The following is a 115,343-nucleotide window of genomic DNA, read 5'->3' as shown; positions in this document are numbered from 1 at the left end:
AAGCATGGACCCAAAAACACCCCCATTTGTTATTGTGAAAGTTCCTCCCGTCATTTCATCAACAGAAATTACGCCCTCTTGCACCCTTCTATAAAGACGTTTTATTTCTTGTTCAATTCCCTTAAAGGTAATAAACTCAGCATTTCTCAAAACTGGAACAACTAATCCTTTCGGCCCAGAAATTGCAATACTTATGTCGCAATAATCAAAACTAATTTTATTTTCTCCATCAATCATTGCATTAACATCAGGATATAACTTCAAAGCTCTTACACAACTTTTTGTGAAAAAAGACATAAATCCTAAGTTTACCCCGTGTCTTTCTTTAAATTTTTCCTTAAATTTATTTCTCAAATAAAAAATTTGGCTCAAATCTACTTCATTAAAAGTAGTTAGAATAGCTGTATTATTTTTTACTGAAACTAATCTTTCCGAGATTTTTCTTCTAAGTTTAGAAAGCATAGAGATTTTAAACGAACGGGAAGTCTTTGTAGTAAAGCTTCCCAAAGAAATATTTGCCTTTAAAGCATCTTTTTTTAGAATTTTGCCTCCTTTAATTGGATCAATAAAAATTCCTTTTTCATATAATATTTTTTTTGCGGATGGAGCCTGTATAGCAGGAGCTACATCTGGGGCTTCTTCCAAAGTGGATGGGGCTTCTTCCAAAGTGGAATCGGTATCTATTAGCCCAATAACATCCCCTACTGATACTATATCCCCTTTTTTAGCTTTTGTGATAATTTTTCCACTATCTGGGGCTGATATTTCCAATGTTGCCTTATCTGAATCTATTTCTGCAATAATTTTTCCTTTATTAACATAACTTCCATCTTTTACGAGCCAAGATGAAATTTCTATTTCAGTTATGGATTCTCCTGGAGAAGGAGCTTTTATTTCTAAAATCATAATTTTTAATAAATTAACTATTGAAACGCTTTTTCAAGTAGAGATACATGTACTTTTAAAAAGTTTTGATAAGATCCTGTCGAAGATACAGAGCTTTCTTTAGGAGCAATTATTTCCCAAGGAAACTCTCGAAAACTTTTTATTAAATAAGACCCAGGCCCCATATTTTCTGGCTCTTCTTGTACCCATATCATTCTATTTTTACTAGGATAACGCTTTAAAATTTTTTCAATACAAGATCCTTTTAAAGGATAAAGTTGTTCCAAACGGATTAGAGCCGTATTTTCATTGAAAGTTTCTTTCCTCTTCTTAAAAAGATCGTAATAAATTTTTCCTGAACAGAATATTAAATTCCTCACTTTTTGAGGATCCACATAATCATCGTCAATAATTTCCTTAAAAAAACCATTAGCCAATTCTTCTAAAGAAGAAAAACAAAGAGAATATCTTAACATACTTTTAGGAGTAAAAATAATCAATGGTTTACGAAAGGAAAACTTCATTTGTCTTCGCAAAAGATGGAAAAAATTAGCTGGAGTACTGCAATTTGCCACTAAAATGTTTTTTCCAGAGCAAAGCTGAAGAAAACGTTCCACTCTAGCTGAAGAATGTTCCGCTCCTTGTCCTTCATAACCGTGTGGTAATAACAAAACTAATCCACTCTGGATCTTCCATTTTTCTTCGGCTGAAGAAATATATTGATCAATTATGACTTGACCAACATTACAAAAATCCCCAAATTGGGCTTCCCAAATAGTTAAAGTATTAGGAGAAGTTATAGAATATCCAAAATCAAATCCGAGAACCCCATATTCAGAAAGTGGGGAATTATAAACCTGAATTTTTCCTTGTCCATTTCTTATATAATTGAGTAAAATAAAGGGTTCTTCATCTTCCGACTTAATTAAAGAATGACGATGTGAAAAAGTTCCTCTTTCCACATCTTCCCCAGATACACGAATATGGTATCCTTCGTCAAGAAGACTCCCATATGCTAATAGTTCAGCTATTCCCCAATCAACTATTTTTTCTTTTGAAACCATTTGATATCGATGATCAAATAGTCTTTCAGTTTTTTTATAAAAATTTCTTCCACTTGGAAGTGTAAAAATTATTTTTCCAATTTCACATAATCGATCTATGCAAAATCTAGTGTCAATTTTTTCAAAAACTTTTTTGTATTTTGAAAAACTTTTCCAGGCATCGTGCATAAAAAAATCAAGTTTATTGAATTCAATTTTCTTCGATTCTTCGAAAGATTTTTCTAGAGATTTTTTGTATTTGTCTTCAACTTTTTTTATAAAATTAGAATCAATTACCCCCTCTTTTTCTAATTTTTTTCTGTAAATCTCTTTAGAGCTAATTTTTTTATCTATTATTCTATAGAGAGATTTTTGAGTGAAACGAGGCTCATCACTTTCATTATGGCCGTATTTTCTATAACCAAGTAAGTCAATAAAAACATCTTGATTATAACGCATTCTAAAATCTACGGAGAAACGAATAGCATGTATTACAGATTCCATGTCTTCAGAATTAACGTGAAGCACTGGAGAAAGCAAAACCTTAGCTATGTCCGTACAATAAATGCTTGATCTACCGTAAAAATAATTGGTAGTAAATCCAACTTGATTATTAATAACAAGATGAATAGTTCCTCCAGTTTTGTATCCTTTAAGGAAGGCCATCTGAACCACTTCGTAAACGATCCCCTGTGCAGAAATTGCTGCATCACCATGTATGATAATAGGAAGCACTTTATCATAATCTCCTGCATAATGCAGATCAATTTTTGCTCTACTAATCCCTTCTACGATAGCTCCGACAACTTCTAGATGGGAGGGATTAGGAGTAATATTTATTTGAATGGAATTACCCCTTCTACTTTTTTTTATAGTAGTTAATCCCAAATGATATTTTACATCTCCAGAAAAAGAAGAATTTTCATACTCTTTACCTGAAAATTCGCAAAAAATTTTAGAAAAATTCTTTTTGAAAAGGTTGGAAAGAACATTTAATCTTCCCCTATGTGCCATTCCAAAAACAATATTCTCTACTTTATAAAAATCAGAGGCATATTCCACTAGCTCGGACAGAGCTGGTGCTATAGATTCATTTCCTTCAATAGAAAATCTTTTATGTCCAATGAATTTAGTATGAAGAAAATCTTCGAAAATAACAGCATCACTGAGTTTTTCAAATAAAAGTTTTTTCTTTTCGAAAGAAAGTTGGGGATTATTCCCCTTGTAATTAATCCACTTTTGTATCCATTCTATTTTTTCAGTGTCTTGAATATGCATATATTCAATACCAATAGATTCGCAAAAAACGGTTTTGAGATGTTTCAAAATATTTTTTAAGGAAGTGGGGGGCAATCCAATTATCTTGGATGCTTTAAAAACTGTATCTAGATCTTCTTCAGACAAACCAAAAGAATCTAGGTCTATTTCGGGATGTTTATTTAGTAGAGGATTTTTTCTAGAAAAAAAATGGCCTCTAGTTCTAGATGCATTTATCAAATCAATAACCTTGAATTCAGCAGAAATTTCTGAGAAAAGACGATCTTTTTTTCTAATTCTAACGTAATTTTCTTGGAAAAAATCGAATCCCTGAAAAAAAGATCTCCAGCTGGGTTCTATAACATCTGGATCCTCCAGATATCTATGATAAAGCTCTTCTATATGTTCTGGATGTATAGCGTTTAAAAAGGAGTATTTTTCCATAATTTTTAAAAAAGTTTACACGAAAAAATTCTAGGAAAAAGAATAGTTCATAGAATTTATGAACAATTTGGCTTTACGAAGAGCTTCTTCCAAACCTTCCAGATTATCTACTTTAGCTTCAGCAAAAAAACTTTTTCCGCCAAATTTTACTCTTATATTAGTAGCTAAATATTGAACAATAGCAGAAGCACTCATGCCCCTATAATGAATAAGATTATCAGAAATAGCGGAAAAAATAACTACTTTTTTTTTAGAATGAAAACAAACTAAAATAATTATAAGGCTAGGGATTTCTCTACGAAGCTCCAAAGCAAGTTTTTTTACAGAATCAGTATTTAAATCTGTTTTTTCAACAATTAGTTTTAAATACTCTAATCTCTCTTTTTTAGAGACTTTTTTAGAGAATTTTTTAGAGAATCTAGAATACAATTTTTTTTTCAAAAAATTCATCTTTTGCCCAGAAATATTTTTTAATTGCGATTTAAAAATCTTATTTTCATCTAACAGATTTTTTATTTTTTTTATAGGATCATTGGGGAAATTTAAAACCTCTAGAAGTACGTTATACTTTTTACATATATTTTTAAGGTATCGAACTACTTCAATTGAAGTAATTGCTTCAATACGACGAATTCCAGAGGAAATGGAAGATTCAGAAAGAATTTTAAAGTATTCTATATGCTCTGTATTAGAAACGTGAGTTCCACTGCAAAGTTCCACTGAATTTCCAAAACGGATGCATCTTCCTCCTTCTCTTCTAGCTTCTTTCTTCTCCTCTATTGTAAGTTTTTCTTGAATCATTTTATTTACACTATCTTCTACGAAGTCAATAGTTGAGACACTTAATTTTTCTGAGTGAGAAAAATCGAAACGAAGTCTATCTGGTCCTATATAAGAACCTTTTTGCCTAACTCCTATACCTAGAATTTCGCTGAGAGCATAATGAAGTAAATGTATAGCCGTATGATTTTTTTCTATTTTTCTCCTTCTAATAGCATCTACACGTATTTTAAAAAATTTTAAAGGATGCAGTGGTATATTTTTCACTAAGTGAACAATGAGATTTTCTTCCTTTTTTGTCTTAAAAATATGAATCTTCTCTTCATAATTAGAATTAAGAATCCAACCAGTGTCGCCTAGTTGTCCGTTTACTTCAGGATAAAACGGAGTTTGATCAAAAACAATTTGGAAATATTTTTCTGAAGAATCTTCCATTTTTCTAAATTTTCTAATTTTAGTTTCAATTTCTAGTTGATCATACCCTAAAAAACAATTCTCTTTTTGAGAATTTTCGAGTAGAACAATCCAATCAAATTTTTCTGTATATTCTCCTTTTTTAGACCGTTTTTTCTGTTTCAGCATTTCTTTTTCAAAGCCATCTTTGTCTATTTTTAAATCGTTTTCTCTGGCTAAAATTCTAGAAAAATCTAGAGGAAATCCATAAGTATCATATAATTCAAAAATATGAACTCCGTCAATTAATTTTTCTTTTTTGTTTTTGTATTCTTTTATAAGATGATTCATGCGAATAATTCCTTGATTAATAGTTTTCAAGAATATATTTTCTTCTTCTTTAACAATTTTTTTTATGGATGCTTTATGCCTGAAAATATCAGGGTAAATTTCGCCCATTTCATCAGACAAAGTATCTACAAGTTTGTAGATAAAAGCCTGTTTTTTATCCAAAAATCGGAAGGAGAATCCCAGAGCTCTCCTTAGTATTCTGCGAATAACGTATCCTACTCCAGTATTCGAAGGATTCTGGCCTTCAGAAATAGCGAATGAAACTGCACGGATATGATCCGCCAAAACTTGCATAGAAATATCTATATTTTTATCTTCTCCGTATTTTTTTCCAATGCATTTTTCAATTTTCCTAATTAATGGAAGAAAAAGATCAGTTTCGTAGTTGGAAGATTTCTTCTGTAAAATTCTACAGAGACGTTCTAGCCCCATTCCTGTATCAATATGACGATCAGGTAGCCTATATAGAGAATTATCTGATTTTAGAAAAAATTCTATAAATACCAAATTCCATATTTCAATTACATGGGGATGTCCTTTATTGATTAATTTTGAAGCAGGTTTTTTAGCTTTTTCTTTATGATTTCGTAAATCTATATGAATCTCTGAACATGGGCCACATGGCCCAGTAAAACCCATTTCCCAAAAATTATCTTTTTTTCCAAATGGGATTATGCGATTTTTATTTAAAATTTCTCTCCAATAGTTATATGATTCTTCATCTGCAGGTAAATTTAAATTGGGCTCTCCGTTAAAGAAAGTAACGTAGAGATTTTCTTCAGAAATTTTATATTTTTCTGTTAAAAGTTCCCATGCCCAAGAAATTGCTTCTTTTTTAAAATAATCTCCAAAAGACCAATTTCCTAGCATTTCAAACATAGTATGATGATAAGTATCATTACCAACATCATCTATATCGTTATGTTTTCCAGTAACACGAAGACATTTTTGACTATCGACTATCCTTGTATACGGAGGTTTTTCATTTCCTAAAAAATAATTTTTGAATGGATTCATTCCAGCATTAACAAAGAAAAGGGAAGGATCATCTTTTAAAACTATAGGAACTGAAGGAATAATTTTATGAATTTTTTTTTGGAAAAATTTTAAAAAATTTTTTCTAACCTCTATAGATTTCATCTATTTGGATATTTGGATTTTTTTTGGTGGATGTAGCTCAGTTGGTTAGAGCATCAGATTGTGATTCTGAATGTCGCCGGTTCGAGCCCGGTCATGCACCCATAATGGTTGTTCCCAACGTTAATATATCGACTCCTTTATCTAAGAGATAAGAAGCATTCTTCCAGCTAATTCCTCCATCTATCTCAATTAATGCAGGGGATCTTTTTTTTAAAATTAAATCCTTAGTCTCGTAAAGTTTTTGATAAATATGTTCAATAATTTCTTGTCCACCAAAACCTGGATTTACCCCCATCAATAAAACAATATCTAATTCTTTAATTACATTTTGTAAAATATTAACCGGAGTATGTGGGTTAATTGCTACTCCGGCTTTTATATCAGTTTCCTTAATTAAGGAAATGGTTCTATGAAGATTACGTACACATGCTTCATAATGAACGTAGATACAATCTACACCGAATTTTTTAATTCTTTGAATATATCTTTCAGGTTCTAATATCATCAAATGTAGATATAAAGGTTTTTTTGCATATTTTTTAACATATTTTAAAACCGTAATTCCAAAGGATATATTAGGGACAAACATACTATCCATGATATCAACATGGATACAATCCGCTTTGCTATTGTTTAGCATTTTTATCTCTTTATGAATATTAGATAAATTTGCTGATAGAATCGAAAGTGAAAGAATTTTTTTCATATGGGATCTTAAATAATGAATCATTCATTAAACGTGTAATCTAGTCCTAGTCTAAAACTAAGAATCTGATTCGGAACCACGTCTCTTTTCCCATAAACTTTTGTTATATTCATTTGACATGTAAAATTTATACCAAAATTTTCTGTTATTTCATAATTTATACCTAATATAGATCCCATTGAAAAAATATTAGGCACAAAATTTTTTATTCTTTCTATATTATAATTATACTTCTCTGTAACCTGAGTAACAGGAGTTTTGTTTTTCTTCTTTTTCTCTCGTATTAGATCAATTTTATCACCAGTTAATTTCAACCCAAACACCGGAGAAAAATATAAATTGACCCCACCAATCAGATTATATTTTAATCCTGGAGAAACCTCCAGATATATTATTTTTTTTTTACTTTGACCATAAATTTTTTTCCTATTTTTCTTCTCATTTTATAAAATCCCTGAAAACTATGAATAGAAAGAATCAAATCAATTTGAGAAGCCACATAATCATCAATAACATGCCCTCTATATAGACCTGCATAAAAGTCTATATCAAAAACAGATTTAAATCCTTTAATCATTGATAGATTGGGTCCAATTTGAATTCCAAAAAAGTTTTGCCCAATTCTGGGATAAAATTGGGCATCGGATTTTTGAGTAAGAAAAATCAAAAATGAAAAAACAATAACCCAAATATTTTTTATATTTTTTAGCATAGTTTTTATATTTTTTAGCATCTTTTTATTCATATTTTTTATATTTTTTAGCAAAGTAGAAATTAAATGGGCGATGCTGGATTCGAACCAGCGCCCTTCTACTTGTAAGGCAGCTGCTCTAAACCTCTGAGCTAATCACCCTTAAAAAGTAAATATAAACAAATATTCTAAAGAAAACAAAATTTTAAAATTAAACTAAAAAGATTAAATAATTTCTGATACTACGAAATTGCTTCCTCCTATAAAAATAAAGTCCTCTTCTGAGGCTAATTTCTCTGCCTCAAAAAGAGCTTCTTTTACCGTAAAAAAATATTTTGCATTTTTTTTATAGTTAACACTAACCAATTTTTCAAGATCTTCTATATGTAAACGTCTATGTAAATTAGGTTGACAAAAATAATAATAAGCTTTAGATGGAAAATGGGATAGTATTTTTAAGACATCTTTTCCTCTAACAAAACCTAAAATTAAATGCAACTTATTATAGGATTCCCGCATAAGTTGTTTAGATACCCATTTTATACCTTCTTCATTATGTGCAGTATCACATATAATTTTAGGTTTTTGTCTTATCACTTGCCACCTTCCTTGGAGTTTAGTATTTTTAATAACATTTTTAAACCCCAAAATTATAGAGTTTTCAGTAATTTTTAATCCTAAACTTTGTAAAACATCTATAGATTTTATTACTGTTTTTTTATTTAATATTTGATAGTCACCTTTTAATGGTATTGCATAGTAATTCTGATTATTGCTATTCTCAGAATAGAAAATAGGTGCTTTTTTTGAAAAAGCAACTTCTCGAAAAACTTTATCCGTTTCATCATGAAACGATCCTAAAACAACTGGAATTTTTGGCTTAATAATGCCTGCTTTTTCAGAAGCAATTTTAGATAAATTTTTTCCTAAAAAATCAGTATGATCATAAGAAATATTGGTTATTATAGAAATTATGGGAGTAATAATATTTGTTGAATCCATTCTTCCTCCCATTCCTACTTCAATTACAGCTATATCTACATTTTTTTCTTTGAAGTAAAGAAAAGCTAAAGATGTCATAAATTCAAAAAAAGAGAGACCAATTTTTTCAGCAAAAATTTTGTGTTTCCGAATATAACTAACGATAAAATCTTCTTCAATTAATAACCCGTTTGAACGAATACGTTCACGCAAATTTTTCAGATGAGGAGAAGTAAGCAATCCTGTTTTGAATCCTGATTCTTGAAGAATGGAAGATAACATGTGAGCCACTGATCCTTTTCCATTAGTTCCTCCAATATGGATTGATTTAAAACTATGTTCAGGATTTCCCAAATAATTGCAGAAAGATTGAATTCTTAGCAAATCAGTTTTGCGATTCTTATTATTGCGGATCTTATCCGTGTGTAATTTACTTAAAATCCATTTATAATAGTCCATATATATTTATATTTTAATAATTTTAAAGATATAGAAAAAAATCTGAAAATAGAAGCTCCAAGGTAGATACTTTTATAATATAAGCAATTTTTCTTACCCAAAAAACATCTTTCATTTTTCGTAATCTCTAATTTAAAAAAAAATGTTTCGAACACATAATTGTGGGACTCTTCGTCAAAAAAATGTTGGGGAAGAGGTTATTTTAGCTGGATGGGTTAAAAGAGTTAGAAATCTAGGAACAGTAAGTTTTATAGATTTAAGGGATCATTATGGAATAACTCAACTAACTTTTTATGGAAAAAATACTTTAAAAAAAAAAGCGGATCAATTGGGTAGAGAATTCGTTATACAAGTATGCGGAAAAGTTGCTGATAGAAAATCTAAAAATCTTAAAAATCCTACTGGATTTATTGAGGTTGTTGTTTCTAAACTTAGAATTCTAAGCTATTCAAAAATACCCCCATTTATTATAGAAGAAAAAACAGATGGAAATGAAGATCTTCGAATGAAATATCGTTATCTTGACTTACGTAGAGATTTTATTAAAAAAAAACTTATTACTCGGCACAAGATAGTTTTCGAAATACGAAAATATCTTTCAGAAAACGGATTTCTGGAAATCGAAACCCCCCTTTTAGTTAAATCCACTCCTGAAGGAGCACGAGATTTCGTAATTCCGTCCAGAACAAATCCTGGACAGTTTTATGCTCTCCCTCAATCTCCTCAATCTTTCAAACAGCTCCTAATGATAGGCGGAATAGATAAATATTTTCAAATTGTTAAATGCTTTCGTGATGAAGATTTGCGTTCAGATAGACAACCAGAATTCACTCAAATTGATTGCGAAATGTCTTTTGTTGAAGAAGAAGATGTCATTAAGATATCCGAAAATCTTATAAATTATATTTTTCAAAAAATAAGGAATTGCAGATTTGCAAAGAGTTTTCCAAGAATTTCCTATAAAGAGGCTATAAAACGATACGGATCTGATAAACCAGATATACGTTTTGAGATGATTATTAAGGAATTAAATGATGTAATCCCAAAGAAAAATAATAGAGTAGCAGGCATTTCTATACCTGGATGTGCTAATTACAGCATAAGACAATTAAATGATATTACCGAATGGAGTAAACTCCATCATATAAGAAATCTTACTTGGGTGAAATGTTTGATTGATGGAAAATTTCAATCACCCTTTTTTGATCAAAAATATTTTAAAATTTTTTCTGATCGCTTTGGCGCTAAGCCTGGCGATCTTTTATTAATACTTTCAGGTTTAGATGATCAAACAGTTAGGATACAACTAGGAAAAATTAGAATTGAGATGGCAGACCGTTTAGGCTTGCGAAAAACGAATCAATTTTCCCCTATTTGGATAGTTGATTTTCCTTTGTTTGTGTGGAATGAAGATAATAAGCGTTATGATTCTTTTCATCATCCTTTCACTTCACCTAAAGAAGAAAATATTTACCTTCTGAAAAAGAATCCAGAAAAAATTATCGCCAAATCTTATGATTTGGTTATTAATGGAAAAGAAATCGGAGGGGGATCTATTAGAATAAATAAACGTTCCATACAAGAATCTATTTTCAATCTATTGGGATTTTCTAGAAAAGAAATTTTCTCTAAATTTGGCTTTCTAATGGAAGCTTTTGAATATGGTACGCCTCCACATGGTGGAATTGCGTTAGGCCTTGATCGTTTTGTAGCTCTTCTTAAAGGCGAAGATAGTATAAGGGATTTTATTGCTTTTCCAAAAAATAATTCTTATCGAGATCCAATGATAGGAACTCCTTCATATTTAAGTGACGATCAATTAAAAGAGCTTCATATTTTCATAAAGCGATGAGAGAGAACGCTCAAATAGCTAAAATGAATATTTTCATCATTGGTCTGGGAAAAGTAGGTGCAAGCTTTCTTAAGAAAATCTTCAAACAGAAAAATTCTTTAAAAAAAACGCTAAAACTTGATATACGAATTATAGGATTAGCTAATAGTAGACATATGCATTTTAACGAATTAGGAATTGAATTCAATGAGTGGGAAAAAAAGTTCTCAGAATCTGAGATAATGAACGTAGAAAAATTTCTAGAAAAAATAGAAAAACTTGATCTATGTAATAGTTTTATTATTGATAATACAGCGAGTGAAGAAATAGCAATGACTTATGAAAAAATTTTAAAAAAGGGGATTGGCATAATTACAAGCAATAAAATTGCTTGTTCTTCCACTTACGAGTATTACAAAAAACTAAAAACGGTATCCTCTAATTTGGGAGTTCCTTTCTTTTTCGAAACTAATGTAGGAGCTGGTCTTCCAATTATTGATACTCTAAATAGTTTAATAAATAGTGGAGATGATATTCATTCCATAGAAGCTGTACTTTCTGGTAGTTTAAATTTTATACTTAACAAATTTTCTGAAGGAACCCATTTTTATGAATCCGTAAAGGAAGCTCAAAAACTAGGATTTACAGAACCTGATCCTCGCATTGATCTAAGTGGAAAAGATGTAATGAGAAAAATACTCATTTTAGCAAGAGAATGTGGAGAAAAACTTGAATTAGAGGATATTTTTAAAAAATCCTTTATTCCCGAGTTCTGCTTAAAATCTACTTCAATAGATGTTTTTTATGAAAGCCTAGTAGATCTGGAATCTAGTTTTTTCGAAAAAATAAGAATATCAACGAAAAAGAATAATAGACGGTTACGTTTTGTAGCCAGATATAAGAAAGGGATTGCATCAGTTGGATTAGAAACTATCAATTTAGGCCATCCATTTTATCAGCTTGATGGAAAAGATAATATAATTTCATTTACTACAAAGCAGTATATTGATCATCCTTTAACAATAAAAGGAGCAGGGGCTGGTTCAGAAGTAACTGCTTCTGGAATTTTTTCAGATGTTATTAAAGCCTGTAGTCGATCAAGAAAATGGAAAAAATAAAAATATTTGCACCAGCTACTGTCGCAAACTTAGTTTGCGGGTTTGACGTAATAGGCTTGGCGTTGAATAATCCTAGTGATGAGATTCTTTTGAAAAGATCGAATAAATCAGGAATAAGTATTCTTAAAATAGATGGAGCGGACTTCCCTCTAGATCCCAACAAAAATGTTTGTCTTGTTTCTTTAAAAGAATTTATTAATGAATGTCCCTATCCTATTGGATTTGAAATAGAAATCCTAAAAAAAATAAAACCTGGGAGCGGAATAGGATCTAGCGCGGCTAGTTCGGCTGGCGTAGTAGCCGGAGCTAATCTACTATTAGGAAATCCTTTCAGCACTCTAGAATTGATCCGATTTGCTATGGAAGGGGAACGTTTAGTTAGTGGGAGTGGGGGAAATCATGCTGATAATGTTGCTCCAGTTTTAATGGGAGGAATTACGTTAATAAGAAGTTATAATCCTTTAGATATTGCAAATATCCATGTCCCTAATGATTTATGGATTAGCGTAATTCATCCCTCGATTGAGATAAAAACTTCTGACGCACGTCAAATTCTAAAGAAAAAAGTTTTTATGAAGGATGCAATAAAACAATGTGGAAATTTTGGATCTTTTATTGCAGGTTTATATCAAGGAAATTATGATCTAATAAGGAGATCATTAGAAGATGTAATGGTCGAACCAATCCGAGGTATGCTTATTCCCTCATTTTACCAGGTAAAAGCTAAATGTCAAGAAGTCGGAGCTTTAGGCGGAGGTATATCTGGATCTGGACCTTCGATATTTATGTTAAGCAAAGGGGAAAAAACTGCATATATTGTTAGTTCAGTAATGGAAGGTATATATGATTCTCTAAAAATAGAATATCAAGTTTACACTTCCTCAATAAATCAAAAAGGATTAAAATGGGATGAAATTTAAAATTTTAGAGTAGTTATGATATATCATAGTCTAGGAAAGACTAAGCATTATGTTTCTTTTAAAGAAGCTGTAATAAGAGGATTGGCTCCAGATAATAGTCTTTACTTTCCAGAAAAAATACACAAAATAGAAAAAATAATTAAAAATTTTCCATCACAAAGCATATATTCTATTGCTATGGAAGTGATTAAACCTTACATAGGACCAGAGGATATCCCAGAAAAAATTTTAGAAGAAATCATAGAAGATACACTTTGCTTCCCATTATCTCTAGTGAAGATTCACAAAGAAATTTATGCTTTAGAGCTTTTTCATGGTCCTAGCATGGCTTTTAAAGATGTCGGTGCTATATTTATGGCAGGGTGTTTAAGTTATTTACGAAAAGAAGAAAGTAAACCACTAACGGTTTTAGTAGCTACTTCTGGAGACACTGGAGGAGCAGTTGCTAAAGGATTTCATAAAATAGCAGGAGTAGAAGTGGTTCTTATTTTTCCAAAGGGTAAAATTAGCCTGTTTCAGGAAAAACAGCTTACATCGGTAGAAGATAATATTACTTCTCTAGAAATAGAAGGTACTTTTGATGATTGTCAAAAATTGGTAAAAGAAGCTTTCCTGGATAAGGACCTACAAAATAAATGTGCTATTACTTCAGCTAATTCAATAAATATAGCAAGATGGTTGCCACAAATTTTGTATTATTTCATAGTTTACAAAAATATAAGTCCTTCTTCAGAAGTCTTTTTCTCTATTCCGAGTGGAAATTTTGGAAATCTTTGCGCAGGTTTGCTTGCTGCAAAAATGGGGCTACCAATAAAACATTTTATAGCAGCAACAAATTCTAACGATACGGTAAATCGATTTATAAAAACTGGAAAATATGCTCCCCTTCCAAGTAAATATACTTTATCAAATGCAATGGATGTAGCTGATCCAAGCAATTTTACTAGAATTTGGCATCTTTCTGATAGAAGCTTTTCTAAGCTTAAGGAAAAATTGGATACTTATAGCTTCACAGATGAAGAAACTATTTGTGCAATAGAATCTATTTTCAATAAAAATGGATATATGCTGGACCCACATGGAGCTTTAGGGTATCTAGGGCTTCAAAAATATTTTCAAGAATTGAAGAACTCTAAAGACTCAATGGGTATTTTTTTAGAGACAGCTCATCCATTGAAGTTTACGGAGAAAATTCCTTATGATTTGCAAAAGCAAATTATCATTCCTGAGCACTTAAAAAAGTTGCTTAAATCAGAAAAAAAATCCATTAGACTTCCTAATAATTACCCAGCATTAAAAGAACATTTATTAAATAGGGGGCTCCCCATGTAAAAATTTTTTTTTCTCAAGTAGAGATTTCTTGGATTCTACATTTTCTTCATCTAAAACACAGCAATCAACTGGACAGACACTCATACATTGAGGTTCATCATAAAATCCTACACACTCTGTACATTTGTCTCTGACAATAAAATAAATATCCCTTTTCTCTGGAGTCTGAGAAGACTCCGCATCAATTAAAAGGCCTGAACTTATTTTTACTATTCCTTTAATATTTGTTCCTTCGGAAAGAGACCATTCTTCAGATCCCTCATAAATAGCGTGATTAGGACACTCAGCGACGCAAGCCCCGCAATTAATGCATTCATTAGTTATTTTTATTGACACCTTTTTGGAATTTTATAAAGATGATTACAAATATTATTCATGGAATAAGGTAGAGGGTAATTCAATATTTCCTAACCATCCTTTATGAAACTTTTCCCTCTATAATTATTGATTGTATTTTTCTAGCCATTTACAAATATTTTTCGTTACATTTTTATAGTTTTTCACTAAAAATTATAAGAGTATTTTACAGTGCGCCATTTATGAGGACCTTGCTTTTTACTTTTTTGTTCTGTCTTAATACATCAAGATAACCGTTTAGACTTTGAGCCCTTAACATAAGGACGATTATAGCATTGACACTTTTTTCATCCATTTTTAGCTCTATCATCTAAATGATCTTTTCTAAGATTTCTAAAAATTCAATTATATAAATAATATAATTGTATTTTGTCATAAAACAATTCAGAATTTCTTTTTTATGATCTAATGATTTGTTTTTAAAAAACGCTTTTTTATCCCAAAATATAGTAAGGATCTTTTTACGAGTTTTCAATATTTCGTTTGAAATTATTTCCATATACTTGAAAAGCTTTTTTTCTAAAAAGTCATATTTATCAAATAAAAATTTGTAATAAAGTTTTTTAAATCTAAGAGAGGCCAATTCCATTAAGAAAGTATCAATAGAAAACTCAGTATAAATAGAAAAATCATTGAATTTTTTGAGAATATCTATCTCAAGTCTTTTATTAAAAAAATAATTTGAATTATCTTGAAATTTTACAATTTTTTCACTCTTTTCATATAGAAAATTTCTATAATACTCGTTATAGGATTCCAAATCCTGGATTTTTGCTTGAAGCTTTCTTTTTATATATTGTATATTTTTGGGCTTTTTATAAAAAAGTTTTTTATGATAAAATGATTTAATAGATTCTTTAAATATTTTATTTTTAAAATAAAAAAATTTAAAAAAAAAAGCATTTTTATCTTTTAAATGATTTATTTTTTCTATGATATTTTTATATTTTAGTAAATAGTTGGTTTTCCTACATGGTTTTTTTCTTAGGTGATGCAAGTGATAAAGTTCATTTAAATTCTTTGGAAGTTTGGTCTCTTTAATAAGCTCTTTAACCCTAGATATCATATGAAGTTTTTGAATATTATGCTCATATTCTAGAGATTGAAAATTTTTGTTGAATTTTAAATAATTAAAAAAGTTTTCCAAATGGAATCGATAAGTTTTAAACACGTATTCCACTTTAGAGTAAAAAATATTCCTAGAATTTTCCCAACTATCTTTAATCTCTTTTATTTTTTTTAGAAAATTTATGACCATTTTGTCATTATCTGGAAAGATATAAAGATTTTTTAGATCTTCTATTATTTTAGAAAGAACATTTAGTTTTTTATTAACTTCTTGAAAAGTTTTAGTTTTTTCTTTTTCCAAAAAAAAATGATAAAATTTTTTATTTAATGACACTAAGAAAAACTTTTCAAGTTTTTCTTTTCTAATTTTTTGTATTTTTACCAAAAATTTTTTGTATAATTGATGAACTTTATCTCTAATTTGGTTAACTGGATAATTTTTAATTAAAAAATGTAGATACAAAAATCGTTCCATTTAGTTATCACATTAAAATACATATAGCCTTTCTCATTTTCTATTCCAGATACTCCAGGCTTTATCAGCTTGTAATTGCAACATTTCAAATCCATTTTTCGTAAAGCATCCCATTTTACGGCCCTCTCTAAGAAATCTACTTGCAATAGGGTTGTATACCATATCATATAGATAATGTTTTTGGGAAATTTCCCAATATGGAATTTTTGGATAATCATTGATGTTTGGATAAGTACCAACTGGAGTACAGTTAATAATTACTTTAAAATCTTTTAAAACGTATTTGGTTATTTCTTCGTATAAAAAATTTTTTTCATTTATTTTAGAATATTCATTTTTATATTCATTTTTATATTCATTTTTAGAATATTCATTTTCATTTCTAGAAACACATCGAAAATAGAGTCCTAATTTTTTAAGGACAAAAATTACAGCTTTTGAAGCTCCCCCTGTACCTAATATCAAGGCTTTTTTATGATGAAATTTTATATGTTTTTTGAAAGAAAATTCGAATCCAAAAATATCTGTATTGTATCCAATATACCCTTTTTGCATTATTTCAATTGTATTAACTGCTCCAACATTCCTGGAATCCGTACTAATCTCATCAATAAAATGGATAATATTTTGCTTATAAGGTATGGTAACGTTCAATCCAGAGAGATCTCTTTTTTTTATACGAAGAAACTCTTTTAGTTTATTAATATTTTCGATATCAAAAAGTTTATAAATAGAATTTCTGATATTTTTTTCCAGAAATTTTTCTGAAAAATATTCCCTAGAAAAAGAATAATGAATATTTCTCCCAATTAATCCAAAAACTTTCATTTGAGCGGAGAGAGCAGGATTCGAACCCGCGTAGGTATAAACCTAAACGGTTTTCAAGACCGCAGCAATAGACCACTCTGCCATCTCTCCTTATTTCTCTAAAGCTAATTCAATTACTTCTTTCATATTAGAAACATAATTTAAAAAAATTCCTAGTACCTCTTTTGACTTAATATTATCCACGCTTTTTTTATTTTCTTTGGGTAGAATTATTTCATGAATCTCAGCTCTCTTAGCTGCTAATATCTTTTCCGGGATTCCTCCAACAGCAAGAACTTTACCTCTAAGTGTTATTTCCCCTGTCATCGCTAAATGAGCTTTAACTTTTTTTCCAGTGTAAACAGATACTAAAGAGCAAAGAATTGCCACGCCAGCTGAAGGCCCATCTTTAGGTACAGATCCAGAAGGTACATGTAAATGGACATTATACGTTTCAAACATTTCTGGATCAATTCCAAAATCCTCATTATAAGCTTTCGCGTATTGCCAAGCAATATACGCAGATTCTTTCATCACCCAACCTAAGTTTCCAGTAAGATTCAATTTACCGTTCCCTTTTGCAAGAATTGACTCTATGTATAAAATATCTCCTCCATATGGAGTCCAAGCTAATCCAATGACAACTCCAGGGATATTATTTCCTTCGTAATTAAGGAAAGGGTAAGGAGTACCTAGTATCTCTTCAATTTTATCAAAATTCAAACGTTTAACATATTTTTTATTCATTGCTTTTTTTCTTGCCGAATAACGAGTTAATTTAGAAATCTTTTTTTCAATACTTCGTATTCCTGATTCAGATGTATACCCTAATATAATCTTTTCAAGATTTTTAGAATTTACTTTCAAGTCCCCTTGATTCAGACCGTTTTTTTCTAATTGTTTTGGTAATATATGTTTTTTTACTATTTGAATTTTTTCCTCAACTGTATAACCATTTATCTCAAGGATTTCCATGCGATCTAAAAGAGCTGGTTTTATTGAAGAAATTGAATTGGATGTAGCAATAAACATTACCTTGGATAAATCATAACTTATATCAAGATAATTATCATAAAAATGCACATTTTGTTCTGGATCTAGAACTTCCAAAAGTGCAGCAGAAGCATCTCCGTGTAATCCAATTGATATTTTATCAATTTCATCAAGTATGAAAACAGGATTTGATGTTCCTGATTTTATCATTCCCTGAATTAATCTTCCAGGCATTGCCCCAACATAAGTTCTTCTATGCCCTCGTATTTCAGATTCATCATAGATTCCACCTAAAGAGATTCTCACATATTTTCTATTTATAGCGTAAGCTATAGATCTTCCTAATGATGTTTTTCCAACTCCGGGAGGCCCATAAAAACATAAAATAGGAGATCGCATATCCCCTTTAAGCTTTAAAACTGAAAGATATTCAATAATTCGTTCTTTTACTTTTTCTAGACCATAATGGTCTCTATCTAGAATTTTTTTAGCATGTTTAAGGTCTAAATTATCCTTAGAATATATTTTCCAGGGTAAATCAAGCATTATTTCAAGGTAATTTATCAATGAAGGGTATTCTGGCAAATGAGGATTAGTGCGTTGGATTTTAACTAATTCGCGTTCAAATTTTTCTTTAGCTTCTTTAGTCCAATTTTTTTTTTCCCCCATTTCCCTAATATTTTCAATTTCTTTTTCTGCTGAAATCTCTCCCAGCTCTTCTTGAATAACTTTTATTTGTTGATGCAAGAAAAACTCACGTTGTTGTTGATCTATATTGTTTCGCACACGATATTGTATATCATTTTTTATCCTAATTTGCTTATACTCAATAGTTAAAAAACGAAAAGCTTCCATTGCCCTATTTTTCATATTGTTATGTTCAAGTAAGCTTTGCTTATCTTTGATAGATAAATTCATGTTTGTTGATATAAAATTCACCAAAAAATAGTTATTTTCTATATTCTTTAGGGCAAATCCTATTTCAGAAGGAAGATTAGGATTTTCTTGAACTACTTTTATAGACAAATCTTTGAGAGCTTCTATTAAAGCATTATATTCTTCATCCTTGTCAGTTGGAATATTCTCGTTTAAAATTATATATTCTACTTTTATATATGGTTTATATTGTATAACACGATTTACCTTGAATCTACATTTACCTTGAATAATTACTGTAATGCTACCATCTGGCATTCTTAGAAGTCTAAGAATCTTAGCGACAGTACCTATTCTGTAAAGATCTTTTTCAGTAGGATTTTCTACCCTAAAATCTTTTTGGGTAAGAACCCCTATAATTTTATTATTAGAGTTATATGAATCTTGCAAAAGATGCAAAGACATATTTCTGCCCGCTGTAATTGGAGTTCCTACTCCAGGAAACAAAACTATATTCCTAATAGGGAGTATGCATAATTGATCCGGTATTTCTTCACTTAGAAAAGTATTCTCGTCCTCCTGTACAATTAATGGTATGAATTCAGTTTCTTCAGTTAGCATAATATTTAATTTAATTTTAAAAAATAACTTATAAAACTAAATGCGAGATCTATCCTTTAAATAATGGATAAGATCTCATTTTATTGTTAATTTCCTTTTTAATTCTATCCATTTTTAATTGATCGTTTTTACAGTGGAAAACTTCATCGATCCAATTAGCTATTTCTTCCATGTCATTCTCTTTTAGGCCTCTTGTGCTAACAGCAGATGTTCCTATTCTAATTCCTGAAGTAACAAAAGGAGACTGATTATCAAAAGGAATCATATTTTTGTTAACTGTAATATCAGCAGATGCCAAAAGTTGTTCTGCTTCTATCCCTGTGATATTTTTGTTACTTAAATCAAGTAGCATACAATGATTTTCCGTTCCATTTGAGATTATTTTATAACCTAGGGAAACAAAGGATTTTGCTAATTTTTTAGCATTTTTTACAACTTGCTTAACGTAACGCATAAACGACTCTGTTAAAGCTTCTCTAAAAGAAGCCGCTTTTGCGGCTATAACATTTTCAAGAGGGCCACCTTGAAGGCCTGGAAATACAGCATTTCTAATAAGTTGAGACATTTTTTTTGATTTTCCTAGTTTAGAATATTCAAAATCTTTCCCTAAAAGAATCATTCCTCCTCTAGGTCCTCTAAGAGTTTTATGTGTAGTAGAAGTAACTATATGGCAATGGGGAAAAGGATTGTTAAGGAGTCCTTTGGCTATTAATCCAGCTGGATGAGAGATATCTGCAAGCAGAATAGCTCCAATTCTATCTGCGATCTTCCGAAAGATGGAATAGTCAATATCCCTAGAATAAGAAGAAGCCCCACATATAATCAATTTAATTTTTTTTTCTTTTTCCACTAAATTTTCTACATGTTCATAGTTAATCAATCCACTTTCTTTTTTTAAACCATAAAATAAAGATCGATAAATTTTTCCAGAAAAACTAACAGAAGAACCATGAGTTAGATGTCCTCCATGTGTTAAATCAAACCCAAGGATTTTATCTCCAGGGTTTAAACAAGCCATGTAAACCGCTGCATTTGCCTGAGATCCTGAATGAGGTTGAACATTTACATATTCAGCATGAAACAGTTTTTTAGCTCTATCAATAGCTATCCTTTCTATTTTATCTACAATTTCACATCCCCCATAATATCTTTTACCTGGATATCCTTCAGCGTATTTGTTAGTCAAAATTGACCCCGTTGCTTTTAGTACATTCGTACTAACGTAATTTTCCGAAGCGATAAGCTCAAGTCCTCTAACTTGTCTATCTTCTTCTTTTTTAATTAAATGAAAAATAATTTCATCTAGAGTCATTAATTTTTTTTCTTATAAAATGGCACATCCTAAAAAAAGACATTCTAAATCTAGAAAACGAAAGAGGAGGAATCATCAGAAATCTAAAGCTACTCAATTAACGATTGATCCAATTACAAAGAAGTTTCACCCTTATCACAAGGCTTATTGTTTCGAAAACAAATTATACTATATAGGGAAAGTTCTTTTTGTTAAAAATTAGATTAGCTAAAAAACTGGTCCTTTTGTTGACATACAAGATAATAAAGAGCCATATAGTTTATTCTAATTGTTCTTGAATATTTATAGATTCTTTATGTAAGAGATTTAATATTTTTTCTATGAATGCTTCTGAAATTCCTAAATCTTTCGACAGTTTTTTGTTTTTTTGCAAAATTTCTACCCAGCGATTTATCTGAATAACAGATTTATCATATTTTTTTTTTACAGAACCAATCTCCTTAGAGAGTTTCAATCTCTCATTCAATAGAAAAATAAATTTCTGATCTATTTCATCAATTTGAATTCGTAGTTTTTCTAGAATATCCTTAGAATTCGAAGGACTGATTTTTTTTAGAATTTCTAAAAGTCTTTCAGGAGTTATCTGTTGTTGAGAATCGCTCCAAGCTTTATTAGGATTACAATGAGTTTCCACTATGAGCCCATCATACTCAAGGTTAAATGCTTGCTTTACTATATCAGAAATTTTTTCCCTATTTCCGCAAATATGTGAAGGATCACAAAGTACAGGAATATGGGGATAAAGATTTTTAAAATCTAATACAATTTTCCAATTAGGTTGATTTCTAAATGGAATTTTATTTTCAGAAGTAAATCCTCGGTGAATTACCCCTAAATTTTCAATACCTTTACTTAAAAAACGTTCTAACGCGCCTATCCATAAATCAAGACTAGGATTAATTGGATTTTTTACCAAAACAATTTTATCGGAACCTTCAAGAGCATTTGCTATTTCTTGTACAGTAAAAGGATTCACTGTACTTCTAGCTCCTATCCAAAATACATCAACAACATTATGTTTAAGGGATATTTTTATGTGATCAGCTGAAGCTACTTCAATTGCTATCATTAGTCCAGTTTTATCTTTAACCTTTTTAAGCCAATAAAAGCCTTTTTCTCCAATTCCTTCAAAATTATTAGGTCTTGTTCTAGGTTTCCAAATCCCAGCTCTAAATATTTGAACATAAGATTTATCAAGTCTTTGTGCTGTCTCGAGTACTTGCTCTTCACTTTCTGCACTACATGGGCCTGAAATAATTAAGGGGGTGTTGAATTTCTTTATCCAAGACTGCTCTATGTCATTAAGCTTTTTCATCATTTTTCATACTGTGTTTATAATAAAAGTATTCATTTTCATTACTAACTATGAGAATAATAATAAAGAATTTTGGAAATATTATTATTAGAAACGCAATTTTTACCATATTTTCGATTCTAGTAATAGATTTTTTAGTATTTTAAGAATTTCCACCCATTTTTATATTCTCCAAATCTGAAAATATCAAAGGTAGACCAAAGAAGATCCATCATTTTCTGAAAAAAACCATATTCTTCGAAAGAAAGATCCATAAAAAAAATATTTTCCCAAGTTTTTTCAAAGAAAGTAATTGACTGAATACTTGTAATATTCCAATTTTTGGAAAATATACGAAGCACCCTAGAAATGGAGACAATTTTATAATCTATTCGTAATTTAATAGAAGCTCTATCAGAAAAATTTTTATCTTTTGAAGTTGAAGAACTTACGATAAAAAAACGCGTAAAATTATTAGAATGATCTTGAATTTTCTTTTCTAGAATATTCAAACCATAAATGGTAGAAGCAATTTCAGTGGCTATTGCTGCTATATTTTTCATTTTATTTTTAGCAATATATCGAACTCCATCTGAAGTATCAGTACATTCAAGTACTTTAATATTTGTATACTGATTAAAGTATTTTTTACACTGAAGAAGAGCCATTGGGTGAGAAATTAATTCCTTAACATCTTTTAAAGATTGACCTGATAAAGTCATTAAACATTGATTTATAGGAATAAAAACCTCTCCAAGAATTTTAAGTTTATATTTGGAAAGCATCACATAATTTGTGAAAATAGAACCGGCTATAGAATTCTCTATAGCCATTACTCCCTTCTTAGGATTAAGAGAAAAAACTGATTTGACAACTTCTTCGAAAGAAGAACACTCCATTAAGTGACATTCTTCCCCAAAAAATTTAATAGCAGCAATATGATGATAAGATCCCATTATTCCATAGATAGCAATTTTATGCATCTTATACAAAAAAAATGTTTAAAAATTACAAAAAATTAGATCTTCAAAAGATTTTTGAAGAAATCAATCAATATTGGAAGGATCATCAAATTTTTCAAAAAAGCGTTTACTCTAGAAATGGTAAAAAACTGCATGTTTTTTATGAAGGCCCCCCATCTGTAAATGGTATGCCTGGGATCCACCATTTGATGTCTAGAACTATTAAAGACATATTTTGTAGATACCATACTTTAAAAGGAAAACAAGTTAAACGTAGAGCAGGATGGGATACACATGGATTACCCATTGAACTTAGCGTCGAAAAATCTCTAGGGCTCCTTAAAGAGGATATTGGTCAAAAAATTAGCATAGAAAGTTATAATAAAGCTTGTAAAAAATCTGTAATGCATTATACTAAATTTTGGAAAAAGATCACTGAAAAAATTGGATACTGGGTAGATTTGAATGAACCTTATATAACTTTTGAATCAAAATACATTGAAAGTATTTGGTGGTCCTTAAAAATCCTTTATAAAAAAGGTTTTTTATACAAAGGATATTCGGTTCAACCTTATTCTCCAACATCTGGAACAACCCTAAGCTATCATGAATTGAGTCTTCCTGGATCTTACAAAGAGATTACAGATACTGCACTCGTTGTTAAATTTAAAGCTATTAAAAATAGTCTTACTGAAAATTTTCAAAAAATTGTGGGAGACATCTTCTTTTTGGCATGGACAACAACAGCTTGGACCCTTCCTTCCAATACAGCTATTGGGATTGGACCTAAAATAGATTATGTTATTGTAAAAACTTACAATCCTTATACCTTTCTAAAAGAAAATCTTATACTTTCCAAAAATAGAATTTGGAAAAATACAAAAAAGTTTTTTTTTGTAAATAATGAAAAAGAATTAAAAAAATTTAAAAAAACGGATAAAAAAATCCCTTTTAAAATTTTAAAAGAATTCAAAGGATATAGTTTTATAGGAAGTCGTTACGAACAATTATTATCTTGGGTCCTTCCTTCTAAAGGAGCAGAAAAAGCATTTAAAGTTATTCCGAGCGATTTAATCAACACAAATGAAGGAAGCGTAATTGTCCACCTAGCTCCTACATTTGGAGTAGAAGATTCTAATGTAGCTAAACAGAACGGAATTCCTTCAATGTTAGCAAGAGATGAAAATAGTAAAAAACAAATTCCACTTGTAGATTTACAAGGGAGATTTATCAAAAATCTACCTAAAGGGTTTGGAGGAGAATATGTTAAAAAAGAATACTCTAAAAATCTCTTAAATCAGAGATCTGTAGATGATAAAATTGCGGAATTATTAAAATATGAAAACAGGGTTTTCAGAATAGAAAAATATACCCATTCCTATCCCCATTGTTGGCGAATGGAAAAACCATTGTTATATTATCCGTTAGATTCATGGTTTATGAAAACTTCTAAAAGTAGACGTAGAATGGTAGAATTAAACAAATCCATTCATTGGAACCCTAAAACTATAGGAGAAAATAGATTTGGAAAATGGCTAGAGAATATTAATGATTGGAATTTATCCAGATCAAGATTTTGGGGAGCTCCTCTTCCTATATGGAGGAATGAAACAAGCAGAGAAGAAATGATCATAGGATCTGTTGAAGAATTAGTTAATGAAATAGAAAAATCTATACAAAAAAAAATTATGAAAGAAAATCCATTCAAAAACTTTGTGAAAGGAAACATGAGTCCAAGAAATTATAAACAAATTGATCTTCACAATAACGTTGTTGATAAGATTATATTGGTATCTCCTTCAGGTCTACCAATGAAAAGAGAACCTTATTTAATAGATGTTTGGTTTGATTCTGGAGCAATGTTTTTTGCTCAATTTCATTATCCTTTTGAAAATTCTGATTTTATCGATAAAAGAAAAGAATTTCCGGCTGATTTTATCGCTGAAGGAGTTGATCAAACTAGGGGGTGGTTCTATTCTTTACACGCTATTTCCTGTATGCTTTTTGATTCTATTTCTTACAAAAATGTTGTAGTTAATGGATTAATTCTTGATAATAATGGGCAAAAGATGTCTAAAAGTAGAGGAAATACGATAGATCCTTTTGATATAATTGAAAAATTTGGACCTGATGTGACCAGATGGTATCTGGTAACGAATACATCATTTTGGGAAAATATTCGTTTTAATACAGAAGGCATAGAAGACGTTAAAAAAAAATTTTTTGGGACTCTTTATAATTCTTACACTTTTTTTGCTATATATGCAAATATAGATGGATTTTTTTTTAAGGAAAAAAGTTTTTCTTTAGAAAAACGTCCAGAAGTAGATCGTTGGATTTTATCAGAATTAAACAACTTAATACAAAAAGTGGACAAATATTATTCTGACTATGATCCAACAAAAGTTGTTCGTGAATTAAATAACTTTGTTATTTATAATCTCAGCAATTGGTATATCAGAATTTGTCGGAAACGTTTCTGGAAAGAAACATATAATAATAACAAAATTTCAGCTTATCAAACTCTTTACCATTGTCTTTTTAATGTATCGAAGCTAATTTCACCTATTGCTCCTTATTTTTCTGATAGACTTTATCAGGATTTAAATAAAATTACAAATAAGGAGACTTTTGAAAGCGTCCATTTGTCTAATTTTCCTATATTCAATCCAGAATATCTGGATGAAGATCTTCAAGAACGAATGTCACTTGGCAAAAAGATTAGTTCGATGGGTTTTTCCATTAGAAAAAAAAAGAATCTTAAAGTTAGACAACCATTACAAAAATTGATAATAATAACAAAAAATGAGCGTATAAGAAAACAATTAAAATTAGTATCAAGATTTATAGCAAAAGAAGTTAACGTAAAAAAAATAGAGGTTTCAGATCCAGAAGGATCTATTTTGATAAAACAGATTAGTCCTAGTTATAAAAAATTAGGGCCAAAATTTAAAAAATCTCTAAAAAAGATCACAAATGTGATCGAAAAATTTACACAATCTGATATTGTGCAAATAGAAAAAAAAGGAAAAAAAGAAATTGTTTTCGAAGGAAAAAAACTATTTATTCATTTAGAGGATGTTTTAATATCTACCAAAGAAATTCCTGGTTTTTCTGTATTTCCAGAAAAAAAATTTACAGTTGCATTAGATGTTCGTGTAACGAATAGTCTTAAACAAGAAGGGTTAGCTAGAAGCTTTGTTAACAAAGTGCAAAATCTTAGAAAACAAAAAGGATTTCATATAACTGATAAAATTATCATGTATATAGATTCTAAAGAATATATAGCTTCTAAAGAATTCATTGAGGCTCTTGAAAACAACAAGAATTCTATTTGTGAAGAAACACTCTCTGTTGATCTTATTTTATCTCCAACTTTTGAATGGGAAGGAGAAGAAGTAAAAGTTGAGGTATTTCAATCAAAAATTGCAATTATGCATATATGAAAAAAGAATATCAATGTTTTTTATGTTCTATTTTTAAAATAAATAATAATATTCATTAATACTACTAAATATGTTTTCACATTTATTCTCAAAAATAATAAAAGAAAAGAGAAGAATAATATAACCAAAAATAGATATAAAAAATATACATTTATTTTTTTTACATATGATTACCCTATTTAATTTTTCTATAATTGACTCAGAAGTTATAATGTTTAAAACTCTCATTTTAGAAGACAGACTTCCTTTAAGTTTTTTTCGTACGGTGTATAACATATCTAATATAAGACTAATATCTTTGGTTAAAACTTCTGATAGAAGATCTCTAAAACGTTTAGACAATGTAGGGGATTTTCCATTAGTTGAAATAGAAATTTTAAGATTTACTTTTTTTAAAAGTGACCCAAAATAAAAATCACAAAAAGATGGAAAATCAGAAAAATTGATTAGCTTACCAAATTTTTTAGCATCCATCCAAATCTTCTCTAGAATAAAAAAGTTATCCTCAGCTAAAATAAGTATATCCGTTTTTTCAATCTCTTTTTTTTTAGAAAAAATTTTAATCAATTTAATTTTTTTATTTATTATAAAGTTTATTTTTATAGGTTTTTCCATATTATCAGAAATAATGGAAACAGAAGTAAAAGTAAAATTTTTTTGCATAAAAAAAAGTCTATTTAAAGCTAGATGCCCCCCTCCCAAAATCAAAAAAGAAAAATTTTTTTTCTTTAAAAAAATAGGTAATAAATTATTTTTTTCTTGTTTTATTACCTTCATATACTCATCAAAAAATCTCCTAAATTATCTTTAGTGTAACTAGAAAAATAAGCAAAAAGAAGATCAAATTCACGAATAATTTCCGTTTCATTTATATTTTCTTTATAACTCTTATTTAGTCGCATCCCATGCTTATCTCCACCTAAGTTGAGATTATAACGTCCATAATAGCTTCCAATTAATCCAATTTCAGCTACATAAGGACGAGAACATCCATTTGGACATCCAGTAATCCTAATAATTATTTTTTCTTTATTCAAGAGATGTTTCTTAAGGAGAAGAGAAATCTTAGAAAGAAAAATAGGAAAGTAACGTTGACTTTCTGAAAAAGCTAAAGGGCAAGTATTAAAAGCTACACAAGCCAGAGAATTTTTTCTAATCTTCGAAAGATTTTCCATGTAAGAATTTATACCATATTTCTCTAAATAGAGATTAATTTCATTTAAGTATTCCACTCTAACATCACTAAAAATTATATTTTGATTACAGCTAAGTCTAAACTGAACTTTTCCAAGTTTAGCTATTTTAAGTAAAAAAGTTTTAATAAAAATAGGAGGTTCATCGAAAACTCTTCCATTTTCTATAAAAATGGTAGAATAAAAAAATCCTTTAGAATCTTTATTCCATCCAAATAAGTCCGACCTATCAGTAAAAATAAATGCTTTCGTATTTTTTAAAAAAAAACCGCATCTTTTTTCAAGTTCATTCTTAAACCAAAGATCTCCGTATTTCTCAATAGTATATTTTAAGCGAGCTTGTTTACGCTCATTTCTATTTCCGTAATCTCGTTGAATCTTGAGGGTTTCATAAACTACTTTAAGTATTTTTTCTTCTTTATCAGCCAAACCAATTAATGTACCTAAACGGGCATAAGTTTTTGAATTTACAGGGGAAGTAGAAAGACCCCCACCTATAGTTATGTTAAATCCTTTTAGTTGTTTATTTTTAACAATGGCAATAAGTCCTATATCATTTGTGAAAACATCTACGTCATTATTAGGTGGAATTGCAAGGGCAATTTTAAATTTTCTAGGTAGAAATAGGTCTTTATATAGAGGATCTTCTTCATATCTTTCAAGGATTTTTTTTTCATCTAACCATATTTCATAATATGCCCTTGTTTTTGGCAAAAGAAAAAGGCTTATTTTTTTTGCATAATGAAATATTTCGTAAAAAGCAGGAGAAGTGTTTATTTGCGAGCTACAAATAACGTTTCTATTTACGTCTCCACAAGTGGAAATAGAATCAAGACCAGCTAGATTAAAATCCCAAACAGTAGGTTTTATTTTTGATTTTATTATTCCATGTAATTGAAACGTTTGCCTTGAAGTAATTTTTATTGTTTTTTTAGCTTGCTTGCTCGCTATACTATCTACAAGAACCCATTTTTTAGGGGTAAGAAAACCACCTGGAAGTCTAAGCCTAATCATGAAGGAATATGATCTTTCAAGTTTTTTAAAAGCTCGTTCTTTTCTTCTTTCACGATCATCTTGCTGATAGATACCATGAAATTTTATAATAAATTGATCACTCTCATTTAAAGATCTAGTAATTTCATTATTTATTCCGTAAAGAATACTCCCTCTTAAACCTTTACTTGACTTTTTAATTTTTTCAATTGGAGAATGATTCATATCCAATCAATAAACGTCTTTTAAATAACGTCCCCTTTCTTTTAAACGGTTAAAATAAATCTTAGAAAATTCTCCTTTTTTTTCTTCAATAATATGGAAGATCGTTTTTTCTACATCGAAACTCATAGTTTTTTTTTTACCACAAACGTATAAGTACGCACCTGAATCTATCCACTCAAAAAATTGAGTTTTGTATTTCCACATTTTTTGTTGTACATAAATTTTTTCCGATTGATCCCTAGAAAAAGCTAAATTAACTCTCTGAAGAAGACCTATTTCTCCCCAAAATTTAATTTCAGTTTGATATAAAAAGTCTGTTTCAAAACTCCGGGCCCCAAAAAAAATCCAGTTTTTTCCAGAAGATACTGTTATTTCCCTTTCCAACAAAAAAGCCCGAAAAGGAGAAAATCCTGTACCTGAGCTAATAAGAATAATATCTTTATCATTAGGTGGGAGTTTAAAAAAATTATTGGGTTTTATATAAAATTTCAAATGATCTCCTTTTCTTAATAAGGAGAGCTGATTAGAGCAAATCCCATATCTTATTTTTCCTTTATGTAAAAAGAAATCCATTTCTACAGTTAAATGGATTTCTCCATACTGGGCTTCAGGTGAAGAAGAAATGGAATATAATCTAGGAATGATTGGGTCTAACATTTTGATAAATGTTTCTATTTTTTCAGGTTCTATTAAAGGGAAATTTTTTAGAATATCTAAAAAATCCATTCGCATATTAGGGATATCCTTTTGAAAAAGTTCTGCATATTTTTTTACTATTCTTTTAGGTAAGAAAAAAATATTTAGCCGCTTCTTTAATAGAGTAAAAATAGATACATTTCCAACAACGGGATGTTTAATATTTTTATTAAATTTTATATTACTTATTTTTATAATATCTTCGACAACATCTAAAGGATTTTCTGGAAAAATTCCTAAAGCGTCTCCAACTTGATAACGAAGTTCTTCTTTGTTTAAAGAAATTTCTATGTGATGTGTTTGTTTTTCGGAACCTATATCATTCAAAATAATATTAGTTTGGACTTTTCCAGAAAAAAAATTAGACTTTTTTTCTTTCTTGAATTTTTCAATAAACTTTTTTTTGGAGAAAAATTTAATTTTACTTAAAAGTGTAACCATCCATTCTTTAGCTTCTTCATCAAAATCTACGTCACACTTTTTTAAGGGAAGATAACGTTGGGCACCAAGTGATTCTAAATGAGAATCTAAATCTTCTCCTGCTTTGCAGAAAAGAGTATATGATCTATCTCCAAGTGCTAAAACAGCATATTTCATCTTATGAAGTTCTGGAGATTTTTTCTTTAATAAAAAATTAAAAAAATCTTTAGCTGAATCTGGAGGTTCTCCATCTCCATATGTGCTAATGATTAAAAAAAAATAAGTTTCTTTTTCAAAATCACTATATCTATAATTATCTAAACTAGAAAGTTTGACTTGAAAACCGGAAGATTTTATCTTACTCGAAAATTCTATTGCAAGTTTCTTGGAATTTCCACTTTCACTTCCATAAGCTAATGTTATCTTTTTAGGATAATTCGTATTCGTAGAATCATCTATATGAGCCAAATGATCCTTGTTTAAGGAGAAAGATAAAAAATGATGGTCTAGAAATCCAGAAAGATATCCATGCATCCAAATAATTTCTGAAAGAGAAGAATTTAAAACCAATTTAAGAAAAATTGTTTTATTTAGCATATACCCCCTATTTAGCCTCTTTAGAAACCCACTGAAAATATCTGTGGAATTTTACTACCCTTCCTATTATGGCTAAGTAAGGAGTTCTCCTTTTTTTTTTAATTTTTAGTTGCTGCAAGTAATTTGTTCTTATATATTGAGCTGGGGATCCAGCTTGTTCAATTATTGCTAACTTTTTTACCCTAGAAATTCCATATTTTAGAAGATATTTTATAAGTTTATCGATATTTTTTACCATGTAAAAAACTAAAGTGTCTTCAGTCTCTGAAAGATCTTTCCACTGAAAATCTTGAATTAGATTCTGGTTATAATATGTAAGGAAACGAATTCCAGAAGAATATCCCCTAGCTGTTAATGGAATTCCGAAGTATGCAGCAGAAACGGATGCCGAAGTTACACCAGGTATTATTTCATAAGGAATATGGCATTGGATTAATACATCTAACTCAGCAATAATATTAGAAAATATAGAAACATCCCCACCCTTAATGCGAAGGACAAGTTTTCCTTTTAAAGCATTCCTAACCATCAAATCATTGGTATACGTTTGAGATATAGATTTTTTATTTCCACATTCTTTTCCTACATGAATAACTTGAGAAGCTGGATTAAGATAATATTTTAATATATCTTGGCTAACTAATCGATCAGTTAATACAATATCCGCATTTCGCATATAACGAAAAGTTTTCAATGTTATAGATTCTGGATCTCCAGATCCAGTTAAAATTACTTTACCTATTTTTGCCCTCATTCTTTAAAAAAACCATCTACTGAAAGATATCTTTCTCCTGTGTCATAATTAATAGTCAAAAATTTTGAAGGTTTTAAAATTTCTGAAATCTTTTTATTTACAGCAGCCAATACTGCTCCGGTAGAAATACCGACAAAAAGTCCTTCTTCTTTAGCTGCCCTTTTTGCATATTCAAAAGCTTCTTCTTTACTTACTGTAAAGATTTCGTCTAGAATATTGATATCTAGAATATCAGGAACAAACCCAGCTCCAATTCCTTGAATTTCATGTGGGCCGGAAATATTACCTGAAAGAACAGCGGATTCTTTAGGTTCAACTGCAATAATTTTCATATTAGGGAATTTCTTTTTAAGAATTTCAGTTATTCCCATAATATGGCCACCCGTACCTACTCCAGTTATGAAATAATCAAAACCTTCAGAAAAATCATCTAGTATTTCTCTTGCTGTTTTTTTTCTATGTACAGAAATGTTTAACTTATTATTAAATTGCTTAGCCATCCAGGCGTTTGGGATAGATTCATAAAGATCTTTAGCTTTTTCTAGAGCTCCTTTCATCCCTTTTTCTTTTGGAGTAAAGACTAATTCAGCTCCAAAAGCAGACATAATATAACGTCTTTCAACACTCATAGATTCTGGGACAACCAGAATTAATCGATATCCTTTAACTGCAGAAACCATAGCTAATGCTATTCCAGTATTTCCTGAAGTAGGCTCCACAATGATACTTTCTTTTTTTAGAAATTTATTTTTTTCAGCTTCTTCAATAAGAGTAATAGCTATACGGTCTTTAATACTATGACTTGGATTATTTTTTTCAAGTTTGATCCAAACCTCATGTTTTTTAGGAAAAAGCCTATTAATTCTAACATGAGGAGTTCTTCCTACTGTTTGCAAAATGCTTTGCAATTTCATTAATACGTATTTTTATAATACTTTTTTGAGAAACTATAGAAAATGGGGGAATACTCTGTGTAATCCAGCTTTTTCCTCCAATAATACTATTCTTCCCTATAATAGTATCCCCCCCCAGAATAATAGATCCTACATAAATAATTACATTATCTTCAATAGTTGGATGCCTTTTTTTATTAGCCAAGCTTTTCTTTACTTTAATAGATCCAAGTGTAACCCCTTGATAAATTTTTACATGATTTCCTATACAGCTACTCGATCCAATAACAATCCCACTTCCATGATCAATTACCAAATACTTTCCGATACAGGCTTCTGGATTAATTTCAATACCTGTTTTACTCCGAATAAAATTAGAAATAATATTAGGAATCAATGGAATTTTTTGATTCCACAATTCATGGGAAAAACGATAAAAAGCAATAGCAAAAAATCCTGAATGAGAAAGAAAAATTTCTTCAAGAATATCTATTGCAGGATCAAATTGAGATATAGCTTTAGCATCAAAAATTAATTTTTCATAAATATTAGGAATTTTTTCTAAAAATTTTTTACAAATAAATTTACATTTGAATGTATTTTTATATATTTTTTCAAGAATATTACAAAAACGTTTATTCATTTTTTTCCAAAATTCTCTAAAAATACTTTTTTCAAGAATAAATGGGGATCGATTAAACAAAAAGTTAAATAGATCTTCAAAAAAAGAAAATATATCCTTTTGATCAGAAAAATTCAAGAAATATTTTCTGCCTTGAAAAGAGTATTTTAATAAGTAATGTAAATTTTCTATCATTTTTTACAATTAGCATGCAATCCACATTCTTTACCCATTTTTTTTTCCCAAATCCACCGTCCTGCTCTAATGGAGCTAAAAATGTGAATAGTTTTACTGCACGGATTACATCCAAGACTAATCCCCCCCATATCATGTAAAGAATTATAAAGCAAATAATGAATTTTTGTAAATTCTTTTACCTGGACAGGTACCCATTTTAAAAGTGGGTTGTATTTAATTAAATGTTGGGAATTATCCCAATCTAGAAAATCTAAAGATTTTCTGTAAGTAGAATGTGAAATTCGCAAACCAGTTATCCAAAGTAATTTTCCTAAAAAAGCTCTTTTTATAGGCTCTACTTTTCTTATGTAGCAACATAATTTTCTTTTTTCTAAAGATTCATAGAAAGCATTAGGTCCGTTTTCTAAAATATATTTTTCAATATTTTCGTACTTAGGATTGTATGCTAAAATACAGTTTTTATAAAGTTTATGAGTAGAACTCCATACTTGATATGTATCAGTAAGTAGACGCCCTGTATCAATAGTAAATATCTTTATTGGGATTTTTTTATCAAAAATTATATGAGTAATGATTTGATCTTCCATACTAAAACTTGTAGAAAAAACAACTTTACCTGGAAATTTTTTGTATAAAAATTTAAGAAAATCCTTAATTTTAAGATTTTTAGCTATTTTTCTGGGTAAACAGAACATAATTCTTCGTGTCGGGGTGACTGGATTCGAACCAGCGACACCATACCCCCCAGATATGGACTCTAAAACCGGACTGAGCTACACCCCGAAACGAAAAACTGGAAAATGTGGAGAAGAAAGTTAAGTGGAGTGGAAACTTCGAAAAATAAGTTGTATATTGCTTATTGATTAAGGCACTGTGGCCGAGTGGTTAGGCAGAGGTCTGCAAAATCTTACACAGCGGTTCGAATCCGTTCAGTGCCTATCTCAATCCTTCTAAAACTAACACAAATTCTCCGACAGGTGTGTTATTCTCAAAATAGAGAATAATTTCCCTTAAACTTCCTCGAACTATTTTTTCAAACTTTTTTGATATTTCTTTAGAAATAACCAAATATCTTTCTGAACCTAAAAAATTTTGGAACTCTTTAAGAGTCTTTAAAAGTTTATGAGGTGACTCGTATAAAATTAATGTTCTTTTTTCTTTTGATAGAACTTCTATTTTGGATTTTCTTCCTTTTTTGTAAGGTAGAAATCCAAAAAACGTAAATTCTTGACTAGGTAGTCCAGATTGAACTAATGCAGGAATGATAGCTGTCGAACCAGGTAGACATTCTACATGAATTCCTAATTTTATACATTCTCGTATAATAAGATATCCGGGATCAGAAATTCCCGGAGTTCCGGAATCAGAAATCAAGGATATTTTATCTTTCTTAATTAGTTTCAGTATTTTAGTATAAATTTTATATTCATTATACGAATGATACCTCATTAGAGGAGTTTTAATTTTATAATGATTTAATAGTTTCTTTGATGTTCTAGTATCTTCCGTTAAGATTAATTCAGATTCTCTAAGAATACGTAAAGATCTAAATGTAAGATCTTCAAAATTTCCTATTGGTGTTGGGATAATATACAACATTGCCTTAATGTTCGTTAATGAAATGATTCGATATTTTTTTGAAACAAATTTTAAACTAAAAAATAAAAGGTTAATTAGTAGATGGATTCAAACTATAGCAAAAAAAGAGGGTAAAAAGGTCAATTATCTCAATTATATTTTTTGCAACGACCAATATCTTTTAAAACTAAATTTAAAATTTCTTAAACACGAGAATTATACTGATGTAATCACTTTTGGGTATTCTTCTAGTAAATTTTCAATATATGGAGATTCTTTTATCAGTGTGGAACGATTAGTGGAAAACGCATTTATGTGGAAACAAGATGTTCAAATTGAACTCAAACGCGTTTTAGTTCATTCTTTATTGCATCTTCTTGGATACAAAGACAAAACAAAATCACAAAAAAGTATAATGCGAAGAAAAGAAAATTTTTATCTAAATTTAATTCATAATAATTTATGACTTACGACGTCGTTGTAGTTGGAGGAGGTCACGCAGGAGCTGAAGCAGCAGCAGCTGCTGCTCTAATGGGATCTAGGGTATTACTTATAAGCATGAATATACAAACAATAGGACAAATGTCCTGCAATCCAGCTGTTGGGGGAATCGCAAAAGGACAAATTGTCCGAGAGATTGATGCTTTGGGCGGTCAGTTAGGGATAGTTACGGATTCCACAATGATCCAATTTAGAATGCTTAACAGATCCAAGGGACCTGCTGTATGGAGTCCGAGAGCCCAATCTGATAGAAAACGTTTCACTGAAACATGGAGAAGAATTATTGAAAGGATTCCTACGTTGGATCTTTTTCAAGATATGGTAGTATATCTCCTCCTAAAAAGAGAACGAGTTATTGGAGTAAAAACTTTACTTGGTTTTGAAATTCAAGCTAAATCCGTGGTTTTAACAACCGGTACTTTTTTGAATGGAATTATCCACATAGGAAAAAAAAAAATTAATGGTGGAAGATTAAGCGAATCTTCCTCAATAAATATTACAGAACAATTAAAAAAACTGGGATTCTTTTCAGGAAGAATGAAGACAGGAACTTCTCCTAGAATTGATGGTCGTTCTTTAGATTTTTCTAAAATGAATCCTCAACTTGGAGATGATCCACCAGGAAAGTTTTCTTATCTGGAGACTCCAAGGTTAAAAAATCAGCGATGTTGTTATATAACTCATACAAATACTGAAGTACATAAAATTTTACAATCTAATTTTAACCAATCCCCAATATTTAATGGAACTATTAAAAGTCTAGGTCCTAGATATTGTCCCTCTATTGAAGATAAAGTTTATCGTTTTTCTAACAAAGAACATCATCAAATTTTTGTAGAACCTGAAGGATGGGATACAAATGAAGTATACATTAATGGATTTTCGACTTCTTTGCCTGATAGAGTCCAATACATGGCTTTGAAAAAAATTACTGGGTTTGAATCAGTTAAGATTCTAAAATTAGGTTATGCTATCGAATATGACTATTTTCCACCAACTCAGTTAAAACCTACTTTAGAAACCAAAAAAATTAAAAATCTATTCCATGCAGGCCAGATTAATGGAACAACTGGATATGAAGAAGCAGCTGCACAGGGAGTATTGGCTGGAATTAATGCTCATTTAAAGACTCATAAAAAAGATTCTTTCGTTTTAAAACGTAATGAAGCCTATATTGGCGTATTGATAGATGATCTTATTTCCAAAGGAACTGAAGAACCTTATAGAATGTTTACAGCTCGAGCAGAACACCGAATCTTACTTAGGCAAGATAATGCTGATGAAAGACTTACGCATCTATCTTATAGGATAGGATTAGCTGATTCGCAAAGAATGCGTTTAGTAGGGAAAAAAGTTAATAAACTAGAAAAATCCTTTAATTTTTTACAAAATTTAAACATAACCAAGAAATTTGCAAACTTAATTCTTAGTAAGAAAAATTCTCCTAATATTAATCATTCTTTAACTTTAAATGCAAGTAAATTTCTATCTCGTCCAGAGATAAATATTCAAGATATTTTATTTATTCCAGATTTGGAAAAATTCGTTAAAAAAAAAATTTTCGAAGAACGAATTTTAGAGCAAACATTAATCCTAATCAAATATAAAGTATACATTGAGAGAGAAAAGAAAAATGCTGAAAAATTGTCTCGTTTAGAGAATATAAAAATACCTGAGCATTTTAATTACCAAAAAATAAAATCTTTATCTTCAGAAGCTAGAGAAAAATTAATGAAATATCGTCCAGATTCTATGGGACAAGTTTCTAGAATTAGTGGGATATCTCCAGTCGATATAAATATTTTGCTGATTCACTTGACTTTTTAATATTTTATGTAACAAGATTTATTATTTTTTTATGAATTATAAAAATTCTTTTCAAGATCTTTCCGTTCAAATATCTTTTTGTCTTAGGGTTATTTAGTACTTTTTCTTTAATTTCAGATGTAGAAGCTACCCTTGAAAAGAAAATTTTAAATCTTAACTTTCCATTGAATAGTATAGGATATTCTATTGCCTCATCTGAGAGATATTTTACATCATACTTAGGGAGTTTAGCAAAACTAATAGATTTTCCATGTCCTAATTTCTTCCATATTTCTTCTGCAATATGAGGAGCAAAAGGAGAAAGGAGGATAACGATTGGTTCTAATACCGAACGCTTGGAACATCTACGTGCACTTAAAAAGTTTACTGCAATCATAAAAACTGGAACTGAAGTATTAAAAGAAAAATTTTCTATATCTTCTCTAACTTTTTTTATGGTTTTGTGTAAAACTCTATATTCTTCTTCTAAAGGAGGCTCCTCTATAATAGAGATAAATGCTCCATTATGGTGAAATAGTTTCCAAAATTTTTTTATAAATAGGTGGACTCCGTTTATTCCTTGTAGATTCCAGTTTTTTGTCTGTTCAATTGGACCAAGAAATACTTCATACATACGTAAAGTATCCGCTCCATATATTTCGCAAATTGTATCCGGATTAATTACATTATATCTAGATTTAGACATTTTTTCCAACTGTCTTTGGCAGAAAAATTTTCCATTTTCTAAAATAAGATCAGATGTAGCAAACTCTTTTCTCCAATTTTTAAATTTTTCTATATCCAGAATATTATTTTTTTTAAGTAAACGAACATCAACCGCTAATTTTTGAATATTTTTATTCTGACCAATTAACCCTTCAGAAATAAATTTATTTGTTCCTTTTAATCGTATGACAAAAGCTGATCTACTCAAGATCATTCCCTGGTTTATTATTTTTCTGAAGGGTTCATACTCACATAATAGAGTATGATCTTTAAGAAATTTTTGCACAAATCTAGCATAAAGCAAATGACCAGTCGCATGCTCTGCACCTCCAACATAAAGATCAACATTCTTCCAATATCTTTCATACTTTTTTCCTACGAATTCTTTTTCGTTATTAGAATCCATAAATCGTAAAAAATACCAACTAGATCCTGCCCATACTGGCATAGTGCTTGTTTCAAGAGGAAATGTTCTTTTATAGTCTATATTTGATATTTTTTTTTTCTCTTCATTCCAAGCCCAAGTTTTAGCTCTCCTTAATGGAGGATTTACACTATCTTTAGGTAGAAATTTATCTATATCTGGTAATTGCAAAGGTAATTTTTCTTCAGGAATAGACTTTAAAACTTCCCCTTCTTTGAAAAAAATTGGAATAGGTTCACCCCAGTATCTTTGTCTGGAAAAAACTGAATCTCTCAACCTATAATTTATACTAGATTTTCCTATTTTTTTGACCTCTATTTTTTCTAGAGCTATTTTAATAGCTTTTTCTTCTGTAAATCCGGTTAGAAAACCTGATTTTATACATTTTCCATTTGAAGAAAGAACCTTCAAAACTTTTAATCCAAATTTTTGGGCAAATTTAGAATCTCGTTTGTCTAGAGCAGGAACAGCCATTATAGCACTTGTTCCATATTTCCCTAGTACATAATCGCTCACGTAAATAGGTAATTTATCTCCAGTAAACGGATGCAAAGCATTAGAATAGGAAAATACTCCTGCTAATTCATTTCTTTCTTTCGTCTTTTCAATATAGTTTTTTAACTCAGTGTTAGTTATTTTCTCTATAAAACGATGTTTCGGAGCTAAAACAATGAAACTAACCCCAAAAATTGTTTCTGGTCTTGTAGTGAATATTTCAATATTATCTCCATCTATAGTTGGAAAATTTATCCATATACCATAGGAAAATCCTATCCAATTTCTTTGCGATTCTTTGAGATAATCTGGCCATAAAAGATTATCAAGTCCTTTTAAAAGTCTTTCAGCATAAGCCGTAATCCTTATCCTCCACTGTATCATTTCTCGTAGAGTAACTGGATATCCTCCACGTTCACTTTTTCCGTTTTTCACTTCATCGTTGGCTAATACAGTTCCTAAATCAGAACACCAATTAACTATAGATTTATCCCTATAAGCTAAGCGATAGTTTAGCAAAATTTTCTCTTTACTTTTTGAAGTAAATTTTGCCCATTCCTTATTTGTAAATAAAATTTTTGATGTTTCGGCATTTGAAGCTTTTATGTAAATATTTCCTTCTTTTTCAAAAATGCTTATCAATTCATTAATTTGTCTAGCTTTTTCCATTTTCTGATCGAACCATGAATTAAAAAGTTTTATAAAAATCCATTGAGTCCAATGATAATAAGAAGGATCACTTGTTTTTAATTCCTTACTCCAGTCGAAAGAAAAACCAAGTAGGGAAAGTTGTTTTTTATAACGACAGATATTAATCTCTGTCGTTTTTTCAGGATGTTTTCCAGTTTGAATGGCATATTGTTCAGTGGGTAATCCAAAAGAATCAAAACCCATTGGGTGAAGAACGTTGAAACCTTCCAAACGTTTATATCTAGCGTAGATATCAGAAGAAACGTACCCTAAAATATGTCCAACATGTAATCCAGATCCAGAAGGGTAAGGGAACATATCTAAAATGTAATATTTGGACTTTTTAAAGTTTTCTTCAGTCTTAAATGTCTGATGTTCTTTCCAATATTTTTGCCAAAAACTTTCAATTTCTTTGAAATCGTATTTCATTATCTGCAAATTTAATTAATAAATCAAAGAAAACTAGACAGATTTTTAATAAAATTGGATTAAAATATAATTTATAGACTTTATAATTCTAAGACAATAATAAATTTTATGGAAAAAATAGAACTTCTGTCTCCAGCTGGAGATTTTGAATCTCTCAGAGCAGCGATAGACTCTGGGGCTGATTCTATCTATTTTGGTGTAGATCATCTTAATATGAGAGCTATATCTTCCGCAAATTTTTCCTTAAATGATCTTCCAGAAGTTGGAAAAATTTGTAAGAAAAAAGGTATCCGTTGTTATTTAACACTAAATACCATTATATATGATAATGACCTTTCTATTATTAAAAAATTATCTGATAAAGCTTATGAATCTGGGATAAATGCAATTATAGCAATGGATCAAGCGGTCATTTTATACGCCCATAAAATAGGAATGGAAGTTCACATATCTACACAATTAAATGTAACTAATATTGAAACAGTAAAATTTTACTCTTCATTTGCAGATACCATCGTTTTAAGTAGAGAGCTAAGTCTTAATCAAATTAAAAAAATTGTCTATAAAATTGAAAAATATAAAATAAAAGGTCCTTCTGGTAGTTTAATCAGAATTGAGATTTTTAGTCATGGAGCGCTTTGTATGGCTGTTTCCGGAAAATGCTACTTAAGTTTGCATTCTAGAAATTCTTCAGCAAATAGAGGAGCTTGCTCACATAATTGTCGTCATAAATATACTCTACTTGAGAAAGAAAGCGGTTTTAAAATAGATATTAATAACGAATATATTATGTCTACAAAGGATCTTTGTACTATCCATTTTTTAGATAAAATTATTGAATCTGGCATTAAAGTTCTTAAAATAGAAGGCAGGGGAAGATCACCTGAATATGTATCAGTAACAACATCTTGTTACCGAAAAGCGATAGATTATTTCTATCAAGGAAATTTTGATCAAAAAAAGGTTACGTATTTTACAAAACGTCTTAAATCAGTTTATAATCGTGGATTTTGGGGAGGTTTTTACCTGGGCCAAAAACTTGGAGAATGGTCTCAAATTAGTGGATCTGGAGCTAATAGAAAAAAGATCTTTCTTGGAAAAGGTCTTCATTATTATTCAAAGGCAAGGATAGGCGAATTTTCTATTGAAGCTAGTGATGTAAAAGTTGGGGATAGAATCCTAATAACAGGACCTATAACAGGTGTAAAAGAAGTTGAAGTTCTTTCTATTATGGTTAATGATTCCTTATTAGATATAGTTGTTAAGGGTCAGGTTTGTACTATTCCTTTGAATTTTAAAATTCGTACTTCAGATAAACTTTATAAATTAGTTAATACGGAATGTTTATCGTAACATTACAAAGAAATAAATGTATTGGATGTAATTATTGTTCAGAATTAGCTCCAGAATATTTCAGAATTTCTAAAAAAGACGGAAAATCCGTTTTATTGCATTCAATAGATAAGAATGGCTTTTTTGTTTTAAAAAAATATTGTTACTATTCTTTCGAAAGTTACAAAAAAGCTTCAAAAGTTTGTCCAATAGGGATAATTAATATTAAAAAATTTTGATAAAAAAAAGAAAGGGCTAAACAAATAGATAAATTATATCCAAAAATAAGTATGGGAAGCTTTAAAAAAACTGATTTAAAGGCTCTCTAATTCCAATACTTTATCTGTGAATATATTGTATTAGGCTTCTTAATTTTGGAATAGGGACGATAAGAACCAAAAAATATGTACGAACATATAAAATTTATAGTAGAAAAGGAACATGGCAAAGTTAGGGTTGATAAATTTTTGACTAATTTTATGAAAAATATCTCTAGAAGAAGAATCCAAAATTCTGCTATTTGGATAAACGAAAAACCTGTTAAACCTAGCTTTCTAGTAAAGTGCTCTGATAGAGTAAGCGTTTTAATGAATTCTCTTATAAATCAAGAAATAAAATCAGAAGACGTTCCTTTAAATCTTATTTATGAAGATAAAGAAATCATAGTAGTGAATAAGCCACCTGGAATGGTTGTTCATCCTGGTATAGGAAATTCTAAAGGGACCTTAGTTAATGCTTTAAAATCTCATCTTAATAAAGATACTTATCGTTTTGGATTAGCACATAGAATAGATAAAGATACATCTGGTTTGCTTGTTGTTGCTAAAAATAATCATAGTTTGGAACAGTTAATGAAACAATTTTTTTTTCATAAAATACAAAGAGAATATCTTGCTATTGTATGTGGTAACCTTAATCAGGAAAAAGGAATAATTGCTGCTAACATTGGGAGAAATCCTAATTATCCCAAAAATATGATGGTTTTTACTGATGGAAGTAGAGGAAAAAATGCAGTTACACATTATAAAGTATTAGAAAATTTTAGATACGTTACTTTTATTTCTTGTCATTTAGAAACAGGTAGGACGCATCAAATTAGGACTCATTTAAAGTTTTTAGGTCATCCAATTTTCAATGATCCCCGATATGGGGGAGACAAAATTTTTAATAAAATTGCTAAACAGCAGAAATTTTTTTTAGAAAAATGTTTCGAGCTTTGCAAGCGACAAGCTTTACATGCAAATTATTTAGGATTTACGCATCCAAAAAGTGGAAAATATCTTCATTTTGAGTGCGATCTTTCTAAAGATTTTCTTCATTTATTGAATAAATGTAGGGGGTTATAAAAGTAATTGAAATGGAAAAATTTCTCGTTGTTGGATTAGGAAATGTTGGAGATAAATACGCTAATACAAGACATAACATAGGATTTAAAATCCTTTCTCAATTTAATTTAGCAGTTTTTAATCTTAAACGATTAGGATTTGTTGCTAATTTTTATTTTGAAAAAAAAAATATTTTTTTATTAAAACCTTCTACATCTATGAATTTTAGTGGAAAAGCCGTAAACTTCTGGATGGAAAAGGAGAATATTTCTTTAGAAAAAATTTTAGTTATTACGGATGATCTACATTTAGATTTTGGAGTTTTGCGGCTTAAATATAGAAGTAGATATGGGGGGCATAATGGATTAAAAAACATTCAAAATATTTTAAATACTTCTAACTATACCTGTCTTAGATTTGGTATTGGAAATAAATTTACAAAAGTAGGTCAAATAGACTATGTTTTAGGAAAATGGACAGATATTGAAATAATAAAACTTCCTCATTATTTAAGAAGAGCTAAGGAAGTTATATTTAGTTTTATTTTAAATGGTAGAAAAAAAACAATAAACAGTTCCAATAGTTGGAAAATTTAAGATTAGGTCTCGTAGTTTAACTGGATAGAACGTAGGACTCCGGTTCCTATAATGAGGGTTCAAATCCCTTCGAGGCTAAAAAGCTTTGTCTTAATTGTTTAAGATGTTTTTTAAAAAAGCCATTTTAACAGCTGTTTTCGCAGATTCAATTCCTCTATTTCCAATTTTTATATTTTTTTTATTTTCATAGTTTAAAATACAAAGAATTACCGGAGTCTCATATACAATATTAATATTTTTAATTCCTTCTAATAAAGATTTACATATGTACTGAAAATATTCAGTTTCCCCTTTTAATAAGTTACCTATTAAAATTAGAGAATCCAATCTGTAATTGCTACATATTTTATCTGCAGCATAAATCAATTCAAAGCTTCCCATAGTATCCCAACTATGAATATTTTTTTCAAAATATCCAAGATTAACTAAAGTGTTAAAAACATCTTTATAAAGGCGTGTAGTTACAGATTCATTCCATTTAGATCGAACAATTCCAAATTGAAAAAACTTTTTAGAATACTCTTCTAGTTTCATATATTTGTAATATCTGATTTATCATGGATAAATATGTATCTATATCTTTTGCAAAAGGAGAAGTTGGATATTTATTTATGATTCTATAAAAATTTCTTTTAGATTCTTTATATTTATTTATACTCAAGTAAAGAATAGCAACTTGACGAATATAAAATGGAGTAGTGAATTTATTATTTATCTTATAAACTGCTTTAATATAGTATTGTATCGCTCTTTCGTTTTTTTTTAATTCTAAAAAAGAATCCGCTAGAATACCATATTTTATGGCTGAAAGAATTTCATCTTTAGATGAAAAAGCTTTGAAAAATTTTATTGCTTTTTTATACTTTCTTAATTTATAGGAACAAACACCAGCGTAAAAAGTAGCAATGTTCCCTGATTTAGTTTTAGGATATAAATTAACAATATCAATAAATCCAAGATAGGATTTTTTTATGGATATGTAGTCTTGAACAAAAAGTTGTCTAGGATAAAAAAGCATTTCCCTTGCTTCTTTTTGAAGCAAAATGGAATGTAATATGCAGAGAAAATATCCTATACCTAAAACAATCCCTAAAACTAGATTAAGTTTCTTAATATACATACCATAAATTTATTTATTGGGGCTGATATGGATTTGACAGCAAAATTTATGCTTGAGTGTAAGCATACCGTGTAAAGTAAGGAATACACGTTAATCTGTTCTTACTAAATGATAAACGGAAACGAAAATTACGCTCTCGCTGCTTAATTTTATCTGCCATTGATGTCAGAGCGGGATATCTATATCAGAAGTCGTTCCTTGTTTCTTCTGAAAGTAGATAAGAAAAAAACAAGGATAGGAAATCAGATACTTCTAAGATTTCTGAAAAAATAGAAGTTATACTGTAAAAATTCGGGATCCGACCTCCGATTTATGGTTGAAATAAAATTCGGATAAGTATGTAGAAAGCTTAAGGCATTGTTTGTTGGACGCGGGTTCGAATCCCGCCTGCTCCACAAAACTCCTCAGTAGCTCAGTTGGATAGAGCACTTGCCTGTTAAGTAAGGTGTCGCAGGTTCGAATCCTGCTTGAGGAGCAAGTGGTATCTCCCGGAATCGAACCGGGGACACAGGAATTTTCAGTCCCTTGCTCTACCATCTGAGCTAAGATACCAATATAAGAAAAACTCCATTTTCTCCATTTATCGTAAAGTAAATATTATTTATAGGCAATCCCAAGGATACTCCAACTACCTTGGATTCTCTTCCTATTGGATTTTCCATCTTTTTAATCTTCTGATATTTGTGATATAGAAAATTTTTAGCTAATTCTTTAGAAATTTTTTTCTTTTTTAGAATTTTTTTTACCTCATTTTTAACACTAACTCTAGATATATCTGAAATACGAGCAATAATGTAGCTTTGCTTAAAGTAAAAAAAAACTTTAAATTCTCCTAATTTTCTTTTTTTATCAAAAGACCATTGTATAATTTCAGAATAGAAATCTAATATTGTATAATCAATCTTAGTTCTCACCTGAGAACCTTTTTTTCTAGCGTTTTTAGCAAAAAAACTAAAATTAGCTTTTCCGTTTTCTTGAATAAATTCTTTTACTCTTTGGTTCAGAGTTTCCTCCGTTTTTTTTGAGTAATTAATGTATTTAAGAAAAATAGAAAGTTGATAAAATGGACGTAAAGGGCTTTTATCATCAATACGTATTATATGATAACCTATTGGTGTTTCGAACACTCCTATTTTACCTTTAGGATTTTCAATTAAAAAATTCTGAAAATCAGACGTTTTTTTTATCCCTCCTATATCTATCCATCCTAATCCTAGATATCCATTATAAGATTCTTTTTTAACTAATGCTTTAAATAGTTTTGGCTTTTTCAATTCATTTATTTTTTTTATAGATTCTTCTATACTTATTCGTTTTTTAGAAGAAAAAATAGTATTAGAAAAGGATCCTTTATGATAAATAAAAATATGACTAGCACGTATTGAATTGGATATCATTTTTTTTCCAGTAATCTTTGCTAGAAGATAATAATTTTTCCTTTTTAAAAAACTTACCCTTTTCGATTTTTTTAGTATAAGTAAGTTTCTTAAAAAAGATGGTAAAAAATTATAGGAATAATATATGGGATTATAAGAAACATCAGAATGATAATTAATCAAATATTTAGTTTCTTTTTTAAATTCAAAAAATAAACTTTCCATTTGTTTTTTTATTATTTCAGAATCTATTTTAGAGAATTTTCTAGAAAAATTTAGAAAAAAAAATTCCATATCTCCTAGATTGGAGAAAAAATAATTTGCCTTCATATAATCTGCTATTTCATCATCTCTAATTTTAAATTTTTGTTTTTTTTCATACTCCTTGTATGGGAAAAAAAGATAATCTACTGTTACTTTCTTAGAAAGAAATGATTTTTTTGTATTTAATCCACATAAACACATATCAAGATATTGATTCATCAAAATTTTATCATTAATATTTTTTTTTTGTTGAAACCAAACAAACCCGTGATTTTTAATATTTCTAATGTTTAGAAGATAATATTTAAATTTTTTAGTCCCTTCTTTTTTTTTAAATTGAGTAATATGTTTATATATAGATTTTTTTGCCCAAAAATTACAAAAATCTTTATCCATAAACTGGATTCCTATTTTTTTAGCACTCTGGATTAGATGCTTTTCCTCCTTAATTTTATGCAAAATATATGATGATGTAGGGTATAATTTTTTTTTTAATTTTAAAAAATTTTTAATTTTTTTTTCATCAATTTTAAAAATTGCATGAAAACTAAAGAAATTTAAAAGAGTTTTTGGATTAAAAACAAAAGAAAAAAGAATCAATCCAATAAAAAAAAAGGAGTAATCCCTAATCTTTCCAAAGAGTGACATTTTTTTATTTTTTTAATTTAAGGAATAGGAGAATCATAACTAGTTAGTTTTTATTAATAAAAAGCCATAAATTATGGATGAAAAAGAAAATTTATGACTAAATTAGACTTTTGAAGATCATTATAAAATCAAAATAGTTAGCGTATTAAACGTTTAGATAAATCTATCGAATTTTCTGTATTTTTAAGACTATTTTTTAGAATTTCAAAAGAAGGATAAGGAATTTTTGTAAAACCTATTAAATTCATACCTATATATCAAAAATTACACATTTACCATTCTCCCTGATTTATTTTTTTTGTTTTTATTTTATGAAATAATAATCTACTTGATCTTTCTCAGAAATTCTAGGTGAAATCGAAAACCTAATTATGGAAAAATTTTAATTAAGTGCTTTGTGGTTTTTCCAGAAGCAAAAAAGTATCTATTTTTTGGGTATTTTAGAGTAACTATAAATCTTCTCAAAATGAGAGTAGCTTTGGTTGGAGCAACTGGAATGGTTGGCCGTGTATTGCGAAAAATTTTTAATAACTATACTGTAAAAAAACTACTTTCTGTAGCTTCAAAAAAATCTTTTGGATTTGGAGAAGAAATCTCTTTTCAAGATACCCATTGTAGAATTCTTAGCTTAGAGGAGGCTATTTCTTTAAACCCTTATTTATCTCTATTTTCCGCAGGATGTGAAATTTCCAAAAAATGGGCTCTACGTTTTGTAGAATATGGAAGTTTTGTAATTGATAACTCTTCAGCATGGCGTATGGATCCAAATAAGCCTCTTCTAATTACAGAAATAAATACCGGTGATATTTCAGAAAAAGACAAGGTTATTGCGAACCCAAATTGTTCAACTATCCAATTTGTAATGATTTTAGCTACTTTACACAAACGCTATATAGCGCGAAGAATAGTTATCTCAACTTATCAAGCAGTAACTGGAACAGGGAAAAAATCTAGGAATCAATTGGAAAAAGAATCTAGGGGAAAATTTGTGGAAAAAATATATACTCATCAAATATATAAAAATGTTTTACCTTATTGTGATCTTCTAAAAGAAGGAGGATACACTAAAGAAGAAATTAAACTAATAAGAGAGACTAAAAAAATTCTAAAAGAGGATAGGATTTCTATAACAGCTACAAATGCACGACTTCCTATTACAGGAGGTCATTCTGAATGTGTAACCATTTCTTTTAAAAAAAAAATTTATTTAGATGAAATACGAAATATTTTTTCAAATACTCCAGGAATTATTGTTCAAGACTGTCCAGAAAATTGTTATTATCCTATGCCAATTTTATCTAAAGGAAAAGATGAAGTATTTGTTGGTAGAATCCGAAGAGAGACTTCGAATTCGTTGAATCTATGGATTGTAGCAGATAATTTGCTAAAAGGAGCTGCAAATAATGCAATACAAATTTCTGAATATTTATTCAATAATCAGTTTTTATAAATGAAAAAACTCTCAAAGGTGAAGGATTTATTATCCCTTCAAAAAAAAAGTAGAGAAAGGAGTAGAAAAAAATTGTTTATTGTTGAAGGAATTAAGGAGTTTCAAATGGCTTTGAAAGGAGGATATCTTCCAGATAAAATTCTTATTTACCGAGAAATACTTAAAACAAGAAAATTAGAATTTTCTGAAAAAATTACAGAAATTAGTTCTGCAATTTTTTTAAAGATTGCTTACAGAAATAGCAATGGAGGAATTATTGCAGTTTTTAAACAAAAACAAAAGCTTTTAAAAACTCTTAAGTTGAAAGATTATCCTTTAATTTTAGTTATAGAAAGTATTGAGAATCCAGGAAATATTGGAGCTATACTTCGTACAGCTAATGCTGTATCTGTTGATGCTATTGTTTTTTGTAATACAAAAACAGATACTTTTAATCCTAACGTTATTCGCTCAAGTTTAGGTAGTCTTTTTACTACAAATTTTTTTGTTGAAACTTCTTATAAGTTAATATACTTTTTAAGAAAAAAAAAAATAAAAATTTTTTCTACAGTATTGCAAAAAAAATACTTTAACATTTATAAAGTTGATTTTAGAGATGGGTTGGCTATCGTAATAGGCAATGAAGCAGAAGGTCTCTCCAAAATATGGATGGAGATTTCCGACAAACTTATAAAAATTCCAATGAATGTAAATGTGGATTCTCTGAATGTTAGCAATGTAGCAGCTATAATTCTTTTCGAAATTCTTCGACAACGTTCCAATTCTAAAATATTCTAAAAGTATAAATATCTTAATCTGTTTTTCTGGCCAACTGAACTATACCATTTTTTATTTTATGATAAATTATATTTATTATACCGGTAAATTCCCCAATATAAAAGATATCAAAATTTTTTATTGTATATAAATATATTCTTTCATCAAACTTAATTTGATACTTTTTTTTAAAAAGACTAAAAAAAGTTTCCATTTTATGAAAATTATCTTCTATAGAAAGAGTCAATTTTAAGGAAAAATTTTTCATAAAATGGACCCTTAAAATAGAAAAAGAAAGATATTGGAATATTCTTACAATATATTCATTTTTAATGAAAAAGAGATCTATACTGTAAAATGATAATAAAATATGATTTTTCTTAAAAAAATAAGGTAGATTCTTTGGAAACTTTTTTATGCTTCTTACTGAAGTTCCGAATTTTTCATTCATTAAAAATGAGAAAAAATGTAATTTAATTTTTCTTTTTTGTATACAAACTAAAGTTTTAGTATGTATAAAGGATGCTCCATAATAAGAAAATTCAACAGATCCTGCATAGGAAATACTATACAAAAGTCTAGAATTTGAAAAAAACCAAGGATCCGAATTTATAATTCCTGGAACTTCCTTAAAAATAATTTTACTTTTAGCTTCAAGTAAAGAAGCGAATATAGATGAACTATAATCTGATCCTTCTCTTCCTAATGTTGTAGTAAAATAATTAAAATCAGAACCTATAAAGCCTTGAGCAAGGTTTAGTCTATCTAGAATAAATCTATTCAGATAATAGATTTTAGAGAATGATTTTGTACAATCTATTATTCCAGACCTATATATTTTATTCGTACTAATAGATTTTCTAACATCAAGCCAAATATTCTCAATACCTATACAATGTAAATATTCGCTAATAATTTTTGTAGATATTAATTCTCCTTGAGAACTTACTTGATCATAAATGAAATCTACCTTGAATTTATCTTTTTTTAGGAAAACTTTTAAATCAGAAAAAAAAATATCAATTTTGTTAAAAAAATTATTACTTATTGTAAATAAATCATATAAAATTTTCATATGATTTTTATAGACTTTATATATATTTTTTTTTAAAAAAGACTTTTTTATAAGACTTTCCAGAAAATTAGTTGTATTTCCAATAGCTGAGACTATTATGAATTTTTTTTTTCCCCCTATTTTTCTAAAAACTCTAGAAATTTGTTTTATCCTTTGAGCATTTCTTACTGAAGATCCCCCAAATTTTGTAATTTTTATTTCCAATAGGACAACCTAATTTTTTAATCCGTCATATGTCCAATTCTTGTTTATTTTCACACATAAAAAACTAAGAAAGTTTGAACGGCAAAAAGTCTATTCTTTTTAAAATTGGAAAATCTTTTTCAGTAGAAAATTTATGCCTATTCTATCTTGAGAAAGAGGGTTTTTTACCTATTCATAGTAAAATTTATTTTTTGGTTTCAAAAAAAAAAATTAAAAAATCTGTGGATCGTAATAGAATTAAAAGGTTGCTTAGATCTTCTTTTAGGATAAACAAAGAATCCTTTCTCAAGCTCAATAGAAAAGAATTCTATCTATCTGTTAGATACAGAGTAAATATACTTACAATATCTAGCATTGTAGATAAAAATATGAAAAAAATATTAATTTTTAAAGAAAATGTAGAAAATTAAATGGACATTTTCCGTCAAAATTTTTCCAGAAAAAGACAATAAAACAATTTTTTTCATTCCACTTTTTCCTATTATATTTTCGAAAATATCAGAATATTCTATAGCTAAGAAAAGAAATCAATAAGAATAACTTCTAGACTATAATGGGACCGCATAGAAGAGCCTGGACAACGGAAACCTCCATTTCCAGTCCTAAAATCATTTCAATGGATATAAAAAACAAAACGATAGATCCAGCTATCGAAAATGAATAGATATCAATCCCAATAATTTTCAATAAAGCATTTCCTGAGAAAAGGAAAGATCAAAATAGATGATAAGATCACTTTTTTAGCATCTATTATGCTTTTATTTGTTTTTAGGCTTATAATAATAGGGAGATTACCTAATATATCTATGATGCTAAATAACATCATTAAACAGGAAACAAATGAATTTATCTATGTCTGAATACTTAAAAATGGCTTTAATTTTGTTTTTTTGTATATTTTTTCAAAAAACAGCCAATGCTGAAAATAAAAACATCGAAAATGGTAAAAATCTTTTTAAAAAAAATTGTACAGCTTGTCATTCTATGGATTTAAAAAAAGAGTTGATTGGCCCAGCTTTATCAGGAATAACAGATAGAAAAAATCGCAATTGGCTAAAAAAATGGATAAAAAATAACAAAGACCTCAGAGATAGTGGAGATAAGGATGCAATTTATATTTATCAAAAATACGGAAAGATAGAAATGAATCTTTTCCCAAATCTTTCTGATCAAGAAATAGACGATATATTAGATTTTATTAAAAACCCTCCTATTAAAAAGATGGGAATAGAAAAAATTTCTTTTACTGATACTGAAAAAAAAGAGGAATTAAGAAAAATTATCTTATTGAATTTTTCTGTTATTACGATCATTTTGTTTTGGCTTCTTATTAGGTTTTCTGTTCTGTTACGAATCAGAAACGATAATTCCATTGAAGAGTACATAATACAAAAAAGAAAATCATTTTTTTTTTGGAAAAAAGAAAACCGTTTCATCTTCTATTCTGTTCTAGGAATTTTAGTTATTTATAATTTATGGGAATTCTTCATTAACATTGATGTAAATGAAGGTTTTCAACCTAAACAACCGATTTTTTTTTCACACAAAATTCATTCTGGAATTCAGAAAATTGATTGTCAATATTGTCACTCAAATGCGAAATATGGAAAAATTTCAGGAATTCCAGCTGCAAACGTTTGCATGAATTGTCACCTGAGTATTACAGAATATAATGGAAATTATTTACCCCAAAAAAAAGATAAGGCTTTTTTCGATAAAGAAATACAAAAAATATATAAAATTGTTGGATGGAATCCGAAAACCAGAGAATTTTCTGGAAAAATGCAGTCAATAGAATGGATACGCGTTCACAATATGCAAGACTTCGTCTATTTTAATCATTCACAACATGTTGTTTCTGGAAGAAAAACGATCCAAAAATACAAGAAAGTCGATATTATTTGCAAAGCTTGTCATGGACAAGTTCAAATCATGGATGAAATTAAAATGTCAAATGATTTCACTATGGGATGGTGTATTAATTGTCATAGAAGCACAGAAATCGATATGAATAATTTTTATTATACAAAATATTTCAAGAAACTGCATAAAAAGCTAAAAAATAAGCATAATAAAATTACAGTAGCTTCTGTTGGAGGAATTGAATGTAAAAGTTGTCACTATTAGAAAAGAAAATGGATATTAGTTATGATTTTAAAAATTTCTTTACTTCTGAAATAGAGTATAAAACTTCTAGGCGAAGTTTTCTTAAGTGTATGGGATTTGGTACAGTGGCTGTTGCATTAGCAGCATGTAAAGGACCCGTAATTAAATCTATTCCTTATATTTTTAAACCTGAATCTATTACTATCGGAGAACCTACTTATTATGCTTCAACAATGTTGGATGGCTTTGATCTTAGTTGTGTTTTAGTAAAAACAAGGGAGGGAAGACCCATAAAACTTGAACCAAATAAGACCGCTAAAATCTTTAATAAAACGTCAGCTAGAGTACAGGCTTCTCTTTTATCTCTTTATGATGAAGAACGTTTGAAAAATCCATATATACGAGGAAAAAGAACTTCTTGGAAAGTACTTGATAATTACGTGGTGGAAGCATTGAAAAATATTTCTAGAAAAGGTAAACAAATTGTTATACTGAGTAGTTCCTACCCTAGTCCCTCAACTAAAAATCTCATTACAGATTTTTCAAAAATATATACTAATACAAGTCTCGTTATCTATGATGCAATATCCTATTCTAAAGCGCTTGATGCTTCAAAAGATTTTTGGGGGATTCGAGCGCTTCCTCGTTATGAGCTTTCCAAAATTGAACTTATTGTATCTTTTGAAGCCGATTTTCTGGGAGATTGGAGTCCAGAAAATTTAGGATTTTCTTATGCTAGAAGTAGGAGCCCTAGAATAGGTATGCTTCGTCATATTCAAATTGAAAGCAATATGAGTCTATCTGGGGCTAATGCGGATCTTAGAATTCCGGTTAAACCTTCGGAAGCTAAGCGTATATTGGCTGAGCTTTATAAAGCTATTAGTGATAGTGAGGGGTCTAAAGATATCTTTGCTCAAAGACTCGCAAAAGAAATTCTATCTAAAGGCCCAAATGTTTTGATATTGGCAGATGGAGATAAAGAATCTTATGCATTATCTCTTCTCATTAATCAGAAGATAAAAAGCAATGCTCTAATTAAGAATAGTTTTATCCTTTCTAAAGAAAGTAATGACGAAGGGTTTAAAAATTTTTTATATTCTCTAAAAAGAGGTATTATTGGAGCTCTTATGATTTTTAATACGAACCCGTTGTATAGTTTTTCAGAAAGTGAATGGTTAAGGAAAGCCATACAAAAAATAGATCTTAGTATTTACTTTTCAGAGAAGGAAGATGAAACTTCTGACGCTGTACAAGTTTTAGCTCCAATACCTCATTGGTTAGAAAGCTGGGGTGATGCAAATCCTGTAAACGGAATTTATACATTGATTCAGCCAACTATTAGAAAAATTTTTAATACAAGACAATTTCAAGATTCTTTGCTTATTTGGAAAAATATAAAGGAAAAAGTTCTTCCCTTTCGTAATTATTACGACTACCTAAGAAAATTTTGGGAAAAAAAGATTTTACCAAAATCTACTTTAGATTCCTTCAATAGAGCTTTATTTAAAGGATGGGTGGAAATTCCAGAATACATTTCTATCAATTGGAACACAAGAACAACTTCTAATAATTTTAGAACGGAAAAAAAAGGAAAAAAAGGATTCGAAATTAAACTTTACACAAAAATAGGGATAGGGGATGGGACTCAGGGAAATAATCCTTTACTACAAGAATTTCCAGATCCTATTACAAGGACTACTTGGGATAACTATATGACCATTTCATCGCATGATGCTAAAAAACTTGGTATTAAAAATTGGAATGTAGGAGACGGTTCTGTGCATGGTCATATGGTGAACTTGCATATGGGAAGCGTTAAAATAGAAAATGTTCCTGTTTACATTCAACCTGGACAAGCTAAAGGATCATTAGGGTTAGCTTTAGGATACGGAAAAATAAAAGGTAAAATAGCCCAAAAAGGAGGAAGAATAAATGCGTACAGAATTTATAAAAATTTTAATATTCTCCAAGCAGGTATTAAGATTGAAAAATCAAAAGGAATCCATGATTTTTCTTGTATTCAGCTCCAAAATACCAGTGTAGGGAGAAACTCTATCGCATCTGAAACAGACTTAGAAATTTTCTTAAATCAACCGAAAGAAAATTGGAATAAAAAGGAAAAAATTTACATTTATAATGGGAATATTACTCCAGAAGGAGTCACTATTTGGAGTGAACAAGATTCTAGCCAAGGACATCATTTTAATATTTCAGTGGACTTAAACTCTTGCATTGGGTGTGGAGCTTGTGTCATTTCTTGTAATGTAGAAAACAACGTTCCCGTTGTTGGAAAAGAAGAAATCCGAAAGTCTAGAGATATGCATTGGCTTAGAATTGATCGATATTACTCAACAAAAGAGAACTTTGAAAGTTTATCCAAAAAAGGATTTTCAGAGAAAAATATATCGTCTGAACCAAGAATGTACTCAAACTTGCTTAAGCCAGATAAAAATCCCAGTGTAATATTCCAACCTGTAATGTGTCAACATTGTAATAATGCTCCGTGTGAAACAGTTTGTCCAGTAGCTGCTACGTCACATGGTATACAAGGTCAAAACATGATGGCTTACAATAGATGTATAGGAACTCGTTATTGTGCTAATAATTGCCCATATAAAGTACGTAGGTTTAATTGGTTTAACTATGCAGAAAATGAAAAGTTTGATTTTCATATGAACAATGACTTTGGAAGAATGGTTTTAAACCCTGAGGTAGTTATTAGAAGCAGAGGAGTAATGGAAAAATGTTCCATGTGTGTTCAAATTACGCAAACTAGCATACTGAAAGCTAAGAAAGAAGGAAGAAAAGTTAAAGATGAAGAGTTCCAAACAGCTTGTTCCAAAGCCTGTCCAACTAATGCAATCCGTTTTGGAGATATAAACGATAAAGAAAGCGAAGTTTTCAAGGAGTTAGAGAATAAAAGAAGTTATCAATTACTTGATTTTATAGGAACAAAACCAAATGTTTTCTATCAAGTGAAGATTAGAAATAAAAATAATGATGTTCTCTTATGAGTATCCTATACGAAAGCCTTTAATTTTAGGTAAAAAAAACTATAATGATCTTACTAAAGATGTTTCTTGTACGGTAGAGACTAAAGCAGGAAAGCTTTGGTGGATTTCTTTCATTATTGCATTAACTGCAATGATTTGGGGGGGAGTATGCATTTTTTATACAGTAGGAAAAGGAATAGGAACCTGGGGATTAAATAGAACCATAAATTGGGCTTGGGATATCACAAATTTTGTTTGGTGGGTAGGAATTGGACATGCTGGAACTCTAATATCCGCTGTTTTACTTTTATTTCGTCAGAAATGGAGATTATCTATTAATCGTTCTGCAGAAGCAATGACTATTTTTGCTGTAATGCAAGCTAGCATTTTCCCAATTATCCATATGGGACGTCCTTGGAATTCATATTGGGTTTTTCCCATTCCAAATAAATTCGGAACATTTTGGCCAAATTTTAATTCTCCGCTTCTTTGGGATGTATTTGCTATCAGCACTTATTTTTCAGTTTCAACTATTTTTTGGTTTCTGGGATTGATTCCAGACTTTGCCATGCTCCGAGATTATTCTGTTAAACCTCTTCAAAAGAAAATATATAGTATATTAAGCTTTGGTTGGGGAGGAAAGGCTAAACAATGGAAGAATTTTGAAGAGGTTTCTTTAATTCTATCTGGTATTTGTACCCCATTAGTATTTTCAGTACATACTATTGTTTCTTTTGATTTCGCTACATCGGTAATTAAAGGATGGCATAGTACTATTTTTCCACCTTATTTTGTAGCTGGTGCAATTTTTTCAGGATTTGCAATGGTTCAAACATTGCTAGGAATAGCTAGAAAAGTATTGCATTTAGAAGATTATATAACCCAAAAACACGTTGAAAATATGAATATGGTAATTCTGGCAACCTGTGGTATAGTAGGTATAGCTTATATTTCAGAATTTATTTTAGCCTGGTATTCAGGCAGCCCATTTGAAGATTTTACCTATTTTTCTACAGAAGCAGCAACAGGGTCATATTGGTGGGCTTTCTGGATTTTGATTATATGCAACGTATTAATTCCCCAAGCTTTGTGGTTTAAAAGAATTAGGAAAAGTTTTCTTTGGTCTTTCGTAATTTCGATATTCATTAATATAGGTATGTGGTTTGAGCGTTTTGATATAATAGTGCTAAATCTTAGTCACGATTATCTACCGTCCACTTGGACAGGTTTTTTACCCTCCTTTGTTGATATAGGAATATTTATAGGAACTTTTGGATTCTTTTTTGTTCTTTATCTTTTATATGGAATTACAATTCCAGTAATAGCACAATCAGAATTAAAAACCATTTTAAAATCATCAAATGAAAAATATAGAAGAAAACAGGTGTAGGATCATTTACGTCCTATATAAGGATGAGGAAGTTTTATTAAAAGGGATCAAAATCTTGATAGATAAAGGGGTAAAAATTCAAGAAGTTTATACACCATTTCCCATCCACGGATTAGATAAAATCCTAAATTTAGGAAAAACGTCTCTCTCTAAAATGGCCTTTATTTATGGTTTTTTGGGAATGTTTTTATCTTTTGTATTAACCTGGTATACAATGAATTATGATTGGCCTCAAAATATTGGTGGAAAACCTTCTTTTTTTTGGCATATGAATGTTCCAGCTTTTGTCCCAGTTATTTTTGAATTTACGATTTTTTGCACAGCACATTTTCTTTGCATTTCATATTTAATTAAATGTGCTTTATTTCCTGGATCTAAAGATCAAAATCCAGATCCAAGAAGTACAGATGATAAATTTCTTCTAGAAATTAGAGATCAAAAGATTTCTAATGAACTAATTAATTTTATTAAAAAAAGTGGTTCCATAGAGATTACTCTGAAAGATTTATGAAAATATTTATTTATTTTTTAATGATTCTTCTTTTAGAATGTTTTTTTATTCGTTCATGTTCATATAAAAGATTCCCAAATCTGGTTTATATGCCAGACATGTATTATTCTGAGGCATATGAAGCTTATTCTCACCCAGACAATCCTTCTAATAATAGATCGAATAACCATTATTATTTTAGAAAAATGGTTATTTCTTTACTCCCTGTAATTGGAAGTGTTCCTAGAAATGAAGAGGGCATATTGCCTTATGATATTCCCAATTCCAATGATGGATACGAATCCTCAAAAAAAATAACTTATTCTCCTTTAAATTACCAAGAAATAAAAAAGAATATAGAGCTTGGTCAGAAAATGTATAGTATTAATTGTTCTATATGTCATAGTAACAATGGAGATGGGTTAGGTCTTTTAGTAAAAAATGTAAAAATAATCGGAGTTCCTAGTTATAAAGATAGAGAAGAGATTACATTAGGTAGCGTTTTTCACGTAATAATGTACGGAAAAAATAATATGGGATCTTATGCTTCTCAACTTAAAATGTCGGATTGTTGGAAAGTCGCAATGTATGTAATTTACTTAAAAAAATGTATATGGAATGGATAAGTCTCCTTTGTTAAGTTGGAAAAAGATATCTATATTTTTAATTCTATTTGGATTAACTTTATTTATAATAGGACTTTATAGATGTCTTCATTTTGAAGAGTATAAAATGGAAGAATTCATAAAAAATAATCCAGTACTCTTTTCTTCTAAAAATACGCACTACTTTTATAATAGACCTTGGGCAGCATGTTATGTCTCTGCTTTTTATTTTACAGGAGTTTCTATTGGAGTATTATTTTTTATTGTTATCCAACATGTTTCTAATGCTGGATGGGCAACCATATTGTTCCCTGTTATGGAATGTATTTACTCTTTTCTTCCTTATGTAAGTATAGGGGTGTTTATTATATTAATTCTTAATGCTTTAGGTTTTTTTCATATATTTACTTGGATGATTCCTTCATTACAAAATCCATATTCGTTAAATTATAACGAACTCATTGCTAACAAATCCCCTTTTTTGAATATTCCATTTTTTATTCTAAGAAGTTTCATTTACATAACTTTATGTACTTTTTTTATTTTTAGGATAAAATTATTTTACAGTAAGTTGTATAAAAAAGAAGATTATCGTGCTTTACGTAAAGCATCTATTGGATTTATTCTCTTTTTTGCTTTTTCTTCAATGGGAATGGGATGGGATTGGATTATGTCTATAAATGCACATTGGTTCAGTACTTTATTTAGTTGGTATGTTATTTGTACGCATATGGTTAGTGGAATCACTACTATTACTATGGTCTCTATATTTCTTAAAAAAAATGGTTATTTATCAACTTTTAATAGTAATCATATGCATGACCTAGCTAAATATATGTTTTCCACTAGCTTATTATGGACTTATTTATGGTTTTCACAATTTCTTTTATGCTGGTATGGAAATATACCAGAAGAGGTCTCTTATTTTCTTCAAAGATCTGAACTATACAAAAACATCCATTTTTGGATGCTTTTTCCCACCCTTTTATTTCCTTTTATTGGTCTAATTAGAAGCAATGTAAAGAGAAAACCTAGGATAGTTTTTTTCATTGGATGTATTATTCTTATAGGTCATTACATAGATATTTATAACATGATAATGCCTGATTGCGTAGGAGTATTTTATGGATTTGGATTTACAGAAATTGGGAGTTTTTTATTTATGAGTGGATTTTTTCTCTTTTTTATTTTTAGAAAATTTAAAAAATCGAATATTGAAGCTAATGGTCATCCATTTTTTATTGAGAGTAAATATTATGAGTATCCATTTTAATGGTCTATTTTTTCAAATAAAATGGTTCAAATAATAAAATATTTTCATTTTTTTTAAGCTGAAAAAGCATCTCAGAGATTTCTCCCATATTCTTAGCTGAAGGTATTATATTAGGATGATATTCAAAGTCCAGTTTTAGAACATTCAAAGCTTTGAATGCTCCATCTCCTATTAGATGAATTTTTTTATTGGAATATTTTTGATAGTAATTATTATTTAATATAATAGCCTTTATAGGACAAAGCATTTTACCAAAAGAATCAAATACGGTTGTATAAACTTCTTTACGATTAGCATCAATCATAGGGATCAAAAATCCTTCATCTGGATTCATTTCTTTGCTCATTACAGTAAGAGTATCTATGGATAGAAGAGGAATATTCAATACGTAACAAATACCTTTAGCTGAAGATACTCCTATTCTTAAACCAGTATATGATCCAGGCCCCCTGCTAACGCAGACAGCATTTAAATTGGAGAATTTTATTCTTGCTTCTTTCAAAGATTTTTTTATAAAAACATGTAGATTCTCGGAATGAGAATAGTTTTTCGTTTTAAACTCAAAAAGACTAATGCAGTTTCCGTCTTTAGAAATACTAACAGAACAATTTTTTGTTGAAGTTTCTATATTAAGTATTATAGCCATAACTTCTGAAGAATCTTTGCATAAAATTTAATTTTGTTAATCATAGAGAACATTCCATTACTCCTAATGGGAGAGATAAACTCATTCAGTCCAATATGGTAAATAAAATTTATTTTTTCAGGTATAATTTCAATTTCTTTGGGAGATCTATCAGAATAAACTCTGATAATCAGAGCAGAAATTCCACTAGGTAAAATAGCATCACTATCAGCTCGTAAAATTATATTTCCATTTCTTAAATATGCGTAAATCCATACTTTGGATAAGCAGCCTCCTATTAGCTTGTCTTCACTTCGTTCTTCCATTTTTGGAAGTGATTTACCAATATTTATAATATGTTCATATCGTTCTTCCCAATTTTCAAATTGGAAAAATTCTCCTATTATTTCTCTTTCCACTATACTCATACTCTTAATTCATCTATCCTTTTTAGATTCATCTTCTTGGTTTTTATCTTCTCTTTCTAGATCTTCTTGAGTTGCTTTTTTAAACTCTCTAATTCCTAGACCTAATCCTTTCATAAGTTCTGGAATTTTCTTACCCCCAAAAATAAGTAGAGATAAAATAACAATTACTATAATTTCTGTGGTGCCAAAAGCACCCAATGTAACTAATATGAAATCCATGATTTAAATTTTAATGTTTTTTTTTGAAAAAAAAGCAGTAAACAATCATTAAATATACTGCTTGTTCTAAAAGATTTAGAATAATTCCATTTGTAATACAAGTAATAGATCCAGCTATATATGCTAAAAATAGTAAAAATATCATTTTCCATTTAGGATAATTCACAGGATAATTCTTCAGGCCCCAGATATATGAGACTTGAAGCATAGCTGCGTACGAAGCTAATATTCCTAAAGAACTCATTAAAAATCCAAATTTGGAGAATAAAACTAAAATATTAAATAAAATTGTAACAAGTATTCCAATTAAAGAAATATATACTCCAATAATAGTTTTATCAATAACTTTATAGGAAATAGAAAAATTTATATAAATTCCTAAAAAAAGATCAGCCATCATAATTAACGGAACAGTAGATAAAGTTCTATGATATTTTTTGTTTATCATAAGTTTTGCTATTTGCTGTACATTAGAACAAATGAAAAAATAAATAACGGATCCCACTAGAGTGAAGAAATAAGTCATTTTGCTATAAATAATTTTAGCATCTACCGTTTCAGCTTTTTTGAGAAAGAAAGGCTCTATGCAGATCCTAAAAGACATTACATAGGAGCTTATGAAAGCTGCTATACGATAGCATGCCGTATAGCTTCCGTTCATTTCATCAGAAATACATCGTTTAATAATAAGCTTATCAATGTTTTGATTAATAGAAAAAACAAGAGCTCCAATCATTATAGGAGTCCCGTATCTAAGCATTTTAATAATTAAGGGAATATTTATTTTTTTAAAATTTGTCTTTATAATAATTGGGAGAAAATAGATAAAACTTGCTAAAGAAGCAACAAAATTTGAAAAAAAAATATATCCAGTTCTATCTGTATGTTTTTTGATAAGATCAATTGGTAAGAAAACAATATGATTAACCGATGAAAGCATATACATGCTAACAGAAAAAAATATTAAAACCCCAAAAACTCTGATAAACGAATATCTAACGTCCATCTCATTAGCTCTAAGCCAAGTCATTGGAAGTACACAAAGAATATCAAGGAATATTATCATAAAGAACATTAAGAGATATTCTTCATGTCCTTTGTATCCTCCTAAAAAAGATATAGGATATATAAAAATAAGTCCAGAAAGTAAAACTCCTACGGATACAAAAGAGAATACAATCATTACGTTAGAAAAAACAATTGTTTTTTCTCTTCCTCTGTTTTTATACAGAAAACGTAAATAAGAGTTTTCTAGCCCAAAAGTAAGAAAATTAATTAGCAAAAAAGAGGATGAGTACATATCACTGTAAAGTGAAAATTCAATTGGGGCTAATTTTGTGGTAAATAATTTTAAAAATAGATAATTAACACACTTTGGGATTATATATCCTATACCGTATACAATAGTTTGTTTAATTATCTTTTTATACACAGAGTTTATACATTTGGTAGAAATAAAATAAAAAAATAAAAAAAAAATGTAGAAACATAAAATTGACGAATTTAATTCAGTAATTTATCAATTTTCGAACCTTTTTGCCAGGTATGGATTCTTTAGGAATACATACGTGAAATAGAAAAACTAACTAATTAAAAAAATTTTATCCTCCTATTTGGAATTTCTGAATATAAGAGAATGTAGGGTAAAAAAAAATTGTATAGAAAAAAAATTTTTAAACGCTCATATAATCATAGAGATTTCTGAATTTCTAAGAAATTAGTGAAATCCTTGTATGACAGTAAAGTCGATGATTATTTGTATAATGATATTATGTTAGAGAAACTTGTGGAAAAAACTTTTTTTACCAAAGATTTTATTCATATTATACGGAATATATGGATAACAAGGATAAAGAAATAGAGCATTTTTTTCGTTTTCAATTAATTGAAAATAAATTGGTTAATGATTTAAAAATTTTTAAGCTCTTGATTTTTTTTTTATAAATGCTTATTTTTCGTTAATTAATTAAAAATTAAAAATTCAGTGGAATTTAAAAAATACGCTATCAAGAATCAGGGCATTAGCAGCTTGTCCTTACATTATTATGAGGATTCTTTAAAATCTTTTTATGAATCTTCTATTACACCTTATATTACTGAAGAACGTAAATTAAATGTTGCTCAAATAGATGTTTTTTCCAGATTAATGATGGATAGAATTCTATTTCTAGGGACTTATATAAATGATCAAGTAGCTAATATTATTCAAGCCCAGTTATTGTTTTTGCAATCAGTTAATAATAAGGAAATACGGATATATATTAATTCACCGGGTGGTTCCGTTTATTCTGGATTTGGTATTTACGATACGATGCAAATGGTTTCACCGGATATTTCAACCATTTGTACAGGAATGTCGGCTTCAATGGCAGCTGTATTACTTTGTGCAGGCACAAAGGGAAAAAGAGCAGGATTAAAGCATTCCAGGATAATGCTACATCAACCTATAGGTGGGATATATGGCCCAGCTTCTGATGTTGAGATTTCAATGCGTGAAATCAATAATATAAAAAGGGAAATATATGAAATTATCGCACTTCATAGTGAACAATCTTTTTCGAAAGTTGAAAAAGATTCTGATAGAGATTTTTGGATGACTTCTGAAGAAGCTTTGAAATATGGAATTATTGATGAAGTATTAGGAGCAGAATAAAAATAAAAAGTTATGAAAAGAGAGTTAAAATGTGTTTTTTGTGGCCGAAAAAGAGCAGAAGTAATTGTACTCATAGGTGGAGTAGAAGAAGAAGGATATATCTGCGATCATTGTATATCTCAAGCTAGTCTCTTAATGAAAAAGAGATCCTTTTTCAAAAGGATAGGAAATCCTATACTTCATACTCCTCATTATAATAATACTCATACTCAGAATAACAATAAAAATTTAAGAAATTTTATGACCCCTAAAGATATTAAATTTTATTTAGATAAACATGTCATAGGCCAGGATGAAGCTAAAAAGACACTTTCTGTTTCTATCTACAATCACTACAAATGCATCGCATACTATGATTATTTGGAGGATGGATTAGAATTGGAAAAATCTAATATTTTGATGATTGGGGCAACTGGAACAGGAAAGACTTTACTTGCACAAAGTATTTCCCAACTTTTAAAGGTACCATTTACAATAGTTGATGCAACTGTCTTTACAGAAGCAGGATATGTGGGGGAAGATGTGGAAAGCATCTTAACCAGATTATTACAAGCTGCAGATTACGATATAAAATATGCAGAACAAGGAATAGTTTTTATTGACGAAATAGACAAAATAGCTAGGAGAGGAGATAATCCTTCTATTACCCGGGATGTTTCCGGAGAAGGAGTACAACAAGCTTTGCTGAAAATATTAGAAGGGTCTATTGTTCACATTCCACCTCAAGGTGGAAGAAAGCATCCGGATCAAAGAATGATCCCTATTAATACTAAGAAAATATTGTTTATATCAGGAGGGTCTTTCGATGGTTTAGAAAGAATAATCTCCAATAGATTGAATTTATCCAGAATAGGATATCAAACCAAAAAAAAAGAAATGAAAAATAGAGAAAACCTTTTACATTTTGTTCTGGCTCAAGATATTCAGGAATTTGGCTTAATTCCTGAATTAATAGGGCGTTTTCCAGTTATTGTTCATTTAGATCCTTTGGATCCAAGTTTTCTGAAAAGGATTTTATTAGAACCCAATAACTCCTTGATTAAACAATATCAAAAGATCTTCTCTTTGGATAAAAGATCTTTAAATTTTACAGATGAAGCTTTAGATATTATTTCCGAAAAGTCTTTGGAATTTAATTTAGGCGCTCGAGGTTTGCGTTCTTTTTGCGAATATATTTTAAGAGACATCATGTTTGATATAGATGGTCCTGTAAATATTTTAATTGATAAAGAGTTTATCCTAGAAAAGATTCGTCCACTTTGTTACTTAAATAAATTTGAATAGGAGCAGCGTGTAAGTTACGTATACAATTTAGCAAATATTGTGAAAAAAAATGAATATAAAAATACCCCACTTATGAATCAGTATTATGCGATAAAATCAAGATATACTGATGCATTATTGCTATTTAGAGTGGGGGATTTTTACGAAACTTTAGCAGAAGATGCTATTAAATGTTCTCAAATACTTGATATTGCTTTGACAAAACGTTCGAACATTGATTTAGCTGGATTTCCATATCATTCCATTGACTCTTATCTACCAAAACTTGTTAGAGCTGGTTTTCGTGTTGCTATTTGTGATCAGTTAGAAGAATCTCAGTCTAATTCTATTCTAAAAAGAGATGTTACAGAATTAGTTACCCCGTCTCTTGCATTAAACGATCAAATCTTTGATTCTCGTACTAACAATTTTTTAATATCTCTTTTCTGGGAAAGAGAGAAGGGAGGAGCTGCATTATTGGATATTTCATCTGGAGAATTTTTTATTTTAGAAAATTCAGCAAAACATGTAAATGAATTAGTGAAACGTTTTCAGCCAAATGAAATTATTTACCCCAAAAAATTTAAAAATATATTTAATCTTGTTTTTGGGGTAGGGTATCGTAATTATGCTATGTTTGATTGGGTTTTTGAATATAACGCAGCTTACGAAAAACTTACTTGTAAGTTTCAAACAATATCTCTTAAAGGATTCGGAATTGAAAATTTCCCTTTAGCTATATCAGCAGCTGGTGCTGTTTTACAGTATCTTTCTGATACTGAGCACAATTGCATTGAACATATTTCTTCTATTAGCCAAATGGAAGAAGAAAAATATCTCTGGATAGATGATTTTACTTTGAGAAATCTTGAAATAGTAAAATCTCTTAACGACAAAGGCCTTGCACTAATTAATATTCTAGATAAAACAGTATCTACCATAGGAGCTAGGCTTCTGAAAAGGTGGATTTTATTTCCGCTTAAAAATATTTCAAAAATTGAAGAAAGACATAATGCCGTATTTGAATTTTTGGATAAAAAAAACGTTTCATTAAGAATCTTTGATCAACTTAAAAGAATATCTGACGTTGAAAGACTCACCTTTAAAATTTCTTCTAAACGTATTACACCTAGAGAAGTAATCGTTTTGCATAAATCTTTGGTCGCAATTTCTACTATTAAAAAAATTCTTTTAAAAGTAAAATCATCTGTATTTAAAATTTTAGCTGAAAAACTCCATTCTTGGATTGGATTCTGCGACAGAATTATGAAAACACTTTCTTCTGATCCTCCTTATAAAATTAATAAGGGAAATTTTATAGCAAAAGGTTATTCTAAAGAGCTAGATTATTTACGTGACTTGATGTCTTCAAGTAAAGATTATCTTGAAAAACTTATCTTAAGAGAGCGTAAACGTACAGGTATTGGAAGTTTGAAAATTTCATTCAACAGAATCTTTGGGTATTATATAGAAATAAGAAATGCATATAAAAATAAAGTTCCGAGTAGATGGTTACGTAAACAAACCTTAGCAAATTCTGAACGATATATTAGCGAAGAGCTAAAAGAGTATGAGGCTAAAGTTTTGGTCGCTGAAAAAAAAATTTTTTATTTAGAAAAGGAAATTTTTAATGAATTGATTCTCCATCTTTCTGGATATATAAAAATTATGCTAGAAAACGCAAGAAATATAGCTTGTATTGATGTTTTTCATTCTTTTTCTATTTGCTCTTCTGAAAATAATTACATTAGGCCAGTATTAGACGAATCTTTTGATTTAGAAATTTTTAAGGGAAGACATCCTATTATTGAAAAGAATCTACCTATTGGGAAAACTTATATAGCTAATGATATTCATCTTAATAGAAGCGATCAACAGATTTTAATGATTACGGGGCCTAATATGTCTGGAAAATCTGCGATCCTTCGGCAAACAGCATTGATTGTTCTAATGTCACATATTGGAAGTTATGTTTCGGCTAAAAGTGCTAAAATTGGGAGAATAGACAAAATTTTTAGTAGAGTGGGTGCTTCTGATAATATTTCTCTCGGTGAATCAACTTTCATGGTTGAAATGAATGAAACCGCAAATATTTTGAACAATTTTTCAGATAGAAGCTTGATAATTTTTGACGAAATTGGAAGAGGGACAAGTACTTATGATGGAATATCCATAGCTTGGGCTGTTACGGAATTTCTCCATCAGCATGTTAAAAGACCTAAAACTTTATTTGCTACACATTACCATGAATTAAGTGAAATGTCTAGATTTTTTAATAGAATTAAAAATTTTAATGTATCCGTAAAGGAAATAGATGGAAAAGTAGTTTTCTTGTATAAACTTATACAAGGAGAAAGCGAACACAGTTATGGTATTCACGTTGCAAAAATGGCTGGAGTTCCCATTCACATAATTCAACGTGCTACTGAAATTTTAAATTTTCAATTCAAGTTTTTTCAAGATCAAACTCTTGAATCCATAAGAGAGAATCTTCTTAAGATAGATTTGAATCTTTTAACTCCTGTAGATGCATTAATAAAACTTAATGAGTTTAAAAAAATGATAAAAATGCGAGAGTAGCTTAGTTGGCAGAGTACGACCTTGCCAAGGTCGAGGTAGCGGGTTCGATTCCCGCCTTTCGCTTATTTAATGCCTGTGTGGTGGAATTGGCAGACACGCAGGACTTAAAATCCTGTAACCATTGGTTATGCGGGTTCGATTCCCGCCATAGGTACCAATAAAAAAAAATCACGACAGGCTTCGAACCTGTGACCTCTTACTTAGAAGGCAAGTGCTCTATCCAACTGAGCTACGTGACCTTTAGGTAGTCGGGGTGGAAGGATTCGAACCCTCGTTTGCCTGGTCCCAAACCAGGTGCGATACCCAAACTACGCCACACCCCGTAGATCGTAGACGGAGAGTGTGGGATTTGAACCCACGCGACAGCGATGTCGACAGTTTAGCAAACTATTCCGTTTAACCACTCCGGCAACTCTCCTTTAAATTTTTATAAAATGAGAGAAACATCCTTTAAATTTTTATAAAATGAGAGAAACACCTATTATTTTGGGTATAGAATCATCTTGCGATGAAACATCAGCTTCTGTGAGTAAAGGGTTTCGTGTACTTTCAAACGAAGTATCCACCCAAGAAATACATAAAAACTTTGGTGGAGTTCTACCAGAATTAGCCTCTAGATTTCACCAAAAAAACATAGTTTACATCATTCAAAAAGCTCTTTCTTCAGCAAAAATATCTAAAGATCAGTTGAATGCAGTTTCTTTTACAATAGGTATTGGTCTTATTGGCTCTTTATTTGTAGGTGCTTCTTTTGCTAAATCTTTAGCTTTGACACTAAATATACCCCTAATTGGAGTGCATCATGTTAGAGCTCATATTTTAGCTCATTTTATTGAAGGGGTTCATTATAATCCTCCAGATTTTCCTTTTTTATGTTTAACCATAAGTGGAGGACATACAAAAATAGTACTTGTAAATGATTTTTTCAAAATTAATTTGTTAGGAAAAACGGTCGATGTTTCAGTGGGAGAAACTTTTGATAAAGTAGCCAAACTCTGGGGGTTTCCTTACCCTGGAGGTCCTTTAATTGATAAATATGCGATAGAGGGGAATCCTAATCGTTTTTCTTTTTCAAAACCTAAGATAAATGGATTAAATTTTAGTTTCAGTGGATTGAAGACTCATATTTTGCTTTTTACGAAAAAACAATTAAAAATAGATTCCATGTTTATTAAAAAAAACTTACCAGATTTATGCGCTTCATTACAAAAAGTTATTTGTGATATTCTAATTGAGAAAATTGAAAACGCTGTTTTTAAAACAAAAATTCATAAAGTAGCTCTTTCTGGAGGAGTTTCAGCAAACTCAGAATTACGTAAACGATTTTTCCATATTTCTTTACAAAAAGGGTGGGAAATTTATCTTTTACCCAAAGAATATACTTTGGATAATGCAGCTATGATAGCGCTAGTTGGTTTTCTAAGTTATAGAAAAAAGAAGTTTTACCATTTTAGTATGGGTACTAAAAAATAGGAGAAAAATCATTTTTTATATTTTTTAAGAAATTTTTCTATACGTCCTTCTGTATCAACGAATTTAATTTTACCTGTAAAAAATGGATGAGATTTGCTGGAAATTTCCAGCTTATACAAAGGATAGTCCATATCTTCTATTTTTATCGTATCTTTTGTTTTAACAGTTGATCTGCTAAAAAACCAATCTCCACTACTTATATCTTTAAAAGCAACTAATCTATAATTTTCTGGATGTATATTTTTTTTCATTATACGGATAAATTATGAATTTATATAAAAATAGTCAAATTGAAAAAATGTTTGATCGTATTTCTCCAAAATATGATTTTATCAATCATATTCTTTCTTTTGGAGCTGATTTTACATGGCGTAAGAAAGTCGTCTCTGTTATTTACTCTTTTTATCCAAAAAAAGTGTTGGATTTGGCATCTGGAACAGGAGATTTAGCGATAATGCTAGTTAAAACAATAAAGGGACTAGATGTTATAGGTCTAGATATTTCTGATGGAATGCTTGAAATAGGAAGAAAAAAAATAAAAACTCTAAAATTAGAGAATAGTATAAAAATGTTAAAGGGAAACTCGAGATCTATGCTTTTTGAAAGTAATTTTTTTGACGCAGTTACAGTGTCTTTTGGCTTGCGAAATTTTGAATGTCTAGATCTTTGTTTAAAAGAAATTCATAGAGTTCTTAAACCTGGGGGAGTTTTTGTAGTTTTGGAGTTTTCCAAACCAAAAAGAAAGATTCTAAAATATTTATATACCTTTTATTTACATACCCTAAAATTTATAGGTTTTCTACTATCTGGAGACAATCTTGCATACAGTTATTTACAACGTTCAATATTTTCTTTTTCGCATAAATCTCATATAGAGAAAGTGTTTATTGATAAAGGGTTTTTAGTAAAAAAAATTATTACTTTGACTTTAGGAATAGTTTCCATATATGTCTCTAATAAAATGGAATAATTTTTTATTTTAAAAGTTGTTAAATATGCACTTTTCTAAAAAAAAAATTTTTAAAAAATATGGAGGATTTGAAGAAAATACAGGATCTACCCAATCCCAAATAGCTTTATTATCGTTTAGGATAAACCATTTAAATAAGCATCTTGAACTAAATAAAAAAGATTTCAATTCAGAGAGAGCTTTGGTTAATTTGGTAGGGAAGAGAAAGCGATTGCTTAAGTATCTAAAAAAAAATAGATCATTAGATGATTACGAGAATATTATAGAAAAATTTAATCTTAGATGAGAAGATTATTTTTTAAATAAAAAAAATTATATGACGTTTAAAGTAACCAATAAAGCAATAAAAGAAACCGTATTTTTGAAAGACGGAAGGGTTCTTAGAATAGAAGCAGGGTTCTTAGCTAGAAGAGCAGATGGATCTGTTGTAGTTAGTATTGGAAATACGATGCTTTTAGCAACAGCTGTTATAGGTGATAAAATTGAAGAGCATAAAGAAAATTATTTTCCTTTGAAAGTTTCATATAGAGAAAAATATTATGCAGGTGGAAAAATTCCAAGCGGATTTGTTAAAAGAGAAGGGAGACCTTCTAACGAAGAAATACTAACCATGCGTTTAGTTGATAGGGTACTTCGCCCATTATTCCCTAAAAACTTTTCAAGAGCGATTCAGATAATGATAACTCTTCTATCTTATGGAGATGGGGAGGTTTTGCCCTATAGTTTAGCAGGTTTAGCTGCTTCTGCCGCTCTAACTATATCTGGGGTCCCATTCAATGGACCTATATCAGAAGTACGTATTATTAAAAATAATGGAAAATTTATTATAAATCCTATAATTGAGCAGATTGAAAAATCGGATATGGATTTGGTAATAGGAGCATCTAAAGATGCTATTCTAATGATAGATGGAGAAATGAAAGAAATTTCTGAAAAACATTTTTTGCAAGCCCTTAAAGAAGCACATGAATATGTTAAAATTCAGATAGAAGCCCAACACAGATTATTCCAGAAAATAAAACCTCAAAAAAAATATTATTCTTATTATATAAACAATAATAATTTTTTTGAAGAAAAAATAAAAAATAGGCTTTATGAGTTTTCATACGAGGAAATTATAAAGATTTCTAAAAGTTTTTTAGGTAAGAAACATAGATCTAGGAAATATGAAAAAGTTTTAAAAGCTTTTAAAAAGCTTTTAACTGAAGAACTTTATGAAAGAAAAGAAATCTGTATAAAAAAATATTTTTATGAAATAAAAAGACAAGTTGTTCGTTTTATTATTCTAAAAAATTATATTCGTATTGATGGAAGAACTCCGAAACAAATTCGTCCAATATGGAGCTTAGTCGATTATCTTCCTAGCGTGCATGGGTCTGCGCTTTTTACTAGAGGAGATACTCAATCTCTAGTAACAGTAACTTTAGGTTCTTCCATTGATGTTAACAGAATTGATAGCGCCGTTTTAGAAAATAGAGAAAAATTTTATCTACATTATAATTTCCCTCCATTTTCAACTGGAGATATTAGGCAAATACTAGGCGTTTCTAGAAGAGAGATTGGGCATGGAATATTAGCACAGAGAGCTTTAAATAGTATCATTCCAAATGAAAATCCATATACTATAAGGTTAGTTTCGGATACACTTGAGTCAGATGGGTCTTCTTCTATGGCTTCTGTTTGTGCTGGAACTTTAGCTTTAATGGATGCTGGGATTTCTATTAAAAATCCAGTTGCTGGAATTTCTATGGGATTAGTTACTGATGAAATAACAAACGAAGGGGTAATAATTTCAGATATTTTAAGTGAGGAAGATTATTTTGGGGATATGGATTTTAAGATTGCAGGAACAAAATTTGGGATAACCGCATGCCAAATGGATCTTAAGAATAGAGGAGTTCCTTATAATATATTAGAAAAAGTTCTCTTTCAAGCTAGAGAGGGAAGATTGCAAATTTTGCAAAAAATTATAGAAACTCTTCCAGTTTCAAGAAAAAATATTAAAGATAGTGCGCCAAAAATTATTTATTTGGATATTCCAAAAGATTTCATTGGTTCTGTAATAGGTTCAGGCGGGAAGGTAATTCAAGAAATCCAGGAGTATACAGATACTTCTATTTCTATCGAAGAAAAAGGAGGAGTTGGATTCGTAGAAGTTTTTGGAAAAAATTTTAATAAAATTCAGAAAGCAGTTGATCTTATAAAGTCTATTACTTTTTTTCCAAAAATAGGGGGTATTTACAAGGCAAAAGTAAAATCAATTAAAGATTTTGGGGCTTTTGTTGAATTAGCTAAAGGAGTGGAAGGATTACTACATATTTCTGAAATTGAGAATAAAAGATTGAATAAAGTAGAAGAGGTTCTAAAAATTGGAGATGAAATAAAAGTAAAATTGATAGGAATAGATGGAAAAAAAATGAAACTTTCTAGAAAGGCTCTTCTACCTCAGAGCAAGAGCACCTATGTTGGATAGATCTATAAATTAAATTAAATATGAGACAACTTAAAATTACCAAGCAAATAACTAATAGGGATTCCGAATCTTTAGATAAATATCTAAAAGATATTGGTAAAATCCGTCTTTTAACTCACGAAAAAGAAATAGAATTTGCTAAAGCGATTAAAGAGAATTCTAATAAACGAGTAATTAAAACTGCTTCTCAAAGACTTATTGAAGCTAATTTACGCTTTGTGGTATCTATTGCTAAGAAATATCAAAATCAAGGTCTTTCTTTGGGAGATCTCATTAATGAAGGAAATTTAGGCCTTATAAAAGCTGCTTCTCGTTTTGATCATACAAAAGGGTTTAAATTCATCTCTTATGCGGTTTGGTGGATTAGACAATCTATTATGCAAGCTTTAGCGGAACTGTCTCGATGCGTACGTCAGCCTACCAATAAAATTGGATTAAGCAACAAAATTAATAAGACAGCAACTCATTTAGAGCAAAAACTTCACAGAACCCCTTCAATAAGAGAAATTGCAGAAAATTTAAATCTTCTTGAAAAATCTGTAGAAGAATCTATAAAAAATTCTGTACGTCAAATTTCTATGGATGCTCCATTAGTAGATAGAGAAGATTCTAATCTATACGATGTAATTAGACACGAAGAATATACTAGACCCGATAAATCTCTAGATCAAGAATATCTTCGAAAAGAGATTGAAAGAGCGTTAAATACAACACTAAATGATCGTGAAAGGCTCGTTATAACTTTACACTTTGGTCTTGGAGGTGAACCTCCAATGACCTTGGAAGAAGTAGGAAAGGTATGCGATTTGACAAGAGAACGTGTTAGACAAATTGAAACTTGTGGATTGAAAAAATTAAGACATTCTTCAGCTAGAAATTTGCTTGTTCCTTATTTAGGTGACTAAATTATTTTTTCTTTTAGTAAGAAAGAATTTTTGTAAAATGTCTTTACATTCTTTTTCCATTATTCCTTGAGTAATTGTTGTTCTAGGATGTAAAAAATGCATTTCATTTCTCATTTTTCTATCTTTTGCTCCAAATACTACTCTTTTTATTTTTGTCCAAAACAGAGCCCCTGTACACATAAAACAAGGTTCTAAAGTTACATATATGGTACATTTTTGTAAATATTTACCTTCTATTTGAGAAGCTAAAATAATTGACTGCATTTCTGCATGCGCAGTCACATTGCTTAATCTTTCCACAAGGTTATGTGCTTTTGTGATAATTTTTTCGTTTCGAACAATTACAGCACCGATTGGTATTTCGTCCTTTTCAAAAGCACATTTAGCTTCTTTCAAAGCTATCTTCATAAAGTAAAAATCAGGCGAAAAAATCATTAAATTTTATTTTATTGTTAAAATAACAGATTCATTATCGTTTAATATTTTATATTTTTTTTTAGTTAAAATATCTTTAACTCTAAGACGAGCTCCTATGTCAATATCCGTAATATCTAATTCTATATAATTAGGCATTTTTTCAGGAAGAGCTCTTATTTTAAGAGTTTTTAAAAAAATGTTGATTTTTCCTCCCTTACCTATTCCCATAGAACGACCTATAATTTTTATCGGTACTTCCAATTCCATTTTTTGACCTTCCAATAATTTGTAGAAATCCGCATGTAAAATAGTATCATACACTGGATGGAATTGGATCTCCTTTAGAATCGATCTAATTTTTTTCTTATCCTCGATAAATTCAAGGAAAACAATGGAAGGATAAATTAACTTTTTAAAGAGTTCTGATTGGACAGAAAATAAAATATTCTCCTTTACTCCATAAAGGACACAGGGAATTTTTCCAGAATTTAGCAAAATTTTTCTGGCTTTTTTACCTAAATTTTTCCTATTTTCTACTTGAATTATTATTGTATTCATTATTTAAGTTTTTTTTCAACTGGAAGTTAATGGTTCTTTTTTCTATATTAACCTCTTCTACTTTTACTAGGACCCTTTGTCCTAAATGGTAGCTACGTCCGTATTTTTCACCTATTACTCTGTATTTAGTAGGATAAAATGCATAATTATCATCCTTCATATTACGAAGAAGTATAATTCCTTCAACTTTTGATATTGCTTTTGATATTTCTAATTCTACAGAAATTCCAAATTCGTTAAATCCAGATATTATTCCTTCAAATTCATTTCCATGAATACATTCAATGTATTTTAACTGCATGTATTTTATGTAAACTCGTTCCACTTCATAGGCTATTTTTTCTTTAGAACTGCAATGTTCCGCTTTTTTTTCGTATATCTCTTTTGATGGAGATTTTCCATTTTTTAAATAGATATCTAATAAACGATGGGCCATAATATCGGAATATCTTCTAATAGGAGATGTAAAATGGCTATAATAATCAAAAAATAGACCATAATGTCCAATATTATTTGTCGAATACTTCGCTTTACTCATAGCTTGCATAGCAAAAGTAATAATAAGATTTTCCTCTGGTTTATTTTTAACGGATTCTAATAAAGAATTCATTGAATAAGAAATAGTTTTACGATTTCTTAGATTTATTGTATATCCCAATGTTTTTATTATTTTCTTTAATACTAACAATTTTTCTGAGTTGGGTTTATCATGCACCCTATAAATGTAAGTGCTTAACTTTTTTTTTACATGTATACTTACAAATTCTGATACCTTTTTATTTGCTAATAGCATGAATTCTTCAATAACAAAATTTGCCATTTTGTTTTTTTTTAAACAAATTTTTTTAGGATTATGGTGTCCATCTAAAATAAATTTAATTTCTGATTTATTAAAGTTTATAGATCCTTTATCTAATCGTTCTTTTCTTAATTTTTGGGCTAATTTTTCTAGAATAAGAATTTCTTCAAAAAAAGTTCCAGAATATTTTTCTATTATTTCTTGCACTTCTGCATAAGTAAATCTTTTGTATGACTTTATAATGGTTTTTCCAAACCAACTTTTTAAAAGTTTAGCTTTTTTGTTAATTTCAAAAATGGCAGAAAAACAAAGTCTTTCTGAGTTGGGAAGTAGAGAACAAAGATGGTTAGATAAAATTTTTGGTAACATTGGAACTACAAAATCTACAAAATAGATTGATGTAGCACGTTTGGAAGCTTCCAAGTCAAGTAAACTTCCTTCTATAAGATAATAAGAAACATCAGAAATATGTACTCCTATTTCCCAAGTATTTTCTCCAAGTTTTTTTAATGATAGAGCGTCGTCAAAATCTTTTGCATCAAATGGATCTACGGTAAAAGTTATTTCTGATCTCAAGTCTCTTCTAAGTCTTATTTCTTCTAAACTAATTTTTTCTGGGATTTTTTTTGATTCTATTTCAACTTTCCGAGACGGCCATCCATATTCAATTAATATAGCAGAAATTTCTGTTTTCTGAAATCCAGATACCCCTAATATTTCTATAATATTAGGCTGGGTCGAGGTTTTTTCCCACTCCACGATAACCTTATCTTTATTCTTTGCTTTATTAAAATTTTTTTCTGAAATAAAAATATCTACGTTAATATAATTATTATCTGCCTGGACAAATCCATAAGATGTCGTTTTAGCTAAACTTAACGTACCTAAATAATATTTTTTTTTAATATCAAGAAGATATACTACTTGACCTTCAAGTCTATTTTTTTTTTTAATTTTTACGATAACCTTATCTCCTCCTAAAGCTTGTTCCGTTTTATTTTTAGGAATAAATATATCTTTTTCAAGACCATATACACTTACAAAGGCATATCCAAAATGGGTAATGAAAATCCTACCTACATGAAAACATCCATTTTTTTTATCATTTTTACCCATTTTTTTAAGGATAATAAAAATTCTTCATATAGCTTATCTACTACTTAGTTCATCATATGAATAAAAATACTTTAGAGATTTTTGTTAAAAGTTTTTTTTAAAAAAAACGGAACAAGCTTAATTATGTTCCAAAAAAATTATATATCATATAAAAAAAAATAAAAACTATGCCAAACGGGAGAAAAAGAAAAAGAAGAAAAATTGCAACTCATAAAAGAAAAAAAAGGAGTAGGCTAAATAGACATAAAAAGAAGAAATAAAAGAAGAAATATGGCTCTGCGGGTGTGGTGAAATTGGTAGACACGCTAGACTTAGGATCTGGTGCTTTATGCATGGGGGTTCAAGTCCCTTCACCCGCACATTTATTACACCCTAAATACCAAGTTCTTTTTTAACATTTTTTGTTATATCAGAGCCCCTATTCACTAAAACGCATTTTCCAGGACTACAATCAATCACTCTAATTATGCTTTTATCTTTTTCCATAACTCTATTAATCGCATTTTCCATTTTTTTGTAGAGTGGATCCATAAGAGCTTTTTGTTTTTGATTTAAGTCATCAAAAGCAATTCTCTGATAAACTTCTCCTCTTTTTTGGAGATTTTCCAGTTCTACTTTTAATTCTACAGAATCTTGATCTTTAAATTTTTCCATTGTTTTCTGGATTTCTTCTTCTATTTGATCCAAAATATTTTTGTGGTATTTCCCAATTTTTTCTAATTTTTCTTTTACCTTATCTATTTCTGTAATTCTTTCTATAATTTCTTCTGTATTTAGACAGACTTCTTCTGTATTTAGACACTTTTTAGTTTCTTTTCTGGCTAAAGAAATGCAAAATAGAGAAAATAAAAAAAGAGAAAAAATAAAAATAATTTTTTTTTTCATATATTAAAATATTTAAAATTCTAAAAAAAAAATAAAAAATATTAATTACCCAAGGATAAGATGTATTTGCCATTTATGGACGTTTTCTGTTTTTTGATCTAAACCATATCCAAAATCAACGCCTAAAGTCCCAAAAATTGGGAAAAAAGTTCTGAATCCTAATCCAATAGATTTTTTTAGTTGAAATGTTTTATAAAAATTATAATGAGAGTAAACATTTCCCCCTTCCAAAAAACCTAATAACCAAATTATTCCAGATTCATTCATAATAATAGGGTAACGAACTTCCAGAAGGATTCTATTATAAAATAATCCCCCTATTTTAGGAGAAATTCCTCCAAATATTCCTGGATTAGGATATCCTCTTAAAGAAATATAATCTTTACCACTTTTAAGATTTGTGGATTCATATCCTCCAATGAAAAATCTTTGGAATGAGGGTATCTCTTTATATTTATTGTAATTCATTAAAAATCCTACCTCTCCTCCAGTTTTTAACACAAATTTTTGTAGAAAACTCTTATACCAATAAGTTTTAAGTTTTATTTTGAAATATTCCACCCATTTTTGGGGATATTTATTTTTTTTTCTATGTAAAAGAGAATATGGAATAGTAAAAACAGTTGTTAGGTCAAATTCGGACCCGCTTACCTTAAAAATAGGATCTGGTCCGGAAGATGTTCTATTCAATGAAAATGAATATCTCAAGTCATGTATTCCCTTTACTTTGGATAAATCTTTGAAAGACCATTCTTCTCCATACGAATAATGGTAATTATTATAATTAACAAAAGCTGCCCAAGAAAAATAATCGTCTGGCCATTTTAACCTCCTAGATATTCCAGATGAAAATCCAATATTTTTATTTTTTTCTGGTTGAAAATAATCTTTTTTATTTAGATGATTAAAATCATACTTCACTATTTTACTGTTTTGTGAATAGTTTCCTTCAAAGGTAAAAGAAGTTGGAAAATACTTTCCTAGCCAAGGGTCAGTGAAAGAAAATCCATAATATTGAAAATTTTTAGAAACTTGAGCAGATAAGGATAACCATTGTCCATTACCTTGAGGTAGTAAATGATAAAATCTTTTTTTAAGAAGATTCTCTAAAGATAGATTATTTAAATAAATATTTAAATTTCCTATTAACTGATTACCTACATATCCACCTTGTATTTTAAATTTACCAGATACTTTTTCCTTTAGTTTCCATTCAAGATCTACAGTATTTTTATTCTTATTTTCCATAAAAAATGGTAAAATATTATGGTCAAAAATTCCTAACCTTATTAAATGTAAAAAGGTCTGTTTTATATTTCTTTCGGAAAAGACATCACCAGGAATAGTTTTCAGTTCTCTGATAATTACATGATCTTTAGTGACAAAATTTCCAGAAAAAGTAATTCTGTCAAAAAAAGTTAATCTTCCTTCTTCTATCCTAACTTCTACATAAACTTTATGATCTTTAACAGATTTTTCTACTGGAAAGACCTTAGAGAAATAATACCCTTTATTTAAATAAAGAGAATAAATACTAGATTCGTTTTTTGGGTCTTCTGTACTTTCTATTATTCCAATAGGATTATAAGTATCTCCCTTTTCAAAATTCAATAATTTTTTTTTTTCTAAGATAGTGTTTCCAATAAACGAAACATCTCCTATGATATATCTTTTACCTTCATATAGCTTTATTTTTAGCAAAAAATTTTTTTCATCTAATCTCAAAAGAGATTTTGAGACTATATGTGCATCTATAAATCCCAAAGATTGGTATTTATCTATAATATCTTTTTCAACTTCTGTTACATAAGTTGATTTCTTTTTATTCAAGATATCTAATAATTTAACTTTTTTTATTCTTGATCTAAGAAGTTCTTCACTTGATACCTTTTTATTACCTTCCAAAAAAATTTTTTTTATCCTTATTCCAGGTCCTTTTTGTACATGAATCTTTAAAAAGGCTTCTTTCTTCCTATTTTCAGTATTTACTATTACATATACATAGGGAAATCCCTTTTTTATATAATACTTTCGTATGTCTTTTTTAAGATAACTAAGAAAATCTCCATTTATTTTACTACCAATTTTAACATTAAATTTTTGACTGGAGAGTCCAGTTCCTTTTAAATTTAAATCAGAGAGCTTATCTACTTCTTCGAGAATAATTTGAAAAAAAATTTTTTTTCCTTTTATTTTTTCCACAAAAACAAAGATATTTTTTAAAAGATTAGTCTTCCACAGATCTTTTATAAAATCATTATTTTTTTTTCCTTTTATTTCCTTCCCTATTTTAGGATAAATTATGTTAATAATTTTTTTTTTAACATAATTTCGATAAAGTCCTTTGATCTTAACCCCAGATAAGATGTAAGTACTCTCTTTTTTATATTTATACCCATATCCTATGGTAGGCAATATAAAAAATAAGAAACATAAAAAAAAATTATATTTCATTCGCTTTATTTTCTAAATTTCGAACCTTTTGGTCTTTAAAAAGCCCTAATTTTTAACTAGAGTAAAATAAATTAATGTAAGAAATTATTAAAGGATAAATTATGGGACCTACACAACAGTGTATGTATCAATAATAATCATTGATACAGTTTAGAGCAAAATTTAAATCTTTATTATTTTTTCTTAATTTCTAATGTTTTCTGGTTAAAACTAGCTAGAAATCTATAAATTTAGGGAATGTTTCATCAATATTCCCATACCTCTATTGAATTTTTGTCTATCAAAATATTTTTAATTTTTTTACATGGCTATTCTCAAATTTAATAATTTACGACCTCTTGGTTTATTAAAAAAAAACTAAATGAAAAGAGTAATTATTGTGAATGGACCAAATTTAAATCTTTTAGGGAAAAGAGAACCTGACTTTTATGGTCTGGTACGATTTGAAAGTTTTTTCGAAACCCTTAAAAAAAAAAAATATTTTTCTGGAATAGAGATTATTTATCGTCAGAGTAACCATGAAGGAAGTATTGTGGATTTACTCCAAGAAGTTGGATTTTCTACAGAAGTAGGTATTGTGCTTAATGCAGGAGCATATACACACACTTCTATTGCCATAGCGGACGCTATACGATCCATCCCTTCTAAAGTAATAGAAGTCCATATGACAAATATTTATGCAAGAGAACACTACAGAAAGCAATCATTCATCTCTTCCGTATGTGATGGAAGTATTTGTGGTTTTGGTTTGCGCTCTTACGAGTTAGCTATTATGGCTTTAATCTAAAATGTTTATGTTCGTATGATAAATATACTTTAGTATATCTTCTCTTCCTTGTTTTGTTTTTGAAGAAGTTTTAAACAAAATAGGAGAAATCTTCCATTCATTAATAAGAATTCTTTTATATCGCTCAATATTCTTCTGGCAAAGGTCTTTATTTACTTTATCTGTTTTGGTAAAAACAAGACAAAAAGGTATTTGTTTTTTACCTAACCATCTCATAAAACTTATATCTATATTTTTAGGTGGAAATCTATTATCAATCAAATTGAATAAGCATAAAAGGGTTCTTCTTTTTAAGATATAATCAAAAATTGATTGGTGAAAATTAAATCTCTCTTTTTTAGAGACTTTAGAATAACCATATCCAGGAAGATCAGCCAAGATCCACTTTTTATCTACGATATAATGATTAATTAATCTGGTTTTACCTGGATAAGAAGATGTTCGAGCTAAATTTTTTCTATTCAGGATCATATTGATTAAACTCGATTTTCCTACATTAGATCTGCCGAAGAAAGCATATTCCGCTAAATTAAATAATGGAATTTTTGAGAATTTTTTACTGCTTGATATAAATTTTACACTATGGATATTATAATCTCTCATATTTTTTAAATATTATACATACATTATGTCCCCCTAATCCAAAATTATTGCACATGCTAATGTTTAGGGTTCTTTTTTGAGCTTTTTTAGGCGTTAAATTTAACCTAGTATCGATTTCTTCATCAATTTCTGAAAGATTAATAGTAGGAGGAATTATGCTTTTTGAAAGGGGTAATATAGAAGCTACGGATTCTATCGCACCTGAAGCTCCTAGCAAATGTCCAGTCATAGATTTTGTTGAATTAATATTAATATTATAAACGCTTTTTCCAAAAACAGCTTTAATAGCTCTTATCTCAGATAGATCTCCTAAGTAAGTAGATGTTCCATGCGTATTGATATGTTCCACTTCTGAGGGTTTAATTTTTGCATCATTTATAGCATTTTTGATAGCTATCGTAATTCCAATACTCAAAGGATGTGGAGCTGTAATGTGATATGCATCAGAAGAAATTCCAATACCAGCTATCTCCGCATAAATTTTAGAGTTTCTGCTTTTCGCATGTTCATATTCCTCAAGTACCAGACTTCCTGCTCCTTCTCCCAATACAAAACCATCACGTTTTTTATCAAAAGGACGTGATGCACTTTTGTGTTTTTCATTTTTTGTAGAAAGAGCATTTAGAGCATTAAACCCTCCAATACCAGCTTCTGTGATAGCTGATTCAGATCCTCCAGTAATTATAACATCTGTTTTTCCTAATTGGAGTATATTAAATGCATGGACAAGAGCATTTGCTGAAGATGCACAAGAGGAAACAGTTGCATAACTAGGCCCTTGAAGGCCATGTTTTATGGTCAGAAAACCTGACGTGATATCTATCATTGTTTTAGTAATGAAAAATGGACTATATTGTGGATATCCCTTTTTAACGAAGTGAGAAATTTCCCATTCTAACGTAGAAAAACTACCCATTCCTGATCCCCAAATAACTCCAATACGTTCTCTATTTTCTTTAGAAAAATCTAAACCACTGTCTTTAATTGCCTCTTCCGATGCAACAATTCCATATTGAGTACAGTAATCTAATTTTCTAATTTCTTTTTTAGAAAAGAAATTTTCTGGAAAGTATTCCTTAAGATAACATGCAAATCTAGTTTTTAAATGACTAGTATCAAAATATTTTATGAAATTAGCTCCGCTTTCTCCTTTAACAAGAGAGAACCAGAAATCTTCTACATTATTCCCAATTGGGGAAAGGATCCCAAGTCCAGTAACTACTACTCTTTTTAATTTTAAACGGGGCATTTTAAATCTTTCTTAAGAAGACTATTCACATAAAATACAATATCCTTTATCCTAAAGATGGATTCCGCGTATTCGTCAGAAATTTTAATATGAAACTCTTCTTCAATAGCCATAATTAATTCTATATAGTCTAAAGAATCTATACCTAAATCTTTTATTAGAGAACTTTCGAGGGTAAGTTCATCAATTCCTAATTTTTTGGCTAAAATATCCTTTACTCTTGATTCTATGTCATACATACTGTATGTATTAAGTGAGAGATGTACTTTCCAAGAATATCAAATTCCAAATTAACTTTTTGACCTTTTCTTAAAAGATGAAAGTTACTTTTTTCAAAAGTATATGGAATAACAACTACACTAAAAAAAAAATTTTTTGATTCTAATACAGTTAGGCTAATTCCGTTTATAGTAACTGATCCCATTTCTATAATAGTACTGAAAAAGTTATCATATCTCAATTTAAATAACCAACTACTTTTTTTAGTTTCGATGGACTCAATAGATTCCGTATAATTTACGTGACCAGGTACAAAGTGCCCTCCTATTTCACTCCCTAGTTGAAGAGAACGTTCTAAATTTATTTTATCGCAAACTTTCAAAGTTTTTAGGGTACTTTTGTATAAAGAGTCCAATACAGCATTTACTGTATAATTTTCCTTTTTTTTTTTTAAAACAGTCAAACAAACTCCATTATGGGAAATACTTTGACCTCTTTTAATAGATTTTTCAAACGGATTTGACACAGTCAAGTAAATATTTTTTTCTTCAAAATGAATATCCGTTAAAATGCCTATTTTTTCAACTACTCCACTAAACATACATACAGTAAACTAGTACAGTTACTTCCTTTTGATTAGCTTCAACTAGTCCACCTTTTATTTCGAGAATAGAAACTTTTTTCTTTCTATAATTTTGGGAAATCTTCAATTTTTCCTTATCAATTTTAGCGTATTTATCTGTATCATATAATACGACCAATCCAAATGTTAATGTTGCTAAAATAGTCGAATGACCATTTAAAATATGAAAAGGACCAATTGATCCAGGCAATTTAACAGAACTAGAATTTCCTTCATATATTACTCCTTCTATACTTAGAATAAGAACCTTCATAAAAATTATGGATTAAGCATTTTTTCTCCACTTTCGATAGCTTTATCTATATTTCCTTTTAAGTTAAAGGCCGCTTCAGGATATTTATCTAGATCCCCATTTATAATCATATTAAATCCTTTAATCGTTTCTTTTATACTCACTGATTCTCCAGGAATTCCTGTAAATTTCTCAGCAACGTGAAATGGTTGAGATAGAAATTTCTGGACTCTTCTAGCTCGAGCTACCAGAAGCTTATCTTCATCATTAAGTTCTTCTACACCTAAGATAGCAATGATATCCTGCAATGTTTTATATCTTTGCAAAACTTCTTTTACACGTTGCGCACATTCATAATGTTCTATTCCTACAATCTCTGGACAGAGAACTCTTGAAGTGGAGTCTAGAGGATCTACTGAAGGATAAATTCCCAAAGAAGAGATCTTTCTTGATAGAACAGTTGTTGCATCAAGATGAGAAAATGTTGTTGCTGGAGCTGGATCAGTCAAATCATCAGCTGGAACGTAAATTGCTTGCACTGATGTAATGGATCCGTGTTTAGTGGATGTAATCCTTTCCTGCATTACCCCCATTTCAGATGCTAGTGTGGGTTGATATCCAACAGCTGAAGGAGTCCGACCTAATAGAGCAGAAACTTCTGATCCAGCTTGAGTAAAACGAAAAATGTTATCTATAAAGAAAAGCACATCTCTTCCTTTATTTTTATTTTTTTCGTTTACACTGTCTCTAAAATATTCTGCCAGAGTTAATCCAGATAAAGCGACACGAGCTCGAGCTCCAGAAGGTTCATTCATCTGGCCAAAAACAAAAGTTGCTTTAGATTTTTTCAAGGCATCTTTATCTACTTTGGATAGATCCCATTTACCTTTTTTCATGGATTTTATGAATTCATCTCCATAACAGATAATTCCTGATTCAATCATTTCACGTAGTAAATCATTTCCTTCTCTAGTTCTTTCTCCAACTCCAGCAAATACAGAAAATCCTCCATGTAACTTTGCTATATTGTTTATCAATTCCTGAATCAAAACCGTTTTTCCTACTCCAGCTCCACCAAAAAGACCAATTTTTCCACCCTTAGCATAAGGGTGTATAAGATCTATAACCTTTATTCCAGTATAAAGTACTTTTTTTGTGGGGGAAAGTTCTTCGAATTTTGGAGATTCTCTATGTATCGGAAGGACTTCCTCGTTACTTAGATTACCTAATCCATCAATACTTTCTCCGGTAACATTAAACAACCTTCCATTGATTTCTTCACCTACAGGCATGCTTATGGTATTTACGCACGGAATAATTTCTTGCCCTCTATTTAAACCATCCGTATGATGCATAGATATGCACCTAACAGTACATTCTCCAATGTGCTTTTGTACTTCCAAAGTAAGTTTTTTACCGTAAGAACCATAAATATCTAGGGCTTCATAAATTTTAGGAATAAATGAAGTCTTTTCAAAGATTACATCAATTACCGGGCCAATAATTTTCGTAATTTTACCTTTTGGATTTTTAAGCATTTTAAGTTTTTTAATTTTTTAGAAGACATTCTGTAATGAAATCCCCCACTTCCTCAGTTCCTATAGATGAAGAATCTTCCATGTCTGGAGTTACCATTTTTTTGTCAATAGAATATTTGACTGACTTGTATATTTCTTTCCCTTCTTTAAAAAGCCCAAAATGATCAAGCATCATTGCTACAGAAAGTATACTAGCTATAGGATTAGCTATATTTTTACCAGCAGCTTGAGGATATGATCCGTGTATAGGTTCAAACAGGGAGACTTTTTCACCTATAGATGCAGATGGTAAAAGCCCAATAGATCCACCTAGAACACTAGCTTCATCTGATAAGATGTCTCCAAACATATTTTCCGTTAAAATTACATCAAACCTTTCAGGATTTATAATAAGTTGCATAGCTGCATTATCGATAAATAGAAAATCCAACTGGATTTTACGATAATTTTTGCTCATTTTTTTTATTGTTTCTCTCCATAACCTAGAGGTTTCGAGCACATTCGCTTTATCAATTAAAGTAAGTTTTTTACGTCTTTTTAGTCCTGCTTCAAAAGCGGCCCGTCCTATTCGTTCAATTTCTCTTACATAGTAGACGCAATGATCGTAAGCTACATATCCATCAATGGATCGTCCTTTTTTTCCAAAGTATATGCCACTTGTCAGTTCTCTATATATGACAAAATCAATGTTTCCATTTGTATGAAGGGGAGACTTTTTAAGTATAGAGGGATAAACTTTTATGGGTCTTATATTACAGTATAATCCCATTATTTTTCTTAGCCTGAGTAATCCTTCTTCAGGCCTTACCTTTGCTTTGGGATCTTCGTCATATTTAGGATGACCTATCGTACCAAAAATAATAGCATCTGATTTTGAGCAAATATCTAAAGTTTCTGGAGGTAAGGGATCTCCAGTTTTATCTATAGCAGATGCTCCAATTAGACCTTCAAGATATTTGAAGGTATGACCAAATTTTTTTTCAATAGCATTTAAAACTTTACGTGCTTGTTTGATTACTTCTGGACCTATTCCATCGCCTGAAAGAAGCGCAATATTTTTTTCCATTATTTTTTTTTCAATCAATTAATTTATTTTTTTTTTCAAAAAAATCAATTTCTTTTTTAAGATTTGCTAGATATTCTATATCATTATAACCATGAAGAAAACAAGTTTTCTTGTATAAATTTATATTAAATTTTTCTGTATGATTTTCGAAAAAAACATTTTTATTTTCCAAATCAACGTTAATAATAGATTTTGGATATTGAATAACAGTTTCAAAAATATTTGTTAAAAAAATTTCAGAAATCTCTATTGGAAGAAGACCATTATTTAGAGCATTTTCTTTAAAAATGTCTGCAAAAAAACTTGAAATAACTACTCTAAATCCATAATCAAGAATAGCCCAAATTGCATGTTCCCTGCTTGAGCCACATCCTAAATTTCTGGATGAAATTAGAATTTTTCCTACATAAAGAGGATTATTTAATACAAAGTCAGGTTTAAAACGCCAATCCCTAAAAAGATTTTTTCCAAACCCTACTTTAGAAGTATTTTTTAAAAATCTTGAAGGTATAATTTGATCTGTATCAATATTTTCTATAGGCAGGGGAACAGCAGTGCTGCTAAGTAGTCGTAATTTTTCCATATTAATGTAAAATATTGTTATTTTTTAAATATTCATCAATATCAACAATTTTTCCTTCGATAGCAATAATAGCAACAACCAAAGGACTTGCTAGTAATGTACGTGAACCTGGACCTTGTCTTCCTTCAAAATTTCTATTTGAAGTGGAAACACAATATTCTTCTGAAGGTATTTTATCTCCATTCATTCCAATACAGGCTGAACATCCTGCTTGTCTCAGTTCAAATCCAGATTCTTTTAGTATCTTATTCAATCCTTCTTTTTTTGCTTGAAAATAAACTTTTTTAGAGCCTGGTACAATAATTGCTTGAACATGATTAGCTTTTTTTCTACCCTTGACAACTTTAGCGAAAAGACGTAGGTCCTCTATGCGAGAATTAGTACAACTTCCCATAAATACGTGATTGATACGTTTTCCTATTAGGGATTCCCCTATTTTTAATCCCATATATCTTAGAGATTTTTCCAATTGATCTTTAGAGAAGTTCGTTTTGGGTATTTTTTCATTTATTTTTATCCCCATGCTCGGATTTGTTCCGTAAGTAATCATCGGTCTAATATTTTTAGCATCAAAAATGTATTCATAATCAAAAATTGCCCATTTATCTGTTAAAAGGGTTTTCCAATATGAAATAGATTTTTTTAAAAAAACTCTTTTTGGAGAAAATTTTTTCCTTTTTATATATTTAAAAGTAGTTTCATCTGGAGATATTAAACCTCCTTTTGCCCCCATTTCTATACTCATATTACATACAGTCATTCTACCTTCCATACTCATTTCTTCAAAAATAGGTCCAGAATATTCTACGAAATAACCTGTACCTCCAAAAGAGCCCAATTTGTAAATAATATATAGAATAACATCTTTTTGGGTCCCACTTTTTCTAAGAAAGCCTTCTGCATGTAAACGCATTTGTTTAGGTTTATTCTGCAGAATACATTGACTAGCCATTACCAAAGCTATTTGACTCGTACCTATTCCAAAAGAAATACTGCCAAAAGCTCCATGTGTAGAAGTATGACTGTCGCCACATACGACAGTCATTCCAGGTAGAGTTATTCCTAATTCCGGACCTATTACATGAACTATCCCTTGATATCGATTACCTATACCATAAAACTGAATTCCATGTTTCCTACAATTTTTTGACAGAGTATTCACTTGTTTTTTTGCTAAGGGATCTTGAATCTGTAAATTTTGATTAATGGTAGGAACGTTATGGTCTGTAGTGGCAATGATCTTCTTTGGTCTAAAGATTGTAAGATTCCTTTCTTTTAATGAGTTAAAAGCTTGAGGACTAGTTACCTCATGTATATAATGTATATCTATATATAAAACGTAGATATCCCCTTCTATATTTTTGACTGTGTGAGTATCCCAAATTTTGTCAAAAAGTGTTTTACCCATAACTTTTAATCTTTTTCATTAAGGGTATTTTTTTTATCATCATTATGAGATTTTCATCCGAAATTTCTTTTTTATTATCAGCTTCTTTAAGAAAAAGAGAGTAAAGATTATCCAAATCTTTTTTTTGGGTAAAATATCCAAGTTTTCTACATCGATAAGCTAATGCAGCCCGGCCACTTCTAGCTGTTAATATTATGGAAGATTTTTCAACACCTACTTCTTTAGGATCTATAATTTCGTAAGTTTCCCGTTTTTTAAGTACACCATCTTGATGAATCCCAGATGAATGAGAAAAAGCGTTACATCCAACAATAGCTTTATTAGCTTGTACATAAATTCCCGTGTATTTACAGATCAGTTTACTTGTTGGATATATAAATTTTGTATTAATATTAGTGGAAAAACCTAAATGGTTATGTTGTTTCATTATCATTACAATTTCTCCTAAATCTGTATTTCCCGCTCTCTCTCCTATTCCATTAATTGTACATTCAATTTGATCAGCTCCATTAATTATTCCATACAAGGAATTTGCAGTAGCTACCCCAAGATCATTATGACAATGCGTGGAAATGGTTATTCTATGAATTCCTTTAACATTTTCTTTTAAAAATCGTATTTTTTCTCCATACTCTTCTGGAAGACAATATCCTGTTGTATCTGGTATATTTAATACCGTACAACCAGCTTTAATAGCTAATTCGCAAACTTTAGCAAGAAATTCATTTTCTGTTCTACCTGCATCCTCTGCGTAAAATTCTACATCTTCAACAAAGCTTTTAGCATACTTAATAGCTCCAATAGCTTTTTCCAGAATCTCGCCTGGGGTGCTATTGAATTTGTATTTTATGTGCCAATTAGATGTTCCTATCCCTGTATGGATTCTTGGATTTCTAGCCTTTTTTAGAGCAGAAGCAGCAACTTCTATATCTTTCTTTTTTGCACGGGTAAGTGCACATATTACTGGTTTCGTTACATTTTTACAAATTTCTTCTACAGATTTAAAATCACCTGGACTAGAAATGGGAAACCCAGCTTCTATAATATCCACTCCTAAAAATTCTAGTTGTTGAGCTATTCGAATTTTTTCGAAGGGATTTAATTTACACCCAGGAATCTGTTCTCCATCTCGTAAAGTAGTATCAAAAATTTTGATTTTTTTCATTTGTGAAAATTCACTCTTTTCCGAAGCTGAGCTTCGTATGCCTTCCAATCTAGAATAGGGGATCTAGCTACTTTAGATTTTATAGCTGCTTTAGCAACTGCGGTAGTAACATTGATCATCAAGCGGGGGTCAAGTGGTTTGGGTATAATATATTCTTTTCCAAAGTAAAGATTCTTATTATTATAAGCAATTTTTACTTTCTCTGGAACAGATTCTTTAGCTAGAGAAGCGAGAGATTGGATGGCTGCAAGTTTCATTGCTTCGTTAATTTTCTTAGCATGAACATCTAAAGCTCCTCTAAATAGATAAGGAAATACTAATACGTTATTTACTTGATTAGGATAATCACTACGCCCTGTTGCTAGTATTATATCTGGTCTTGTTTTAACAGCTAATTCATATTCTATTTCTGGAGAAGGATTAGCGCAAGCAAAAACAATAGGATTTTCAGACATATTCAAAAGCATCTTTGCTGTTAGAGCTCCTCCAATAGATAATCCTATAAAAATATCTGCTCCTTTAATTGCTTCTTCTAAGGTTTTTATAGACGAATCAACTGCGAATTCTTGCTTTTCTTTGGTTAAATCTTTTCTGTAACTTTGGATAACCCCTTTGCTATCTAGCATAATAATGTTTTGTTTTTGTACCCCAAGTTTTTCATAAATTCTAGCACAAGAGATAGCAGCAGCTCCTGCTCCATTTATGACCATTTTCACATTTTTAATGTTTCTATTTGTCAATTCCAAAGAATTGATTAACGCTGCCCCAGAGATTATTGCTGTTCCATGTTGGTCGTCATGCATAATTGGTATATCAATCTCATTCTTTAGTTTTTCTTCAATTTTAAATGCTTCTGGTGCTTTAATATCTTCAAGATTTATTCCACCAAAAGTAGGTGATATAGCTTTTACTACTTGTACAAATTTTTCTGGATCTCTCTCATTAATTTCTATATCGAAAACATCAATACCAGCGAAGATTTTGAATAATAAACCCTTTCCTTCCATTACTGGTTTGGAGGCGTCAGGTCCTATATCTCCTAGTCCCAATACTGCCGTTCCATTAGAAATTACAGCAACTAGATTGCCCTTAGCTGTGTATCTAAAAACATTATTCAGATTTTTTGCTATTGCTTTACTAGGAATAGCAACGCCTGGAGAGTAAGCAAGAGATAATTCTTTTTGACTACCATATTCCTTTGTTGGAGAAATCTGTATTTTCCCAGATGGGAATTTTTCATGATATTCTAAAGCTTCTTTTTGTAATTTTTCTATTTGGTTCATTTAGGATTTCTTTTATCAAATATTTTTTTACTTTAGTTTTCCATTTAAAATGGAGTTCAAAAACTCCAGAATTAAGATCTTCTGAAGGGATAAGTAAAAGACCCTTAAAATTAGGTTTAAAATAAAGGCGAATATCTTTTTTTTTAGAAAAAAAAATAATAAATACATTTCCAAATGTATTTATTGTATGAAATCCTATTGGAAATTTTATTTCTATACCTTTAGGTGATTTTTGGATTTTTACTTTTTCGTATGCATTTTTTTTTTCTTCTATATGTTCTTGAAATTTTATTCCTTTCTCAAAGGAATGTTCTGATCCTAGTTTAGGAGATACGTTGGATTGCAGAAAAATTATGGAAATAATAAAACTTATAAATACTATAAAAATTACGTATTTCATAAATTAATCTACCCAAAGGGTTTTTTCTCCTTCTGGAGTTTTTGCCCTCGAAGGTTTAATAGAATTTTTATTTATAAAATAAACATAGCTGGATATTTTTTCTATATCGTTTCCTTTTATTTCACCTGAAACTCCAAAAGCTCTCATCGTTGGATTATTTTTACTCCCGTTCCAAATTATATAGAAAATATTTTTAAAAAGATTTTTTTCTATTTTATTAATCCAGTAATCATCCGTTAAATTTGGACAAATATTTCCTCCACCATCTGGATTATGGCAGCTTGCACAAGTTGCCTGAAATAAAGCTTTCCCCTCTTCTACAAATTCTTTCTTGAATTTAGCTGTTTCCAATGTTACCTGAGTACGAGTTTTCTCAAAAAAAATAACTTTTTTCATTTGTTTTTTGTAAGCTAGTTCGTATTCTTTTTTAGTATGAGCAAAATCTGTAAAAAAATAAGCTAAAAGATATATTGTAGAAAAAATAACGGTTATATAAAATAGTTTTATCCACCAATCCGGAGGATGATTATCTAGTTCTAAAATACCCGATCCATTATAGATCTTTTTTACTTCAACATTTTTTATTTTTTCTTTTTTAATTTTTTTGTTAATAATTTCATTAATTAATTCAATAATCCATAAAAGGATAAAAATAGTAAACAATGAAATCCATGTTTCTGGCTCTTTTAGATTTAGAGAGTAAATTTCCCCTCCATAGAAATAGAATGCATAAAATCCTAAAATAATAATGGAAAATGTTAAATAGACAGTTCTAAGAAAACTAAAATTCATATCATTTTCTTACTTAGCTTCCTAAATTTTTCAAAAAAATTACGATACAAAAAATAAAAAAAGATAATACTAAAAATCCAGATTGAAAAAAACTGGTATATTTATTTTTTGCTAAACATTTTTTAAAAAAAAACATCATTAAAACTGGTTCACCTTTTTAATATCAGTACCTATCCGTTGCAAATAAGAAATCAAAGCAATAATTTTACTTTTTTCTAAATTTTCTAAAGTAATAAATTTTCTTTGAAATTCCATTTTTTCTCTCATATACGGAGATTCTCTACAGATATGTGCAACAATTTTCCTTGCTTGTTCTTCCATTTTCGTAAAAGCATTTTCTAGATCTTTCTTTCGATAAGGAACTCCTAGATTAATCATAGTTTTTATTTTAGATTTTGTAAAAGATCTATCTAATTCGTTGAATAACCAAGGATAACTAGGCATAATAGATCCAGGAGAAGTGTATCTAGGATTAGATAGATGTTTAAAATGCCATAAACTAGGAACTTTTCCACCAACTCTAGCTAAATCTGGGCCAGTTCTTTTTGAACCCCATAAAAAAGGATGATCATATACGAATTCCCCTGCCTTCGAATATTCTCCATAACGGACTACTTCATCTCGAAAAGGACGTACTATTTGAGAATGACAAGCATTGCATCCTTCTGATATGTAAATATCTCTTCCTTCTAGTTCAAGAGGAGTATAAGGTGTAACGCTTGATATATTTGGAACATTAGACTTAATTATTAGAGTGGGAATAATTTCAGATGCACCACCTATTGCAAGTACAACTAAAGATAGGATTATGAATGGAACCGGTTTTCGTTCAAGCCATCCATGAAATTTTTCTTCACATATTTTGTTCGGGATAACCGTAAATTCAATTTTTTCATTTATGATGAATTTTCCTTTTTTGATTGTTTTGTATATATTATAAATCATTAATATAGTTCCAAAAAAGTAAATTACTCCTCCAATGAACCTAAGAACATAGAAGGGCTTTATCATTATAACGGTTTCAAGAAAATTTTTATTTACCAGTGACCCATCTGGGTAAAAAGATTTCCATGCATTGGACTGCATTATTGCACACCAATACATGGGAAAAATATAAAGTATTATACCAAAAAAACCTAACCAAAAATGAGTGTTAGCTAGAAAAATTGAGTATGTTGAATTCCACAATTTTTTAGTTAACCAGTAAATAATACCAAATGCCATAAATCCATTCCATCCTAATGTTCCCAAATGTACATGAGCTATTACCCAATCTGTGAAATGACAAATAGAGTTTAATTTCTTTGTAGCTAGCATTGGGCCCTCTACGGTAGCCATACCATAAGCTGTAATCGATACTAGAAAAAACTTTAAGATGGGATCTTTTTTCATTCTTACCCAAGAACTTTTTAATGTTAAAAGACCATTAAGCATTCCACCCCAAGATGGAGCTATTAGCATTATAGAAAATATAGTTCCCAACATTTGGGCCCAAGATGGTAAGGCTGTATACATTAAATGGTGTGGACCTGCCCATATATATATAAAAATGAGAGACCAAAAATGTACAATAGAAAGTTTATAAGAAAAAACTGGCGTTCCAGATGCCATTGGAACAAAATAATACATTAAACCAAGAATAGGAGTGGTTAAAATAAATGCAACAGCATTATGACCATACCACCATTGAACTAGAGCATCTTGGACTCCAGCATAAAGAGAATAACTTTTAAAGGAAGAAAAAGAGATAGGTAATTCAAGGTTATTGAAAATATGTAACATAGCAACAGCAACCCAAGTTCCTAAAAAAAACCATATGGAAACATAAAGGTGTTTAATTCGTCTTTGAAAAAGAGTACCAATCATGTTTATTCCATAAATAATCCAAACAGCAGAAATTAAAAGGTCTAATGGCCACTCGTGTTCTGCGTATTCTTTACTAGAATTAATTCCTTTTAGAAAAGTTATCCAAGAAAGGATTATAAGTAATTGCCAACCAAAAAAATGCATCCAGCTTAAAATATCGCTGTACATTCTTGATTTTAACAACCTTTGTATAGAATAATAAGAGCCTGCAAAAATAATATTTCCTACAAAAGCAAAAATAACGGTTGTTGTATGTATCATTCTCCATCTTCCAAACCCAAATATTCCTTCGGAATTTTTCAAAATATTACCTAATATTAACTCTGGAAATTCTGGGTAGAATAGGAGAAAGGCGATGGATAAACCAGATAAAAAACCTAAAATGGCCCAAATAACCGTTGCGTATAAAAATGCTTTAACTATACGGTTATCCCAATATATTTTTTTAATATCCATCTTAATCCTCAATTAAGATACGAACTGAGGGTGTTTCGTAATCATCAAATTGCCCTTTTCTTACACATATTATAAATATGATAAGAAAAACAACTCCTAACGAAACACTAGCTAATATCATTAAAAGTAATATGCCCATAAGTTATTAGTTCTTAATTTTATTTATCCAATAATCACTTAGTTTAGTTGAAATTAGGGAAAATACTATGATAGAAATGGAACTTAAAGGCATCAATATTGCAGCTATTATAGGTCTCAAATATCCCATTATAGCAAGACTCAATCCAATTATATTATAGTATATACTTATTATAAAACTAATTCTTACTAATAAAATTCCAATTTTAGATAATTGAAGAATTTCGAAAATTTTATCAAAAGAATCCGCTTTCATTAAAACATCGCAATTAGGAGAAAAATTATTAACATCTTCAGATAAGGCTACTCCAACATCACTTTGTTTAAGAGCTCCTGTGTCGTTTAATCCATCTCCAAACATCATTATTTTTTCTCCTATTTTTTGCAAATACTTTATGCGATAAAGTTTTTCTTTAGGACTTTGTTCGAAAAAAAATATGCTCTTCTTCGGAAGAATAGTATATAAACGGGATTTTTCAGAATCATTATCTCCAGAAATTATTATTATTTTATAATAAGCTAGTTTTTCAAAAATTTTCTTTAATTTTTTTCTATAAAAATTAAGAAAAATAAAGTATCCTATAACTTTTCTTTCAATGTAAACAAAAACTCTAGATTGTTTGATGTTCTCTTTTTGGGGTTCATGTATTATATATTTAGCTGATCCAACTTTAATTTTCATTCCATTGATGTTTGCCTCCAAACCTTTTCCTGGAATTTCTTTAAAATCTCTAACTGGAAAAATTTTTCCAGTATAAAGAAATTTATAAAGTTTTCTGCTAAAAGGGTGTTTAGAATTTTTTACTAAAGATGCAATTAGGATTATTTGTTTTTTTGTTAAACATTTTCCAACAAAAGAAATTTTTGATTTATTAGATTCGGTAATTGTTCCAGTTTTATCAAAAACTAATGTTTTTATTTGAGATATTCTTTCTATAATATAGACATCTCTCAAATAAAAATTTTTTTTAGCTAAAATTCTCATTATATTACCCAAAATAAAAGGCATAGAAATAGCTAAAGCACAGGGACAGGCTACTATTAGAACAGAACTTACCGTTTTAAATAATTTGCATGGATTCACTATACTCCAATATAAACCTGTAAGTAGAGTTATTGCTAGTGTAATTATAGTAAAGTATTTACTCCATTTATTTACCAATTCATGGATTTCTGTTTTTTTTTTAAAAACTTCATTATTCCATAGTTGGAAAAGATAACTTTGATCCACTTTTTCAAGAACTTCTAATTCAATAGATTCTCCTTTCTGCTTGCCTCCAGCAAAAATACGATCTCCATTTTTTTTAACAACAAGTTTAGATTCTCCAGTAATAAAACTATTATCTATTAGAGCAGTTCCTCTAATTAATATGCTATCAGTTGGAATTATTTCCTCATTTCTAATTAAGATTCTATCTCCCTGTCTTAGAGAAGAAATAAAAATATTTTCTTCAATACCTTCTCTAAGCCTAATAATAGATATTGGATAAAAAAATTTGTTCTCTTTATCAAAAGATAAATATTGATTAGTTTTTTTTTGAAAAAATTCTCCTAATAGTAAAAAAAAAACTAATCCGGTCAAACTATCTAAATAGCCCGGACCTAAATTATAGGTAATCTCGTATATACTTCGCCAGAAAATTGTTAATATTCCTAAACAAATTGGAAAATCAATATTGAGACATTTATTTTTCAAAGTAAAGTATGCAGATTGGAAATAATTTGCAGAAGAAAAAAATAGAACTGGAAAAGATAGGATTAACATTAATATTCTAAAAAAATATTTGTTTTCGATTAGCCATTTATCTCCAGATCCTATATATTCAGGGATAGCTAAGAGCATAATATTTACAAAGCAAAAAAAAGAAATAACTATTTTATAGATCAGTTTTTTATTTTTTATAGAATTATATCTTGATTTTTCATTAAAATTTGGAGTATAACCAAGTTTACTCAGAAAATAAGCTAATTTGCTTAATTGCAGTTTTTTATTATTGAAAAGAACACAGACCTTTTTGGTCGGAAAATTTACCGTTGATTGTATAATTCCAGTATGGATTTTGGGTAAACTTTCAAGAATCCATATACAGGAACTACAATGTATTGATGGAACAGATAATCTAATCAAAGTAATTTTATCGTTTTCAAAATCAACCAGTTTTTCTCTAATTTTTTTTTGGTCAAGGAAATCAAATCTATTATTTTTTTTATTAGGAATCATACCTGGATGAGCATTCAGGTCATAAAATTTATTAAGTTTATGAAACTGCAAAATTTTATAAATTTCTTTGCACCCAGAACAACAAAAAAGTTTTTTTTTTAATTTTTTTTCTGATTTAATTTTACCACCACAATGAAAACAGGCATTCACGCGTAAAAAAATATTAAATTAATAGGAACTCCTTTTAAAAAACTGAAATACCCCCGTAATTTACTTTCTAAGAATCTCTTATAGTTATCTTTAACAGATTTTGGATAATTAGAAAAAAAAACAAATCTCATTTTGGAGAATTGAGTACAATATTTTACTTTAATTTGTTTTCCATTAACTTTTGGAGGAGGATTATTTTCAATAATAGGTAAAAACAAATCATTTAAAACTTTTGTTTTTATCTTTCTTTTACAATTTTCAGAAATTCTCATTAATTCTTCCATTATTTTTAATATATCCTTCTTTTTTTTAGATAAAGCTGAAAAAAAAAAGATAGGAATATCCTCAAAATAGGAGATTTTTTCTTTAATTTTTTTTTCATAATTTTTTTTTTCTTTTTTTTCAATCAAATCCCATTTATTAATAACAACAATAAATCCTTTTCCGTTCTTTTTAAGAATTCTAAGAATATTCATATCTTGTTTTTCCCATCCCCTAACAGCATCAATTACCAATAAACAAACAGTGGATCGTTCGATCGCCCTTATCGTTCGAAGAATAGAATAAAATTCTAAATCTTCGTTTATTTTTGAATTTTTTCTAATTCCTGCCGTATCAATTAAAACACATTCAATTCCAAATTTATTATAAAATGTATCAATACTATTTCTAGTTGTTCCAGAAATATTAGTAACTATATTTCGTTCTTCCCCTAAAAAAGTGTTAATAATTGTAGATTTTCCTACATTTGGACGTCCAATTATAGCAAATTTTTTAAAATATTTTGGAAAAAATTCTTTTTTAGAAATTTTTGAAAATATTTTTGTTAGCTGATCGAGAAGATCTCCTGTACCCCATCCGTTTGATGATGATATACAAAAATAATTACTGAATCCTAATTTATGAAATTCAAGTGAATGGTAAATATATTTTTTATAATCTACTTTATTGATTATTAAAAAAACTTGTTTTTTAGATTTTCTAAGTAATTTAGCTATTTCTAAATCTAGATTTGTTAGTCCATCCATAATATCTACAACAAATAAAATTATATCGGCCTCATCAATCGCCAGATCCACTTGTTTTTTTATTTTTTTTTCTATAATTTCTTCGATTAGAGAATATCCTCCTGTATCCACAAGGATAAAACTTATACCGTTCCATTCAGAAAATCCATAATCTCTATCTCTAGTAACACCACTTTTTTCATTTACAATAGATTTATTATGGCCAATTATTCTATTGAATAAACTTGATTTTCCTACATTTGGACGACCAACTATTACAGCAATAAAATTCATTTTTCAGATAGTTTTAAGATATGCCATATAAAAAAATTTATTTTGAAGAAAAAACTCTCTCCAATGGATTGAAGGTAATTTTGCATAAGGATAGAAGGAATCCCTTGGTTGTAATATCATTGTTATACCATGTTGGATCTAAAAATGAATTGGAAGGTCAGAGAGGGTTTGCACATTTTTTCGAACATTTGATGTTTGAAAGTACTAAAAATATTAATAGAGGAGAATTTTTTAGACTTGTAATGAGTAATGGTGGCCTTACGAATGCTTATACTACTCCAGATGAAACTTTTTACTATGATATTTTACCATCTAATGAGATTGCTTTAGGTTTATGGTTAGAATCGGAACGGATGATGAATGCTAAAATTGATAAAAAAAGTATAGATATACAACGTCAAGTGGTAAAAGAGGAAAAAAAATTAAGTATAGATAACCTTCCTTATACCTCTTCTATACTTGAAGTAGTACCTAAACATCTTTTCAAAAAACATCCATATAGGATACCTGTAATAGGTTTAGAAAAAGATCTTAACCAATCATCAGAAATGGATTATATAAATTTTTATAAAACTTTTTATGTTCCTAATAATGCTGTTTTAGTTGTTTCTGGTGATATTGATTTGAAAGAAACAGAAAAAATGATAGACTATTATTTTTCAGCTATACCACAGAGTGCTTATCCAATTCCCGTTTTAGCAATTAAAGAAGAATTGATTTACGAAGAAATCTTTTCCATTTGCTCTGAAAAAAACGTAGTTGTTCCATCGATAGTATTTGCTTATCGAACTCCTGCACGAATAAACAAAGACACTAAAGTTATTGAGATAATACATAAATTGCTTTCAATAGGAGAAAGTTCTCGTTTAAAAAATGTTGTTAAAAAAAAATTAGCTGCTAATGCAGTTTCATTTTTTAAGTCAATGGAAGATTATGGGGAATTTATTGTTCATGCAATAAAAAATACTGGAGTAGACTTAGATGTTTTGGCTAGAGCATTAGATGAAGAAATAGAACGTTTTAAAAATGAAGGAATTAGCATAAGAGAACTAGAAAAAGTAGTTAACAATTTAGAAAGAGAATTTATTTTAAGAAATTCTTCCATGTTTAGAATAGCTGAAAGTCTATCTTTTTCCCATATACATTATAAAAATGCAGAAAGAATAAATACTTATTTACAAGAATATAAACAAATAAAAGTGGAAGATGTAAAAATAGTTGCTAATAAATATTTTAATAAGTCTCAACGTCTTCATCTTAAAATTTTAGGTACTAAATAATTTATTATGTTAAATATTTTTAAACCAAAATTCGAAGAAGTAAAACAATTCTCATTAGATAATGGATTAAAAATTATTATTTTAGAAAATCATCAATTTCCTATAGTTTATGTTAATTTACTGTTTGATAGAGTATTATTTTCCGAAGGAAATAAATCTGGTTGGAAAAGTATATTCGGACCCATGCTTCGATCTGGGACCAAAAATAGGACTAAAGAGGAGATTGATCAAAATATTGAATTTCTTGGAACTAAATTTTACGCATCATTTGATGAAATGTCCATTTCTTCGTTAACTAGGTATCTAGATGAGTCCTTATCTATAATGAGAGATGTACTATTTAATCCTATTTTTAATAATACTAAAGAGTTTGAAAAGATAATTGGACAAAAAATTGTATATTTAAAAATAAATGAAAAAAATCCCCATACAATAGCAAAACGTGTTAAGAGAGTTTTGTATTTTGGAAAAAATCATCCTTTTGGAGAAATTCAAACTATTGAGAGTTTGAATAATATTAAAATTAAAGATTTCGATGGTTTTTATCGTTCCTATATTGAACCTAATGTAGCTTATTTAATTTTAATAGGAGATATTGATATAGAAAAGGCTAAAAAAATAAGTGAAAAGTATTTTTACTCATTTACTTTTTCTCCTACTTTTGATAAAAAGTATGAAACGCCTCCATTGCTTTCGAAAACTACAATTGGACTTGTAGATATTCCTTCTGTTAACCAATCAACCATTTTGGTTGGGAATAAAGTAGATTTTAGAAAAAATACTTTTGATTATTTATCAGCTGTTCTAGTTAACAGTATTTTAGGAGGTGGAGGGCAATCTAGATTATTTTTAAATCTAAGGGAAGATAAAGGATATACTTATAATGTATACTCTAGTCTTATTCCGAACAAACATATTAGTTCATTTTATGTTTACACTCAAGTAAGGTCAGAAGTAACGGCAGAAGCAGTAAAGGAAATTATTAAAGAATTTAATAAAATTACCTCTATTACCGTTACTTCTGAAGAACTTCAAAACTATAAAAAAGAAAAAATTGGGAGTTTTCTTCTAGGTTTAGAAGATCTCTCTGTTAGAGCTAAATTTACTCTAGATGAGCTTAGGTATGAGCTCCCTTTTGGATTACATAAAAATTATTTAAAATCACTTCAGGAAATAACATCTTTAGATGTTAAGAATGCAGCGAATAAATACATTCCTACTGAAAACTTTTGGATTTTAATAGTTGGAGATGTTAATAAAATTCTTCCAGAAGTTGGACAACTAGGTTATCCAATATTTTTATTGGATGAATTAGGTAACTCTATATGATTAAAGAGAATTTAGAAAAACTTGTTATTTTTTACTTAAAAGAGATTCTGGATCCTGAAATTCAGGTAAATATTTATGATTTAGGTCTTGTTTATGATATTCAGGTAAGTAAAAATCTTGAAGTAAAAATTTTGATAACTCTTACTACATATAATTGTCCTATGATTGAAACTTTACCTCTTGAAATTGAAAAAAAAATTAAAACTATTGAAAAAATTAGATCAGTAAAACTGGATCTTACCTTTGATCCAAAATGGAGTATGGAAATGATTAGTGAAAATGCTAGAGTAGCATTGGGAGTATTATTCTGATCCATTTTAACAAAATCATATAAAAAATTATCTATGCAAAAGATCTTAAATTTTTTTTTCTCTACAAAGCTTATGTCTTCTATTTTTATAGTATTCGCAGTTTTTATAGCATGGGGAACTTTTATAGAAAAAGTTTACTCCGCAGAAACTGCGAGAGCTTTGATTTATGAATCCAGTTGTTTAGAATTTTTAATGATTTTATTAATTTTTTGTTTTATAGGTAACATAAAAAAGTATTGTTTATGGAAAAAAGAAAAATTGCCTTTGCTTGTTTTTCATTCAGCTTTTATACTAATTTTCATTGGAGGAGCTATTTCTAGATATATTGGATTCGAAGGAGTTTTTACTCTCCAAAAAGGATTTATATCCAGAAATATTTTTTCAAATAAAACTTATATAAAATTGTGTATCTTTCAAGGTAAGAAAATTAGAATTTTTCAATACCCCTACATTTTAGCTCCTTTGCATAAAAAATATTTTGTTAATTTTTTTTTAAAAGGGGAAATTTTTAGACTGAGATTAATTAATTATATCCCTAACGCTAAAGCAGTTTTTTATGAAAATCCAAAAGGATCTAAAATTTTGAAAATTTTAGAAATAAAAAAAGGGAAAGAAATAGAGCGTTTTATTCGAGCAGGTAAAATAAAAAGATTGAATAATCTCACTCAAATAAGTTTTGAGAAATCTTTTAAAGGAGCTATCGAAATTTTCGTACATAGTGGAAAATTATTTATTTTTTACAAAAATAATATTAGATATACCCAAAAATACATAACACAAAAAATGCTATCTGAATTGCAGATGAATGCTTTATATAATTTCTATAAATTGAATATCGTAATTTCTGAAAATGTTCGAAAAGGGATCCTTAAATATGAAACAATTAGAAAAAATGAAAATATTCCTGATTTACTAAAAGTGGAAATATCTACTAAAGGCCATTCAAAAATTATAGAATTTTTAGGAGGAAGAGGTCAAACAAAAATGGGAGGAAGAACATACTTTCATTTTGAAAAAATATCTATTGGATATGGGTGTATAATTTTTAAACTACCTTTTGGTATAAAATTAAGAACCTTTGAATTAGAAAAATATCCTGGGTCAGAAAGTCCCTCTTCTTTTTCTAGTAAAATTAGAATTTTTGATAAAGATAGAAAAGAAGACCACAAAATATTTATGAATAATGTATTGGATTATCGAAAATATCGTTTTTTTCAATCAACTTATAATCTTTATAAAAAAAGGGTTGTTCTATCAGTAAATAATGATATTTGGGGTCGAAGAATTTCTTATTTTAGTTATTTTTTACTTGTATTTGGTATGTTTATTTCCTTATTTTATAGGGTATCTAGTTTTAGAAAATTGAGTACATGAGAGTTATATTTATTGCCCCATTTTTTTATATTTTTTTTACTAAAAATCTATTCAGTGTTGAGCTTAACAAAGCTCCTTCTGAAAAAGATCATTCTGAAAAATTTGGTTTTTTGTTAGTTCAAGACTTTAAGGGGAGAATGAAACCCATTAATACTCTGGCTTTAGAGTTATTAAGGAAAATATATAAAAAAGACCGTATAGGTCATATTGACGCTAATATATGGATGATCTCTCTAAATAAAGAGGGATGTTTGAATTATATTCCCCTTGAAAAGATAGTATGGGCCAAAGCTCCCTTTATTAAAAATCTAAAAACTAGAAAAATAGTAAAAAGAGAGTATGTTTCTTTGTTAGATCTTTATTCTCTTAATACGAATACATTAAATGTTGAATTTATTTTTAGAAAAGATTTCGAAAAAGCATTTTTAAAATCTCCATATCAGAGATCTGAGATGGAGCAGAAAATTCTTTATTTTACTGAAAGAATGAATATCGTATCTATGATATTTCATGGTGAATATTTTAGAATTCTCCCCATTATAAATGATACCAATTATACTTGGATTTCTTGGGAAAAGTACAATTTTAGGAAAAAATTTAAACTATTAAATAGTTATTTAATGTCTGTTTTTTATGCACAAAAAAATAATTATTGGTATTTAGCTGATAAATTCCTTGATGAGCTTCATTTTTATCAAAGAATATATGGAAAAAAAGTTTTTATTTCAGATCTAAAAATTAGAGCGGAAATACTTTATAATCGATTGAATATATTCAATAGAATAATTTATTTTTATTTTATTTTCGGAGTAGGATTACTTTTTCTAGCTTTTACTAAAATTTTTTTTCCATTTAGGGGCCTTTATGTCTTAAGTATTTATTTTTCTTGGTTTTTGTTTACAATTTTTATTTATCATACATTTGGATTGATTTTACGATGGTATATTTCTGATCATGCACCTTGGAGTAATTCCTATGAATCCGCTGTTTCTATTTCCTGTTCGATGTTCCTTTCAGGTTTTTTTTTCTTTAGAAATGGTAACATATTTATTCCTTCAGTGTCCAGCCTTTTTGCTGCTGTATTTTTAATGATTGCACAGGGAAATTTAATGAATCCTGAGTTGACTCATTTAGTCCCAGTTCTTAAGTCATTTTGGCTAGTTATTCACGTTGCTGTTATAATCTCAAGTTATGGTTTTTTTAGTACTGGAGCTTTTTTAGGAGGAATTGTTTTAATCTTTTTGATTTTTAAAGGTATAGTAGGAGATTTTTATAGTAAAAAAATAGAAAAACAGATCCAAGAATTGACTCTGATAAACGAAATGGCTCTCACACTAGGTATTTTTTTTCTAACAGTAGGAACCTTTCTAGGTGGAGTATGGGCAAATGAAAGTTGGGGAAATTATTGGAGTTGGGATCCAAAAGAAACTTGGTCTATTATTAGTATAATAGTTTATTCTTTTGTATTGCATATGCGTCTTATTCCAGAAATAACAGGAGTTTTTTACTTTAATCTTGCTTCATTATTATCAATAAGTTCTATTATAATGACATATTTTGGAGTAAACTACTATCTTTCTGGAATGCACTCTTACGCTAAAGGATATCCCATTCAAGTAACTTCATGGATTTATTATGCAATTTTTTTTATTTTTATAATTGCTATTTCTGCTTATTTATTTTCAAAAAATAAAGTAACTTTTTAATATTATTGATTTTAAGTAACTAAATTACATATTTTTTTTAATTGTCTCCCCGTATTTTACAAATCTTCCATTATTGAGTATAACTTCTTTACCTTCAAAAAATCCTAATTTCTTAGTAAATTCAAAAAGTTTTAATGCCTCTTCTAAATAAATTTTATCGATGTATTGATGTTTAGGTAAAGAAACGAATTTTGGTTTTTCTTTATCTTCATAAAGTCCTATACGGGTCCAAATCTCCCAATTTTTGCTAAAACTTTTTTCCCTGAATTGGGATCAAAGAAATCTTGGCTTTGGAAAATATTCATAATTTTTTTTAATTTTAGAATGATAAAAATTTTTAATAACGTTTATCCAAACGGCTTTTCCTAGCGCAATATCGTCAAAACCTGCTTCCATCTTTGCAGTGAATTGGAAATCAAGTATTTTCTGAAAGTTTTTAATTAAAAACTTATTAACAATTACTCCGATATATGTTGGTAAAAATTTTACTTTTTCCGATCCACTAATTTCTTTCTTTTTAGATACGGATATTTTTTAGTTCAATTTTTTTGGAAAAAATTTCCACCCCATTAAAATTCTTTATTTCGACATATCCTCTTTTTTGAATAGTTTTAATAATTGTAACATAGGTGGAAGGTCTTCCTATCTTCGAGAGTTTTAACTAAAGAAGCTTCTCCATATTGTGGAGTATGTCTGCTAAATTTTTGAGTAGCTGTAATTTTTATATTTTTAAGTTATTCACCTAATTTTGGCAAACTAATTTCCTTTTTTTCTGATTTTTCCTGTTTTTTTTCGTAAATTTTCAAAAATCCATCGAAAATGATCACATTTACTTTAGATAAAAAATTATACTGGGTAAAAGTCCTATATTTGTTTTTTCCAGAATAGCATTAGTCATTTGTCCAGCTAAAGTTCTTTTCCAGATTAACTTATAAAGTTTTTGGCCAATTTTATTTGGGGGACATATTATCTTAAAGTTAGTGGGACGGATAGCTTGAGCTAATTTTTTATTAGTTGCATATCTTCTTGGAAAAGAATATTCCTTTCCAAACATTGAGATAATCTGTTTTTGTGCTTCAAAAATAGCTTCTTCTGATAAATTTAAACAATCTGTATAGGTTATATATCCTTCTTCATAAAGTTTCTGAGCCAAATACATTGTTTTAGCTCCGGAATATCCTAATTTTAATGCAGCTTCTTGCTGCATACTTGACGTATAGGGGGGGGGTTTTCTCTTTTCTTTCTCCCAATATGGGAGACCACAAAATGATGTTCCATGCATTTTTTTAAGAAATCCTTTACTTCTTTTTCTTTTTCAAAAGTTTTTTCTAGCTTTGCTTTATTCTTTTTTTTTTCTATAGTTGGTAAAAATTTTTCTATTTCTTGTTCTCTTTCAGTAATTAAACGAACAGCGACTGATTGAACACGTCCTGCTGATAGATTTCTTTTAATTTTACGCCAAAGTAAAGTAGATAATTCGAATCCTACAATTCGATCCAATATTCTTAGGGCATTTTGAGCATTAACTAAATCATAATTAATTGATCGTGGATTTTCAATAGCGTGAATGACTGCCTTTTTAGTAATTTCATTAAAATAAATTCGTTTAAATTTTACTTCAGAAATTTTTAATTTTTTATATAATTCCTTATAGATATTACATGAAATAGCTTCTCCTTCTCTATCTCCATCAGAAGCTAACCAAATGGTTTCTGATTTTCTTGATAGAGTTTGTATTTTTTCCCATTTATTTTTTTTTTCTGGGAATACAACATAATCCGTTTGGAAATTATTTTTTATATTAATTCCCATTTACTGTCATAAATATGACCTAAACTAGAAACTACAAAAAAATCTTTTCCTAAATAACTTTGAATAGTTTTCGCTTTAGCTGGAGATTCAACAATAACTAAATTTTTTATCATGCTAAATAAGCCTTTTTATATTAAATGATCTATTTTTATCTGTTTCTGTTAACAAAATAATTAATAGTCATTTTTAGAGATTTTTTTGCCTTATTTTCAGGGTATTTATCGAGTATAGAAAAAGCTTTTTTACAAAATTTTATCATTTTTTCTATAGCATAATCTATTCCCCCAGAATATTTAACATAATGAATAAGTTCTTTTACTCTTTTTTCGTCTTTGTTATAATTTTTAATGGTATTTATAATCCATTTACGTCTATTTAAAGACGATTTTTCAAAAACATGTATCAATGGTAAAGTCATTTTACCTCCCTTTATGTCAATTCCTCTAGGTTTTCCTAGTAAATTATTATATTGACATTCATAATCAAATAAATCATCTCTAATTTGAAAAGCCATACCAATATATTTTCCAAATTCTCTCATTTTAAATACAGAATTTTCATCCGCATTGGTTGATATAGCTCCAACTTCGCAACAAACTGAAATCATACTTGCCGTTTTATAATAAATAATTTCCTCGTATAGTTTCTCGCTAATATCTAGCATTCTAGATTTTTCTATTTGCAGTAATTCCCCTTTGCTTATTTTACATATAACCCTATTAAAAATCTTCAATAAATCATAATAGTTATTTTCAGTAATTAAAAATAAGCTTTTTGAAAATAAATAATCTCCCACTAAAACTGCAATTTTGTTCTTCCAAAGTAAATGAACAGAAAAATCTCCACGTCGAAGAAGACTCTCATCCACTAAATCATCATGAATAAGCATTGCTGTATGAATAATCTCGTAAAATAAAGCAATGTGTTGAGTTTTTTCAACTACATTACCAAGCATTTTAGCTGTTAAAAAAATTAGCATTGGACGGATTTTTTTTCCTTTATTTCTAAAAACATATTTGTTTATTTTATCTAAAAGAGGAACTTGGGTTTTGTGTAAAAACTTATAGAGTTTTTTCTCCAAAATTTGCATTTCTTCAATTATTGGAGTTTGAATTTTTTCTAAAAAATTTTTTTTATTCACAAGTTTATAATTTTTCTATTTAAATTAAAAAAAAAAAAGTAAATTTAATTTTAAATTTTCAAAATTGCTTTTTTTTTAATTTAAATATAAAACTTTTTGTTACTTTTAATAAACAAAGCTGAAAATTCTTTTGAATTTAGGATTATTTATCTAATTAAATAATTTTACAACAAAGGAGAGTTTGATCCTGGCTCAGGATGAACGCTAGCGGTGGGCTTAACACATGCAAGTCTAGGGATCTACGAAAACGTAGATACCGGCGAACTGGTGAGTAACGCGTACGTAATCTACCTTTTGCAGGAGTATAGCCTGAGGAAACTCTGATTAATACTCCATAATATGTTTATATTGCATGAAATAAACATCAAAGTTTTGTCGGCAATAGAGGAGCGTGCGTCTGATTTATGCTAGTTGGTAGGATAAAAGCTTACCAAGGCTACGATTCGGTAGGGGCCTTGAGAGGGGAAACCCCCACACTGGCACTGAGATACGGGCCAGACTCCTATGGGAGGCAGCAGTGAGGAATATTGGTCAATGGAGGAAACTCTGAACCAGCTACACCGCGTGTAGGAAGAAGGCCTTATAGGTTGTAAACTACTTTTGTAGGGGAATAAAGTATTCTACATTGAGAATTTTGAATGTACTCTACGAATAAGTATTGGCTAACTCCGTGCCAGCAGCCGCGGTGATACGGAGGATACGAGCGTTATCCGGATTTATTGGGTTTAAAGGGTGCGTAGGCTGTTCATTAAGTCAGTAGTGAAATCTTGCAGCTTAACTGTTAAAATTGCTATTGATACTGATGTACTGGAATTATATCGGAGTAGCTGGAATATGTGGTGTAGCGGTGAAATGCATAGATATCACATAGAACATCAATCGCGAAGGCAAGCTACTAGGTCTATATTGACGCTGAGGCACGAAAGCGTGGGGAGCAAACAGGATTAGATACCCTGGTAGTCCACGCTGTAAACGATGATCACTAACTATTGGATCTTTAGTGTATTCAGTGGTAAAGCGAAAGTGTTAAGTGATCCACCTGGGAAGTACGATCGCAAGATTGAAACTCAAAGGAATTGACGGGGGCCCGCACAAGCGGTGGAGTATGTGGTTTAATTCGATGGTACGCGAGGAACCTTACCAAAGCTTAAATGCGTTACGAAATAAACTAGAAATAGTTTGCTTTCTTTTTTCTTTAGATTAGAACAGAAGAACGGAACGCAAGGTGTTGCATGGTTGTCGTCAGCTCGTGCTGTGAAGTGTTAGGTTAAGTCCTTTAACGAGCGCAACCCCTGTCGTTAGTTACTATCAGGTTCAGGTAATGCTGGGGACTCTAACGAGACTGCCGATGTAAGTTGTGAGGAAGGTGGGGATTACGTCAAATCATTACGACTCTTATGTTTTGGGCTACACACGTACTACAATGATCGGTACAATGAGCAGCCACTGAGTAATCAGGAGCGAATCTCTAAAAGCCGATCTCAGTTCGGATTGGAGTCTGCAACTCGACTCTATGAAGTTGGAATCGCTAGTAATCGTGGATCAGCATGACGCGGTGAATATGTTCTCGGGCCTTGTACACACCGCCCGTCAAGCCATGGAAATCGGGGGTACTTAAAGTCGGTATCTGTAAAAGGAGCTGCCTAGGGTAAAATCGGTAACTGGGGCTAAGTCGTAACAAGGTAGCCGTACTGGAAAGTGTGGCTGGAATATCTCTTTATTGGAGAAAATTTTCCTAATCAAAGGAATTTTCAGTTCTTTGTTTTCCATTTGGTTCCTCTATGACTATGATATGATAGGAGTCTCGTAGCTCAGAGGTAGAGCACTACACTGATAATGTAGTGGTCCGCGGTTCAACTCCGCGCGAGACTACGTTATAGGGGAATTAGCTCAGCTGGTTAGAGCGCCTGTTTTGCAATCAGGAGGTAATCGGTTCGATTCCGATATTCTCCACGATAAGTTCTAGGTTAAATAGAAGTGTAGTATAATCATCACTTTATTTTTGAAGTGATTTTTGAAGAAACGAAAAGGGCACATGGTGAATGCCTAGGCTCTGAGAGGTGAGGAAGGACGTTATAAGCTACGATAAGTTGCGGTTCAGAGATACGCAGATTTCCGAATTGGGAAACCTCCCATTAGTTAGATGGGATTATTGTTAGGCGAACCCGGGGAACTGAAACATCTAAGTACCTGGAGGAAAATAAAACGAAAGTGATTCCATAAGTAGTGGCGAGCGAACTTGGAACAGCCCAAACCATTTGCGGTTTTTACCGTATTGGGGTAATAGGACTGCGATTATGGATTCTGGGGGTATAGTAGAATGATTTGGAAAGATCAATCATAGAAGGTGAAAATCCCGTATACGAAATACAATCATTACCTAGCAGAATCCTGAGTAAGATGGAACACGTTGAATTCTGTCTGAATTTACCGGTACCATCTGGTAAGGCTAAATACTACTCAGAGACCGATAGTGAACAAGTACCGTGAGGGAAAGGTGAAAAGTTCTTCGAAAAGAAGGGTGAAAGAGATCCTGAAACCATGTGCCTACATGCAGTCGAAGCCTTATTTTTAAGGTGACGTCGTGCCTTTTGCATAATGAGCCTACGAGTTAATCTTATTGGCAAGGTTAAATAGTTTAGCTATGAAGCCGAAGCGAAAGCGAGTCTGAATAGGGCGTTAAGTCTATAAGATTAGACGCGAAACCGAGTGATCTACCTATGGAAAGATTGAAGCTATGGTAATACACAGTGGAGGATCGAACTGGTTAACGTTGAAAAGTTTTCGGATGATCTGTGGGTAGGGGTGAAAGGCCAATCAAACTCGGAGATAGCTCGTACTCCCCGAAATGCATTTAGGTGCAGCGTTGTGTTAAAGTATTGCAGAGGTAGAGCTACTGATTGGATGAAGGGAGGTAAAACTCTACTGATTCCTGATAAACTCCGAATGCTGCGATATGTTTCTCGGCAGTGAGGGTATGGGTGCTAAGGTCCATGTCCGAAAGGGGAACAACCCAGACCAACAGCTAAGGCCCCTAAGTATATGCTAAGTTGAATAAACGAGGTCTGATCACTTAGACAGCTAGGATGTAAGCTTGGAAGCAGCTATTCATTTAAAGAGTGCGTAAAAGCTCACTCGCCAAGTGATTGGGCGCGGATAATAATCGGGCATTAAGTATATCGCCGAAGCTTTGGGATTTTTAAAAATCGGTAGGGGAGCATTGTAATGACGTAGAAGTTGCTTTGTGAAAAGTGGTGGAGTAATTACAAGAGAAAATGTAGGCATGAGTAACGATAATGCGGGAGAGAAAACCGCACACTGAAAGATTAAGGGTTCCTAAGCTATGTTAATCAACTTAGGGTTAGTCGGTCCTAAGAGTAATCCTAAAGGAGAAATCGATGGATATGCGGTTAATATTCCGCAACTCGCTTTTATTGCTAGGGGGGGAAGAAGTAGGGATCCTGTCGCGTGCTAATGGAAATACACGTTGAAGTGTTTTTAGGTAGGGGATATATAGGAAAATCCGTATATCTCGCTGAAACATTATAGTACCGCGCCGAGCTGTTTTAGCGGATAGGGCGGATAATTGACTTTCAAGAAAATCCTCTACGCTTCAGATAAAATAAAAGCGATCCGTACCAAAACCGACACAGGTTATCCTGGATAGAATCTTAAAGTGCTCGAGTGATTTGCGGCTAAGGAACTAGGCAAAATGGACCTGTAACTTAGGGATAAAGGTCACCATCTCTTAGTTAGAGATGGTCGCAGAAAATGGATCCAGACGACTGTTTATCAAAAACACAGGACTCTGCTCAAATCGAAAGATGATGTATAGGGTCTGACACCTGCCCAGTGCTGGAAGGTTAAGGAAGAATGTTAGCTTAGCTAAGCGTTTGACTGAAGCCCCAGTAAACGGCGGCCGTAACTATAACGGTCCTAAGGTAGCGAAATTCCTTGTCGGGTAAGTTCCGACCTGCACGAATGGTGTAACGATCTGGATACTGTCTCAGCTGCGAGCTTGGTGAAATTGCAGTACCGGTGAAGATGCCGGTTTCTCGCAATGGGACGAAAAGACCCCGGAACCTTAACTATAGCTTCGTATTGACTTTGGGTAAACAATGTGTAGGATAGGTGGGAGACTTTGAAATATCTTCGTTAGGGGATGTGGAGTCAGCCTTGAAATACCACCCTTTGTTTATTTGAAGCCTAACTCGTAAGAGAACAGTGCGTGGTGGGTAGTTTGACTGGGGTGGTCACCTCCTAAAAAGTAACGGAGGTTTCCAAAGGTACCCTCAACACGGATGGTTATCGTGGATATAGAGTGCAATAGCTAAGGGTGCTTGACTGTGAGACTTACAAGTCGACCAGATACGAAAGTAGGGTATAGTGATCCGGTGGTTTCTGTATGGGAAGGCCATCGCTCAAAGGGTAAAAGGTACTCCGGGGATAACAGGCTGGTCTCCCCCAAGAGCTCATATCGACGGGGAGGTTCGGCACCTCGATGTCGGCTCGTCACATCCTGGGGCTGAAGAAGGTCCCAAGGGTTAGGCTGTTCGCCTATTAAAGTGGCACGCGAGCTGGGTTCAGAACGTCGCAAGACAGTTCGGTCTCTATCTATTGCGAGCGATAGAAACTTGAGTGGAGCTAACTCTAGTACGAGAGGACCGAGTTGGATAAACCTCTGGTGTATCAGTTGCATTGCCAAGTGCATAGCTGAGTAGCTATGTTTGTAAGAGATAAGCACTGAAAGCATATAAGTGCGAAGCTTACCACAAGATAAGGTTTCTTTTTTAGAAGGGTCGTTGAAGATGACAACGTAGATAGGCTGTAGGTGTAAAAACAGTAATGTAATAGCCGAGCAGTACTAATTACCCGTAAGTTTCTTTAATATTATAATATTTAACCTAATTTTTTAAAAAGGAAGCTGAGGTATTTTTTTAGAGTGGTAAAAGTAACAGGGCTCACCTCTTCCCATTCCGAACAGAGAAGTTAAGCCTGTTTATGCCAATGGTACTGAGTCTTCTTGGTTTGGTAGAGTAGGAAACTGCTCATAAATCCTCAGCTCTCCTACTTTTCTTGTACCTATTTTTCAAAACCTCAATTATCTCTCTAAACTTGAAGTGTTTAGCATTAATTAGAATTAAATAATGAAAAAGCAAATCAGCCGCTTCATTTAAAAAAAAACGTTCCTTCTCATCTTTAGCCTCTATGATAAGCTCTATCGATTCTTCTCCAAATTTTTGGACTATTCTATTGAACCCTTCATTGAATAATTGAGAAATGTATGAATTTTCATTCGTTTTTCTTTTCTGAATTACTTGTTCAAGTTTAATCAAAAATCCATTTTTATCGTATTTGTTTTCTTCTTTCCAACAAGTATCAGTTTTCATATGACATATAAACCCTAAAGGAGTTACTTTGATTAACAAAGTATCAAAATCGCAGTCAATAAGAATTTTCTCTATTAATAAATAATTTCCGCTATTTTCCCCTTTTGTCCAAAATCTATTTTTAGATCTACTGTAAAAAGTAACTTTTTTTTCAACTATAGATCTTCTATAAGCCTCTTCGTTCATATATCCTAACATCAAAACCTTTCCAGTGAAATTATCTTGAATAATAACTGGTAAAAGGCCTTTATTATTATTAAATCCTAACATGGATTCCATGTATTTTTAGGTATTTTTTTAATTCTAGAATTTCTATTTCTTTAAAATGGAAAACACTAGCTGCTAATGCAGCATCCGCTTTTCCTAAATCTAAAACTTCCAAAAAATGCTTATTTTTTCCAGCTCCTCCAGATGAAATGATGGGAACAGTAAGTTTTTCAGATAGTTTTTGTGTAATTTCTAAATCAAATCCTTCTTTTGTTCCATCATTTTTCATAGATGTTATCAAAATTTCTCCAGCGCCTCTTCTTACAGCTTCTTTTGCCCAATCTAAAACATTTCTTTCTGTTTTCACTCTCCCCCCGTTCAAAAAAACTTTCCATTCTTTGTCATATTTAGTATATTTAGTATCTATAGCTAAAACAATACTTTGTGTACCAAATCTGATAGAAAGTTCTTCAATAAGTTCTGGATTCAAAAAAGCAGATGTATTAATAGCAACTTTATCTGCACCAGAAGATAGTAGATCTTCTACATTCTTTATTTTATAAAGACCACCTCCAACAGTAAAAGGTATATTAATTACATTGGATATCTCTTTTACTAGAGAGAGTAGTAAATCTCGTTTTTCATTGGTAGCGCTTATATCTAGAAGAACTAATTCGTCCGCCCCATTTTCAGAATAATTAGCTGCTAGTGAAACAGGATCTCCAACTTCTCGAAGATTCTCGAAACGGATCCCCTTGATAGTTTTTCCATCTTGGATATCCAAACAAGGAATAATTCTTTTAGCTAACATTTTAACAATTTTTTTCTATCCAAGAATAAACTGATTTTAAAAAATCTTTTCTTTCAAAAAAAATTTTACCAATAATCGCACCTTTACAACCTATTCTCTGTAAATCATCCAGATCTTTCAAACTTTTTATTCCTCCACTAGCAATAAGCTCCAGATGGGGAAAATCTTCAATTATTTTCTTATAAAGTTCTATAGAAGGACCAGATAATAGCCCGTCTTTATCAATATCAGTACAAAATATCTTCCTTAATCCAAGGTAAATTTTTTTTTTAAAAAAAAAATGCAAATGTATATGGCTAATTTTCTTCCATCCTTGAAAAGCTATTCTCTCATTTTTTACATCTGCTCCTAAAAGAATTTTTTTTACCCCAAAACATTGCACCCATTCTTGAAAAACTTTATCGTTATCGTTTTTCAAGGCCATACTCCCAATGTTAGCCATATGTGCCCCACTATCAAAAACAATTCTAATATCCTCATTACTTTGAATTCCTCCTCCAAAATCTATCATTAGATTCTTACATTGAAAAGCTATATTTTCTAATACTTTAGAATGGAGAACTTTTCTTTTTAGAGCTCCTTCAAGATCCACTAAATGGAGTCTTTTTAATCCATTATCTTCGAAAATTTTCGCCATTTCTACTGGATCTACAGTATAAATTTTTTTATTTTCGTAATTACCCTGCGTTAAACGCAGGCATTTTCCTCCGAAAAGATCTATAGCTGGGATTATATCCATTTATAAAAATTTAATAAAGTTTTCTAAAATTTTATGTCCAAAAATCCCAGATTTTTCTGGATGAAATTGCACAGCATGAAAATTATTTTTCTGTAAAGCAGAACTGTATGTATATATGTAGTCTGTTTTAGCTCTAGTGTACTCGCATATTGGAGCAAAGTAAGAATGTACAAAATATTGGTAGCTTTCTTCGGGAATTCCCTTAAATAATAATCCTTCAAGTTGATAAATCGTATTCCATCCAATTTTAGGAATTTTCATATTTATGTTCTTAAATTTTTTTATTTCCAGATCGAATATACCTAAGCAATCTGTGTTATTTTCTTCTGAATGAAAACAAAGCAATTGCAACCCAAGACAAATTCCTAAAAAAGGCTGTTTTAATTTTGGAATTAATAAATCTAGACTTTTTTCCCTTAAGTATCTCATCGTTAATTTGGCTTCTCCTACCCCAGGAAAAATAATTCTATCTGAAGATAGAATTTCCTCAAAATTATCCGTTAACTTAGCATTTACCCCAATTCTGCTTAGTGCAGAAAATATTGATTGTACATTACCTGAAGGTGATTTAATGATGATAGTTTTCATATGATATTTTTTGTGGAAGGCAATTTATATAGCTGAACGTCTCTAAAAACGGCCATTTTTACTGATATAGCAAAAGCTTTGAAAATTGCTTCTATTTGATGATGTTCATTTTCCCCTTTAGCTTGTATATGCAAGTTGCATTTAGCAGATTCTGAAAATGATTTAAAAAAATGAGAGACCATTTCGGTTTGCATATCCCCAATTTTTTCTCTTTTGAATTCTACCTTAAAGACCAGGTTACTTCGACCCCCAAAATCTAAAGCAACTTTAGCTAATCCCTCATCCATTGGTAAACAAAATCCATATCTAGCTAATCCTAGCTTGTTACCAAAAGCTTTCCAAAAGGCTTCTCCTAATGCTATAGAGATGTCTTCTATCGTATGATGTTCTTCAATTACATTAAGATCACCCTGTACTTGAAGACTAAGATCTATAGAAGCATGTTTCGCTAATTGTTCAAGCATATGATTTAAAAAACCAATTCCTGTGCAAATATTATATTTTCCAGATCCATCCATCTGTAGAATTATTTTAATGTCCGTTTCTTTACTTTTTCTAGAATGTAGAATTTTTCTACTTCCAAATTTTAAAAACTCGTAAATTTTTTCCCAATATTTTGTTTCTAAGGCTAAAAACTTTTGAAGTTTTTCAGCTGAAAAAGCCGTTTCATTCTTTCTCCCTTTTTTTAGCCAAATAGCTTTACACTTTAGGTTTTTAGCTAATAAAACATCTGTTATCCGATCTACAATTACGAATGATCCAGAAATATCATAGCTTTCTAACATTCCTACCCCACTTGAGTTTCTATCAATAGAAACAGCAGAAAAATAAACACCCTCGTTCTCAAAAGTTTTCATTATTTTTCTTTGAGCTTTAAAAAATTTTTCTCCTGCTTGATTAGTTACCAGAACTATTTCATAGTTGAAATTTCTAGAGATCCGAGACATAAAAGAAAGAGCTTTAGGATAAAAAATAACCTTTTCTTTAGTAGGTATTTTTTCAACTAGGGTTCCTTCTCGATCGAGAAATAATACTTTATTCATCGAAATTGATATTTTTTAAAGTTTTTAGAAGAAAATAATTTTCTTCAGAAGTCCCTACTGTAATTCTCAGACAATTCTTGCATAATTTAATTTTTGAACGATCTCTTACAATAAGATTTTTTTCAATCAAACATTGATAAATTTTTTGGACTACAGAAACTTGCGTAAGCAAAAAGTTACCTGAGCTAGAAAAGACCTTTTCTACAAGGCTAATTTTCTTTAACTCTTTGGAGATTCTTTCTCGTTCTTTAATAATCGTTTTAAGTCTTTTTTCAAAGAACGTTTTTTGTTTAAGGGTTTTAATAGCTATTTCTTGAGAAGATTTGCTGATATTATAAGCTGATTTTACCCTATTCATGATGCTAATCATATTGGCACCAGAAAAAGCTATTCCAATACGAATTCCAGCCAAACCCCAAGCTTTGGATAGGGTTTGCATTACAATAAGTTTGGAGTATCTTCCAAGTAGGGTAAGAAATGATTCTTTATTAGAGAAATCTATATAAGCTTCATCGATAACAACAATACCTGGAAATATTTTTAGAATTCTTTCCATGTCTTTACTTCTAAAATCATTTCCAGTTGGATTATTAGGGGAACAAAGAAAAATTAGTTTACTACGATTGTTTGTGTAAGAAAGGATCGAATTAACATCAAGTTTATACTCCTTTTTTAGGGGTATTTTCAATATTTCTATATCATTTATTTTTGCACTAACTTCATACATTCCATATGAAGGAGTACATATAATAATTTTATCTAAACCTGGTCTACAAAAGATTCGTATGATCAAATCAATAATTTCATCACTTCCATTACCAAGAAATATTTTTTTATCACAAATATTTTTAATAAATGAGATCTCTTTCTTAAGTTCTACTTGAAAAGGATTAGGATAACGAGGATACT

General features: G+C 29.8%; 101 protein-coding genes, 16 tRNA genes, 3 rRNA genes, 1 other RNA gene and 1 pseudogene (1 of these 122 running past the window's edge). 49 read left to right on the top strand and 73 right to left on the bottom strand.

The features are described from left to right. The 3 genes in view from sucB to alaS are tightly spaced (at most 30 nt apart) and all read right to left on the bottom strand, a layout consistent with a single transcriptional unit that may run on beyond the window. A protein-coding gene (gene sucB, locus VE128_00725; protein ID HZD84061.1) for a dihydrolipoyllysine-residue succinyltransferase crosses the window boundary here: on the bottom strand, nucleotides 1-906 show its 5' portion. It extends 246 nt beyond the left edge of the window; the window shows 906 of its 1,152 coding nt (coding positions 1-906); its start codon is at nucleotides 904-906; the stop codon falls past the left edge of the window. A gap of 17 nt (nucleotides 907-923) precedes the next feature. Next, complete coding sequence (locus VE128_00720; GenBank protein HZD84060.1) at nucleotides 924-3,629, bottom strand: 2-oxoglutarate dehydrogenase E1 component; 2,706 nt, start codon at nucleotides 3,627-3,629, stop codon at nucleotides 924-926. Between the two features lie 30 nt (nucleotides 3,630-3,659). Then, a complete protein-coding gene (gene alaS / locus VE128_00715; protein HZD84059.1) occupies nucleotides 3,660-6,293 on the bottom strand; it encodes an alanine--tRNA ligase in 2,634 nt (877 codons plus the stop codon). 25 nt (nucleotides 6,294-6,318) lie between these two features. Here alaS and VE128_00710 point away from each other — a divergent pair. Beyond that, nucleotides 6,319-6,394: transfer RNA gene (locus VE128_00710), tRNA-His, on the top strand. Here VE128_00710 and rpe read toward each other — a convergent pair. From rpe to VE128_00680, 6 genes are all read right to left on the bottom strand, one after another. Then, a complete protein-coding gene (rpe, locus tag VE128_00705) occupies nucleotides 6,385-7,023 on the bottom strand; it encodes a ribulose-phosphate 3-epimerase (protein HZD84058.1) in 639 nt (212 codons plus the stop codon). The two genes, VE128_00710 and rpe, sit on opposite strands and share 10 nt — an antisense overlap. Then, complete coding sequence (locus tag VE128_00700; GenBank protein ID HZD84057.1) at nucleotides 7,020-7,322, bottom strand: hypothetical protein; 303 nt, start codon at nucleotides 7,320-7,322, stop codon at nucleotides 7,020-7,022. Before VE128_00700 ends, rpe begins: the two co-directional genes overlap by 4 nt. A 68-nt stretch (nucleotides 7,323-7,390) precedes the next feature. Next, nucleotides 7,391-7,744: a hypothetical protein gene (locus VE128_00695; protein ID HZD84056.1), complete on the bottom strand. Its 354-nt coding sequence runs from the start codon at nucleotides 7,742-7,744 to the stop codon at nucleotides 7,391-7,393. 34 nt (nucleotides 7,745-7,778) lie between these two features. Further along, a tRNA-Val gene (locus VE128_00690) sits at nucleotides 7,779-7,852 on the bottom strand. 63 nt (nucleotides 7,853-7,915) lie between these two features. Continuing rightward, nucleotides 7,916-9,130, bottom strand: coding sequence for a Mur ligase family protein (locus VE128_00685; protein ID HZD84055.1), 1,215 nt, complete (start codon nucleotides 9,128-9,130; stop codon nucleotides 7,916-7,918). Then, on the bottom strand, nucleotides 9,106-9,285 hold the full coding sequence (locus tag VE128_00680) for a hypothetical protein (protein HZD84054.1): 180 nt from the start codon (nucleotides 9,283-9,285) through the stop codon (nucleotides 9,106-9,108). The genes VE128_00685 and VE128_00680 overlap by 25 nt, the downstream gene beginning before the upstream one ends. On the opposite strand from VE128_00680, the gene aspS reads away from it, so the two are divergent. From aspS to thrC, 4 genes are read left to right on the top strand one after another with little or no spacing between them, the layout of a single operon-like run. Continuing rightward, nucleotides 9,273-10,982 carry an aspartate--tRNA ligase gene (gene aspS / locus VE128_00675; GenBank protein HZD84053.1) on the top strand — a complete coding sequence of 570 codons (1,710 nt, stop codon included), beginning with the start codon at nucleotides 9,273-9,275 and terminating at the stop codon, nucleotides 10,980-10,982. The genes VE128_00680 and aspS overlap by 13 nt on opposite strands. Further along, the gene (locus VE128_00670) at nucleotides 10,979-12,079 is read left to right on the top strand and encodes a hypothetical protein (GenBank protein ID HZD84052.1); all 1,101 of its coding nucleotides are present in this window, start codon (nucleotides 10,979-10,981) and stop codon (nucleotides 12,077-12,079) included. The genes aspS and VE128_00670 overlap by 4 nt, the downstream gene beginning before the upstream one ends. Beyond that, complete coding sequence (locus VE128_00665; GenBank protein ID HZD84051.1) at nucleotides 12,067-12,999, top strand: homoserine kinase; 933 nt, start codon at nucleotides 12,067-12,069, stop codon at nucleotides 12,997-12,999. The genes VE128_00670 and VE128_00665 overlap by 13 nt, the downstream gene beginning before the upstream one ends. A gap of 15 nt (nucleotides 13,000-13,014) precedes the next feature. Next, a complete protein-coding gene (gene thrC / locus VE128_00660) occupies nucleotides 13,015-14,331 on the top strand; it encodes a threonine synthase (GenBank protein ID HZD84050.1) in 1,317 nt (438 codons plus the stop codon). Here thrC and VE128_00655 read toward each other — a convergent pair. The 6 genes from VE128_00655 to glyA all read right to left on the bottom strand — a co-directional run bounded on the left by VE128_00655 (nucleotide 14,308) and on the right by glyA (nucleotide 20,840). Continuing rightward, nucleotides 14,308-14,667 carry a 4Fe-4S dicluster domain-containing protein gene (locus VE128_00655; protein HZD84049.1) on the bottom strand — a complete coding sequence of 120 codons (360 nt, stop codon included), beginning with the start codon at nucleotides 14,665-14,667 and terminating at the stop codon, nucleotides 14,308-14,310. The genes thrC and VE128_00655 overlap by 24 nt on opposite strands. A 331-nt stretch (nucleotides 14,668-14,998) precedes the next feature. Continuing rightward, a complete protein-coding gene (locus VE128_00650; protein HZD84048.1) occupies nucleotides 14,999-16,231 on the bottom strand; it encodes a hypothetical protein in 1,233 nt (410 codons plus the stop codon). A gap of 33 nt (nucleotides 16,232-16,264) precedes the next feature. After that, on the bottom strand, nucleotides 16,265-17,059 hold the full coding sequence (locus VE128_00645; GenBank protein HZD84047.1) for a shikimate dehydrogenase: 795 nt from the start codon (nucleotides 17,057-17,059) through the stop codon (nucleotides 16,265-16,267). Nucleotides 17,060-17,064: 5 nt separating this feature from the next. Then, nucleotides 17,065-17,149: transfer RNA gene (locus tag VE128_00640), tRNA-Ser, on the bottom strand. Further along, nucleotides 17,150-19,528, bottom strand: coding sequence for an endopeptidase La (gene lon, locus VE128_00635; GenBank protein HZD84046.1), 2,379 nt, complete (start codon nucleotides 19,526-19,528; stop codon nucleotides 17,150-17,152). 49 nt (nucleotides 19,529-19,577) lie between these two features. After that, nucleotides 19,578-20,840, bottom strand: a complete 1,263-nt coding sequence (glyA, locus tag VE128_00630) for a serine hydroxymethyltransferase (protein HZD84045.1) — start codon at nucleotides 20,838-20,840, stop codon at nucleotides 19,578-19,580. A gap of 19 nt (nucleotides 20,841-20,859) precedes the next feature. Here glyA and rpmF point away from each other — a divergent pair, with 19 nt between their 5' ends. After that, a complete protein-coding gene (gene rpmF, locus VE128_00625; protein ID HZD84044.1) occupies nucleotides 20,860-21,042 on the top strand; it encodes a 50S ribosomal protein L32 in 183 nt (60 codons plus the stop codon). Nucleotides 21,043-21,099: 57 nt separating this feature from the next. On the opposite strand, the gene VE128_00620 is transcribed toward rpmF, so the two are convergent. Then, nucleotides 21,100-22,155, bottom strand: a complete 1,056-nt coding sequence (locus VE128_00620; GenBank protein ID HZD84043.1) for a bifunctional 3-deoxy-7-phosphoheptulonate synthase/chorismate mutase type II — start codon at nucleotides 22,153-22,155, stop codon at nucleotides 21,100-21,102. 134 nt (nucleotides 22,156-22,289) lie between these two features. Continuing rightward, nucleotides 22,290-23,117 (bottom strand): prephenate dehydratase domain-containing protein, encoded by an 828-nt coding sequence (locus VE128_00615; GenBank protein HZD84042.1) that lies wholly within the window; start codon nucleotides 23,115-23,117, stop codon nucleotides 22,290-22,292. Between the two features lie 14 nt (nucleotides 23,118-23,131). Here VE128_00615 and ileS point away from each other — a divergent pair, with 14 nt between their 5' ends. Continuing rightward, nucleotides 23,132-26,542 (top strand): isoleucine--tRNA ligase, encoded by a 3,411-nt coding sequence (ileS, locus tag VE128_00610; protein ID HZD84041.1) that lies wholly within the window; start codon nucleotides 23,132-23,134, stop codon nucleotides 26,540-26,542. 33 nt (nucleotides 26,543-26,575) lie between these two features. Here ileS and VE128_00605 read toward each other — a convergent pair whose 3' ends face one another. From VE128_00605 to VE128_00570, 8 genes are all read right to left on the bottom strand, one after another. Next, on the bottom strand, nucleotides 26,576-27,319 hold the full coding sequence (locus tag VE128_00605) for an NAD(P)-dependent oxidoreductase (protein HZD84040.1): 744 nt from the start codon (nucleotides 27,317-27,319) through the stop codon (nucleotides 26,576-26,578). After that, nucleotides 27,316-28,953, bottom strand: coding sequence for an NADPH-dependent assimilatory sulfite reductase hemoprotein subunit (locus VE128_00600; protein HZD84039.1), 1,638 nt, complete (start codon nucleotides 28,951-28,953; stop codon nucleotides 27,316-27,318). The genes VE128_00605 and VE128_00600 overlap by 4 nt, the downstream gene beginning before the upstream one ends. A 6-nt stretch (nucleotides 28,954-28,959) precedes the next feature. Continuing rightward, complete coding sequence (locus VE128_00595; protein ID HZD84038.1) at nucleotides 28,960-30,666, bottom strand: flavodoxin domain-containing protein; 1,707 nt, start codon at nucleotides 30,664-30,666, stop codon at nucleotides 28,960-28,962. Nucleotides 30,667-30,673: 7 nt separating this feature from the next. After that, nucleotides 30,674-31,420 (bottom strand): uroporphyrinogen-III C-methyltransferase, encoded by a 747-nt coding sequence (gene cobA, locus VE128_00590; GenBank protein HZD84037.1) that lies wholly within the window; start codon nucleotides 31,418-31,420, stop codon nucleotides 30,674-30,676. Continuing rightward, nucleotides 31,417-32,334: a cysteine synthase A gene (gene cysK / locus VE128_00585; protein HZD84036.1), complete on the bottom strand. Its 918-nt coding sequence runs from the start codon at nucleotides 32,332-32,334 to the stop codon at nucleotides 31,417-31,419. The genes cobA and cysK overlap by 4 nt, the downstream gene beginning before the upstream one ends. Further along, on the bottom strand, nucleotides 32,285-33,130 hold the full coding sequence (locus tag VE128_00580; GenBank protein HZD84035.1) for a serine O-acetyltransferase: 846 nt from the start codon (nucleotides 33,128-33,130) through the stop codon (nucleotides 32,285-32,287). Before VE128_00580 ends, cysK begins: the two co-directional genes overlap by 50 nt. After that, nucleotides 33,127-33,828, bottom strand: a complete 702-nt coding sequence (locus VE128_00575) for a phosphoadenylyl-sulfate reductase (GenBank protein ID HZD84034.1) — start codon at nucleotides 33,826-33,828, stop codon at nucleotides 33,127-33,129. The genes VE128_00580 and VE128_00575 overlap by 4 nt, the downstream gene beginning before the upstream one ends. Nucleotides 33,829-33,839: 11 nt before the next feature. Further along, a tRNA-Pro gene (locus VE128_00570) sits at nucleotides 33,840-33,916 on the bottom strand. Between the two features lie 84 nt (nucleotides 33,917-34,000). Here VE128_00570 and VE128_00565 point away from each other — a divergent pair. After that, nucleotides 34,001-34,071: transfer RNA gene (locus tag VE128_00565), tRNA-Cys, on the top strand. On the opposite strand, the gene rsmI is transcribed toward VE128_00565, so the two are convergent. Then, nucleotides 34,070-34,732 carry a 16S rRNA (cytidine(1402)-2'-O)-methyltransferase gene (rsmI, locus tag VE128_00560; protein ID HZD84033.1) on the bottom strand — a complete coding sequence of 221 codons (663 nt, stop codon included), beginning with the start codon at nucleotides 34,730-34,732 and terminating at the stop codon, nucleotides 34,070-34,072. The genes VE128_00565 and rsmI overlap by 2 nt on opposite strands. 7 nt (nucleotides 34,733-34,739) lie before the next feature. Between rsmI and ybeY the strand changes: the two genes are divergently transcribed. Next, nucleotides 34,740-35,177, top strand: coding sequence for an rRNA maturation RNase YbeY (gene ybeY / locus VE128_00555; protein ID HZD84032.1), 438 nt, complete (start codon nucleotides 34,740-34,742; stop codon nucleotides 35,175-35,177). After that, nucleotides 35,174-37,039 (top strand): tRNA uridine-5-carboxymethylaminomethyl(34) synthesis enzyme MnmG, encoded by a 1,866-nt coding sequence (gene mnmG / locus VE128_00550; protein ID HZD84031.1) that lies wholly within the window; start codon nucleotides 35,174-35,176, stop codon nucleotides 37,037-37,039. The genes ybeY and mnmG overlap by 4 nt, the downstream gene beginning before the upstream one ends. 4 nt (nucleotides 37,040-37,043) lie before the next feature. On the opposite strand, the gene leuS is transcribed toward mnmG, so the two are convergent. Then, nucleotides 37,044-39,782: a leucine--tRNA ligase gene (gene leuS, locus VE128_00545; protein ID HZD84030.1), complete on the bottom strand. Its 2,739-nt coding sequence runs from the start codon at nucleotides 39,780-39,782 to the stop codon at nucleotides 37,044-37,046. 108 nt (nucleotides 39,783-39,890) lie between these two features. On the opposite strand from leuS, the gene VE128_00540 reads away from it, so the two are divergent. The 5 genes from VE128_00540 (at nucleotide 39,891) to VE128_00520 (ending at nucleotide 43,113) form a co-directional block, all read left to right on the top strand. Beyond that, complete coding sequence (locus tag VE128_00540; GenBank protein ID HZD84029.1) at nucleotides 39,891-41,135, top strand: peptidase U32 family protein; 1,245 nt, start codon at nucleotides 39,891-39,893, stop codon at nucleotides 41,133-41,135. Further along, nucleotides 41,123-41,353, top strand: a complete 231-nt coding sequence (locus VE128_00535) for a ferredoxin (protein HZD84028.1) — start codon at nucleotides 41,123-41,125, stop codon at nucleotides 41,351-41,353. The genes VE128_00540 and VE128_00535 overlap by 13 nt, the downstream gene beginning before the upstream one ends. Nucleotides 41,354-41,518: 165 nt before the next feature. Then, nucleotides 41,519-42,460, top strand: a complete 942-nt coding sequence (locus VE128_00530) for an RluA family pseudouridine synthase (protein ID HZD84027.1) — start codon at nucleotides 41,519-41,521, stop codon at nucleotides 42,458-42,460. Nucleotides 42,461-42,471: 11 nt separating this feature from the next. After that, entirely contained in the window at nucleotides 42,472-43,035 is a 564-nt protein-coding gene (pth, locus tag VE128_00525) for an aminoacyl-tRNA hydrolase (protein HZD84026.1), read from the top strand. A 5-nt stretch (nucleotides 43,036-43,040) separates the two neighbouring features. Then, nucleotides 43,041-43,113: transfer RNA gene (locus tag VE128_00520), tRNA-Arg, on the top strand. 12 nt (nucleotides 43,114-43,125) lie between these two features. Here the strand turns inward: VE128_00520 and VE128_00515 are convergent. Together VE128_00515 and VE128_00510 are read right to left on the bottom strand one after the other, a co-directional pair. Beyond that, entirely contained in the window at nucleotides 43,126-43,569 is a 444-nt protein-coding gene (locus VE128_00515) for a 6,7-dimethyl-8-ribityllumazine synthase (GenBank protein ID HZD84025.1), read from the bottom strand. After that, nucleotides 43,547-44,155 (bottom strand): tetratricopeptide repeat protein, encoded by a 609-nt coding sequence (locus VE128_00510; GenBank protein HZD84024.1) that lies wholly within the window; start codon nucleotides 44,153-44,155, stop codon nucleotides 43,547-43,549. Before VE128_00510 ends, VE128_00515 begins: the two co-directional genes overlap by 23 nt. 18 nt (nucleotides 44,156-44,173) lie before the next feature. Between VE128_00510 and ssrA the strand changes: the two genes are divergently transcribed. Then, nucleotides 44,174-44,553: a transfer-messenger RNA gene (ssrA, locus tag VE128_00505) on the top strand. 3 nt (nucleotides 44,554-44,556) lie between these two features. After that, nucleotides 44,557-44,630, top strand: a tRNA-Asn gene (locus VE128_00500). 4 nt (nucleotides 44,631-44,634) lie between these two features. Here the strand turns inward: VE128_00500 and VE128_00495 are convergent. Beyond that, a tRNA-Phe gene (locus tag VE128_00495) sits at nucleotides 44,635-44,707 on the bottom strand. Continuing rightward, a complete protein-coding gene (locus tag VE128_00490; protein HZD84023.1) occupies nucleotides 44,698-46,443 on the bottom strand; it encodes a peptidylprolyl isomerase in 1,746 nt (581 codons plus the stop codon). Before VE128_00490 ends, VE128_00495 begins: the two co-directional genes overlap by 10 nt. A gap of 466 nt (nucleotides 46,444-46,909) precedes the next feature. Here VE128_00490 and VE128_00485 point away from each other — a divergent pair, with 466 nt between their 5' ends. Both VE128_00485 and VE128_00480 read left to right on the top strand, forming a co-directional pair. After that, nucleotides 46,910-47,893, top strand: coding sequence for an aspartate-semialdehyde dehydrogenase (locus VE128_00485; GenBank protein ID HZD84022.1), 984 nt, complete (start codon nucleotides 46,910-46,912; stop codon nucleotides 47,891-47,893). Next, nucleotides 47,894-48,670, top strand: a complete 777-nt coding sequence (locus tag VE128_00480) for a TrmH family RNA methyltransferase (protein ID HZD84021.1) — start codon at nucleotides 47,894-47,896, stop codon at nucleotides 48,668-48,670. Between the two features lie 13 nt (nucleotides 48,671-48,683). On the opposite strand, the gene VE128_00475 is transcribed toward VE128_00480, so the two are convergent. After that, complete coding sequence (locus VE128_00475; GenBank protein HZD84020.1) at nucleotides 48,684-49,928, bottom strand: aspartate kinase; 1,245 nt, start codon at nucleotides 49,926-49,928, stop codon at nucleotides 48,684-48,686. A gap of 74 nt (nucleotides 49,929-50,002) precedes the next feature. Between VE128_00475 and rnpA the strand changes: the two genes are divergently transcribed. Continuing rightward, nucleotides 50,003-50,338 carry a ribonuclease P protein component gene (gene rnpA / locus VE128_00470; protein HZD84019.1) on the top strand — a complete coding sequence of 112 codons (336 nt, stop codon included), beginning with the start codon at nucleotides 50,003-50,005 and terminating at the stop codon, nucleotides 50,336-50,338. Between the two features lie 133 nt (nucleotides 50,339-50,471). Here the strand turns inward: rnpA and VE128_00465 are convergent, their stop codons facing one another. Beyond that, complete coding sequence (locus VE128_00465; protein HZD84018.1) at nucleotides 50,472-50,615, bottom strand: MarC family protein; 144 nt, start codon at nucleotides 50,613-50,615, stop codon at nucleotides 50,472-50,474. Nucleotides 50,616-50,768: 153 nt separating this feature from the next. On the opposite strand from VE128_00465, the gene VE128_00460 reads away from it, so the two are divergent. Genes VE128_00460 through VE128_00435 form a run of 6 tightly spaced genes read left to right on the top strand, consistent with a single transcriptional unit; the run spans nucleotide 50,769 to nucleotide 58,785 of the window. Then, entirely contained in the window at nucleotides 50,769-52,055 is a 1,287-nt protein-coding gene (locus tag VE128_00460; GenBank protein HZD84017.1) for a c-type cytochrome, read from the top strand. Then, complete coding sequence (locus tag VE128_00455; GenBank protein HZD84016.1) at nucleotides 52,043-55,048, top strand: 4Fe-4S dicluster domain-containing protein; 3,006 nt, start codon at nucleotides 52,043-52,045, stop codon at nucleotides 55,046-55,048. Before VE128_00460 ends, VE128_00455 begins: the two co-directional genes overlap by 13 nt. Beyond that, on the top strand, nucleotides 55,032-56,417 hold the full coding sequence (gene nrfD / locus VE128_00450; GenBank protein ID HZD84015.1) for an NrfD/PsrC family molybdoenzyme membrane anchor subunit: 1,386 nt from the start codon (nucleotides 55,032-55,034) through the stop codon (nucleotides 56,415-56,417). Before VE128_00455 ends, nrfD begins: the two co-directional genes overlap by 17 nt. Beyond that, nucleotides 56,389-56,928, top strand: coding sequence for a DUF3341 domain-containing protein (locus VE128_00445; protein HZD84014.1), 540 nt, complete (start codon nucleotides 56,389-56,391; stop codon nucleotides 56,926-56,928). The genes nrfD and VE128_00445 overlap by 29 nt, the downstream gene beginning before the upstream one ends. Next, nucleotides 56,925-57,533, top strand: a complete 609-nt coding sequence (locus VE128_00440; GenBank protein ID HZD84013.1) for a cytochrome c — start codon at nucleotides 56,925-56,927, stop codon at nucleotides 57,531-57,533. Before VE128_00445 ends, VE128_00440 begins: the two co-directional genes overlap by 4 nt. Beyond that, nucleotides 57,526-58,785, top strand: a complete 1,260-nt coding sequence (locus tag VE128_00435; GenBank protein HZD84012.1) for a hypothetical protein — start codon at nucleotides 57,526-57,528, stop codon at nucleotides 58,783-58,785. Before VE128_00440 ends, VE128_00435 begins: the two co-directional genes overlap by 8 nt. A gap of 4 nt (nucleotides 58,786-58,789) precedes the next feature. Here VE128_00435 and tsaB read toward each other — a convergent pair whose 3' ends face one another. Genes tsaB through VE128_00415 form a run of 4 tightly spaced genes read right to left on the bottom strand, consistent with a single transcriptional unit; the run spans nucleotide 58,790 to nucleotide 61,489 of the window. Continuing rightward, nucleotides 58,790-59,431, bottom strand: coding sequence for a tRNA (adenosine(37)-N6)-threonylcarbamoyltransferase complex dimerization subunit type 1 TsaB (tsaB, locus tag VE128_00430; protein ID HZD84011.1), 642 nt, complete (start codon nucleotides 59,429-59,431; stop codon nucleotides 58,790-58,792). Further along, on the bottom strand, nucleotides 59,422-59,838 hold the full coding sequence (locus VE128_00425) for a SufE family protein (protein HZD84010.1): 417 nt from the start codon (nucleotides 59,836-59,838) through the stop codon (nucleotides 59,422-59,424). Before VE128_00425 ends, tsaB begins: the two co-directional genes overlap by 10 nt. Nucleotides 59,839-59,847: 9 nt before the next feature. Further along, nucleotides 59,848-60,057, bottom strand: a complete 210-nt coding sequence (tatA, locus tag VE128_00420; GenBank protein HZD84009.1) for a twin-arginine translocase TatA/TatE family subunit — start codon at nucleotides 60,055-60,057, stop codon at nucleotides 59,848-59,850. Nucleotides 60,058-60,067: 10 nt separating this feature from the next. Then, complete coding sequence (locus VE128_00415; GenBank protein HZD84008.1) at nucleotides 60,068-61,489, bottom strand: oligosaccharide flippase family protein; 1,422 nt, start codon at nucleotides 61,487-61,489, stop codon at nucleotides 60,068-60,070. Nucleotides 61,490-61,777: 288 nt separating this feature from the next. Between VE128_00415 and VE128_00410 the strand changes: the two genes are divergently transcribed. From VE128_00410 to VE128_00385, 6 genes are all read left to right on the top strand, one after another. After that, nucleotides 61,778-61,918, top strand: a complete 141-nt coding sequence (locus VE128_00410) for a hypothetical protein (protein HZD84007.1) — start codon at nucleotides 61,778-61,780, stop codon at nucleotides 61,916-61,918. Between the two features lie 123 nt (nucleotides 61,919-62,041). Further along, nucleotides 62,042-62,710 (top strand): ATP-dependent Clp protease proteolytic subunit, encoded by a 669-nt coding sequence (locus tag VE128_00405; protein ID HZD84006.1) that lies wholly within the window; start codon nucleotides 62,042-62,044, stop codon nucleotides 62,708-62,710. Between the two features lie 12 nt (nucleotides 62,711-62,722). Beyond that, the gene (gene clpX, locus VE128_00400; GenBank protein ID HZD84005.1) at nucleotides 62,723-63,994 is read left to right on the top strand and encodes an ATP-dependent Clp protease ATP-binding subunit ClpX; all 1,272 of its coding nucleotides are present in this window, start codon (nucleotides 62,723-62,725) and stop codon (nucleotides 63,992-63,994) included. 39 nt (nucleotides 63,995-64,033) lie between these two features. After that, nucleotides 64,034-66,553, top strand: a complete 2,520-nt coding sequence (mutS, locus tag VE128_00395; GenBank protein HZD84004.1) for a DNA mismatch repair protein MutS — start codon at nucleotides 64,034-64,036, stop codon at nucleotides 66,551-66,553. Continuing rightward, a tRNA-Gly gene (locus tag VE128_00390) sits at nucleotides 66,544-66,616 on the top strand. Before mutS ends, VE128_00390 begins: the two co-directional genes overlap by 10 nt. A gap of 8 nt (nucleotides 66,617-66,624) precedes the next feature. Then, a tRNA-Leu gene (locus VE128_00385) sits at nucleotides 66,625-66,710 on the top strand. A gap of 8 nt (nucleotides 66,711-66,718) precedes the next feature. Here VE128_00385 and VE128_00380 read toward each other — a convergent pair. From VE128_00380 to VE128_00370, 3 genes are all read right to left on the bottom strand, one after another. After that, nucleotides 66,719-66,792 (bottom strand) — tRNA-Arg (locus VE128_00380). Nucleotides 66,793-66,801: 9 nt separating this feature from the next. Beyond that, a tRNA-Pro gene (locus VE128_00375) sits at nucleotides 66,802-66,876 on the bottom strand. A gap of 11 nt (nucleotides 66,877-66,887) precedes the next feature. Then, nucleotides 66,888-66,971: transfer RNA gene (locus tag VE128_00370), tRNA-Ser, on the bottom strand. A 47-nt stretch (nucleotides 66,972-67,018) separates the two neighbouring features. Between VE128_00370 and tsaD the strand changes: the two genes are divergently transcribed. Further along, the gene (tsaD, locus tag VE128_00365) at nucleotides 67,019-68,026 is read left to right on the top strand and encodes a tRNA (adenosine(37)-N6)-threonylcarbamoyltransferase complex transferase subunit TsaD (GenBank protein HZD84003.1); all 1,008 of its coding nucleotides are present in this window, start codon (nucleotides 67,019-67,021) and stop codon (nucleotides 68,024-68,026) included. Nucleotides 68,027-68,034: 8 nt separating this feature from the next. Here the strand turns inward: tsaD and VE128_00360 are convergent, their stop codons facing one another. Continuing rightward, complete coding sequence (locus tag VE128_00360; protein HZD84002.1) at nucleotides 68,035-68,277, bottom strand: type B 50S ribosomal protein L31; 243 nt, start codon at nucleotides 68,275-68,277, stop codon at nucleotides 68,035-68,037. A gap of 14 nt (nucleotides 68,278-68,291) precedes the next feature. Between VE128_00360 and ubiE the strand changes: the two genes are divergently transcribed. Genes ubiE through VE128_00340 form a run of 4 tightly spaced genes read left to right on the top strand, consistent with a single transcriptional unit; the run spans nucleotide 68,292 to nucleotide 72,374 of the window. Beyond that, entirely contained in the window at nucleotides 68,292-68,996 is a 705-nt protein-coding gene (gene ubiE, locus VE128_00355; protein HZD84001.1) for a bifunctional demethylmenaquinone methyltransferase/2-methoxy-6-polyprenyl-1,4-benzoquinol methylase UbiE, read from the top strand. 25 nt (nucleotides 68,997-69,021) lie between these two features. Continuing rightward, the gene (gene rpsO, locus VE128_00350) at nucleotides 69,022-69,282 is read left to right on the top strand and encodes a 30S ribosomal protein S15 (protein HZD84000.1); all 261 of its coding nucleotides are present in this window, start codon (nucleotides 69,022-69,024) and stop codon (nucleotides 69,280-69,282) included. Nucleotides 69,283-69,312: 30 nt separating this feature from the next. Next, nucleotides 69,313-71,469, top strand: coding sequence for a polyribonucleotide nucleotidyltransferase (gene pnp / locus VE128_00345; protein HZD83999.1), 2,157 nt, complete (start codon nucleotides 69,313-69,315; stop codon nucleotides 71,467-71,469). A 20-nt stretch (nucleotides 71,470-71,489) separates the two neighbouring features. Then, nucleotides 71,490-72,374, top strand: coding sequence for an RNA polymerase sigma factor RpoD/SigA (locus tag VE128_00340; protein HZD83998.1), 885 nt, complete (start codon nucleotides 71,490-71,492; stop codon nucleotides 72,372-72,374). Here the strand turns inward: VE128_00340 and VE128_00335 are convergent. The 3 genes from VE128_00335 to VE128_00325 are packed head-to-tail and all read right to left on the bottom strand — an operon-like array spanning nucleotide 72,363 to nucleotide 75,264. Continuing rightward, a complete protein-coding gene (locus tag VE128_00335; GenBank protein HZD83997.1) occupies nucleotides 72,363-72,809 on the bottom strand; it encodes a nucleoside deaminase in 447 nt (148 codons plus the stop codon). The two genes, VE128_00340 and VE128_00335, sit on opposite strands and share 12 nt — an antisense overlap. A gap of 6 nt (nucleotides 72,810-72,815) precedes the next feature. Further along, nucleotides 72,816-73,349 carry a 50S ribosomal protein L25 gene (locus VE128_00330; GenBank protein HZD83996.1) on the bottom strand — a complete coding sequence of 178 codons (534 nt, stop codon included), beginning with the start codon at nucleotides 73,347-73,349 and terminating at the stop codon, nucleotides 72,816-72,818. After that, a complete protein-coding gene (locus VE128_00325) occupies nucleotides 73,318-75,264 on the bottom strand; it encodes a VacB/RNase II family 3'-5' exoribonuclease (GenBank protein ID HZD83995.1) in 1,947 nt (648 codons plus the stop codon). The genes VE128_00330 and VE128_00325 overlap by 32 nt, the downstream gene beginning before the upstream one ends. A 278-nt stretch (nucleotides 75,265-75,542) precedes the next feature. Here VE128_00325 and VE128_00320 point away from each other — a divergent pair. Beyond that, a tRNA-Leu gene (locus tag VE128_00320) sits at nucleotides 75,543-75,623 on the top strand. Nucleotides 75,624-75,636: 13 nt separating this feature from the next. Here the strand turns inward: VE128_00320 and VE128_00315 are convergent. Together VE128_00315 and VE128_00310 are read right to left on the bottom strand one after the other, a co-directional pair. After that, nucleotides 75,637-76,149 (bottom strand): OmpH family outer membrane protein, encoded by a 513-nt coding sequence (locus tag VE128_00315; protein ID HZD83994.1) that lies wholly within the window; start codon nucleotides 76,147-76,149, stop codon nucleotides 75,637-75,639. A 45-nt stretch (nucleotides 76,150-76,194) separates the two neighbouring features. Then, nucleotides 76,195-78,603, bottom strand: coding sequence for a POTRA domain-containing protein (locus VE128_00310; GenBank protein HZD83993.1), 2,409 nt, complete (start codon nucleotides 78,601-78,603; stop codon nucleotides 76,195-76,197). 361 nt (nucleotides 78,604-78,964) lie between these two features. Between VE128_00310 and VE128_00305 the strand changes: the two genes are divergently transcribed. Further along, nucleotides 78,965-79,390 (top strand): type II 3-dehydroquinate dehydratase, encoded by a 426-nt coding sequence (locus VE128_00305; protein ID HZD83992.1) that lies wholly within the window; start codon nucleotides 78,965-78,967, stop codon nucleotides 79,388-79,390. Here the strand turns inward: VE128_00305 and yihA are convergent. The 17 genes from yihA to der form a co-directional block, all read right to left on the bottom strand. Next, entirely contained in the window at nucleotides 79,382-79,993 is a 612-nt protein-coding gene (gene yihA / locus VE128_00300; GenBank protein HZD83991.1) for a ribosome biogenesis GTP-binding protein YihA/YsxC, read from the bottom strand. The genes VE128_00305 and yihA overlap by 9 nt on opposite strands. Further along, nucleotides 79,980-81,242: a beta-ketoacyl-ACP synthase II gene (fabF, locus tag VE128_00295; protein ID HZD83990.1), complete on the bottom strand. Its 1,263-nt coding sequence runs from the start codon at nucleotides 81,240-81,242 to the stop codon at nucleotides 79,980-79,982. The genes yihA and fabF overlap by 14 nt, the downstream gene beginning before the upstream one ends. Beyond that, nucleotides 81,230-81,481, bottom strand: a complete 252-nt coding sequence (gene acpP / locus VE128_00290; protein ID HZD83989.1) for an acyl carrier protein — start codon at nucleotides 81,479-81,481, stop codon at nucleotides 81,230-81,232. The genes fabF and acpP overlap by 13 nt, the downstream gene beginning before the upstream one ends. Beyond that, complete coding sequence (locus VE128_00285) at nucleotides 81,469-82,062, bottom strand: riboflavin synthase (protein HZD83988.1); 594 nt, start codon at nucleotides 82,060-82,062, stop codon at nucleotides 81,469-81,471. Before VE128_00285 ends, acpP begins: the two co-directional genes overlap by 13 nt. Next, a complete protein-coding gene (locus tag VE128_00280) occupies nucleotides 82,055-82,357 on the bottom strand; it encodes a hypothetical protein (protein ID HZD83987.1) in 303 nt (100 codons plus the stop codon). Before VE128_00280 ends, VE128_00285 begins: the two co-directional genes overlap by 8 nt. Nucleotides 82,358-82,362: 5 nt before the next feature. Beyond that, on the bottom strand, nucleotides 82,363-83,874 hold the full coding sequence (gene atpD / locus VE128_00275) for a F0F1 ATP synthase subunit beta (protein HZD83986.1): 1,512 nt from the start codon (nucleotides 83,872-83,874) through the stop codon (nucleotides 82,363-82,365). Nucleotides 83,875-83,884: 10 nt separating this feature from the next. Beyond that, on the bottom strand, nucleotides 83,885-84,940 hold the full coding sequence (gene leuB / locus VE128_00270; GenBank protein ID HZD83985.1) for a 3-isopropylmalate dehydrogenase: 1,056 nt from the start codon (nucleotides 84,938-84,940) through the stop codon (nucleotides 83,885-83,887). A gap of 10 nt (nucleotides 84,941-84,950) precedes the next feature. After that, a complete protein-coding gene (gene leuD, locus VE128_00265; protein ID HZD83984.1) occupies nucleotides 84,951-85,523 on the bottom strand; it encodes a 3-isopropylmalate dehydratase small subunit in 573 nt (190 codons plus the stop codon). Between the two features lies 1 nt (nucleotide 85,524). After that, entirely contained in the window at nucleotides 85,525-86,931 is a 1,407-nt protein-coding gene (leuC, locus tag VE128_00260; protein ID HZD83983.1) for a 3-isopropylmalate dehydratase large subunit, read from the bottom strand. Beyond that, a complete protein-coding gene (locus tag VE128_00255) occupies nucleotides 86,924-88,096 on the bottom strand; it encodes a 2-isopropylmalate synthase (GenBank protein HZD83982.1) in 1,173 nt (390 codons plus the stop codon). Before VE128_00255 ends, leuC begins: the two co-directional genes overlap by 8 nt. Beyond that, nucleotides 88,093-89,379, bottom strand: a complete 1,287-nt coding sequence (locus tag VE128_00250) for a malic enzyme-like NAD(P)-binding protein (GenBank protein ID HZD83981.1) — start codon at nucleotides 89,377-89,379, stop codon at nucleotides 88,093-88,095. Before VE128_00250 ends, VE128_00255 begins: the two co-directional genes overlap by 4 nt. Beyond that, a complete protein-coding gene (locus VE128_00245) occupies nucleotides 89,333-89,779 on the bottom strand; it encodes a FixH family protein (GenBank protein ID HZD83980.1) in 447 nt (148 codons plus the stop codon). The genes VE128_00250 and VE128_00245 overlap by 47 nt, the downstream gene beginning before the upstream one ends. 3 nt (nucleotides 89,780-89,782) lie before the next feature. Further along, complete coding sequence (locus VE128_00240) at nucleotides 89,783-90,571, bottom strand: c-type cytochrome (protein ID HZD83979.1); 789 nt, start codon at nucleotides 90,569-90,571, stop codon at nucleotides 89,783-89,785. Nucleotides 90,572-90,709: 138 nt separating this feature from the next. Continuing rightward, nucleotides 90,710-92,893, bottom strand: a complete 2,184-nt coding sequence (ccoO, locus tag VE128_00235; GenBank protein ID HZD83978.1) for a cytochrome-c oxidase, cbb3-type subunit II — start codon at nucleotides 92,891-92,893, stop codon at nucleotides 90,710-90,712. A 1-nt stretch (nucleotide 92,894) separates the two neighbouring features. Next, a complete protein-coding gene (ccoS, locus tag VE128_00230; protein ID HZD83977.1) occupies nucleotides 92,895-93,032 on the bottom strand; it encodes a cbb3-type cytochrome oxidase assembly protein CcoS in 138 nt (45 codons plus the stop codon). Nucleotides 93,033-93,038: 6 nt separating this feature from the next. Next, nucleotides 93,039-95,402, bottom strand: coding sequence for a heavy metal translocating P-type ATPase metal-binding domain-containing protein (locus VE128_00225; protein ID HZD83976.1), 2,364 nt, complete (start codon nucleotides 95,400-95,402; stop codon nucleotides 93,039-93,041). Then, nucleotides 95,399-96,703 (bottom strand): ribosome biogenesis GTPase Der, encoded by a 1,305-nt coding sequence (der, locus tag VE128_00220; protein ID HZD83975.1) that lies wholly within the window; start codon nucleotides 96,701-96,703, stop codon nucleotides 95,399-95,401. The genes VE128_00225 and der overlap by 4 nt, the downstream gene beginning before the upstream one ends. Nucleotides 96,704-96,723: 20 nt before the next feature. Between der and VE128_00215 the strand changes: the two genes are divergently transcribed. The 5 genes from VE128_00215 to ccsA all read left to right on the top strand — a co-directional run bounded on the left by VE128_00215 (nucleotide 96,724) and on the right by ccsA (nucleotide 102,703). Next, the gene (locus VE128_00215) at nucleotides 96,724-97,983 is read left to right on the top strand and encodes a pitrilysin family protein (GenBank protein ID HZD83974.1); all 1,260 of its coding nucleotides are present in this window, start codon (nucleotides 96,724-96,726) and stop codon (nucleotides 97,981-97,983) included. Between the two features lie 6 nt (nucleotides 97,984-97,989). Continuing rightward, nucleotides 97,990-99,312, top strand: a complete 1,323-nt coding sequence (locus VE128_00210) for a pitrilysin family protein (GenBank protein ID HZD83973.1) — start codon at nucleotides 97,990-97,992, stop codon at nucleotides 99,310-99,312. Further along, nucleotides 99,309-99,623, top strand: coding sequence for an iron-sulfur cluster assembly protein (locus VE128_00205; GenBank protein HZD83972.1), 315 nt, complete (start codon nucleotides 99,309-99,311; stop codon nucleotides 99,621-99,623). Before VE128_00210 ends, VE128_00205 begins: the two co-directional genes overlap by 4 nt. A gap of 72 nt (nucleotides 99,624-99,695) precedes the next feature. After that, nucleotides 99,696-100,997: a cytochrome c biogenesis protein ResB gene (locus VE128_00200; protein HZD83971.1), complete on the top strand. Its 1,302-nt coding sequence runs from the start codon at nucleotides 99,696-99,698 to the stop codon at nucleotides 100,995-100,997. After that, nucleotides 100,994-102,703, top strand: coding sequence for a cytochrome c biogenesis protein CcsA (ccsA, locus tag VE128_00195; GenBank protein ID HZD83970.1), 1,710 nt, complete (start codon nucleotides 100,994-100,996; stop codon nucleotides 102,701-102,703). The genes VE128_00200 and ccsA overlap by 4 nt, the downstream gene beginning before the upstream one ends. 273 nt (nucleotides 102,704-102,976) lie before the next feature. On the opposite strand, the gene VE128_00190 is transcribed toward ccsA, so the two are convergent. The 4 genes and pseudogenes from VE128_00190 to VE128_00175 form a co-directional block, all read right to left on the bottom strand. Further along, nucleotides 102,977-103,099: a hypothetical protein gene (locus VE128_00190; GenBank protein HZD83969.1), complete on the bottom strand. Its 123-nt coding sequence runs from the start codon at nucleotides 103,097-103,099 to the stop codon at nucleotides 102,977-102,979. A gap of 433 nt (nucleotides 103,100-103,532) precedes the next feature. Continuing rightward, nucleotides 103,533-104,515 (bottom strand): annotated as a pseudogene (locus VE128_00185) (DNA topoisomerase). Then, nucleotides 104,500-104,628: a toprim domain-containing protein gene (locus tag VE128_00180; GenBank protein ID HZD83968.1), complete on the bottom strand. Its 129-nt coding sequence runs from the start codon at nucleotides 104,626-104,628 to the stop codon at nucleotides 104,500-104,502. The pseudogene VE128_00185 and the gene VE128_00180 overlap by 16 nt, the downstream one beginning before the upstream one ends. A 35-nt stretch (nucleotides 104,629-104,663) precedes the next feature. Further along, complete coding sequence (locus VE128_00175) at nucleotides 104,664-105,605, bottom strand: polyprenyl synthetase family protein (GenBank protein ID HZD83967.1); 942 nt, start codon at nucleotides 105,603-105,605, stop codon at nucleotides 104,664-104,666. A 220-nt stretch (nucleotides 105,606-105,825) separates the two neighbouring features. On the opposite strand from VE128_00175, the gene VE128_00170 reads away from it, so the two are divergent. From VE128_00170 to rrf, 5 genes are all read left to right on the top strand, one after another. Continuing rightward, nucleotides 105,826-107,376: ribosomal RNA gene (locus VE128_00170) — 16S ribosomal RNA — on the top strand. 80 nt (nucleotides 107,377-107,456) lie between these two features. After that, nucleotides 107,457-107,528, top strand: a tRNA-Ile gene (locus tag VE128_00165). Between the two features lie 7 nt (nucleotides 107,529-107,535). Beyond that, nucleotides 107,536-107,609: transfer RNA gene (locus VE128_00160), tRNA-Ala, on the top strand. Nucleotides 107,610-107,671: 62 nt separating this feature from the next. Beyond that, a 23S ribosomal RNA gene (locus tag VE128_00155) occupies nucleotides 107,672-110,545 on the top strand. 49 nt (nucleotides 110,546-110,594) lie between these two features. Then, nucleotides 110,595-110,709: ribosomal RNA gene (gene rrf / locus VE128_00150) — 5S ribosomal RNA — on the top strand. The 16S, 23S and 5S rRNA genes sit together here with 2 tRNA genes alongside, the layout of an rRNA operon. Here rrf and hisIE read toward each other — a convergent pair. The 6 genes from hisIE to hisC form a co-directional block, all read right to left on the bottom strand. Beyond that, nucleotides 110,705-111,316 carry a bifunctional phosphoribosyl-AMP cyclohydrolase/phosphoribosyl-ATP diphosphatase HisIE gene (hisIE, locus tag VE128_00145; protein HZD83966.1) on the bottom strand — a complete coding sequence of 204 codons (612 nt, stop codon included), beginning with the start codon at nucleotides 111,314-111,316 and terminating at the stop codon, nucleotides 110,705-110,707. The genes rrf and hisIE overlap by 5 nt on opposite strands. Then, on the bottom strand, nucleotides 111,303-112,064 hold the full coding sequence (gene hisF, locus VE128_00140; protein HZD83965.1) for an imidazole glycerol phosphate synthase subunit HisF: 762 nt from the start codon (nucleotides 112,062-112,064) through the stop codon (nucleotides 111,303-111,305). The genes hisIE and hisF overlap by 14 nt, the downstream gene beginning before the upstream one ends. Nucleotide 112,065: 1 nt before the next feature. Next, nucleotides 112,066-112,803 (bottom strand): 1-(5-phosphoribosyl)-5-[(5-phosphoribosylamino)methylideneamino] imidazole-4-carboxamide isomerase, encoded by a 738-nt coding sequence (locus tag VE128_00135; GenBank protein HZD83964.1) that lies wholly within the window; start codon nucleotides 112,801-112,803, stop codon nucleotides 112,066-112,068. After that, on the bottom strand, nucleotides 112,804-113,391 hold the full coding sequence (hisH, locus tag VE128_00130) for an imidazole glycerol phosphate synthase subunit HisH (GenBank protein ID HZD83963.1): 588 nt from the start codon (nucleotides 113,389-113,391) through the stop codon (nucleotides 112,804-112,806). After that, nucleotides 113,388-114,434, bottom strand: coding sequence for an imidazoleglycerol-phosphate dehydratase HisB (hisB, locus tag VE128_00125; protein HZD83962.1), 1,047 nt, complete (start codon nucleotides 114,432-114,434; stop codon nucleotides 113,388-113,390). Before hisB ends, hisH begins: the two co-directional genes overlap by 4 nt. Further along, the coding region (hisC, locus tag VE128_00120) for a histidinol-phosphate transaminase (protein ID HZD83961.1) at nucleotides 114,427-115,343 on the bottom strand (917 nt) is incomplete at its 5' end. The genes hisC and hisB, both read right to left, overlap by 8 nt.

The organism is Candidatus Angelobacter sp., from assembly GCA_035643775.1.
Lineage (GTDB): Bacteria > Bacteroidota > Bacteroidia > Flavobacteriales > Blattabacteriaceae > DASQPV01.
The sequence above is the reverse complement of the archived record's forward strand: the minus strand, read 5'-3'. Positions and strand labels throughout refer to the sequence as shown.

Bases quoted from the DNA above. Each gene is read 5' to 3' on its own strand.
- VE128_00720 (HZD84060.1), bottom strand. From the start codon at position 3,629: ATGGAAAAATACTCCTTTTTAAACGCTATACATCCAGAACATATAGAA.
- alaS (HZD84059.1), bottom strand. From the start codon at position 6,293: ATGAAATCTATAGAGGTTAGAAAAAATTTTTTAAAATTTTTCCAAAAA.
- rpe (HZD84058.1), bottom strand. From the start codon at position 7,023: ATGATTCATTATTTAAGATCCCATATGAAAAAAATTCTTTCACTTTCG.
- VE128_00695 (HZD84056.1), bottom strand. From the start codon at position 7,744: ATGAATAAAAAGATGCTAAAAAATATAAAAACTATGCTAAAAAATATA.
- VE128_00685 (HZD84055.1), bottom strand. From the start codon at position 9,130: ATGGACTATTATAAATGGATTTTAAGTAAATTACACACGGATAAGATC.
- aspS (HZD84053.1), top strand. From the start codon at position 9,273: ATGTTTCGAACACATAATTGTGGGACTCTTCGTCAAAAAAATGTTGGG.
- VE128_00670 (HZD84052.1), top strand. From the start codon at position 10,979: ATGAGAGAGAACGCTCAAATAGCTAAAATGAATATTTTCATCATTGGT.
- VE128_00665 (HZD84051.1), top strand. From the start codon at position 12,067: ATGGAAAAAATAAAAATATTTGCACCAGCTACTGTCGCAAACTTAGTT.
- thrC (HZD84050.1), top strand. From the start codon at position 13,015: ATGATATATCATAGTCTAGGAAAGACTAAGCATTATGTTTCTTTTAAA.
- VE128_00650 (HZD84048.1), bottom strand. From the start codon at position 16,231: ATGGAACGATTTTTGTATCTACATTTTTTAATTAAAAATTATCCAGTT.
- VE128_00645 (HZD84047.1), bottom strand. From the start codon at position 17,059: ATGAAAGTTTTTGGATTAATTGGGAGAAATATTCATTATTCTTTTTCT.
- lon (HZD84046.1), bottom strand. From the start codon at position 19,528: ATGCTAACTGAAGAAACTGAATTCATACCATTAATTGTACAGGAGGAC.
- glyA (HZD84045.1), bottom strand. From the start codon at position 20,840: ATGACTCTAGATGAAATTATTTTTCATTTAATTAAAAAAGAAGAAGAT.
- rpmF (HZD84044.1), top strand. From the start codon at position 20,860: ATGGCACATCCTAAAAAAAGACATTCTAAATCTAGAAAACGAAAGAGG.
- VE128_00620 (HZD84043.1), bottom strand. From the start codon at position 22,155: ATGAAAAAGCTTAATGACATAGAGCAGTCTTGGATAAAGAAATTCAAC.
- VE128_00615 (HZD84042.1), bottom strand. From the start codon at position 23,117: ATGCATAAAATTGCTATCTATGGAATAATGGGATCTTATCATCATATT.
- ileS (HZD84041.1), top strand. From the start codon at position 23,132: ATGTTTAAAAATTACAAAAAATTAGATCTTCAAAAGATTTTTGAAGAA.
- VE128_00605 (HZD84040.1), bottom strand. From the start codon at position 27,319: ATGAAGGTAATAAAACAAGAAAAAAATAATTTATTACCTATTTTTTTA.
- VE128_00600 (HZD84039.1), bottom strand. From the start codon at position 28,953: ATGAATCATTCTCCAATTGAAAAAATTAAAAAGTCAAGTAAAGGTTTA.
- VE128_00595 (HZD84038.1), bottom strand. From the start codon at position 30,666: ATGCTAAATAAAACAATTTTTCTTAAATTGGTTTTAAATTCTTCTCTT.
- cobA (HZD84037.1), bottom strand. From the start codon at position 31,420: ATGAGGGCAAAAATAGGTAAAGTAATTTTAACTGGATCTGGAGATCCA.
- cysK (HZD84036.1), bottom strand. From the start codon at position 32,334: ATGAAATTGCAAAGCATTTTGCAAACAGTAGGAAGAACTCCTCATGTT.
- VE128_00580 (HZD84035.1), bottom strand. From the start codon at position 33,130: ATGATAGAAAATTTACATTACTTATTAAAATACTCTTTTCAAGGCAGA.
- VE128_00575 (HZD84034.1), bottom strand. From the start codon at position 33,828: ATGTTCTGTTTACCCAGAAAAATAGCTAAAAATCTTAAAATTAAGGAT.
- rsmI (HZD84033.1), bottom strand. From the start codon at position 34,732: ATGTTGTATATTATCCCAACACCAATAGGAAATTTTGAAGATCTTACA.
- ybeY (HZD84032.1), top strand. From the start codon at position 34,740: ATGTTCGTTAATGAAATGATTCGATATTTTTTTGAAACAAATTTTAAA.
- mnmG (HZD84031.1), top strand. From the start codon at position 35,174: ATGACTTACGACGTCGTTGTAGTTGGAGGAGGTCACGCAGGAGCTGAA.
- leuS (HZD84030.1), bottom strand. From the start codon at position 39,782: ATGAAATACGATTTCAAAGAAATTGAAAGTTTTTGGCAAAAATATTGG.
- VE128_00540 (HZD84029.1), top strand. From the start codon at position 39,891: ATGGAAAAAATAGAACTTCTGTCTCCAGCTGGAGATTTTGAATCTCTC.
- VE128_00535 (HZD84028.1), top strand. From the start codon at position 41,123: ATGTTTATCGTAACATTACAAAGAAATAAATGTATTGGATGTAATTAT.
- VE128_00530 (HZD84027.1), top strand. From the start codon at position 41,519: ATGTACGAACATATAAAATTTATAGTAGAAAAGGAACATGGCAAAGTT.
- pth (HZD84026.1), top strand. From the start codon at position 42,472: ATGGAAAAATTTCTCGTTGTTGGATTAGGAAATGTTGGAGATAAATAC.
- VE128_00515 (HZD84025.1), bottom strand. From the start codon at position 43,569: ATGAAACTAGAAGAGTATTCTAAAAAGTTTTTTCAATTTGGAATTGTT.
- VE128_00510 (HZD84024.1), bottom strand. From the start codon at position 44,155: ATGTATATTAAGAAACTTAATCTAGTTTTAGGGATTGTTTTAGGTATA.
- VE128_00490 (HZD84023.1), bottom strand. From the start codon at position 46,443: ATGTCACTCTTTGGAAAGATTAGGGATTACTCCTTTTTTTTTATTGGA.
- VE128_00485 (HZD84022.1), top strand. From the start codon at position 46,910: ATGAGAGTAGCTTTGGTTGGAGCAACTGGAATGGTTGGCCGTGTATTG.
- VE128_00480 (HZD84021.1), top strand. From the start codon at position 47,894: ATGAAAAAACTCTCAAAGGTGAAGGATTTATTATCCCTTCAAAAAAAA.
- VE128_00460 (HZD84017.1), top strand. From the start codon at position 50,769: ATGAATTTATCTATGTCTGAATACTTAAAAATGGCTTTAATTTTGTTT.
- nrfD (HZD84015.1), top strand. From the start codon at position 55,032: ATGATGTTCTCTTATGAGTATCCTATACGAAAGCCTTTAATTTTAGGT.
- VE128_00445 (HZD84014.1), top strand. From the start codon at position 56,389: ATGAAAAATATAGAAGAAAACAGGTGTAGGATCATTTACGTCCTATAT.
- VE128_00440 (HZD84013.1), top strand. From the start codon at position 56,925: ATGAAAATATTTATTTATTTTTTAATGATTCTTCTTTTAGAATGTTTT.
- VE128_00435 (HZD84012.1), top strand. From the start codon at position 57,526: ATGGATAAGTCTCCTTTGTTAAGTTGGAAAAAGATATCTATATTTTTA.
- tsaB (HZD84011.1), bottom strand. From the start codon at position 59,431: ATGGCTATAATACTTAATATAGAAACTTCAACAAAAAATTGTTCTGTT.
- VE128_00425 (HZD84010.1), bottom strand. From the start codon at position 59,838: ATGAGTATAGTGGAAAGAGAAATAATAGGAGAATTTTTCCAATTTGAA.
- tatA (HZD84009.1), bottom strand. From the start codon at position 60,057: ATGGATTTCATATTAGTTACATTGGGTGCTTTTGGCACCACAGAAATT.
- clpX (HZD84005.1), top strand. From the start codon at position 62,723: ATGAAAAGAGAGTTAAAATGTGTTTTTTGTGGCCGAAAAAGAGCAGAA.
- tsaD (HZD84003.1), top strand. From the start codon at position 67,019: ATGAGAGAAACACCTATTATTTTGGGTATAGAATCATCTTGCGATGAA.
- VE128_00360 (HZD84002.1), bottom strand. From the start codon at position 68,277: ATGAAAAAAAATATACATCCAGAAAATTATAGATTAGTTGCTTTTAAA.
- ubiE (HZD84001.1), top strand. From the start codon at position 68,292: ATGAATTTATATAAAAATAGTCAAATTGAAAAAATGTTTGATCGTATT.
- rpsO (HZD84000.1), top strand. From the start codon at position 69,022: ATGCACTTTTCTAAAAAAAAAATTTTTAAAAAATATGGAGGATTTGAA.
- pnp (HZD83999.1), top strand. From the start codon at position 69,313: ATGACGTTTAAAGTAACCAATAAAGCAATAAAAGAAACCGTATTTTTG.
- VE128_00340 (HZD83998.1), top strand. From the start codon at position 71,490: ATGAGACAACTTAAAATTACCAAGCAAATAACTAATAGGGATTCCGAA.
- VE128_00335 (HZD83997.1), bottom strand. From the start codon at position 72,809: ATGATTTTTTCGCCTGATTTTTACTTTATGAAGATAGCTTTGAAAGAA.
- VE128_00330 (HZD83996.1), bottom strand. From the start codon at position 73,349: ATGAATACAATAATAATTCAAGTAGAAAATAGGAAAAATTTAGGTAAA.
- VE128_00325 (HZD83995.1), bottom strand. From the start codon at position 75,264: ATGGGTAAAAATGATAAAAAAAATGGATGTTTTCATGTAGGTAGGATT.
- VE128_00315 (HZD83994.1), bottom strand. From the start codon at position 76,149: ATGAAAAAAAAAATTATTTTTATTTTTTCTCTTTTTTTATTTTCTCTA.
- VE128_00310 (HZD83993.1), bottom strand. From the start codon at position 78,603: ATGAAATATAATTTTTTTTTATGTTTCTTATTTTTTATATTGCCTACC.
- VE128_00305 (HZD83992.1), top strand. From the start codon at position 78,965: ATGAAAAGAGTAATTATTGTGAATGGACCAAATTTAAATCTTTTAGGG.
- yihA (HZD83991.1), bottom strand. From the start codon at position 79,993: ATGAGAGATTATAATATCCATAGTGTAAAATTTATATCAAGCAGTAAA.
- fabF (HZD83990.1), bottom strand. From the start codon at position 81,242: ATGCCCCGTTTAAAATTAAAAAGAGTAGTAGTTACTGGACTTGGGATC.
- acpP (HZD83989.1), bottom strand. From the start codon at position 81,481: ATGTATGACATAGAATCAAGAGTAAAGGATATTTTAGCCAAAAAATTA.
- VE128_00285 (HZD83988.1), bottom strand. From the start codon at position 82,062: ATGTTTAGTGGAGTAGTTGAAAAAATAGGCATTTTAACGGATATTCAT.
- VE128_00280 (HZD83987.1), bottom strand. From the start codon at position 82,357: ATGAAGGTTCTTATTCTAAGTATAGAAGGAGTAATATATGAAGGAAAT.
- atpD (HZD83986.1), bottom strand. From the start codon at position 83,874: ATGCTTAAAAATCCAAAAGGTAAAATTACGAAAATTATTGGCCCGGTA.
- leuB (HZD83985.1), bottom strand. From the start codon at position 84,940: ATGGAAAAAAATATTGCGCTTCTTTCAGGCGATGGAATAGGTCCAGAA.
- leuD (HZD83984.1), bottom strand. From the start codon at position 85,523: ATGGAAAAATTACGACTACTTAGCAGCACTGCTGTTCCCCTGCCTATA.
- leuC (HZD83983.1), bottom strand. From the start codon at position 86,931: ATGGGTAAAACACTTTTTGACAAAATTTGGGATACTCACACAGTCAAA.
- VE128_00255 (HZD83982.1), bottom strand. From the start codon at position 88,096: ATGAAAAAAATCAAAATTTTTGATACTACTTTACGAGATGGAGAACAG.
- VE128_00250 (HZD83981.1), bottom strand. From the start codon at position 89,379: ATGAACCAAATAGAAAAATTACAAAAAGAAGCTTTAGAATATCATGAA.
- VE128_00245 (HZD83980.1), bottom strand. From the start codon at position 89,779: ATGAAATACGTAATTTTTATAGTATTTATAAGTTTTATTATTTCCATA.
- VE128_00240 (HZD83979.1), bottom strand. From the start codon at position 90,571: ATGAATTTTAGTTTTCTTAGAACTGTCTATTTAACATTTTCCATTATT.
- ccoO (HZD83978.1), bottom strand. From the start codon at position 92,893: ATGGATATTAAAAAAATATATTGGGATAACCGTATAGTTAAAGCATTT.
- ccoS (HZD83977.1), bottom strand. From the start codon at position 93,032: ATGGGCATATTACTTTTAATGATATTAGCTAGTGTTTCGTTAGGAGTT.
- der (HZD83975.1), bottom strand. From the start codon at position 96,703: ATGAATTTTATTGCTGTAATAGTTGGTCGTCCAAATGTAGGAAAATCA.
- VE128_00215 (HZD83974.1), top strand. From the start codon at position 96,724: ATGCCATATAAAAAAATTTATTTTGAAGAAAAAACTCTCTCCAATGGA.
- VE128_00210 (HZD83973.1), top strand. From the start codon at position 97,990: ATGTTAAATATTTTTAAACCAAAATTCGAAGAAGTAAAACAATTCTCA.
- VE128_00205 (HZD83972.1), top strand. From the start codon at position 99,309: ATGATTAAAGAGAATTTAGAAAAACTTGTTATTTTTTACTTAAAAGAG.
- VE128_00200 (HZD83971.1), top strand. From the start codon at position 99,696: ATGTCTTCTATTTTTATAGTATTCGCAGTTTTTATAGCATGGGGAACT.
- ccsA (HZD83970.1), top strand. From the start codon at position 100,994: ATGAGAGTTATATTTATTGCCCCATTTTTTTATATTTTTTTTACTAAA.
- VE128_00190 (HZD83969.1), bottom strand. From the start codon at position 103,099: ATGGAAGCAGGTTTTGACGATATTGCGCTAGGAAAAGCCGTTTGGATA.
- VE128_00180 (HZD83968.1), bottom strand. From the start codon at position 104,628: ATGATAAAAAATTTAGTTATTGTTGAATCTCCAGCTAAAGCGAAAACT.
- VE128_00175 (HZD83967.1), bottom strand. From the start codon at position 105,605: ATGCAAATTTTGGAGAAAAAACTCTATAAGTTTTTACACAAAACCCAA.
- hisIE (HZD83966.1), bottom strand. From the start codon at position 111,316: ATGTTAGGATTTAATAATAATAAAGGCCTTTTACCAGTTATTATTCAA.
- hisF (HZD83965.1), bottom strand. From the start codon at position 112,064: ATGTTAGCTAAAAGAATTATTCCTTGTTTGGATATCCAAGATGGAAAA.
- VE128_00135 (HZD83964.1), bottom strand. From the start codon at position 112,803: ATGGATATAATCCCAGCTATAGATCTTTTCGGAGGAAAATGCCTGCGT.
- hisH (HZD83963.1), bottom strand. From the start codon at position 113,391: ATGAAAACTATCATCATTAAATCACCTTCAGGTAATGTACAATCAATA.
- hisB (HZD83962.1), bottom strand. From the start codon at position 114,434: ATGAATAAAGTATTATTTCTCGATCGAGAAGGAACCCTAGTTGAAAAA.